Origin of the sequence: Nocardioides sp., from assembly GCF_030019515.1 — a bacterium.
In the GTDB taxonomy this organism is placed as follows: Bacteria; Actinomycetota; Actinomycetes; order Propionibacteriales; family Nocardioidaceae; genus Nocardioides.
In genome coordinates this window covers 1-112,957 of the sequence record NZ_JASEEQ010000008.1, presented here as the reverse complement: position 1 = coordinate 112,957, position 112,957 = coordinate 1, and the positions used below count along the sequence as shown (strand labels likewise).

Below are 112,957 nucleotides of genomic sequence, written 5' to 3'. Positions count from 1 at the left end.
TGCCGGTGCCGTCGCAGATGCCGGGCAGCCAGCGCTGCTTCTGCTCCGAGGTGCCGTAGCGGCTGATGATCGTGCCGCAGATCGCGGGGCTGACGACCATGAGCAGCAGCGGGCAGCCCTGGGCGGCCAGCTCCTCGCAGACCGCCGCGATGTCGCCGATGCCGCCGCCACCCCCGCCGTGCTCCTCGGGGATGTTGATGCCGAGGTAGCCGTGCTTGCCGATCTCCAGCCACAGCTCGGTGGTCTTCTCCCCGCTGCGCGCCTTCTCGGCGAACCACTCGCGGCCGTACTTGCCGGCCAGCCTGGCCACGGCCTTGCGGAGCTCCTGACGCTCCTGGGACTCGGTGAACGCGTTCACTCCTGCTCCTCCACTACGGCGAGTACCTCTCCGGCGGCGACCTGCGCACCGGGTTTGACGTCGATCTCCGTGACCGTGCCGGCGTACGGCGCGCTCACGGTGTGCTGCATCTTCATGGCCTCGAGCACCAGCACCGGCTGCCCGGCCTCGACCTGCTGGCCGGCCTCGACCGCGACGCTGACGACGGTGCCGGGCATCGGCGCCAGCAGGCTGCCGCTGGCGACCTGCTCGGCCGGGTCGACGAACCGCGGCACCCGGGTGAGCCGGACGTGACCCCGCGGGCTGTCGACGTTCACATCGGCTCCGTTGACGGCGATCGAGTACGTCGTGCGCACGCCGTCGGTCTCGAGCGTCACCTGCCACTCGTCGGTCGAGCCTGTCGAGACCACGGCGATCACCTCGTGGCCCACGACCCGGTACCCGTCACGACCGCCCCACCACTCCACGGCGACGTCGCCGTCGAACTCGGTCCGCTGCGGCTGGGAGACCACGTTGCGCCAGGCGACCGGGATCCCGCGCTGGACGGTCCTGGTCGCCACGGCCCGCTCGGCGAGCGCGATCGCCGCCGCCACCGCCGCATCCGCGGACGGCGGTCGAGGTGCCAGCGCGGCGACCCTCGAAACCCCGTCGGACGACAGGAAGTCGGTGCTGACCTCGCCGCGCAGGAACGCCGGGTCGCGCAGGACGCTCACCAGCAGGTCCCGGTTGGTGACCAGCCCGTGGATCCTGGCCCGGGACAGCACGCCCGCGAGCTTGCGGGCCGCCGCCTCCCGGGTCGGCGCGTGCGCGATCACCTTGGCGATCATCGCGTCGTAGTGCGTCGACACCGTGCTCCCGGACTCGAAGCCGGCGTCCACGCGGATGCCGTCCTCCTGGGGGATGTCGAACGTCGTCAGCGTGCCACTCTGCGGCTGGTAGTCGGCGATGGGGTCCTCGGCGTACAGCCGCACCTCGATCGCATGGCTGCGCGGCGGGTCCGGCCAGCCCATGAACCAGCTCGCCTCGGCGTCGCGGATCTGCAACGCCACCAGGTCGACGCCCGCCACCAGCTCGGTGACCGGGTGCTCGACCTGGAGCCGGGTGTTCATCTCCAGGAACCAGAACCGCTCGGTGGCCGGGTCGTAGAGGAACTCGACGGTGCCGGCGCCGCGGTAGTCGATCGCCTCGGCGGCCCTGCGAGCCGCGTCGTGCAGCCCGGCGCGGACCTCGTCGCTGAGCCCCGGTGCCGGCGCCTCCTCGACGACCTTCTGGTGCCGACGCTGCAGCGAGCAGTCGCGGTCGCCGTAGACGCTGGTGCCGACGACCTGCACCTCGACGTGGCGACCGTGCTCGACGTACGGCTCGACGAAGACCGTGCCGTCGCCGAACGCCGACGCCGCCTCGGCCTGCGCCTTCTCGATCTCGCCCGGGAGGTCGGCGAGCGCGCGGACGACGCGCATGCCGCGACCGCCACCACCGGCGGACGCCTTGACCAGCAGGGGAAGGTCGGCCTCGGTCGGCTCGTCCGGCGCCTCGAGGATCGGGACCCCGGCGGCCTTCATGATCCGCTTGGCCTCGATCTTCGAGCCCATCGCGTCGATCGACTCGGGTGCCGGACCGACCCAGGTGAGCCCGGCGTCGATCACCGCCCGCGCGAACTCGGCGTTCTCGGACAGGAAGCCGTAGCCGGGATGGATCGCGTCCGCGCCCGAGCGCCGCGCGGCGTCGAGCACCAGGTCGATGCGCAGGTAGGTCTCGCCGGGCGCGTTGCCCGGCAGGCGTACGGCGTGGTCCGCCTCCCGCACGTAGGGCAGGTCGGCGTCCGCGTCCGAGTGGATCGCGACGGTCTCGATGCCGAGGCCGCGGCAGGTGCGGAACACCCGGGAGGCGATCTCGGCGCGGTTGGCGACGAGGAGTCGGCTGATCGTTCCCTTGGTCATGGCCGGAAGACTCCGAATCGGTCGGTGCCGACGTACGGCATGTTCTCGATCACGGACAGGCAGATGCCCAGGATCGTGCGGGTGTCGCGTGGGTCGATCACGCCGTCGTCGTAGAGCATCCCGGAGAGGAAGTGCGGCAGCGACTGCTCCTCGATCTGCGCCTCGACGATCTCCTTGATCCCCTTGAAGCCCTCGGCGTCGAAGACCTCGCCCTTGGCCTCGGCGGACTGCTGCGCCACGATCTCGAGCACGCCGGCGAGCTGCTGGGGGCCCATCACGGCCGACTTCGCCGAGGGCCAGGTGAACAGGAACCGCGGGTCGTAGGCGCGCCCGTTCATGCCGTAGTTCCCGGCGCCGTACGACGCGCCCATGATCACGCTCAGGTGCGGGACCGTGGAGTTGCTGATCGCGTTGATCATCATCGCGCCGTGCTTGATGATGCCGCCCTGCTCGTACTCCTTGCCGACCATGTAGCCGGTCGTGTTGTGCAGGAACAGCAGCGGGGTGTCGGTCTGGTTCGCGAGCTGCACGAACTGGGTGGCCTTCTGCGCCTCCTCGGAGAACAGCACCCCCTGCGCGTTGGCGAGGATCCCGACCGGGCGGCCGTGGATCCGCGCCCAGCCGGTGACCAGCGAGGTGCCGTAGAGCGGCTTGAACTCGTCGAACACCGCGCCGTTCGTGGCGGACACCCCGTCACAGACCCGCCGGATCACCTCGCGCGGGTCGAACGGCTCCTTGAGGTCCGTGGGGATCAGGTCGAGCAGCCCGTCCGGGTCCTCGTCCGGCTCGGCAAAGGAGGCGGGGGCGGCCGAGGCCTTCCGCCAGTTCAGCCGCGCGACGATCCGCCGGCCGATCCGGATCGCGTCCAGCTCGTCCTCGGCGAGGTAGTCGGCCAGCCCGGAGATCCGGGCGTGCATCTCGGCGCCGCCGAGCGACTCGTCGTCGGACTCCTCGCCGGTCGCCATCTTCACCAGCGGCGGGCCGCCCAGGAACACCTTCGCCTGCTCCCTGACCATCACGGTGTAGTCCGACATGCCCGGCACGTAGGCGCCACCGGCGGTCGAGTTGCCGAAGACCAGCGCGACCGTCGGCTGCTTGCGCGCACTGGCCCGGGTGATGTCGCGGAACAGCTTGCCGCCCGGGATGAAGATCTCCTTCTGGGTCGGCAGGTCCGCGCCGCCCGACTCGACCAGGGAGACGGTGGGCAGCCCGTTCTCCTCGGCGATCTGCGAGGCCCGGAAGATCTTCTTGACCGTCCAGGGGTTGCTCGCGCCGCCCTTCACGGTCGGGTCGTTCGCGGTGATCATGCACTCGACGCCCTCGACCACGCCGATGCCGGTGACCACGGACGCGCCGACCGGGAAGTCCGAGCCCCAGCCGGCGAGCGGGCTGAGCTCCAGGAACGCCGAGCCCTCGTCGACGAGCAGCTCGATCCGCTCGCGGGGCAGCAGCTTGCCCCGCGCGTGGTGCCGCCCGACGTACTTCTCCCCGCCGCCGGCGACCGCCTTGGCGTGCTCGGTGTCGAGCGCGGCGAGCTTGTCGAGCATCGCCTCGCGATGGGTGCTCACGCCTCGACCACCGCCTTCATCCGCTCCAGCGTGGTGCGCATGCCGCGCTCGTTGGTGCGCCCGCGGAGCCGGCCGAGCAGCAGCCAGTAGGCGCGCAGGTAGGGCTTCGGCTCCAACCGGAAGTACTCGGTGACGCGGGTGCCGGTGCCGTCCGGCTCGAGCCGGTAGCCCCAGTTGTTGACGGTCACCTGGTCGGTGCCGACCGCGAACTCGAACAGCTCGTTCGGCACGCAGGCGGTCACCTGGCACGGCGACCAGTACGTCGGCCCCACGCCGTTGCGGCGCACGTGGCCCTTGAACGACGCGCCCACCTCGGGACCGGTCGAGCCGCGGGTCCACCGCGCCTCGAAGGTCTCGGGCGAGAACTCCCCGATCCGGGTGACGTCGCTGACCAGCGCCCACACCTTCTCGGGCGGAGCGTCCATGTGCAGCGAGACCTCGCCACCCATGCCCGTCATCGGGCGTACCCCAGCAGCTTCGCGGCGAGATCAGTCAGCACCTCGGTCGCACCTCCTCCGATCGGCAGGATCCGGGCGTCGCGGTAGTGCCGCTCCACCTCGGTCCCGTGCATGTATCCCGTCCCGCCGTGCAGCTGGACGGCCTGGTCACAGACGTACGTCGCGGCATCGCAGGCGGTCTGCTTCGCGAGGCACACCTCGGCGATCACGCTGTCTCCGCGCACGTGGCGCGCCGCCACCTCGCGGGTGTAGGCGCGGGCCACCTCGACCTGCCTCCGCATCTCCACGAGCTTGTGCCGCACCACCTGGTTGGCGATCAGCGGCTTGCCGAAGGTCTCCCGGTCGCGGCAGTACGCCGCGGTCAGCTCGAGCGACCGGGCGGCGATGCCGTAGGCGTGCACCGCGAGCGCGAGCCGCTCGACGACGAACTGCTCGGCGATGTAGTAGAAGCCGGCGTTCTCCTCGCCGACCAGGTTCGCGACCGGCACCTCGACGTCGACGAACGACAGCTCGGCGGTGTCGGAGCAGTGCCAGCCCATCTTGGTCAGCGCCCGGTCGACGGTGAAGCCGGGCGCGCCCTTCTCGATCACGAGCAGCGACAGGCCCGCGTGACCGGCGCCGCCGGTGCGGACCGCGGTCGTCACGAAGTCGCCGCGCACCCCGCTGGTGATGAACGTCTTCGCGCCGTTGACGACGTAGACGTCGCCCTCCCGGCGGGCCGTGGTCCGGATGCCGGCGACGTCCGATCCGCCGCCGGGCTCGGTGACGCCGAGCGCCCCGATCCGCTCCCCCGCCAGGGTCGGCCGGACGAACCGGTCGACCAGGTCGGGCGAGCCGTGGGCCGCGATGTGCGGCAGCGCGATGCCGCCGGTGAACAGGCCGGCCATCAGCCCGCTGGACGCGCCGGCCTCGAACATCCCCTCCTGGAGCTCGACGGTGTCCAGGACGTCGCCGCCCCCACCGCCGACCTCCTCGGGGAAGGAGATGCCGAGCAGGCCCTGCCCGGCGGCCGTCCGGTGCAGCTCGCGCGGGATCTCGCCGGCGTCCTCCCACTCCTGGAGGTACGGCACCACCTCGCGGCGGACGAACTCGGCGCCCAGGGCCCTCAGGTCGCTCATCAGAGCAGCCCCTCCTGCACGTGCACCATCCGGGACCGCACCCACTCGCCGAGCCCCTTCGCCTGCGGGTCGAACCGGGTCGAGGCCGCCACCCCGTCACCGAGCAGCCCGCGGATCAGCACGTTGACGCCACCGAGGTTGGGCAGCACGTGGACCTCCACCTCGAGGTCGGCCGCCTCCGGCACCAGCTCGCGGACCATCCGCTCGGAGATCAGCTTCGCCAGCCAGGTCACCCGGGCGTCGTACTTCCCGGACCCGTCGTTGACCACCCAGAGCCCGAGGTTCGCGTCGCCGCCCTTGTCGCCGGACCGCGCGTGCACGAACGTGCCGAGCGGCACCCGGCGGGTGAGCGTGTCGGCGGGGGCGGCGTACGACGACGGGCGCCGGCCGGACTCGTGGTCGGCCTCGGCGAGGTCGGTCGGGTCCGCGATCACCTCGCGGCGGCCGTCCGCGTGCACCACGGTGTGCGTGACCGCGCCGCGCTCGACGTACGCCGCGCGGTAGACGCCGTATGGCGCGGGCTGCGCGGGCGGGGCGGTCATCGTGAAGCCGGGGTACGACGCGAGCGCCAGCTCGACGGCCGCACTGGTGAACGCGCGGCCGACCGGGTCGGGGCGCTCGTCCTTGACCGTGCAGCGCAGCAGGCAGGAGGCGCCCTCCTCCGTGTCCGCGTCCGGCGGCGGCAGCGCGGTCCGGGTCCAGCTGACCTCCTGCGCCGTCAGGGCCGGGGCGAGCTGCTCGCGCACCCAGTCGGCCTTCGCGTCGATGTCGAGACCGGTGAGCACCAGCTCGACGGTGTTGCGGAAGCCCCCGAGCTCGTTCACGCACACCTTGAGCCGCTCCGGCGGCGGGCCGCCGCGCACCCCGCTGATCTCGACCCGGTCGTGGCCGACCTCGCGCAGCGCCACCGTGTCGAGGTGTGTGGTGACGTCGGGGTTGAGATAGCGGGTGCTCTGGATCTCGTACATCAGCTGGGCGGTGACGGTGTCGACCGTGACCGCGCCGCCGGTGCCGGCCTGCTTGGTCACGACGCAGGAGCCGTCGGCCGCGAGCTCCGCGAGCGGGAAGCCGAGCGGGCGCCCGTCGTGCGGGAGGGTGCGGAAGCCGGAGAAGTTGCCGCCGGTGGCCTGGGTGCCGCACTCGAGCACGTGCCCGGCCACGACCGCGCCGGCGAGCTCGTCGTACGACGTCGGCGTCCAGCCGTGGTGCGCGACCGCGGGCCCGACCACGAGGCTGGCGTCGGTGACCCGGCCGGTGACGACCACGTCGGCGCCGGCGGCGAGCGCGGCGGCGATGCCGAAGCCGCCGAGGTAGGCGTTGGCGGTGAGCGCGCCCTCGAACCCCAGCTCGGCGGAGCGCGAGCGCAGGTCGTCGCCCTCGACGTGCGCGACCGCCGGGTCGAGCCCGAGGCCGCGGGCGACCTCGCGGATCCGGTCGGCCAGGCCCGCGGGGTTCAGGCCGCCGGCGTTGCTGACGATCCGCACCCCGCGCTCGAGCGCGAGGCCGAGGGTGTCCTCGAGCTGGCGGACGAACGTGCGCGCGTAGCCGAGCGCCGGGTCCTTCATGGTGTCCCTGCCGAGGATCAGCATGGTCAGCTCGGCGAGGTAGTCGCCGGTCAGCACGTCCAGGCCGTGCCCGTCCTCCTGGCGGCCCTCCAGCATCTCCCGCATCGCGGAGAGCCGGTCGCCGTAGAAGCCGGAGCAGTTGCCGATCCGCAGTGCCGGCTTCGAGGCTCGCTGCGCTCGCACCTCAGCCACCGAGTCCACGAGAAGGCCTCCCCCCACCGGCGGGACCGGCGAACGCCTGCGCGATCGTCAGCCACCTCTCCGCGTCGGCGCCGGCGGCGACCAGGTCGGTGTCGTCGCGGTGCACGCGCTGGGTGACCAGCAGGCAGAAGTCCCAGGCCGAGCCGCGCACCGACTGCGCGGCGTCCTCGGGGCCCCAGGTCCACGGCTCGCCGGACGGTGCGGTCAGCTCGATGCGGAACTCCTCGGCCGGGGCGTCCAGCCCGTGCACGGAGAAGGCGAAGGCTCGGGTGCGTACGCCGAGGTGGGCGACGTGCCGGATCCGGTCGGTGCGCTCGGGGCGCATGTCGAGGGCGGCGTACACGTCGAGGGCGTGCGCCCAGGTCTCCATGAACCGGGCCGTCGCCATCGAGGCGGGCGACATGGGCGGGCCGAACCACGGCATCCTCTGACCCTCGGGGTACTCCCGCAGCGCCCGCGGCAGCTGCTCGCGGGCGGCGCCCCACCGGGCCAGCAGCGCCTCGGGCCGCAGCCGGGCCACCTCGTGCGCCTGCGCGTCGACGAACCCGGTCGGGTCCTCGAGGGCCTGGAGCACCAGGGCGTCCCACGCCTGCTTGCCCTCCGGGGTGGGCGTGGCGGCGACGACCGCGACCTCGTCGGTCCAGAGCAGGTGGGCGACCTGGGTCGCGACCCTCCAGCCGGGCGCGGGCGTCGGCCGCAGCCAGCCGTCGTCGTCGAGTCCGGCGACGGCGTTCCACAGCCGGTCGCCCTCGGCCCTCAGGTCGTCGAGAAGGTCGTCGAGCAGACTCATGCGGTCTCCTTCAGCTGCTGGTCGAGCGCCTCGGCCCAGCGGTCGAGGATCCGCCCGCGGCGGCGGGCGTCGTCGGTGATCGTGTTCGCGAGGCCCAGGCCGCGGACCAGGTCCAGGGTGGCCTGCACCAGCTCGCGGGTGCCGGGCCGGGACTCGTCCGCGCCGAGCAGCTCGACGGTCAGCCGGTGGGTCTCGCGGCCCACCCGCAGCTCGAGCGGGCCGACGGCGGCGAGCAGCGCGGCGTCGGTGCGGGCCGCGACCCACAGCTCCAGGGCGGCGGTGAAGACCGGGCCGGTGAAGTGGTCGGCGAGCATCTGCAGCACCGCCCGGGTACGCCGCTGCCCGGCGGGCAGCCCGACCGCGGCGGCCGCGAGCTCGGTGCCGCGCTTCTCGGTGAGGTGCTCGACCGCCGCGACGACCAGGGCGTTCTTGGTCGGGAAGTGGTGCAGCTGGGCCCCGCGGCTCACCCCGGCCCGCTCCGAGACCAGGGTCGTCGACGTCCCGGCGAAGCCGTGCTCGACCAGGCACTCGACCGTGGCCTCCAGGAGCCGGGCCCGCATCAGCCGGGTGCGCTCCTCCTGCGAGACCCGGCCCGATGCCTGGGGCCCGCCCGTCGCCGTCGTCACCGCCCCAGCATGGCCCGCCCACCAACAAACAGTCAAGCCTGTTTTTTTATAGGATGCTGCTGCGAACGTCGGTGACCACCGCCCGGGACCGGCTCCGGATCACTACCCTGGGGCCATGTCCGAATCCGGGAGCCCGCCGCAGGACCCCAACGCGAACCCGTACGGCCCGCCGCCGCCGTCCGGCCAGCCCACGCCGCCGCCGTACGGCCAGCCGACCCCGCCGCCCTACGGGCAGCCCGCACCCCCGCCGGCCGGGCAGCCGACGGTCCCGCCGTACAGCCAGACCTACGGCCAGGCGCCCTACGGCCAGCCGTACGGCCAGCCCTACGGCCAGCCGGGGTACGGCGCACCGGCGCCGGTCTACGACTACGCGCACTGGGGCAAGCGGGCGGGCGGCTACCTGCTCGACGGCCTGTTCACGATGCTCATCGCGATCCCGGCGTACGGGCTGCTCTTCGGCGGCATCGCGGTCGGCACCAAGGACATGGAGACCTACACCGACCCCGCCGGCGTCAGCCACACCACCGGCGAGTGGGACAACGCGGGGACGCCGTTGGTGATCCTGGGCGCGGTGCTGTTCCTGTTGCCGCTGGCGTTCTTCATCTGGAACACCTGCGTCCGGCAGGGCCGCACCGGCTACAGCCTGGGCAAGGGCATCGTCGGCATCCGGCTGCTCGGCGAGTCGAGCGGGCAGCCGATCGGCGGCGGCATGTCGTTCGTGCGCTACCTGCTGCACATGCTCGACAGCCTCGCCTGCTACCTCGGCTGGCTGTGGCCGCTGTGGGACACCAAGCGGCAGACCTTCGCCGACAAGATCCTCAGCACCGTGGTGGTCAACCAGCCGAAGGCGAAGTAGCCGCTACGCCGTAGCCTGCGGGGGTGACCACGCGGATCCGCGGCCTGCTCCTGACCGACCACGTCGTCGAGGTCCCGCTCGACCATGCCGACCCCGGCGGGCCGGCGATCGAGGTCTTCGCCCGCGAGGTGGTCGACGCCGACCGTGCGGGCGACGACCTGCCCTGGCTGCTGTTCCTCCAGGGCGGCCCGGGAGGCAAGTCGCCGCGGCCCGGCAGCGGCGTCGGCGACGCCTGGGTCCGGCACGCCGCGCTGACCCACCGGGTGCTGCTGCTCGACCAGCGCGGCACCGGCCGCAGCACGCCGATCACCGCGCGGACCGTCGCCCAGATCGGTGGCGGAGGCCCGGGCGACCTGGGCGACCTGGGCCTCGCGGCGTACCTGCGGCACTTCCGGGCGGACGCGATCGTCGACGACGACGAGGTGCTGCGCGGCCGCCTCGCCGGCGGACGGCCGTGGGCGACCCTGGGCCAGAGCTACGGCGGGTTCGTGACGATGACCTACCTCTCCCGCGCGCCACAGGGGCTCCGCGCCTGCTACGTGACCGGCGGGCTGCCCGGCCTCACCGCGACCGCCGACGACGTCTACGCCCGGACGTTCCCACGGATCGCCCGCAAGAACGCCGAGTTCCGCGGCCGGCACCCCGGCGACGCGCAGCGGCTGCGCGCCATCGCCGACCACCTCGAGGAGCACGACGTCCGGCTGCCCGACGGCGACCGGCTGACGGCACGCCGGCTGCGGACCCTCGGCACGGTGTTCGGGATGAGCGACGGCTACGACCGGGTGCACTGGCTGCTGGAGGAGGCCTGGCACGGCGCCGAGCTCGCCGACGGGTTCCGGCACGCCGTCATGGGCCTGACCGGGTGGGTGGACACGCCACTGGGGGCGCTGCAGGAGTACACCTACGGCCAGCCCGGGATGGCGCCGACCGCCTGGGCGGCGCAGCGCGCGATCGAGCAGCGGCCGGAGTTCGCCGCCGACGCCGACCCGCTGCTGCTCACCGGGGAGACGATGTTCCCCTGGATGTTCGAGGAGATCGCGGCGCTGCGCCCGTTCCGGGGCGCGGCCGAGCTGCTGGCGGCGTACGACGACTGGCCGGCGCTCTACGACCTCGACCGGCTCGCGGCCAACGAGGTCCCGGTCGCGGCGGTCGTCTACTTCGACGACATGTACGTCGACGCCGAGCTCTCGCTCGACACCGCGGCGCGGGTCGGCAACGTGCGGTCCTGGGTCACCAACGAGTGGGAGCACGACGGGCTGCGCGCGGACGCCGGCCGGATCCTCCCGCGACTGATCGAGATGGCACAGGGGTAGTCAGCGGGCACTTCTCCTCCGCCGCCTCGGGACATTGTCCTCTGGCCGAGCACCCCCGGGGAGTACCCACCATGCTGGTGGGCGCCCTGCTGCTCCACACCGCAGGGGGCTCCCGACCTTGCGGCGAGACAGGAGACGACCATGGCCGCGACACCCACAGTTCCTGCCCACCTCCACCGTCCGGCGATCAGCCGGCAGCAGCTGGCCTTCGGCTGGCCGCACCGGGTCGCCGCCGGACTCCTGGTGCTGGTCGGCGCCACGTTCGTCGCGGTCACGCTGGCCGCGAACCTGTTCCAGGTGGGGCCCGCGTTCGACCGGCTCACCGACGACTTCCGCCCGATCATGTCCCAGAAGGCCCTGCAGACCGACCAGCAGGACATCGACACCCTGGCCGCGGCAGGGGCCGAGATCCAGACCGAGATGCTGCCGGCCCTGGCCCAGCAGCTCGGCGTCACGCCCGAGCAGTTCTCCACCACGATGGCGGCGCAGTACCCCGACGTGACCGCCGGCCTCGCAGCCGTCCCGCAGATCACGCCGAGCTTCACCTCCCTGGTGACCATGCTCGACGAGCAGCGGCCCTACTTCGCCGCCGCCGACGCGATCCCGACCGAGTCCGTGCCCGCCACGTCGGTGCCGTGGTCGCTGTTCGCCGTCGGGCTGCTGAGCGTCGGGCTCGGCGCCTGGGTGTGGTTCCGGCCGCGCGGCAGCGCGATCGCCGTCACCGTGGCCGGGGCGCTCCTGATCGCCGTACCGCTGGCCCTCAACATGCCGCACAAGGCGTCCTACGCCGACACGATGAACGCGAACCTGAAGCCGGTGTACAACCAGCAGCTGATCACCCAGGCATCCGGCTCGCTCACCACGCTGACGGCGATGGGCACCCAGATGCAGCAGGAGATGATGCCCGACCTGGCGGCCCAGCTGGGCATGTCGCCCGAGCAGCTGAACTCCTTCTTCGCCGAGAACTTCCCGGCCACCACGGCGGCCCTCGCCGAGCTGCCCGCGTCGTTGGGACGGTTCCAGGGCCTGGTGGCAGCCTTCGACCAGCGCCTGGACGACTACGAGACGATGGAGCCCGTCTCGTTCGAGCCCATCGTCTGGTTCATGATCGGCGGTGGCGCTGCCCTGTTCCTGCTGGGTGGGGCGGGCATCGTGATCACTCGGCGTGCCGGGCGCGACGGGAGGACCGCCTGACCTGCGTCACCGGTAGGTGAGCGTCTCGCCCTCGAGGTGCGGGTGCTCGTTGAAGGTCAGCAGCCGCGCGCCGGTCGACCCGACCAGGACGCGGGACATCGAGGAGTTCACGACCACGGTGTTGAAGCGGCTCCACAGCCGCGCATAGGTCGCGGGGTCCGCGCCGTCCGGGTCGACCAGCGCCGCGCACGCGGCCGCGATCGGGCCGCCCGAGCTCACCACGACGACCGTGCCACCCGGTCCCGCGCCGGTGCACGCCCGGTCGAGCGCGGCTCGCACGCGGTGGACGAAGCCGGGCCAGGACTCGGGGTACTCCGCGTCGTACCGACCGCCCGTCCAACGCTGGGTCGCGAGCTCGAAGACCCGCTGGAACTCCCGCCGGTCCAGCTCGCCCTCGGGATGGTCGGGGTACGCCGCCACCACGCCCAGGTGGTCGAACTCGTCCCAGCCGACGTCCAGCTCGACCGCCGGCCCCCAGCCCGCGGCGGTCGCCACGGCCTCGGCGGTCTCCCGCTGCCGCCGCATCCCGCCGCTGAGCACCGCCGTCGGGACCACCTTGCGCTCGGCGAGCCAGGCGCCGAGCAGCCGGCCCTGCTCCCAGCCGGTCTCGGACAGCACGTCGTAGTCGTCCGCACCGAACGACGCCTGGCCGTGACGGACCAGCAGCACCACACCCATGGGCGTCAACCTAGACGTTGACCCCATCGGGCTCCGCGGGCGGCCCAGTGGCTAGGACAGCCCGAGGATGGTGCCGTCGTCGGCGAGGTCGATCCGCGCCGCGGCCGGGCGGGTGGGCAGGCCGGGCATCGTCATCATGTCGCCGCAGATCACCACCACGAAGCCGGCTCCGGCCGACAGCCGGACCTCGCGGACCCGGAGCTCGTGGCCGGTGGGCGCGCCGAGGAGGCCGGGATCGGTCGAGAACGAGTACTGCGTCTTCGCCACGCAGACCGGCAGCGCGCCATACCCGTCCCGCTCGATGCGCGCCAGCCGCTTGCGCGCCTTGCCGTCCCAGGTGACCTGCCCGGCGCCGTACACCCGGGTCGCGACCGCCTCGACCTTCTCGATCAGCGACAGCTCGTCGGGGTAGGTGAAGGAGAACTCGTGGGGCGACGGCTCGTCGAGCGCGTTCAGCACGCCCTTGGCGAGGTCCTGCGCCCCGATGCCGCCATCGGTGAAGTGCGTCGCCTGATAGGCGGGGACGCCGTACGACGCGGCGAGCTCGACGACCTTGATCACCTCGAGGTCGGTGTCCGTGGGGAACCGGTTGACCGCGACCACGCACGGGACGCCGTTCACGTGCCGCAGGTTGTCCAGGTGGCGGCGCAGGTTCTCCATCCCGGCCTCGACGGCGCCGAGGTCCTCGCGGTCGAGGTCCGCGAGCGCCACGCCGCCGTGGTACTTCAGCGCCCGCACCGTCGCGACGACGACGGCGACGTCGGGCCGCAGCCCGGACATCCGGCACTTGATGTCGACGAACTTCTCGGCGCCGAGGTCGGCCCCGAAGCCCGCCTCGGTGACGACGTAGTCGGCCAGCCGCAGGCCGGCCCGGGTGGCCATCACCGAGCTGCAGCCGTGGGCGATGTTCGCGAACGGTCCACCGTGGACGAACGCCGGTGCGCCCTCGAGGGTCTGCACCAGGTTCGGCGCGATCGCGTCGCGGAGCAGCACCGCCATCGCGCCGTCGGCGCCGAGGTCGCGCGCCGTCACCGGCGTGCCCGCGCGGGAGTAGCCGATGACGATGTCGCCGATGCGGCGCTTCAGGTCGGCCCAGGACTCGGTGAGGCAGAAGATCGCCATCAGCTCCGACGCGACCACGATGTCGAAGCCGTCCTCGCGGGGGAACCCGTTCGACGGGCCGCCGAGCCCGACGACCACCTCGCGCAGGGCGCGGTCGTTGGTGTCGAGCACCCGCTTCCAGGTCACGCTCCGCACGTCGATGTCGAGCTCGTTGCCGTGGTGCACGTGGTTGTCGATCAGCGCGGCCAGCAGGTTGTCGGCCGCGGCGATCGCGGCGAAGTCGCCGGTGAAGTGCAGGTTGATGTCGGTCATCGGCACCACCTGGCTGTAGCCGCCGCCGGCGGCGCCGCCCTTGAGCCCGAAGACGGGGCCCATCGACGGCTCCCGCAGGCAGGCGACGGCCCGCTTGCCCAGCCCGTGCAGCGCGTCGGTGAGGCCGACCGACGTGGTCGTCTTGCCCTCGCCCGGCGGGGTCGGCGACAGCGCGGTCACCAGGATCAGGCGGCCCAGCGGCCGGTCGGCGAGCGAGTTCAGGTAGGTGATGTCGACCTTCGCCTTGTGATGGCCGTACGGCACCAGGTGCTCGGCCGCGATGCCGAGAGACTCGGCCGCTACCTCGGTGATCGGCCGCAGCGTGGCGGCCCCGGCGATCTCGATGTCGGACAGCACCGTCGAGCACTCCTTCGTGCGCCGGTCCGGTCCATCCCGGGCCGCTTCAAAAACGCTAGCCCGATCGCCGTCCTCGGGTAGATGAATCGGCACGGAACCGGCCACTGTGGCGAGCGTCTCACCACAGCGGCCGCAGCCGTCGGGTCAGGCCGGGAAGGAGCCGTTCGACGCGGCGAGGTCGCGCAGGTACGCCGTGGGGCGGAACCGCTCGCCGTACTTCTCGGCCAGCTCGTCGGCGCGGGCCACGAACGCGCCGAGGCCGACCTGGCCGGCAGTGTTCTGGTAGCCCTGCATGAACTGGGCCGCGCCGCCGGTCATCGCCGGGAAGCCGATGCCCATGATCGAGCCGATGTTCGCGGCGGCCGCGGACTCGAGCACGCCCTCCTCGAAGCACTTCGCGGTCTCGAGCGCCTCGATGAACAGCATCCGGTCCTTCATGTCCTGCAGCGGGATCTGCTCCTCGCTGCGCGGGAACGCCTCCGCGAGGCCCGCCCAGACGCCCTGCCGCCGGCCGGACTCGTCGTACTCGTAGAAGCCGGCGCCCTTGAGCCGCGACGGGCGGCCGAGCTCGATCATCTTCGCGACCACCTGCTCACCGCCCGAGGACTCCCAGGTGCGGCCCTCGCGCTCGGCCGCGTCGGCGTTCGCCTTCTGGATCTTGGCCATCAGCTCCATGTTGAGCTCGTCGGTCAGCTGCAGCGGCCCGACCGGGTAGCCGGCCTGGGTGCCCGCGCGCTCGATCGAGACCGGGTGCAGGCCCTCGCCGACCATCGCCAGGCCCTCCATCACCTGGGTGCCGATCACCCGCGAGGTGTAGAAGCCGCGGCTGTCGTTGACGACGATCGGGGTCTTGCGGATCTGCTGGACCACGTCGTACGCCTTGGCGAGCGTGACGTCGGAGGTCTCCGCGCCCCTGATGATCTCGACCAGCGGCATCTTGTCGACGGGGCTGAAGAAGTGCAGGCCGATGAAGTCGGCCGGCCGGTCGACGCCGGCGGCCAGCTCGGTGATCGGCAGCGTCGAGGTGTTGGAGCACAGCAGCGCGTCGTCGTCGACGTACGGCGCGATCTCGGCGAAGACCTGCTGCTTGAGCGACGGGTCCTCGAAGACGGCCTCGATCACCAGGTCGCAGCCGGCCAGGTCCGCGGCGTCCGCGGTGGCGGTGATCCGGCCGAGCAGCTCGGCCTTCTTCTCCTCCGTGCTGCGGCCCTTCGCGATCGCCTTGTCGAGCAGCTTGGCGGAGTAGGACTTGCCCTTCTCGGCGCTCTCGGCGGCGACGTCCTTGAGCACGACCTCCATGCCGGCGCGGGCGCAGGAGTAGGCGATGCCGGCGCCCATCATGCCGGCGCCGAGGACGCCGACCTTGACCGCGCGGTACGGCGGGATCCCCTGCGGGCGCAGCGATCCGGAGTTGATCGCCTGCAGGTCGAAGAAGAACGCCTGGATCATGTTCTTCGAGCCCTGGTTGACGATCAGGTTGGTCAGGTAGCGCGACTCGATCCGCGAGGCGGTGTCGAAGTCGACCAGCGCACCCTCGACTGCCGCCGACAGGATCGCCCGCGGGGCCGGGTAGACGGCACCCTTGGTCTGCTTGCGCAGCAGCGCCGGGAAGGCCGGCAGGAACCCGGCCAGCGCCGGGGACGTCGGCGAGCCGCCGGGCATCTTGTAGCCGGGCTTGTCCCAGGGGTTCTGGCTCTCCTCCGGGTTGGCCTTGATCCAGGCCTTCGCGGCGGGGACCAGCTCCTCACGGGTGGCGACCAGCTCGTCGACCAGACCCTTGTCCTTCGCGGCCGACGGCTTGAACTGGGTGCCGGTGAGCAGCACGTCCATCAGGCCGGACTGGAGGCCGAGCAGCCGCACGATGCGGGTGACGCCGCCACCGCCGGGCAGCAGCCCCAGCGTGGACTCGGGCAGGCCGAGCTTGACCGAGTCGTCGTCGACCGCGATCCGGTGGTTGGTGGCCAGGCAGATCTCGAAGCCGCCGCCGAGCGCGGCGCCGTTGATCGCCGCGACGACCGGGCGGGGGAACTGCTCGAGCCGGCGCAGGCCGGCCTTGACGGCCTCGCCCATCGCGAAGACGTCGGCCGCATCGGCCTTGGTCGCCTGGACCATGTTCTTGAGGTTGCCGCCGGCGAAGAAGGTCTTCTTCGCGCTGGCGACCACGACTCCCGTCACCGGGTTGTCGGAGTCCACCTCGTCGTACAGCCGCTGGACCGCCGCGGCCATCGACTCGAGGTACAGCTCGTTCATGGTGTTCGCGCTCGACGTCGGGTCGTCGAGGGTGAGGGTGACGATGCCGTCGGCGTCCTTGTCGTAGCGGACGGCGGTCTGCTGCTCGGTGCTGCTGGTGCTCATGGAAGTCCTGTTCTGAACACGGTGGTTGAGGTGCGCGGCGCGGTGGCGCCCGGCCTCGAAACCACCAGAGGAAGGAGGGTTCTCAGACGATCTCGACGATGGTGGCGATGCCCATGCCGCCGCCGACGCAGAGCGAGGCGAGGCCGCGGCGCAGGTCGCGGCGCTGGAGCTCGTCGACCAGGGTGCCGAGGATCATCGCGCCAGTGGCACCGAGCGGGTGGCCCATGGCGATGGCACCGCCGTTGACGTTGGTGATCTCGTGGCTGATGCCGAGGTCGCGCATGAACCGCATCGCGACGGCGGCGAAGGCCTCGTTGATCTCGAACAGGTCGATGTCCTCGACCTCGAGGCCGGCGCGGGCCAGCGCCTTGCGGGCGGCCGGGGCGGGGCCGGTGAGCATGATCGTGGGGTCGGCGCCGGAGACCGCTGCCGAGACGATCCGGGCCCGCGGGGTGAGGCCGAGCTCGGCCCCAATCTCCTCGGTGCCGATCGCGACCAGCGAGGCGCCGTCGACGATGCCCGAGGAGTTGCCGGCGTGGTGGACGTGGTCGATCCGCTCGACCCAGTGGTACCTCTCCAGCGCGACGTCGTCGAAGCCCGCCTGGGCGCCGATGTCGGCGAAGCTCGGCTTCAGGCCGGCCAGGCCCTCGGCGGTGGTGCCGGGGCGGATCGTCTCGTCGTGGTCGAGCACGACCAGGCCGTTCTGGTCGCGGACCGGGATCACCGCGCCGCTGAAGTAGCCGTTGGCCCAGGCCTTCGCGGCCCGGTGGTGCGACTCGGCGGCGTACGCGTCCACGTCGTCGCGGGTCCAGCCCTCGATCGTGGCGATCAGGTCGGCGCCGATGCCCTGGGGCACGAAGCCGGTCTGCAGCGCGGTGGCCGGGTCGGAGGCCCAGGCGCCGCCGTCGGAGCCCATCGGCACCCGGCTCATCGACTCCACACCGCCGGCGAGGATCAGGTCCTCGAAGCCGCCGCGGACGCGGGAGGCCGCCTGGTTGACCGCGTCCAGGCCGGAGGCGCAGAAGCGGTTGAGCTGCACGCCGGCGACCGTCTCGGGGTAGCCGGCCTTGAGCGCGGCGGTCTTCGCGATGTCGCCGCCCTGCTCGCCGATGGGAGTGACCACGCCGAGGACCACGTCGTCGACGCGCGCGGGGTCGAGGGAGGGGTTGCGCTCCTTGACCTCGTCGAGAAGCCCGACGATCAGGTCCACGGGCTTCACCTCGTGGAGGGAGCCGACCTTCTTGCCCTTGCCGCGGGGCGTGCGGATGTGGTCGTACAGGAATGCCTCAGCCATGCCTCGATTGTGACACTATTACTGTCACCGTCAAGATCGAGCCCTGTGAGGAGGGTCATGGACGAGAGCGTCGCGCCGGTCGAGTCGGTCCGTGGACTGCTGACCCTCGACGAGCTGACCAACCGGGTCGGCATGAGCGTGCGCAACATCCGCTTCTACACCACCAAGGGCCTGGTGCCGCCGCCGATCCGGCGCGGCCGGTCGGGCTACTACAGCCCCGACCACGTGGCGCGCCTCGAGCTGGTCCAGGAGCTGCAGGCGCACGGTTTCACGCTGTCCGCGATCGAGAAGTACCTCGCCGGGATCCCGGCGGACGCCTCCCCCGAGGACATCGCGCTGCACCGCACGATGCTCGCCCCGTGGCAGGCCGACCTGCCCGTGGAGATGTCGCGCGCCGAGCTCGAGCGGCGCACCGGCCGCTCGCTCAGCGAGGAGGACCTGGCCACGCTCGCGGCCCTCGGGATCGCGTTCCGCACCAAGCGCGGCCGCTACGAGGTCGCCGTCTCGCAGCTCTCGGTCGGCCTCGGGCTCCTCGACCTCGGCTTCCCGATGGAGGCCGCGATCGCGGCCGGGGAGGTGTACGCCGACCACGGCCGCCGGATCGCCAAGGAGCTCAACGAGCTGTTCCGGACCATGGTGTGGCCGGTCTACAAGGAGTCCGGCGCGCCGCCGGAGCAGCTGCGCAGCGTCGTCGAGCGGCTCAAGCCGCTGTCGATCGCCAGCCTGGTCTCGGCGTACGAGGCCGCGATGGACGAGACCCGGCGCGAGGAGATCGCGGCGCGGAGCCGGCGTACCCGGCCCGCGAAGGACCGTGCGCAGGATTGAACGGCACCCGGACCGGCCACTGAGAGGCATGACCGAGCCGTGCACCGTCCTCGTCACCGGCGCGACCGGGTTCATCGGCAGCCGACTGGTGCCCGAGCTGGCGGCCGCCGGTCACCGCGTCCGCGCGATGACCCGGCGCCCCGAGGCGTACGAGGGGCCGGGCGAGCCCGTCGCCGGCGACGTCAGCGACCCGGGGACCCTCGCCGCGCCGCTCGAGGGCGTGGACGTCGCCGTCTACCTGGTGCACTCGCTCGACGACGACGACTTCGAGCGCAAGGACGCCGACGCGGCCCGGGCCTTCGGGCTGGCCGCCGCCGCGAGCGGCACCCGCCAGATCGTGTACCTCGGCGGCCTCGGCAAGGACGACCTGTCGGCCCACCTGCGCTCGCGGCGCGAGGTCGAGCGGCTGCTCGGGGAGTCGGGGGTGCCGGTCACCGTGCTGCGCGCCGCGATCGTGGTCGGTGCCGGCGGGATCTCCTGGGAGATGACCCGCCAGCTGGTGAAGAACCTGCCTGCGATGGTGGTGCCCCGCTGGGCCGCGACCCGCACCCAGCCGATCGCGCTGGACGACGTCGTGCGCTACCTGGCCGGCGTGGTCGGCAACGAGGAGGCGTACGACCGGGCCTTCGAGATCGGCGGGCCCGACCAGCTCAGCTACGTCGAGATGCTCCAGCAGGCGGCCGAGGTGATCTCGGGCAGCCGCGTCCCGATCCTGACCGTGCCGGTGCTGACGCCCAGGCTGTCGTCGTACTGGATCTCGTTCGTCACCAACGTCGACGCCACCACCGGCCGCAACCTGATCGACTCGATGGGCACCGAGGTGATCGTCACCGACCACGCCATCCGGGACCTGGTCCCCGGCGAGCCGATCACCTACCGCGAGGCCGTCCGGCGCGCGCTCGCCGACTCCTCGGCCGGGTAGCCGCCGCCGGGCTCGGACCTCGGGGGCTCCCGGTCGACCCCGCCCGGACTGTTCGGGCAAAGCCTGCGCTTCTCGGCCGAAGTTTCGGCCGAACAGTGCTGGTTTCCCCGGGTACCCGGGGAAACCGTCGCGGGCCCGGGCGTCTGGCTGCTGACTCGTCAGAACAGGGCGGGGAGCGCGAAGAGCATGGTGAGCGACCAGGAGCAGTGGGTGAGGATCGGGGCCAGGATGCCGCCCGAGGCGCGGCGCTCCAGGCCGACGAGAGCGCCCAGCAGCAGCGCGGCGAAGGCCAGCATCACGTTGCCGGTCGCGAGGGTGGCCACGGCGTAGGCGATCGTCGTCAGGACGACCGGGTGCCGTGGGATCGCGGCGTACGCCGCCCCGCGGAAGAACAGCTCCTCCGCGACGCCGTTGACGGCCGTGACCAGCACCAGGAGCGGCCACGAGCCCTGGTCGGCGTGGTCGACCACCGAGCGGACCTGGTCGTCGAGGAGCGGCACCTGCCGCACCACCAGTGCACCGACCACGAAGACCCCGGCCAGGGCGAGGCCGAGCACGACCGGGGTGAGCACCGGGCGCCGGCCGGCGCTGCCCGGAGTGGCGGCCGTGCCGGTGCCGAGCCGGCCGAGATGGAGCGGGCCGGAGGCGAACGCGCCCACGGCCCACACCGCGGCCAGGCCGAGCGTCGCGGGGTAGAACCACGCGCTGCCGGGGTCGATGCGCAGCGACAGCCCGAGCACGATGCCGCCGAGCACCACGAAGCCGGCGGTCACCAGCTGTCGGTGCCGCAGCGCTGCGGGGGTCGCCCGGTGGTCGCGCGGGACCCGGTCCCACAGCGCGCGGCGCAGCCAGGTCAGCACTGTCGTCTCACCCCTTCCGGAGAGGGAGTCCCCAACAGCGGGGACTCCCTCACCCGAGGGCGCCGAGCCTGACGAACGGCCCGAGCCTGCGAGCAGCCCGAGCCTACGAGCAGCCGGAGCCTACGAACGCCCGGAGCTGAACGACGCGGCGCTGTGCCGCCCGTTCCCGCCCGAGGACGCCGACGGACCACCCGACCGGCGTCGCGAGCCGTTGCCGCCGCCCGAGCCGCCGGAGCCGCCCGACCTGCCCGAGCCGCCCGAGCCGCCCGACCTGCCGGAGCCGCCCGACCTGCCGGAGCCGCCCGACTTGCCCGACGAGGCCGATCCGGCGGACGCAGCCGAGGAGCTCGGTCCTCCGCGCCGGCCGCGGGCGCGGTTGCGGCCGCCGCCGGGGCGGCCCGAGCCCTCGGGCCGCGAGCCACGACCGGCCCGGCCGGCCGCGGGTGCGGGCGCCTCGACGACCAGGCCGCCGGGGACCAGGACGCGCTCGCCCGGGGCGAGCTGGACCAGGAGCGGATGGCTCGCGCCGTTGATCCGCGTGGTGGTCGGCTTGATGCCCGCCGCGCGGGTCAGGTCGCGCACGTCGCGCACCTGGTCGTCGGTCATCAACGTGATGACCGTGCCCCGCGCGCCCGCACGAGCGGTGCGCCCGGAGCGGTGCAGGTAGGCCTTGTGCTCGACCGGCGGGTCGGCGTGCACCACGAGGGCGACGTCGTCGACGTGGATGCCGCGCGCGGCGATGTCGGTGGCGACCAGCGTGGTGGCGCGGCCGGAGTGGAACGCGTCCATGTTGCGGGTCCGTGCGCCCTGGCTGAGGTTGCCGTGGAGCTCGACCGCCGGCACACCCGACTTGTTGAGCTGCTTGGCCAGGCTCTTGGCGCCGTACTTGGTGCGGGTGAAGACCACGGTGCGACCCGGCGCGCTGGTCAGGTCGACCAGCACCGGCACCCGGTGCTCACGTCCGACGTGCAGCACGTGGTGGTCCATCGAGGCGACCGGCGACTGCGCCGAGTCGGCCTGGTGGGTCACCGGGCTGTGCAGGAAGCGCTTGACGATCACGTCGATCGCCTTGTCCAGCGTGGCCGAGAACAGCAGCCGCTGGCCGTTGCCGGGTGTGCGGTCCATGATCCGGCGGACACCGGGCAGGAAGCCGAGGTCGGCCATGTGGTCGGCCTCGTCGAGGATCGTGATCTCGACCTGGCTGAGGTCGCAGTGACCCTGGCCGATGAGGTCCTCGAGACGGCCGGGGCAGGCCAGGACGATGTCGACGCCCTTGCGCAGACCGGTGACCTGGGGTCCCTGGCCGACGCCGCCGAAGACGGTCTGGGTGGTGAGGCCAGAGGTGCGGGCCAGGGGCTTGAGCGCCTCCTCGATCTGGTTCACGAGCTCACGGGTCGGGGCCAGGATCAGCGACCGCGGCTTGCGGGACTGGGCCGGCCGGCCGGACGCGGTGAGACGCGCGACGAGCGGGAGGAGGAAGGCGTAGGTCTTGCCGGAGCCGGTGCGGCCCCGGCCCAGGACGTCGCGGCCCGCGAGCGAGTCGGGGAGCGTGGCGGCCTGGATGGGAGTGGGCTGGGTGATGCCGAGGTCGCTGAGGACGGCGGCGAGGCTCGCGGGGACGCCGAGATCGGCGAAGCCCGCAGCGGAGACTGCAGAGGACAAGGGAGAACTACTCACTGTTGGCGTGTCTCGCCAGGTGGATCCCGAGAGGGAGTGGCGCAGCGCAGAGATGGCCGCGCATAGCCCGAGGCAAGACGGAACGGGCTGCGTCGCCAGTATAGGGGACGCAGCCCGTCCGTCGTGCATCGTCGGTCCGCCGGGGCGGCCCGGGTGCTACTTGGTGAGGCCGTCCTTGACGTCCTTCGCGGCGTCCTTGACGTGCTCGCCGGCGTTCTTGACCTTGCCCTCGGCCTGGTCGGCCTTGCCCTCCGCCTCCAGGTCGCGGTCGCCCGTGGCCCGGCCGGTGGACTCCTTGACCTGACCGCCGGTCTCCTCGAGCTTGTGCTTGGCCTTGTCACCGATGCCCATGGCTGGCTCCTTCGTGTCGACTGGACTCAGGAGGTCGGTGTCCGATCCGAGGCTCAACGAAACGTCAGGACGCCGTCGTCGATCCGGTCGTGGTTGATCGAACGCACGTCGCGCAGGTAGTTCTGCCGCAGCTTCCACGGCTCGCGATCGCCCTGCTTGGGCAGCTCGTCGAGCGCCCGGAGGATGTAGCCGGAGCTGAAGTCGATCAGCCGCTGCTCGCCGACCGACGGGTCGCGCGGCGCGACGGCCCGCCGTACGCCGTGCTCGTCGAGGTAGGTCAGCAGCCGGCACACGAAGTCGGCGACCAGGTCCGCCTTGAGCGTCCAGGAGGCGTTGGTGTAGCCGATCGTGAACACGAAGTTCGGGACGTCGCTGAGCATCAGCGCCTTGTAGGTCATGGTGTCCTGCATCTTCACGGGCACCCCGTCGACGACCAGCTCGACGCCGCCCATCGCCTTGAGCGTCAGGCCGGTGGCGGTCACGACGACGTCGGCCTCGAGCTCCTCGCCGGAGCGCAGCCGGATCCCGGTCTCGGTGAAGGTGTCGATGTGGTCGGTGACCACCGAGGCCCGGCCGGCGCGCATCGCCCGGAACAGGTCGCCGTCGGGGACGAAGCACAGCCGCTGGTCCCAGGGGTTGTAGGCAGGCTTGAAGTGCACGTCGACGTCGACGCCGGCGGGCAGCTGCTTCGCGGTCATCTTGCGGACCAGGCTCTTCACCAGCTCGGGGCGCCGCTGCGCGAGCTGGTACGTCGCGACCGCGAGCAGGATCGCCTTCCACCGCACGATCGGGTAGCTGACGCGCGGGGGCAGCCGGCGCAGCCGGGTGGCGAGCGGGTCGCGGCCGGGCAGCGAGAGGATGTAGGTCGGGGAGCGCTGGAGCATGGTGACGTGGCCGGCGCCGGCCTCGGCCATCGCCGGGACCAGGGTCACCGCAGTCGCGCCGGAGCCGACGACGACGACCCTCTTGCCCGCGTAGTCGAGGTCGTCGGGCCAGTGCTGGGGATGCACGACCGGGCCACGGAACCGCTCCTGGCCGGGCAGCTCCGGGGAGAACCCCTGGTCGTAGTCGTAGTAGCCGCCGCAGGCCCAGAGCAGGCTGGTCGTGACCGTGAGGATCTCGCCGTCGTGGTCGACCTCGACGGTCCAGAGGTCGGTCGCGGAGTCCCAGCTCGCGCTGACGACCCGGTGCCGGTAGCGGATCAGCTCGTCGACGGCGTACTCCCGCGCGACCGTGCGCAGGTACTCCAGGATCGAGGCACCGTCGGCGAGCGCGGTGTCGCCGGGCCACGGGCGCCACTTGAAGCCGAACGTGAACATGTCGGAGTCCGAGCGGATGCCGGGGTAGCGGAACAGGTCCCACGTCCCGCCGCTGGCCGCGCGGGCCTCGAGCACGGCGACGCTGCGCTGCGGGTGCTCGGTGCGCAGCCGGCAGGCCGCGCCGATCCCGGACAGCCCGGCGCCGATGATGAGGACGTCCACGTGCTCGCTCATGAGCAGACTCTACTGAATATCTGTCAACGACCGTAGAGCTCGACGAACCGGGACAGCAGCCGCGGCGGGTGCTCGACCGTGCTGCCACGGGCCATCGCCAGCAGGCCGTCGAGCTCGTCGGGCTCGAAGTAGCCGTGGTGGCGGTAGGTCTCGATGCGCAGGGCCAGGCCGTCGCCGTCGAGCTCGGGGTGGAACTGGGTGGCGTAGACGTTGCGGCCCATCCGGAACGCCTGGACCGGGCAGGTCGACGAGGAGGCCAGCAGCTCGGCGCCCACCGGCAGCCGGCTGACCGCCTCCTTGTGTCCGAGGAACGCGTCGAAGTCCGGGGGCATCGCACTCAGCAGCGGGTCGAGCAGGCCGGCCTCGGTCAGGCTGATCCGGCGACTGGAGATCGGCTCGCCGTAGGTCCGGTCGACCAGGCCGCCGCGCAGCCCGCCGAGGACGCCGACGCCGTAGCAGGCGCCCAGGAACGGGAAGTCGGCGTCGAGCACCTGCTCCGCGAGCCGCCGCAGGTCGGCCTCGGCACGCCGCTGCACCGGCGACTTGACGTCCTCCGGGTCGCTGGAGTTGAACGGCCCGCCACCCAGGACGATCCCGGACAGCCCGTCCAGGTCGACCGGGCCGAGCTCGTCGCGCTCGACGCGGACCCGGCGTACGTCGCGCTCCTCGAGCCCGGCGCACCGCAGCACGGCGGCGTACTCGCTGTCCGCGGCCTCGTCCTCCGCGCGCGTGCCCAGGAAGAGGAACGGCTTCATGCGCGCATCATGCCTGGACTCATGCCTGGACTCATGACTGGACCGCGGCGCCGCTCGCGATCAGGGCGTCGACGCCGGTCACGCCCCAGGCCTCGAGGGCCTCGCGGGTGCTCTGCCCGGCGTCCTCGGCGCTGCGGCCGAGGGTGGCCGCCGTGCGCGAGAAGCGCGGCGCGGGCGCGGGCTGGAGGTAGCCGTCGTGCTCGACGAGGACACCGCGTGCCCTCATGTGCGGGTGCTGCGCCGCCTCGGTGAGCGGGATGATGCCGGCCACGCAGGCTTCGGTGCCCTCGAAGACCTGGACCCACTCGGCCTGGGTGCGGGTCCGGAACCGGTCGGCGATCAGCGCGCGCAGCGCGCCCGCCTGCTCGGGGTCGTAGCGGTCGGGGGCTTCGTCCGCGATCCCGAGCAGCCGCACGAGCTCGTCGTAGAACTGGGGCTCCAGGGCACCGACGGACATGTGCTTGCCGTCGGCGGTCTCGTAGATGTCGTAGTAGGGGACGCCGCCGTCGAGGAGGTTGGCGACCCGCTCCTCCTTGAAGGTGCCGGTGGCCAGGAAGGCGGCGGTCATCGTGTTGAGGTGGGTGGTGCCGTCGACGATCGCGGCGTCGACCACCTGGCCCCGGCCGGAGGTGTGCGCCTCGAGGAGCGCGGCGAGGATCCCGATGACGAGGTACGTCGAGCCGCCGCCGAAGTCGCCGAGCAGGTTGGCCGGGAAGTGCGGCCGGGCCTTGTCCTGGCCCAGGCCGTGCAGCGCGCCGGTGATCGAGATGTAGTTCATGTCGTGGCCGGCGACCTGCGCGAACGGCCCGTCCTGCCCCCACCCCGTCATCCGGCCGTAGACCAGCCGCGGGTTGCGCTCGTGGCACACCTCGGGCCCGAAGCCGAGCCGCTCGGCGACCCCGGGGCGCATCCCCTCGACGAGCACGTCGGCCTGCGCCACGAGCTCGAGCACGGTCCCGATCGCGTCCGGGTGCTTGAGGTCCAGCGCCACGCTCGGGCGCCCCCGGTTGAGCAGCATCTGCGGTCCGCCGCCGGCCAGCAGCTGCCCGCCGGGCCGCTCGACCCGGATCACGTCCGCGCCCAGGTCGGCCAGCGTCATGCACGCGTGCGGCCCCGGCCCGATGCCCGCGATCTCGACGACCTTCACGCCCTTGAGGGGCCCGGTGCCCTGGCCCAGCTCGATGCTCATGCGGGCGATTGTGACAGAGGTGCTGTCACGGTCGTCGAGGCTCGTCCCCAGGTACGACGGGGGCCGGTGGTGACCGTGCGTCCCGGCGACCACCATGCAGGCATGGAGCCGACCCCCGATCCGAGCCCGCCGCGCGGGCTGGACGCCGCCGCCCTCGCGCGGTTGCTCGGCGACCAGTCGGGCGTGGTCTCCCGAGCCCAGCTCTGCTGGCCCAGCACGGCTGGACGGGCAGCCCGAGACGCTGCGGCCCGGACTGCCGGCTGTCACCTCCCGGCGCCGCCGACTCGAGCTGGAGTCCGTGACGCACCTGGTGCGTCACGGACTCCACCTTGTCCGGGCTCCGGGACGTCAGCCGGGCAGCACCCGGCGCAGGAAGTGCCGGGTGCGCTCCTCGCGGGGGTTGCTGAAGATCTCGGCCGGCGGGCCCTGCTCGAGGATCCGGCCCTGGTCGAGGAAGCAGACCGTGGTGGCGACGTCGCGGGCGAAGGCCATCTCGTGGGTGGCGAGCACCATGGTCATCCCGCGCTCGGCCTCGGCGCGGACGATCTCGAGCACCTCGCCGACCAGCTCGGGGTCGAGCGCCGCGGTGATCTCGTCGAGCAGCAGCAGCGTCGGGTGCGTGCACAGCGCGCGGACCAGGGCGGCGCGCTGCTGCTGGCCACCGGAGAGCTTGTCGGGGTGCTTCGCGGCCTGGTCGGCCAGCCCGAAGCGCTCGAGCAGCTCCTGCGCTCGCGCCTCCGCCTCGGCGCGGCGTACGCCGTGCACCTGGCGCGGCGCGAGCGTGCAGTTGTCCAGCACGGTCAGGTGCGGGAACAGGTTGTAGGCCTGGAAGACCATGCCGATCCGCTTGCGGACCGCCCGCGCGTCGACGCGCGGGTCGGAGATCTCCGCGTCCTCGAACCGGATCACGCCGTCGTCGATGTCCTCGAGCAGGTTCAGGCAGCGCAGCAGCGTGGACTTGCCGGACCCGGACGAGCCGATCAGGCAGATCACGTCGTGGGGCTGCACGGTGAGCGAGACGTCGTCGAGGACGACCTTGTCGCCGTAGGACTTGCGCAGTCCGGTGACCTCGAGCAGCGCGCTCATCGCGACCCCCGCTCCCGCTCCATCATCCGCCGGCCCATCCAGTCGGTGAACCTCGCCAGCGGGATCGTCAGCGCCACGAAGAACGCGGCCGTCACCAGGTACGGCGTGTAGTTGAAGGTGTAGTTGCCGTAGTCCTGGGCCGCGAACAGCGACTCGAAGACGCCGACCGCTCCGACCAGGGCGGTGTCCTTCTGCAGCGACACGAAGTCGTTCATCAGCGGCGGCGTCACGCGCCGCACGCCCTGCGGCAGCACCACGAAGCGCATCGCCTGGGCCCGGCTCAGGCCGAGCGCCTCGGCGCTCGCGACCTGCGAGGGGTGCACCGACTCGATGCCCGCCCGGATCACCTCGGCGACGTAGGCGCCGTACGACAGCACCAGCGCGGCGGTGCCGAGCACGGCGAGGTCGTTCGGGACGCCCTGCAGCCGCAGGGCGGGGATGCCGAACGCGAACAGGAACACCACGAGGATCGTGGGCACGCCGCGGAAGAAGTCGGTGTAGAGCACCGCGAGCACCCGGACCGGGGTCAGCAGCGGCGAGACCGTGCTGCGCACGATCGCTACGGCGCCGCCGAGCAGCAGGATCAGCGGCTCGGCGACCAGGAACATCTTGACGTTGAGCCAGAAGCCCTTCGCGATGTCCGGGAACGCCTCCTTGGCGTGCGGCCAGGACAGGAACGTCTCGCGGAACCGGTCCCATCCCGGCGAGGCGACGATGCCGACCACCAGCAGACCGAGCACCACGACGGTGGCGGCGGTCGCGAGCAGCACGCCGCGGCGCCGGATCGAGCGCCGCGCCCGGGCCCGCTCCTGCTCCCGCTCGCTCGGCGTCCAGCCGACCGCGCTCACTCCAGCACGGGCACGTCGACCGTGTCGGACAGCCACTGCTGCTCGATGCCGGCGAGGGTGCCGTCGCTCTTCAGCGTCGCGAGCGCCTCGTTGACGCAGGTCACCAGCGGGTTGCCCTTCTCGAACAGCAGCCCGAACTGCTCCTGCTCGCCGCTCGCCTGGAACTGGCCGGCCAGGGTGCTGCCGGGGATCTCCACCGCGGTGATGTAGAACGCGGTCGGCAGGTCGGCGACGATCGCGTCGACCTGGCCGTTGAGCAGCGCCTGCTTGGCGGCGTTGGTGTTCTGGAAGACCAGCGGGTCGCTGTCGGGCTGGATCTGGTCGCGGATCGCGGTGAGGCTCGTGGTGCCGGTCTGCGCGCCGAGCTTCAGCGAGCCCAGGTCGGCCAGCGAGGTCGGCGTCGCGCCGTCCTTCTTCAGCGTGATCACCGCCTGGGCAGCCGAGTAGTACCCGTCGGAGAAGTCGACGACCTCGGCGCGCTGCGGCGTGATCGAGATCTGGTTGATGTCGAAGTCGAACTTCTTCGGGCCCGGCGCGTAGGAGTTGTTGAACGGCACCTTGACCCACATCACCTCGTCGGCCGCGAAGCCGAGCTCCTCGGCGACGGCGTACGCGACGGCCGACTCGAAGCCCTGGCCGTTCGAGGGGTCGTTGTCGACGAACCACGGCTCGTACGCCGGGGAGTCGGTGCCGATGGTGAGCATCGGGTGCTCGCTGACCAGCGGGAGGCTCTCCTTCGCGCACTGGTCGGCAGGGGCGCTCGACCCGGCGGCGTCCGAGGCGGCCGGGTCGGAGGCCGTGGTGGACCCGCCGTCCGACTCGGGCGCACACGCGACGGCGGCGAGCAGCAGGGGCAGGGCGGCGATCGCCAGGGATCCACGCAGACGCATGGGTGCAGCGTAGGACCCGGCTCAGGGGTGGCGCTGACCATCGCGCATTTGGTGGACGACCGCGGTGATCGGCGCCGGCGGGATCGGCGTGGACGTGAGCCACCTCCTGACCCACGACCCCGCCGACACCGACGAGGACTGGCGGGCGCACTCGGGCGCCGGCCGGCACCGATGTTGAATGGCGGGGTGATCCGCGACCTCACCGACGACCAGGCCCGCTCGGCGTTCCCGCTCAAGTGGGGCGCGGTCGAGCCCGGCGTGGTGCCGGGCTGGGTCGCGGAGATGGACTACCGGCCGGCCCCGCCGATCGAGGACGCCCTGGTAGCGGCGGTCCGGCAGGGCGCGCTCGGGTACCCGCCGTTCGGCGACGGCGGCCTCGGCGACGCGTTCGCCGGGTTCGCGAAGCGGCACTGGGACTGGTCGGTCCCGGCCGACGCGGTGCTGCCGACCGGCGGCGTGATGGGCGGGGTCCGGCTGGCGCTCGAGGCGCTCTGCCCGCCCGGCCCGGTCGTGGTGCCGCTGCCCTGCTACCCGCCGTTCCGCGACGCGGTCGCGATCACCGGCCGCGAGCTGGTCCCGGTGACCGTCGACCCGGACGCCGACGAGGCGGTGCTCGACCTGGAGGCCGTGGAGGCGGCGTTCGCGGCGGGCGCCCGGACCTTCCTGCTCTGCAACCCGCACAACCCGCTCGGCCGGGCCTGGTCGCGCGAGGAGCTGGCCGCGCTCGCCGGGCTCGCCCGGCGCTACGACGTCCGCGTGGTCTCGGACGAGATCCACGGCCCGCTGGTGCTGCCCGGCGCGACGTTCACGCCGTACCTCACCGTCGACGAGCACGCGGTCGTCGTGACCAGCGCGTCGAAGAGCTTCAACGTCCCCGGGGTGCACGGCGCCCAGCTGGTGCTGCTCGACCCCGCGGACCGGGCGGTGTTCGCCGCGCTGCCGGTGCCGGCGCAGAACAGCTGGTCCCCGCTGGGCATCGTCGCCGGCGTCGCCGCCTGGCGGGACGGCGACGAGTGGCACGCGGCGCTCATCGAGCGGCTGGCGGCGCAGCGCGCGCTGCTCGGCGAGCTGCTGGCCGCCCGGCTCCCCCGGGCCCGGATGCGGCCGCTGGAGGCGACGTACCTCGCCTGGCTCGACCTGCGGGCGTACGGCGTCGCCGACCCGGTCGCCGCCGGGCTCGCGCACGGGGTCCGGCTGGCGCCGGGCAGCGACTACCAGCCCGGGCTGGCCGGGCACGTCCGGCTCAACCTCGCGACGAACGCGGAGCGCTTGGAGCGGATGATCCACCGCCTGGCCACCGCCCTGACCTCCCGCGACTCCTAGGAGTACCTAGACTCGCGCCGTGCCCGGACAACGCGTCACCGTCATCGGATGTGGCTACCTCGGGGCCACCCACGCCGCCTCCATGGCCGAGCTCGGCTACGAGGTGCTCGGGGTCGAGATCGACGCCGCCAAGCGGGAGTCGCTCGCGGCCGGCAAGGTGCCGTTCTACGAGCCCGAGCTCGAGGAGCTGCTCGCCAAGCACGTGACCTCGGGACGGCTGCGGTTCACCGACTCCTACGAGGAGGCCGGGGCGTTCGGCTCGATCCACTTCGTGTGCGTGGGCACCCCGCAGCGTCACGACGCGCTCGGCGCGGACGTGCAGTACGTCGACGCCGCGATCGAGTCGCTCGCGCCGTACCTGGTCGAGAGCGCGCTGGTCGTCGGCAAGTCGACCGTGCCGGTCGGGACCGCGGAGCGACTGGCGGCCCGGCTCGCAGCGCTCGCGCCGGCGGGTGCCGAGGCGCGGCTGGCGTGGAACCCGGAGTTCCTCCGCGAGGGCTTCGCGGTCAAGGACACCCTCGAGCCCGACCGGCTGGTCTTCGGGGTGACGTCGGAGCGCGACGAGCAGGAGCTGCGTTCCTTCTACGCCTCGGTGATCGACGCCGGCACGCCGGTGGTGGTCACCGACTTCGCGACCGCCGAGCTGGTCAAGGTCTCGGCCAACGCGTTCCTCGCCACGAAGATCTCGTTCATCAACGCGGTGGCGGAGGTCTGCGAGGCGGCCGGCGGCGACGTCGTCGACCTCGCCGACGCGATCGGCCACGACGTCCGGATCGGGCGGAAGTTCCTCAACGCCGGCGTCGGCTTCGGCGGCGGCTGCCTGCCCAAGGACATCCGGGCGTTCCTGCACCGCGCCGGCGAGCTCGGCGTCGAGGACACCATGTCGTTCCTGCGCCAGGTCGACGACATCAACCTGCGCCAGCGCACCCGGGTGGTGCAGATCGCCACGACGATGCTCGGCGGCAGCGTCGCCCGGTCCCGGATCGCCGTGTGGGGCGCGGCGTTCAAGCCGCACAGCGACGACGTCCGCGACTCACCGGCCCTCTCGATCGCCGGGCAGCTGCACCTGCGCGGCGCGCAGGTCTCCGTCTACGACCCGAAGGCCAACGACACCGCCCGGGCGACGTTCCCGACCCTGGACTACGCCGAGTCGGCGCTGGCCGCCGCCCGCGACGCCGACCTCCTGCTGCACCTCACCGAGTGGCCGGAGTTCCGCTCCGTCGACCCGGTCGAGCTCGGCTCCGTCGTACGCCGCAAGCAGCTCGTCGACGGCCGCAACGTGTTCGACCTCGGCGCCTGGCGGGCCGCCGGCTGGACCGCCCGGGGGCTGGGTCGGCGCTGATGGTTGGGGCGGGCGAGCCGGTGTCGGTTTCCCCGGGTACCCGGGGAAACCATCGCTTCTAGGCCGAAGTTTCGGCCGATAAGTGCCAACTTCCCCGGGTACCCGGGGAAACTGCCGGCCCCCTACAGCTCCACCAGCCGCGACGGCGTGAGCCCGGTCCAGGTGCGCTCGACGCGGGACGGGTCGAGCAGGTAGTCCAGGTCGACCTCCCAGGTGTGCCCGGACTCGTTGCGGCGCAGCACGTACCCCAGGCCGTGCGTGCGGTAGATCGCGCCGCCGGCGGCGGTGACGGCGGTGAGCAGCTGCGCGTCGACGTACTTGCGCACGCTGCGGAACCCGCCGACCTCCCGCAGCACCGGCCGGTCGACCATCATCGTGCCGCCCGCGACGAACCGCGCGTACAGCTCGGTCGGGTGGCCGCGCTTGACGGTGAGGTCGCGGGGCGCGACGTAGTGGAACTCCGCCGGCATGCCGACCAGCTGCGCGCCGCTGTAGGCCCGGGCGCGGAGCAGGTCGGCGACCACGTCGGGGGCGTACCAGTCGTCGTCGTCCACCTTCAGCAGCACGTCGCCGTCCGCGGTCCCGGCCGCGGCGTGCAGCACGTCGCCGAAGATCCTGTCGGCGGCCGCGGGCGCGAGGCGTACGTCGACCGCGGGGCCGACCGCGTCGCGGACCCGGGCCTCGTCGACCGTGAAGCCGTGCGGCGCGAGCACCAGCTGCAGCGACGTCACCCCCCGCTGCCGGGCCACCTGGGCCAGCGCGAAGTCCAGCTGCTCGGGCCGCCGCGTGGCCAGCAGGACCGAGACCGGACGCTGCCAGTCGATCGAGCCGTGCTCGTCGAGCGCGGCCCGGCGCAGCACCAGGCTGTGCTCCTCGCGGGCCAGCGGATCGTCGAGGTCCACCTCGGCGAAGCCGGGGCCGACGAGCGGGACGCCCGCCATCGCCAGCCCCGCGACCGTCCGGGGGTCGGCGTCCGGGCCGACGCTCACGCCCTGGGCGTCGCGCAGCTCGGTCACCAGCGCCGGCGTCAGCCCGGCCGACCCCAGCGGCACCACCCCGCGGTCCCAGGCCGGCCGGAACCCGACCGGGTTGAACACCCGCTCGTCGAACCGGGCCGGGTCGCTCCGGGTGGCGACCACCGCGGGCCAGACCGCCTGGCGGCCCAGCTCGGCCACCACCTCGGCGACCGCCACCGGGCGCGCGAAGCGGGCCACGACCAGCCAGCCGCCCTCCGCCCGCCGCGAGCGCAGCGACGTCAGCGGCGGCCACTCCGGCCGCGGCACCAGCGCCAGCGCCCCGGGCGCCGACTCCACCACCACCCGGACCACCGCGGACCGCTCGTCGGCGGGCCCGTCGTACGAGCGCAGCGCGAGCAGGTCGGCGACCCGCACCTCGATCATGGGCTCAGCCATCGGACACCCGGCTCAGACGTCCAGCCGGCCGCGGCGCTGCACCAGCGGCCGCGGCGCCCGCGGCAGCCAGGTGCGGGTGATGTGGTCGACCACGTGCACGCCCGGCGGCGCCTCGATCCGGTGCAGCCCCTCGACCCGGTCGCCGCGGCCCTCGCACAGCGCGCTGTAGACCTCCCACTCGCGGCGCTTGCGCGGCGCCCGCGAGGAGTCGAACTCGGTGTGGCTCCAGTGCGCGAACTCGTCGGCGTCGAGCCACTTGAGCTCCACGCACAGCCCCTCGGGCAGGATGATCCGCTCGGAGGTCTCGGGGAACTCGCGCACCTCCCACTCGAACGCCTTCACGAACGTGTACTCCGGCCCCATCGGGTAGATCCACGGCTCCAGGAACCGGAAGCCCAGGTCGATCCAGGCGACCGACTCGCTCTCGATCGACACCGGGTGCCGCGGCACCGCGACGACCGCGCGCGAGTCCTCGAGCTGCCAGGACAGGTCCGCGAGCGTCGCCACCCCCTCGCGGGTGAGCACCATGTCGCCGTCCCACTTCATCGAGTACGACGTGCGCACCTGCGAGAACGACCAGTTGTAGAAGTGCGTCAGCGAGTGCACCGAGTCCGGCGGGGTCGCGAGGTGCTCGGCGCCCGCGCGGCTGACCCGGAACGGGTACGACGTGAGCGTGAACCGGTCCGCGGCGCCGACCTGCTCCGCGACCCGCTGCGCGACCTCGGGCGTGCCGTCGTCCGACCCGTTGTCGACCAGCACCACGTGCTGGACGGCCTCGAACATCGGCGGCAGCACCCAGGGCAGGTTCCGCGCCTCGTTGCGGACGCGGAACACGCAGGTCAGCCCGGGGCGCAGCGGCCCGTCGCGCCACGGCCAGGTGACGTCGTACGCCTGCTCGCCCTCGCGGGTGGGGATGTCGGGGCCGGGCCCAGTCGCCGACAAGGCCTAGCGCTCCTTGCCGAACGCCTTGCGCAGGCCGCGGCGCGCGCCCGCGGGCACCATCGCGCGCATGCCGTGCGGCACCCGGTCGGCCAGCCGCGCGGGCACCAGGGCACCGGACGGCGCGTTGGCCTGTCCCTCCCGGCGCGCGGCGAGCGCGGTCGAGTGCGAGAGCGCCTCGGCCTCGTCGTACAGGGCGGCGTACGCCGTGCGCAGCTCGTCGAGCCGGTCGTGCACCTCCGGGGTGTCGCCGTCCTCGTCGGCCAGCCGGTCCAGCTGCTGCCAGGTCTCCTCGGCGATCTCCCGCAGCCGGGCCGGCACCTCGACGTCGTCCCAGGTGAGCTGCACCCGGCGCAGGCTGGGGTCGATGAACTGGTGCACCCGGCGGATGTCGTTGGCGGTCGCGGACTTCACCGCGTCCAGGTCGAAGGCCTGGCCGATGCCGAACACCGGGATCGTCCAGTCCCTGAGCATGTCGTCGTAGCGGACGAACCGGCGCGCGGAGCCGCGGGTGGACCGCTCGGTGTGCAGCATCATGTTCACCCAGGCCGCGGTGCGCTGCACCTCGCCCGCCGCCGCGCCGGCCTTCGCGGCGGCGTAGTACTTCTGCTTGCTGCCGACGACCTCGGTCACCGGGCGGAGCATCGTGACGTACGCCGGCGCCGCGTCGCAGCGCAGCGCCGCTGCCCGCCAGAGCCCCAGGAACCAGGCCAGCCGCGGGTCCTTGACCACGAGCTCGGGTCCGCCCTCGACGAACTGCGCCTCCAGCCACTCGTGCAGCCGGCCGCGCAGCGGCTCGAACGCCGACAGCTTGCCGGCCTCGAACCAGGCCGCCGGCCGCCCGTCGGAGACCTGCACGTTGCAGCGCTTGAGCAGCTCGTCGTGGAAGTCGACCACCCACTGCGGCTCGCCGAAGCCCTTCGGGTTGGTCTCGTCGGCGACCACCTCGGGCTGCGGCACGCGCATGCCCAGGGTCTGCAGCGCGCCGGACATCGTGCTGGTGCCGCTGCGCCCGGAGCCGACGACGAACACGACGCGCCGCTTGACCGGGATCGGCTCGGAGAGCGGGATCGGCGTCGACATGCCAGGCAATCTAGCGTCGCCCGCGGCGCAGGAGCGAACCGATCCCCGAGCGCCCGGGCCGCTCCGGCGGCTCTTCCGGGCCCTTCCTCCCGGCCTTCCTCCCGGCCTTCCTCCTGGCCTGCTTCGCCCCCGGCTGCTGGGGTGCGCCGCCCGTCCCGCCCAGCTCGCGCCAGGACTCGGCCGGGTCCTGGGCCGGGCCCGCGGTGCCGCGCAGCCGCGGGCGCCGGATCGTCGCGCTGGGCTCGAACCCGGCATCCGCGCCCTCGACCCACCACGACCCGAACAGCTCGTCGACCAGGTCGTCGAGGCCCTCGGGGTCGTCGGGGTCGACCTCAGGCCCGGCCACCTTCGCGGCCCGGGCGTACGCCGCGGTCCGCTCGACCCGGGCCACCGAGCCGTCGGCCATCAGCACCTGCCGCAGTCCGTGGTGGGTGCGTTCCAGGTGCAGCACCAGGGTGCCGAGCGTCTCGGGCGTGGGCGCCCAGTCGGCGTTGGGGAGCACCAGCCGGAACTGGCCGCGGCGCCGGCCCGGTGACTCGGCGAGCACCACGCGGGGCTCGCCGGCGTACGCCGCCCGCACCAGCCGCGGCGCCCGCTGCTCGTCGTCGAGCGGGTGGGTTCGCTCCTCGGTGATCCGCGACCAGTCCCCGAGCAGCGTGACCGACAGGTCCGCGAGCGAGGAGGCGAGCACCGAGTCGACCGTGGCGATCACCGCGGTGTGGTCCCGGCCGCGGACGTCCAGCACCACCTCGATATAGGGCACCGAGTAGAGCCGGCCGCGGCGGCGCTGCGGCTGCAGGTCGGGGACCCGGTCCGCGAGGAAGTGGGTGTTGTAGTCGTTGACCTCATCCTGCCGGCTCTGCTGGTGCGAGCGGCCCAGGTGCCAGCTGCGCGCCTCGCGGTCGGCGACGAACACCGCACCGCACTCGGCCAGCCGGTAGCCGAGGTCGATGTCCTCGCCGAGCCGCAGGCCGGTGTCCATGCCGCCGGCCTCGTCGTACAGCGTCCGGCGCAGCGACGCGGTCGCGCCCACGTGGGTGCGCAGCGCGCGCGGACCGGCGGCGCGCAGGTCGTCGGTCCGGTCCCACACGTCCTCGACCCAGTGCCGTTCCCTCTCGGCAGTGGCGAACACCTCGTGCATGCGACCGTCCGCAGCGGGCGCCCTTGCCAGCAACGGATCCGGGTCCACGAACCACTTGTGCCCGAGCACGACCGCGTGGTCGATCAGGTGGTGCCAGCGCAGCTGCGCCTCGACCTCGTCGGGCTCGACCAGCATGTCGGCGTCGAGCCAGTGCAGGACCTCGCCCTCGGCGGCGAGCGCGCCGGTGTGGCAGGCGTTGGCGCGGCCCCAGCCGGTCTCGACCCGCACGATCCGGGTGCGCTCGGGACGCGGCCCGGACAGCTCGGCCAGCTCGAGGGGCCGCCCCGGGTCGTCGTCCGCGATCACCACCTCGAGCAGGTGGGCCGGGTAGGTCTGGGCGGCGAGGCCGGCGAGCACGTAGGGGAGCAGCCGCTGCGCGCCGTACGCCGGGATCACCACCGACACCGACCGGGTCGGCTCCCACCGGCCGAGGGCGGGCGCGTCGAGGGTGCCCCAGTCGTTGCGGCGCACGCGGGGTTGGTCGCTCACCCTGCCTCCAGGAGTCTGCTGGGCCGGAAGCCGCGCCACTGCGCGGCGACGCTCTGCCGGGTCAGGAAGTAGCCGAGCCCGGTGTCCCAGGTGTGGCCGTGCGTCGTACGCCGCAGGACGTACCCGAGGCCCTGGGTGCGGTACACGCTGCCGCCCGCGGCGCGGACGTCCTCGAGCAGCCGGGCGTCGACGTGCCGGGGCACGCTGCGGAAGCCGCCGACCGCGCGCAGCAGCGCCCGGTCGAGGGTCATCGTGCCGCCGGCGACCACCGCGCCGAAGCTCTCGCTCGGGCCGCGGCGGCGCACGGTGGTGCGGATCGGCTCCAGGTAGACCAGCTCCGCGGGCATGCCGACCAGGTCGGCGCCGGAGTAGTGCTTGGCGAGCAGCAGGTCGGCCAGGACGTCGGGCCCGTACCAGTCGTCGTCGTCCATCTTCACGACCACGTCGCCGGCGGCCGCGTCGGTCGCGGCGCGGAGCACGTCGCCGAAGACGGTGTCGGCCGGCAGCGGCAGCAGGGTGACGGACCGGGCGCCGAGCCGCTCGCGCACCAGGCCGGGGTCGGCGTCGAACCCGTGGGTGGCCAGCACCAGCTCGAGCTCCGCCACGCCGCGCTGCCGGGCGACCTGGTCGAGCGCGAAGGCGAGCTGCTCGGGCCGGCGGGTGGGCAGCAGCACGCTGACCGAGGGGTACGCCGCCGCCCGCAGCCCGGCGCGCCGGGCGACCTGGTGTCTCCAGGCGAGGTGCGAGTGCTCACGCAGGGCGGCCCGGCGGAGCCGGACGGAGTGCTCCTCACGGCGCAGCGGGTCCTCCAGGTCGGCCGGGTCGATCGGGTCCACGCCGGGGTAGCCCGCGCCGACGAGCGGGACCCCGGCCATCGCCAGCCCGGCCACGGTCCGGGCGTCCGCGTCGTCGGGCACCACGACGGCCTGGGCGTCGCGGACCGCGGCGACCAGCTCGGGTGTGGGCTCGCCCGCGGGCAGTGGCACCGGCCCGCGGCCCCAGTCGCGGCGAAAGCCGACCGGGTTCAGGAGTGCCTCGTCGAGGGGGCCGACCGGCTCGCCGCGCAGGTGCAGGGCGACCGGTGCGCGGCCCAGCACCGGGTGCTCCGGCAGGTCGGCGCGGCCGCCGAAGACGACCGCCGCCGGAACCTCCTCGGTCACCGCGGTCGGGTCCACCGGCACCGGGGCACCGGTGACGACCAGGCCGTGGTTGCCGGTCGCCACCGGGGTGCCGCTGTGCCGGGCGAGCTCGACGAGCACCGGTCCGGCGGGGGCGGGGCGCCGGAACGTCAGCCGGGTGTGCGCGCCGCCGTCGGGGGTCTCGGCGACCAGGCCGGCCAGCGGCGGCCACTCCGGGCGGAGCACCGTGGTCACCGGACCGGTGGCGGACGCCAGGTAGCACGCGACGTGCTTGGCGCGGCCGAGGCCGGGCAGGGCGGACACGGCCACCCGGAGCGCCGCCTCGTCGGCTACCGCGAGGAGCACGGTGGCCCAGCTCTCGTCCGGGACCTGGTCCCCGAGGCCGGCGCAGGTGACGCCCTCGGGCACCGGGCCGAGGTCGGCCCCGGGGCCGGTGAGCACCAGCGCCGGTGCGGCGAGGTCGGCGAGGATCGAGCCGGCGTCGGGAAGCATCAGGCCCGGGTCAGCACGGCCGCGCCCTTGTCGAGACGCAGCGTGTCGAACTCGAAGTCCGGCAGCAGCGGCCGCCAGCGGTCCACCACGTCGGCGTCGCCGGGGCGGGCCGTGTCGTCGACGACGATCGTGCAGGTCCGGGCCAGCCGGTCGTGCAGCAGCGGCACCATCGGGTAGCGGGCCCGCGGGCCGGTGCCCTCGGGCGGGCCGTCGACCAGCACCAGCCCGACCTCGGAGAGGTCGGCGAGCGCGGACTCGTCGTACCAGGGCGTGTGGTGGTCGGCCAGGGACGTCGGGCCGAGCGGGGCGACCCGCACCTCGGCGTACTCCGCGACGCCGTGCCGCGCGAGCAGCCGGCGCGTGGACTCCGCCCACTCGGGGTCGTGCTCGAGCGCCACGATCCGGGTCGCGATGCCGTGCTCGCGCGCGGCCAGGGCGAGGACCACGGTCGAGACCCCGCTGCCGCCCTCGACGACCGTGGCCGGGCGGGTCTCGACGAAGCGGTCCACGAGCTCGACCAGCAGGTCGGCCGAGGCGGTCCACAGCCCGAGCGGCGGGATGCCGGCGCGGATCGGGACCATGTCGAAGAGGTTGGTGATGTCCTGCACCCGCTTGGCGACGTGGTCGCGCTCCTTGCGCAGCTGCGCCTGGGTCACCAGGCCCTTCGGCAGCTTCGGCTGCGCGGCGACAGCCTGCTGGCGCGGCCGCTGGGCGCGGGCCACCCGGCGCTCGAGGACGCGCAGGCGCTCCTCGACCCGCCGGAGGACGACGTAGGCGCACACCCCGGTGGCCGCGACCGCGCCGGAGAGTGCGAGCCCGACGAGGACGCCGGTGCGCCCGTCGACCAGGCCGAAGACGACGGGCACGGCGACGAGCAGGAGGGCGACCGCGAGAGCAGCGAGCCGGAGGCGGGCGGCAGACATGGCGGTCACTCTAGACTCCGCAGCATGCCGCGATCGGACCTGAGGTACCTGTTCGTGGTCACCTACGGCCGGTCCGGCTCGACGCTGCTGATGGGCGTGCTCAACACTCTGCCGGGCTACCTGATCCGCGGCGAGAACCGCGACGCCCTGCACCACCTCTACCTGTTCCACCACACGATGCTCACCGAGAGCAGCCGCGGCCCGAAGAAGAGGCTGCGCCAGCCCACGCACCCGTTCTTCGGGATCGCGGGCTTCCCCGCCGAGCGGTCGGTGCGCCAGCTGCGCCGGCTCGCGCTGGACACCGTGCTGCGCCCGCGCGCGGACACCCGGGTCACCGGCTTCAAGGAGATCCGCTGGTACCACGCCGACCTCGAGGAGTACGTCGCGTGGCTGCGCGAGGTCTTCCCGGGCGCCCGGTTCCTGGTCAACACCCGCGACCACGCGGACGTCTTGAAGAGCAAGTGGTGGGCCGAGGGTGAGGACAAGTCCGAGCACCTCGCCGACATCGAGCGGCGGATCCTCGCCCTGGCCGACTCCCTCGGCGACGCGGCGTACCACGTCCACTACGACGAGTACGTCGCCGACCCGGCCGTCCTGCGCGGCCTGTTCGACTGGCTCGGCGAGGAGTTCGACGAGGACGCCGTACGCGCCACCATGGCCGTGCGCCACTCCATCTGACCCCGCCGAGTCGGCGCTAGTTGCCCGCCCCACCCCGCCGAGTCGGCGCTAGTTGCCCACCCCACCCCGCCGAGTCGGCGCTAGTTGCCCACCCCACCCCGCCGAGTCGGCGCTAGTTGCCCGCCCCACCCCGCCCCACCCCGCCGAGTCGGCGCTAGTTGCCCACCCCACCCCGCCGAGTCGGCGCGCTACCTGCCCACCGCGGGCAAGATGCGCCGACTCGACGTCCCTGGGCGGGCAAGATGCGCCGACTCGGCTCAACCGAGGGAGCGGGTCTGGGCGGCGATCACGTCGGCGTACCACTGGAAGGAGCGCTTGGGGGTGCGCACCAGGGTGTCGTAGTCGACGTGCACCAGCCCGAAGCGCTGAGTGAAGCCCTCGGACCACTCGAAGTTGTCCATCAAAGACCACGTGTAGTAGCCGCGGATGTCGACGCCGCGCTGGCAGGCCGTTGCAACCGCGCGCAGGTGGGCGTCGAGGTAGTCGATGCGCGGCTGGTCGTCGACGACGCCGTGCTCGTCCGGGCCCATGTTGTAGGCGCAGCCGCTCTCGGTGACGTAGATCGGCGGCAGCGCGGCCCGGTAGCGGGCTCGCAACGTGATCAGCCACTCGCGCAGCGCGTCGGGCACCACCGGCCAGCCGAAGTCGGTGGCCGGGTACCCGACCAGCTCGCGGAACTCGAAGGGCATCTCGGCGTCCTCGCGGGCGGCGCCGATCTTCAACGGGTTGTAGTAGTTGACACCGTAGAAGTCGAGCGGCTGCCGGATCACCGCCAGGTCGCCGTCGTGGACCACGTCGGCCATCAGCGGCTGCAGGTCCGCGGGGTAGCGGCCGAGCAGCATCGGCTCGGTGAACATGCCGTTCCAGAGCGCGTCGAAGAGCTTCGTCGCGCCGACGTCCGCCTCGTCGTCACTGACCGGCCACATCGGCGCGTGGTTGTTGGCGCAGCCGACGCTGGTGGCCCCGGCGGCGCGCAGCTCGACCGCGGCGCGACCGTGGGCGAGCAGCAGGTGGTGGGCGACCGGCATCGAGTCGAACAGCAGCTTCCGGCCGGGCGCGTGCATGCCGATCGCGTAGCCCATCATCATCACGACGTTGGGCTCGTTGACCGGGATCCAGTGCTCCACCCGGTCCGCGAACCGCTCGCCGACGATCGCGGCGTACTCCGCGAAGCGGTCGACGGTGCCGCGGTTCAGCCAGCCCCCGTCGTCCTCGAGCGCCTGCGGCAGGTCCCAGTGGTAGAGGGTCGCCATCGGCTGCACGTCGTTCGCGAGCAGCTCGTCGATCAGCCGGTCGTAGAAGTCCAGGCCCTTCGCGTTCGCGGGCCCGGAGCCGGTCGGCTGGATCCGCGGCCAGGACAGCGAGAACCGGTAGCCGCCTGTGCCGAGCCGCTTCATCAGCGCGACGTCCTCGACGTAGCGGTGGTAGTGGTCGCACGCCACCGCGCCGCTCGAGCCGTCGACGATCCGGCCCTCCTCGGCGGTGAACGTGTCCCACACGCTGGGGCCCCTGCCGTCCTCGGTGGCCGCGCCCTCGATCTGGTACGACGCCGTGCTGGTGCCGAAGCGGAAGCCGGGCGGGAGCTGCGGGAGCGGGCTGTCGGGGGACGCGGGGGGCACGGCACAATGATGACGGTGAGCGTCGAGATCCGCCGGGGAACTGATCGGTACCTCACCCGAGGACCCGGATTCTTCACCCGGCACTCCTTCGCCTTCGGCGAGCACTACGACCCCGACAACGTCGGGTTCGGCCCCCTGGTCTGCCACGACGACCACCGGCTCGGCGCCGGCGCCGGCTTCGGGAGCCACCCGCACCGCGACCTCGAGATCGTCACCTGGGTGCTGTCCGGGTCCCTGGTGCACGAGGACTCCGCGGGACACTCGGCGGTGGTGACGCCGGGCCTCGTGCAGGTGCTGTCGGCCGGGTCGGGCGTGACCCACTCCGAGCTCGCCGGGCCGGACGGGCCGGTCCGGTTCGTCCAGGCCTGGCTCACCCCGGACGAGGTCGGTACGCCGCCGGCGTACTCCCTGCGGGCCGTCGAGCTCGAGCCGGGTCGGCTGGTCGAGGTGGTCCGGGTCGGGTCTGCGACGCTGCGGGTGGCGCGGCTCGGCGCGGGCGCCGCGGTCACCCTGCCCGAGGAGCCGCGCCAGCACGTGTTCGTCGCCGGCGGGGCGCTGACCCGGTCGTCGCTGGCCGAGCCGCTGGCCGACGGCGACGCGTACCGGATCGTGGACCGGCCGGGGCTGTCGGTGACCGCGGCGGTGCCGACCGAGCTGATGGTGTGGACGTTCTGATGGTGAGCCGGCCCCCGCGGCCGGCGCTGGTCCTGCGCCCCCTCACCGCCGTTCTGCTGTAACGCCGGGTCAGGCCAGGACGGCGAGGGCGCCGGGGAGGACCTCGACGGTGGCGGGGGTGGAGTCGAGGGCGGGCAGCGGGCCGAGCGGCTCGCCGTCCCCGCCGACGGGGATCGCGGAGCGGGAGGTGCCGCGCAGCTCGACCCGGGTGCCGGTGAGCACGGTGACCTCGGGCAGCGCGACGTGGGAGCCGTCGTACACCTTCGGCAGCGACCGCATCAGCGCCACCCGCGACGCCGCCTCGATGACGACCACGTCGAGCCGGCCGTCCTCGACCGACGCGGCGGGCGCGATCTTCATCCCGCTCCCGTAGTAGCCGGAGTTCGCGACCACGACCGTCGCGGCGGTGTAGGTGTGCTCGATGCCGTCGACCGCGACGACGTAGCGACCGGCCTGGTAGGTCGCCAGCGAGCGGAGCGCGGCGTAGGGGTACTGCAGCCGGCGCGGCAGCCAGGTCGCCCGATCGACGATCTCGGTGGCGCGGGCGTCGACGCCGGCGTAGACCGAGCCGGCGACCACCCGGCGCGCCGCCCCGAGGCCGGCGACGGCGATCAGGTCGACCCGGCGTACGGCGCCTCCCAGCAGCAGCCGGGCCTGTCCCTCGGCGTCCTCGGGGAGCCCGAGCATCCGGGCGAAGTCGTTGCCGCGGCCGGCGGGCAGCACCCCGAGGACGCCGTCGCGCTCCGACACCAGGCCGGCCAGCGAGGAGAGCATCCCGTCGCCGCCCACGGAGACGACGACGTCGCCGCGGCCGACGGCCTGGTCGACCATCTCGACCATCGCGTGCGGGCCGGGCGAGTAGGTGACGTCGACGGTCGCGCCGCCGGCGCGCAGCAGGCGGGCGACCGGGACCACGGCTTCCGGCGCGGCACCGCCGCCCGAGGACGGGTTGACCAGGAACGTGAACGCCCGCGGCTCCCCTGGGGTGGCGCTCACGGGATCAGCACCCCCGGGTTGAGGACCCCGGTCGGGTCCAGGTCGGCCTTGACCGCCCGCAGGATCGAGACGCCCACCGGGCCGATCTCGCGCTCGAACCACGGCTTGTGGTCGGTGCCGACGGCGTGGTGGTGGGTGATCGTCGCGCCGGCCGCGAGCATCGCGTCGCTGGCGGCGGCCTTGGCCGCCCGCCACTGGCCCAGCGGGTCGTCGGTCTCCTTCGCGGCCACGGTGAAGTAGAGCGACGCGCCGGTCTCGTAGACGTGCGAGATGTGGCACAGCACCAGCGCGGGCTGGCCGAGCGTCGCCTCGAGTGCGGTCTTCACGCCGAGGTAGAGGTTGTCGAGGTTCGACCAGAACGTCGCCGACTCCAGCGTCTCCACGAGCACGCCGGCGTCCAGCAGGGAGTCGCGCAGGTACGGCGCGTCGTAGCGCCCGTGCGCCCACTTCTCCCCTGCGCCGGTGCCGACGCTGGTGCCGCCCAGGCCCTCGAAGACCGCCATGACGGCCGCCCGCTTCGCCTCGACCGCGGCCGGCTCGCCCTCGAACCCGGTCACCATCAGGCAGCCGCTGCTGCCGGTGGTCTCGCCCGTCGAGGCCCCGCCGATCGCGGTCGGGTCGGCGAGGTTGATCGCCGACTCCGACTCGTCGGAGAGGCGCAGCACCGTGGGCAGCAGGCCGGCCTGGGCCAGCGTCCGCATGGCGGTGGCGCCGTCGGCGAACGAGGGCCAGCGCCAGGCCTCGTACACCTGCACCGCCGGCACCGGCCGGACCCGCAGGGTCAGCGCGGTGATCACCCCGAGGGTGCCCTCCGAGCCGAGGAAGAGCTGGCGCAGGTCGGGGCCCGCGGCGTTGGCCGGCGCCGTGCCGAGGTCGATCCGGCCCCGGGGGGTGGCGACGGTCAGGCCGACGACCAGCGCGTCGAAGCGGCCGAACCCGGCGCTGGACTGGCCGCTGGAGCGGGTCGCGGCGAAGCCGCCGAGGCTGGCGTACTCGAAGGACTGCGGGAAGTGCCCGATCGTCATCCCCTCGGCGGCGAGCAGCGCCTCGGCCTCCGGGCCGCGCAGCCCGGGCTCGAGGGTCGCGGTCATCGAGACGTGATCGACCGCGACCAGTCGCTTCATCCGCACCAGGTCCAGGCTGAGCACCCCCGCGAACCCCTCGCGGCGGGCGACCAGGCCGCCGGTGACCGACGTACCGCCGCCGAACGGCACCACCGCGAGGTGGTGCTCGACCGCGAACGCGAGCACGGCGGCGACCTCGTCGTGGCTGCCGGGGCGGACCACGGCGTCCGGGGCGTCGGTGAGGTCGCCGGCGCGGGCGCGGAGCAGGTCGGGGGTGGACTTGCCGCGGGTGCGCAGCCGGCGGGTCTCGTCGTCGGTCAGCACGTGCCCGGCGCCGAGGAGGTCCTCCAGGCCGCGGACCAGGCCGGGCGCGAGCGCGGACGGCGCGAGGGCGGGGTGGTCGACGGCGGGGCGGTCGTCGACGCCGAACACCATCTCGACCAGGCCGCGCGCCTCGTCGGGAAGGGCTTGGGCGCGAGCCGGGTCGCCCCAGCGGGACGGGTGCATCTCGGTCTGGTTCACGATCACGTGTTACAGTGTGACACATGACGTCACTCCGTCACAACGTCCCGGACCGGGCCGAGCCGCGGGACGGCTACCTCGACGCGGCGCGCGACTGCATCCTCGACGTCGGCTGGCGGCGTACGACGCTCACCGAGGTCGCCCGCCGGGCCGGGGTCTCCCGGATGACGATCTACCGCACCTGGGCGGACATGCCGCAGCTGCTGGCCGACCTGATGACCCGCGAGTGGGGCGGCGTGGTCACCGACTCCCTCGCCGAGGAGGACCCCTCGGCCCCGACCGTGGACCGGCTGGTCGGCGACATCGTCGAGACCGTGCAGCGACTGCGCGAGAACGAGCTGTTCGTCCGCATCGTCGAGCTCGACCCCGAGCTGATCCTCCCCTACCTCTTCTCCCGACGCGGCCGCTCCCAGGACGGCATCCTCGAGCTGACCGTCGCCGCCCTCCGCGAGGCCCAGGCCGAGGGCGCCGCCCGGGCCGGGAACCCGGACGCGATGGCCCGCGCGATGCTGCTCGCCGCCCACGGCTTCGTGCTCTCCGCGCACACGATGGTCGACGACCGGGTGTCCGCCGCGGACCTCGACGCCGAGCTCACCCTCGCCCTGACCCGGAGCCTCCAGCCATGACCAGCCCGCCAACGACCACCCCGACGACGACCACGCGGATCACCCCGGGCCTGGCCGGCGCCCCGACCGAGGTCGACCTGGTCGTGATCGGCCTCGGCATCACCGGCGCCGGCGTGGCCCTCGACGCCGTCACCCGCGGCCTCTCGGTGCTGGCGGTCGACGCCCACGACCTCGCCTTCGGCACCTCGCGCTGGTCCTCGAAGATGGTCCACGGCGGGCTGCGCTACCTCGCCAAGGGGCAGGTGGGCGTGGCCCACGAGAGCGCGGTCGAGCGCGGCATCCTGATGGAGACCACCGCCCCGCACCTCACCCACCCGATGCCGATGCTGGTGCCGCTCAGCTCCAGCGTCACCCGGCTGCAGACCTGGATGACCCGCAGCGGCATGTGGGCCGGCGACCTGCTGCGCCGCGGCGCCCGCACCGACGCCGAGACCCTCCCGAAGCCGCGGCACCTCAGCGTCACCGAGGCGCGCAGCCTGGTGCCCGCGCTGCGCCCGGCGGGCCTGCGCGGCGCGGTGCTCGGCTGGGACGGCCAGCTCGAGGACGACGCCCGGCTGGTCACCACGATCGCCCGCACGGCCGCGTCGTACGGCGCCCACGTGCGCACCCGCGCCCGGGTGCTGGAGGCCACCGGGACCTCGGTCCGGCTCCGCGACGAGCTGACCGGCGCGACGACGACCGTCGCCGCGCGCAGCGTCGTGAACGCCGCCGGCGTCTGGGCCGGCGGCCTGGTCGACGGCATCAGGCTGCGACCCAGCCGCGGCACCCACCTGGTGCTGCGCGAGGAGACCCTGCCCGGCCTGACGGTGTCGGTGTTCTGCCCGGTCCCCGGGGAGACCAACCGGTTCGTGATGGTGCTCCCCCAGCCGGACGGCACCGTGTACGTCGGCCTCACCGACGAGCCGGTCGACGGGGAGATCCCGGACGTGCCGCAGGCCTCGGAGGCCGAGGTCGGCTTCCTCCTCGACGTCGTGTCGGCCGCGTTCTCCCACCCGCTGCACCGCAGCGACGTGGTCGGCACCTTCGCCGGGCTGCGGCCGCTGCTCGACCTCGGCGGCGACGGTGATGACGGGGACGGCGACGGCACGCGCACCGCGGACCTGTCCCGTCGGCACGCCGTGCTCACCAGCAGCACCGGCGTGATCACGGTCGTGGGCGGCAAGCTGACGACGTACCGCCGGATGGCCGAGGACGCCGTGGACGCGGCGGTCGCCGCCGCGGGGCCCACCCTCGAGCGGCGCGTCGGACCGTGCCGCACCCGCGAGCTGCCGCTGCTCGGCGCCGCACCCCGGGCGGAGCTGGCGGCCCTCGAGCTGCCCGCCCGGCTGGTGCGCCGCTACGGCACCGACGCCGCTCTCGTGCTCGACAGCGCACGCGCGGTCAGCGGGCTCCCGGACGAGGAGCTGCTCGCCCCGGTCGCCCCGCACATCCCCGTCACCCTCGCCGAGCTGCTCTTCGGCGTCACCCACGAGGGCGCCGCCGACGTCGACGACCTCCTCGACCGCCGCACCCGGGTCGGGCTGGTGCCGGCCGACCGCGAGCTTGCCGTACCCGCCGCCCGACGCGCCCTGGAGATCGCCGCGCCCGCCGTCCGATGAGTTCTCGCGTCGACGCCGGTCGGTAGGCAGAGGCAGACTGGACGACGCGAGGAGCTGGACCATGACGGCGATCGAGGCGGCACCGATGACGACCCACCCCCAGACCGAGAGCCCGATCGAGGACGCAGGCCGGATCGCGGCGGCGCGCAACGAGCTCGGCGACTTCCCGACCCTGACCCAGCGCTACCAGCGCGAGCTGCTCGCGCACTGCTACCGGATGTCCGGCTCGGTGCAGGAGGCCGAGGACCTGGTCCAGGAGACGTTCCTGCGCGCCTGGAAGGCCTCCGCCGACTTCCAGGGCCGCTCGTCGGTGCGCACCTGGCTGTACCGGATCGCCACCAACGTGTGCCTCACCAATCTCGAGGGCCGGCCCCGGCGGCCGCTGCCGGCGGGGCTCGGCACCCCCGACGCGATGGCCGGCGACGCGTTGGAGGAGAACCACGAGATCGCCTGGCTCGAGCCGGTCCCCGACGCGGCGGTGGTGGTCGCCGAGCGCGACTCGATCCGGCTGGCCTTCGTCGCCGCGCTGCAGCACCTGCCGGCCCGCCAGCGCGCGGTGCTGATCCTGCGCGACGTGCTGCGCTGGTCGGCCGCGGAGGTCGCCGAGGCGCTCGAGACCACCTCGGCCGCGGTCAACTCTGCGCTCCAGCGCGCCCACGCGCAGCTCGCCGGGCGCGGCCTCACCGAGGAGACCGTCGAGCCCGACCTGACGCCCGCCCAGCAGCAGCTGCTCGAGAGGTACGTCGACGCGTTCTGGCGCAAGGACGTCGACGCGATCGTCAGCCTGCTCACCAGTGAGGCGATCTGGGAGATGCCGCCGTTCACGAACTGGTTCGTCGGGCCGGAGAGCATCGGCGAGCTGATCGGCAAGCACTGCCCCGGCGGCCTGAACGACATGCCGATGCTGCGCACCTCGGCCAACGGCCAGCCCGCGTTCGGGCTGTACATGCGCGTGGCCGACGGCGGCTTCGCACCGTTCCAGCTGCAGGTGCTCGAGCTGGACGGCACCCGCGTCACCCACGTGCACGCGTTCTTCGACACCGCGCTGTTCACGAAGTTCGGGCTGCCCGACCGGCTCGACGACGGCTACCGGCCCGGCGACCACCCGATGAGCCTGGTCCCGACGAGCGCCGTCCCCTCCGCCGTCCCCTCCGCGCCCGGCGAGTGAGTTGACCCGGACCGTCCCCGGGTCCGTCGAGCTGCTCGACCGGGCCCTGGGCTACACCCGCGCCCGGCTGGCGGGCGTGCGCGCCGAGCTGCTCGACGCTCCGACGCCCTGCGAGGCCTGGACCCTGGCCGACCTGCTCGCCCACCTGGAGGACGGGCTCGACGCGTTCGCGGAGGCCGCCGGCGGAGCGGTCGAGGTGCTCCCCGGCAGCGCGGCCGGCGGCCGGGTGGCCGTCCTGCGTGAGAAGGCCTGTGCACTGCTCGCGGCCTGGAGCGACCCGGCGCCCGGCGACGTCGTCCTCGAGGCGGGCGGCGCGCGGGTCGACCTCGGCACGCCGACCCTGGTCGCCACGGCCGCCCTGGAGGTGACCGTGCACGGGTGGGACGTGGGGCAGAGCACCGGCGAGCGCACCGCGATCCCGGCGAGCCTGGCGCAGCAGCTGCTCCCGGTCGCACATCGACTGGTCGGGGCGGGCGACCGCGGGGCCCGGTTCGCCCGGGCCCGACCGGTCCCCGCGATGGCGCCGTACGACCAACGGCTGCTGGGCTTCCTGGGCCGCACCTGACTGGTCCACCGTCATCGAACTCCGCCGTTCCGACCCCCCACAGGGGCGGGTCTTCCTAGGCTGCGGGTCGTGCTGCTGACCCGAGTCGATCTCGCCGCCCGTGGCTACGCGATGGCCCGGGCGGGCCGGATCGGCGAGGCGCTCGCGGACCTCGACCAGCTGCGCTCCGCGGGCTGGGAGGACCTCGGCGACCTCGACCGTGCCTCCGTCCTGACGACCGCGCTCGACTGCCGGCTGGCGCGCGGCGACCTGTCCCCGGCGATGACGCTCGGCGAGGCGCTCGGAACGTTCCTGGACCGGCCCGGCCTGACCGGGGCGGTCGCGCACTACGGTCGCGGCGAGCTGTCGGCGGCGGCCGGCGACTCCGACCTCGCCGCCGGGCACTTCGCGCGCGCCGGCCGGCTGCTCTCCGGTGGGCGGGACGGTGTTCGCCTGGTCCCCTGGCGGGTCGGCGCGGCGCTGGCCGCCGTCCGGCTCGGCCACCGGCGCGAGGGAGCCGCGCTCGCCCGCGAGCACCTCGGCGCCGCACGGACCTCGGGCGCGCCGTACGCCGTGGCGCTCGCCCTGCGCACCGTGGCCACGGTAGACGCCCGGAGCGACCGGACCGCACTGCTGCGCGAGGCCCAGGACGTCCTCATCGGCGTGCCCGCCGCGCGGCTGGCCGCGCAGATCGACACCGATCTCGCCGGGCTGCTGCTGCTCTCCGGCCGGCCGGACGCCGACACGGCGCTGGCGCTGCTGCGCGGCGCCGAGGCGTACGCCGGGCGTGAGGAGCTCTGGCCGCTGCAGAGCCGGGTGCGCCGGCTGCTGGACCGGATGGGCGAGCCCGCCCGGCCGGTGCGCGGCGAGGCCCTCGCAGCACTCACCGCCGCCGAGCGGCGGGTCGCCCGGCTGGCCGCCGACGGGCTGACCAACCGGCAGATCGCCGACCGCCTGGTCGTGACCGTGAAGGCCGTCGAGTGGCACCTCTCGCGCGTCTACCGCAAGCTCGGCATCCGCTCGCGGACCGGCCTGCCCGCGAGCCTCGGCCTGAAGTCGGCGGGCCTGTAGATCGGGCGGTCAGCCGGCTGGTGGTCCGCGCCGAGCCGCCGTCGGTTTCCCCGGGTACCCGGGGAAACCAGCACTGTTGGGCCGAAACTTCGGCCGAGAAGTGCAGGGATCGGCCGAGAGGTCCGCGGGGCGCCGACGCCCACGACCACACGACGCTGGCGCGGTCCTCAGAGCCAACGCAGGCTGCGCCCGTGGCCGTGGGTGCGCGCGACCGCCCGGCCGTCGACGCCGAGCACGAAGCCGTGCTCGTCCTCCGGTACCTCCGGTCCGGTTTCGGTGACGGCGGGGAGCACCCGCGGACCCTCGTTGCTCACCCAGTGGCACCGGCCGGCCGCGACCAGCCCGGTCATCAGCTCGTGGAACGCGGACCGGCGCTCCTCGGGCAGGTAGGCGATCACCGCGCTGTGGAACACCAGCACCGGGCCGTGCTCGCGCGCCCGCTCGACCATCGCAGGGAGCTCGTCGACCAGGTCGCCGCGCACCAGGTACGGCGGGTCGGTCCGGGCGACCGCGACGGCGCGGGCGAGCTGGGCCCGCCGGTCGTCGTGCTCGGGCCAGACCAGTGCGGACAGCCAGCGCACCTGGTCGCCGTCGGTGACGTCGACCGGGGACAGGTCTATGCCGGCACGCCAGACCACCGCCGGCGGAGCGGCGGGCAGCGGGCCCACGCCCAGCACGGTGCAGCCGAGCTCGGGTGCCGCGGGGTCGCCGCAGCGCCGTACGCCGTCGGCGGTCCGCCACGCGTAGCGATACCGATCCGGGTAGAGGCAGAGCCCGGCGCTCGCGCCGACCTCGAGCAGCGCGACCGGCCCGGGGCCGGCCGCCAGCGCGAAGGCGGGCACCAGGGTGGCCAGCCGGCCGGCCTCGTTGGTCTGGGTGGCGCGCTCGAGGATGGTGCGCCGGACGGTGCCGTCGTCGCCGAGCAGCGCCTCGCGCAGCGCGGCGTACGGGCCCGGCGCCGGCACCCCGTGCCAGCGGGCCGCCGCGAGGACCAGGTTCGGCTGACGCTTGGTCAGCGGCAGGGTCTCGAGCCACGCGAGCACCTCCTCGTCGGTCGCGACCCGGCGCGACCAGTCGGCGAAGCACGGCGAGGTCGGAGCGGCGTCGGCCGCGAACTCGGCGTACTGCGTCGCGGTGTCGGCGAAGAGGTCCACGTCGCCATTGTCGAATCCGCCCCGGCGGAGGGGGCGGATGGGCCACCATTCTCGGCATGGGAACCTTCGGGGGGCGAAGGACGGTGGCGCGCGCCTCCGCGCTGCTCGCGCTCTCCGTACTCCTGTCTGCGCCCCTGCTGGCGGGCTGCACCGCGGCGCTCGACCAGGCGCACAGCGTGCAGACGAAGCTCGGCCGGATCGACCAGGTGGCCGACGCGACCGTGAGCTCCCCCTCGGACGAGCGCGCCGCGGCGATCACGATCGACTACACGGGTGTCGCCACCGAGCGCCAGCTCGCCCGCCTGGTCGCCGAGGTCGGCCGCGTCGCGGACCACGAGAGCTACCCGGCGTACCGCCTCGACCTGGTGCCGACCGAGTCCCCCGGCGACACCCTGGTCGTCGACTCCACGTTCGCCGGCAGCGACGTCGCGCCGTCGGTGCTGACGACCTGGCTGCGGGTCACCGCGGCCCTCCTCGGCGACGTCACCTACTCCTACCAGCAGAGCAACGAGTCGATCGCCGTCGATTCGGGCGCGGGCGTCGCGCACGACGTCAGCGAGGCGAGCCGGATCGGGTACGGGTTCCGCGACACCACCTGGACGTTCACCAACGCGGGCACCGTGTTCGTCGTCTCCGGTCGCGTCTCCCCGACCGACGTGCTGCTCTTCTCGGGCGTGCAGCGCTCGGTGTCGTCCGGGGCGCTGCCGGCGCCGGCGGCGGCGTGGCGACTCGAGCGCCGCACCGACCACCTGCTGCTCGACCTGGACGTGACGTTCACCTCCGGGCCGGTCGCACCCGCACGGCTGACCGTCGAGCGGTACGGCGAGGACGTCCGGCGGCTGGTGGTCGCCGCCCTCGACGCCCTCCGGGTGGCCGGCCTGCCGGTGTGGCTGCGGCTGCACCACCGCGCCGCCCCCGGCGACCCGGGCGACCCCGCCGGCACTCCGGACGACGACGTGTTCGGCTACTGGGTCGCCGGCCAGAGCCCGGTCCGCGGCCGGGATCCCCTGCTCCGCGGCTGGGACCGGTGGCTCGCCGCCCTGGCCCGCTCGGCGCGCTGACCCGCCCGGCGCGGCCTGGGAGGATGCGCCCCGGAGGATCCGCCACCCGGCCACCTGGCCACCAGGCCACCCGGCCGGCGGTGCCCAGGCAACCGACCCGCGACCCGAATCGGTTGCTGGGCCACCGCCCGCCCCGGGCAGGGGAGGATCCGGCCGCGGCGCGAGGATCCGGCCGCGGCGCCGGCGGGTCAGCCGGCGGGGAGGGCGACGTAGGTGGTCTCGAGGTACTCCTCGATGCCCTCGAAGCCGCCCTCGCGACCGAAGCCGCTGGACTTGACCCCGCCGAACGGCGCGGCCGGGTTCGAGACCAGGCCGGTGTTGACGCCGACCATGCCGAACTCCAGCGCCTCGGCCAGCCGGATGGTGCGGGACAGGTCCCGGGTGTAGACGTAGGAGGCCAGGCCGTACTCGGTGTCGTTGGCGATCCGGATCGCGTCCGCCTCGGAGTCGAAGGTGGTGATCGGCGCGACCGGACCGAAGATCTCCTGCACGTTGATCTCGGAGTCGACGGGTACGCCGAGCAGCACGGTCGGCGGGTAGAAGTAGCCGGGCCCGTCCGCGGCCCGGCCGCCGGTGACGACCGTGGCGCCGTCGTGGACGGCGTCGGTGACCAGCTGGCTGACGCTCTCCACCGCGCGCTCGTCGATGAGCGGGCCGACGTCGACGCCCTCGTCCTGCCCGCGGCCCAGGGTGAGCGCACCCATCCGCTTGCCGAGCTTCTCGGCGAACTCCTCGGCGACCGAGGCGTGCACCAGGAACCGGTTGGCCGCCGTGCAGGCCTCCCCCATGTTCCGCATCTTCGCGATCATCGCGCCGTCGACGGCCGCGTCGACGTCGGCGTCCTCGAAGACCAGGAACGGCGCGTTGCCGCCCAGCTCCATGCTGACCCGCTGCAGCCGGTCGGCGGACTGCCGGACCAGCACCCTGCCCACGCCGGTGGAGCCGGTGAAGCTGACCTTGCGCAGCCGGTCGTCGGCCTGGAGGGTCTGGCTGAACTCGCCGGTGTGGCTCGTGGTGATCACGTTGAGCACGCCCGCCGGCAGCCCGGCCTCCTCGAGCACGGCCGCGAGCGCGAGCATCGACAGCGGGGTCTGGCTGGCGGGCTTGACGACCATCGTGCAGCCGGCCGCGACGGCGGGCCCGATCTTGCGGGTGCCCATCGCGAGCGGGAAGTTCCAGGGGGTGATGAACAGACACGGGCCGACCGGCTTCTTGATGGTGAGCAGCCGGCTTCCGCCACCTGGGGCCTGCATCCAGCGGCCGTGGATGCGCACCGCCTCCTCGGCGTACCACCGGAAGAACTCCGCGCCGTAGGTCACCTCGCCGGCGGCCTCGGCGACCGTCTTCCCCATCTCGAGGCTCATCAGGTGCGCGAACCCCTCCGCGCGCTCGGTGATCAGCTCGAAGGCGGTGCGCAGGATCTCGCCGCGCTCGCGGGCCGGCGTCGCCGCCCAGTCGGCCTGGGCCGCGACCGCCGCGTCGAGCGCGTCGACGGCGTCGGCGACGGAGCCGTCCGCCACGTCGGTCAGCACCGAGGCGTCGGCCGGGTCGATCACGTCGAGCCGCTTGCCGCCCTCCGCGTCGCGCCAGGTGCCACCGATGAAGAGGCCCCGGTGCTCGGGGCCGAGGAGGTCCAGTCCGTTCATGCTCCCCAGCCTGGCACCCCGCGACCTTCGAGCAAATCGCTGACAGGCCGACGGGGTCGTGCCAGGCTGGGAGCGTCGACTTCGGAGGGAGCACTTTGTTGTCGGCAAGAACCCCTTGCTGACCCCATGCAGCGAGGGGTTCGCCCTTTGCCGCGCCGGTCCGGAGCACCCCCTCGCACCGTGGGCGGCCCGGCGGAGGGGCGGGGGCCACGGCATGCCGCGGCCCCCGCGTTCGTCCCGGCGCACGCGGGGGACGACCGCAAACCGTGACCAAGAGCCCTTGTGCCCGGGACCGATGAGGAGTTGTGTCGGACCGAGGTCCCAACAGCGAGACTCGTGGCACGAGGAGCGGTCATGGCGGAAAAGGGCGGCGGAAACCGGAGAGCGTCGGGGCAGGATCTGGCGGCGAGCAGCCCGGACCGGATCCGCAACGTGGTGCTCGTGGGCCCGGCAGGGTCCGGCAAGACCACCCTCGCGGAGACTCTGCTCGCCGCCTCAGGCGCGATACCTCGCGCCGGCTCCGTCCGCGACGGGACGACCGTCTGTGACCACGAGGAGTCCGAGCACGCCCACGGGCGCAGCAACTCCCTCAGCGTCGCGCCGCTCCTCCACGACGGCGTGAAGGTCAACCTGATCGACACCCCCGGATACGCCGACTTCGTCGGCGAGCTGCGGGCCGGGCTGCGGGCGGCCGACTGCGCGCTGTTCGTGGTCGCCGCCAACGACGGCGTGGACGACGCCACCCGCGCGCTGTGGCGCGAGTGCGCCGCCGTCGGCATGCCGCGCGCGGTCGTCGTGACCAAGCTCGACCAGGCGCGTGCCGACTACGACGGCCTGCTCCACCAGGCCCGGGACGCCTTCGGCGACCGGGTGATGCCGCTCTACGTCCCCGTCCGGGACGGGGCCGACGTCACCGGGCTCACCGGGCTGCTCACCCCGAGCGCCGAGGCCGAGGCGACCGGACTGCGCGGCGACCTGATCGAGGCCATCATCGAGGAGTCCGAGGACGAGTCGCTGATGGAGCGGTACGTCGGCGGCGAGGAGGTCGACGAGAAGGTGCTCGTCCAGGACCTCGAGCGCGCGGTCGCGCGGGCGAGCTTCTACCCCGTCGTACCCGTCTGCTCGATGACCGGGGTCGGCTGCCAGGAGCTGCTCGACCTCGCGGTCCGGGCGTTCCCCTCGCCGGTCGAGCACACCGCGCCCGACGTGTTCCTGCCGTCCGGAGCCGCGGCCGACCCGATCACCTGCGACCCCGACGGCCCGCTCGTGGCCGAGGTCGTGAGGACGGCGAGCGACCAGTACGTCGGCCGGCTGAGCCTGGTCCGCGTCTTCTCCGGCACCCTCGAGCCCGACCAGACCGTGCACGTCTCCGGGCACTTCTCGTCGTTCTTCGGCGAGGGCACACACGCCGACCACGACGAGGACGAGCGGGTCGGCAACCTGGGCCACTCGTTCGGCAAGGTCCAGGTCCCCACCGAGCGCGTGGTCGCCGGCGACCTGTGCGCGGTCGGCCGGCTCTCCCGGGCGGAGACCGGCGACACCCTGTCGTCGGTGGACCAGCCGCGGGTGCTGCGGCCGTGGTCGATGCCCGAGCCGCTGCTGCCGATCGCGATCGTCGCGCGCAGCAAGGCCGACGACGACAAGCTCTCGCAGGCCCTGGGGCGGCTCGCCGCGGAGGACCCGTCGCTGCGGATCGAGAACAACGCCGAGACCCACCAGCTGGTGCTCTGGTGCATGGGCGAGTCCCACGCCGAGGTCACCCTCGAGCGGCTCACCGAGCGGTACGCCGTGCACGTCGACCAGGTGCCGTTCGTGGTGTCGCTACGCGAGACGTTCGCCGGGAAGGGCGCCGGCCTGGGTCGGCACGTGAAGCAGTCCGGCGGGCACGGCCAGTACGCCGTGTGCCAGATCGAGGTCGAGCCGCTGCCCGAGGGCGGCGGGTTCGAGTTCGTCGACAAGGTGGTCGGCGGCGCCGTACCCCGCCAGTTCATCCCGAGTGTCGAGAAGGGCGTGCGCGCCCAGATGGAGCGCGGAGTGCGCCACGGCTACCCGGTCGTGGACCTGCGGGTGACGCTGCTGGACGGCAAGGCGCACGCGGTCGACTCCTCGGACATGGCCTTCCAGATGGCCGGCGGGCTCGCCCTGCGCGAGGCCGCGGCGGCCACCACCGTGACCATGCTCGAGCCCTACGACACCGTCACGGTCGTCATCCCCGACGAGCTGGTCGGCACCGTGATGAGCGACCTGTCCGCGCGCCGGGCCCGGCTGCTCGGCACCGACAAGGTCGGCGAGGACCGCACCCAGGTCCTGGCCGAGGTCCCGCAGACCGAGCTGGTCCGCTACGCCGTCGACCTGCGCTCGGCCACCCACGGCGCCGGCGTCTTCACCCGGTCGTTCGCCCACTACGAGCCGATGCCCGAGGAGGTCGCCCGCAACGTCGAGACCCGGACGACCTAGCGACCCGCCGGCGGGCTTCCCGGTCAGCCGGCCCTCCTGCTGCCTGTGTGGGTCGTCCCGGACGTCACGCGGAGGGTGTTACCTGTTGCTCCGTCCGGAGGACGTCTGGCGACCCGCGCGGCGACGAGGTCGACGCGCGAGACGCGGTCAGCGGGCCGCGCGCAGGAACGCCTCGAGGACCGGGCCGGCGGTGCCGCTGCCGGAGGAGCCGACGTCGACGAACACGGCGACGGCGAGGTCGCCCTGCGCCGCGATCATCCACGCGTGGGTCAGCAGCCTGCCGCCCCGCTCGAACTCCGCGGTGCCGGTCTTGGCGATCACCGGCGGGCCGGGCACGTCGAGCAGCCCCGCGCCGCTGCCGGACGTGACGACGGCGCGCAGCATCGAGCGCAGCGCGGCGGCCTCCGGCGGGGCCAGCGGCTCGGCTCGGCCCGGGACCGACACGTCGACGGACCTCACCAGCCGGGGCACCACCGTGTGGCCAGCCTGCACCGACGCGATCACCGTCGCCATCGCCATCGGTGAGGCGAGCACCTTGCCCTGGCCGATCAGGTCGGCGGCTGCCTCGGTCTCCGAGGCCGGCGGCTCGACGCTGCCGAAGTACGCCGGGAAGCCCAGGTCGTGGTCGATGCCGAGGCCGAGCGAGGCCGCCGCGGCGGCCAGGTCCCCGTCGTCGAGCCTGCCGCGCTGGGAGATCACCGCGGTGTTGCACGAGTTCGCGATCGCGGTGCGCAGCGCGATGTCGCCCAGGGCAGCACTCGGGTAGTCGTCGTAGTTCTCGAACCGCTTGCCGTCCACGACGACCGACGGCGTGCACGGCACCGTGCTCTCGGGGGTGAGCCCGGAGCGCAGCAGCGCGAGGCTGCTGACGCTCTTGAACGTCGAGCCCGGGGCGACCTGGCCGTACGTCGCGAGGTTGTAGCCGTCGTTGCCGGGCCCGTTGGCCGCGGCCAGGATCGCGCCTGTCGACGGCCGCAGTGCCACCAGCGCACTGGCCGGCCCGACGCCGGCGAGCGCGCGCTCCGCGGCCAGCTGCAGCGGCTCGTCGAGGGTGAGCTCGAGCGGCTGCCCCTGCTCGGCGTCGACCCGGAACAGCTGGCGCTCGCGCCCGTCCGAGGCGACGGCGTCGACCACGACGCCGTCGACGCCCTGGAGCTGGTCGTCGTATCGCGCCTGGAGCCCGGAGAGCCCGGCCTGGTCGCCGACCTGGTACTTGTCCGGCTCCTTCTCGATCATCTCCGCGGTCACCGCACCGACGGTGCCCAGGATCGGGGCCGCGAAGTCGCGGGTCGGCGCCAGCGGGATGTCGTCCGGGACCGCGAGTGCGCCAGGGATGGCCTGGTAGCCGCGCGCGACCTCGAGGGGTACGTCGTCCTTGCGGAACACGATCGCCTCGACGTACGCCTTGTCGCCCGCCGCCTCGACCTGCTTGACGTACGGCGCCGCGTCGACGCCCACCAGGCGGGCCAGGCGCCGCGCGGCGTCCGCGGTGCGGGCGGCGGGGACTCGCGACCGGTCGATGCCGAGGCGGACCACCGGGCGGTCGGTCACGAGCGCGACGCCGTCCGCCCCGACCACCGGGCCGCGGCCGCCGCCGATCGGCGTCACGTCGAGGACCGTCCCCGGGCCGAGGCTGGGCTCGACCACCTTGCGCGACCAGGTGACCTGCCACTCGTCGCCGGCCTCGGTCAACGGCGCCTCGGTGGTGTAGCGCCACTCCTCGCCGGCCAGGGACCAGGTCCACGCCAACGTGGCCGTCGCGGCGCCCGCCTCGCTCTCCTCGGTGCCGGTCGCGTCGACCGTCGGGGTCGCCTCACCCATGCCCTCGACGACCTTCGCGTACTCCGCCCCCACGTCCTCGGCCGTGCCCTCGGTGAACGCGACCGCACCGAAGTCGCCGGACACCAGCGCCTCCGCCAGCGCGTCCGCAGCGTCGTCGGGATCGGGCCCGGTCACCTTCTCGGCCGCGTCGCAGCCGGCCAGCGCACCGCCTGCGAGCAGGAGGGCGAGGGTGGCGAGCGAGAGTCGGCGGCCCGGGAGCATGGAGTCGGTTCTACCAGCCACCGCCGACCGTGCCCCGGCTAGGACTTGTGGCGCGGCTTCTTGTGCGGAGCCGGCGGGCCGCCGCCGTCGCGGCTGAGCTCGATCAGCTTCCCGGAGATCCGGGTCGAGCGCAGGCTGTCCCACGCGCCGGCCGGCAGGTCGGCGGGGAGCTCGACCAGCGAGTGGTCCGCGCGGATGTCGATGTGCCCGAAGTCCTGGCGAGACAGGCCGCCCTCGTTGGCGATGGCGCCGACGATCTGGCGGGGCTCCACCTTGTGCCGCTTGCCCACCGCGATCCGGTACGTCGTCATCGGGACGTCGCTGCGGCCACGAGGGCGGCGCTCGCGCGGCTGCCCTCCGTGGTCCGGTCGGTCGCGGCGCGACCCCTGGGTCGCCCGCTCCTCGCGTGGCGCGCGGACCTCGTCGGCCGGGTCGAGCAGCAGCGGGGTGTCGCCCTGGGCGACCACCGCGAGGGCCGCGGCGACATCGGCCTCGGGCACGTCGTGCTCACGCACGTAGTGGGCCACGATGTCGCGGAACGCCTCGATCCTGCGGGTCTGCGAGAGGGCCTCGGTGATCGCGTCGTCGAAGCGGGACAGCCGGGTGGTGTTGACGTCCTCGACGGTCGGGAGCTGCATCTGGGTCAGCGGCTGCCGGGTCGCCTTCTCGATGTGCTTGAGCAGGTAGCGCTCCCGGGGGGTGACGAACGAGATCGCGTCGCCGCTGCGCCCGGCCCGCCCGGTGCGCCCGATCCGGTGCACGTAGGACTCGGTGTCGGTGGGGATGTCGTAGTTGACGACGTGGCTGATCCGCTCCACGTCGAGGCCGCGGGCGGCGACGTCGGTGGCGACCAGGATGTCGAGCTTGCCGGACTTCAGCTGGCTGACGGTGCGCTCGCGCTGCGTCTGCTGCACGTCGCCGTTGATCGCCATCGCGGAGAAACCGCGGGCCCGGAGCTTCTCGGCCAGCGTCTCGGTCTCGTTCTTGGTGCGGACGAAGACGATCATGCCCTCGAAGTTCTCGACCTCGAGGATGCGGGTGAGCGCGTCGACCTTCTGCGGGTAGGACACCATCAGGTAGCGCTGGGCGATGTTCGAGGCGGTCGCCGTCTTGTTCTTGACGGTGATCTCGGCCGGGTCGTCGAGGTACTTCTTCGAGATCCGGCGGATCTGCGCGGGCATGGTCGCGGAGAACAGCGCGACGTCCTTCTCCGCGGGCGTGTCCGCGAGGATCGTCTCGACGTCCTCGGCGAAGCCCATGTTGAGCATCTCGTCGGCCTCGTCGAGCACGAGGAACCGCAGCTCGGACAGGTCGAGCGTGCCCTTCTCCAGGTGGTCCATGATCCGGCCCGGTGTGCCGACCACGACGTGCACGCCGCGGCGCAGCGCGCTGAGCTGGACGCCGTAGCCCTGCCCGCCGTACACCGGCAGCACGTGCACGCCCTTGATGTGCGCGGCGTACCGCTCGAACGCCTCGCACACCTGGAGCGCGAGCTCGCGGGTGGGCGCGAGCACCAGTGCCTGCGGGCTCTTCTGGGCCAGGTCCAGCCGGGAGAGGATCGGGAGCGCGAAGGCCGCGGTCTTGCCGGTGCCGGTCTGCGCGAGGCCGACGACGTCGCGCCCGGCCAGCAGCGTCGGGATCGTCGCCGCCTGGATCGGCGACGGCTTCTCGTAGCCGACGTCGGCCAGCGCCTTCAGCACCGGCTCGCTGAGCCCGAGGTCGGCGAACGTCACCTCGGGGGTGGTCGTGTCGTCCTGCTCGTCACTGCTCACCCGTCAACGGTAGTGGCTGCGCCTTCCGACGGTGGATTCGTGGTCGCGGTGCGCTGCGTCACCTCCCGGGGGCCACCTACTCGACCGTCACGCTCTTCGCCAGGTTGCGCGGCTTGTCGATGTCGTGACCGAGGCGCAGCGCCGCGTGGTAGGCGAGCAGCTGCAGCGGGACCGTGAGCAGGATCGGGTCGAGCTCCCGCTCGTTGCGGGGTACGACGATCCGCTGGACCCCGGAGCGGTCCTCGAGGTCGCCGAGGTCGACGCCGTCGTGGGTCACGACGACCAGCGGTCCGCGGCGCGCCGCGATCTCGTGCAGGGCGCCCACGTTGCGGTCGGTGAGCTCATCGGCCGGGACGATCGCGACGGTCGGCACCGTCTCGCAGATCAGCGCGAGCGGGCCGTGCTTGAGCTCGGAGGTCTGGTAGGCCTCGGCGTGCCGGTAGGAGATCTCCTTGAACTTCTGCGCCCCCTCGCGGGCGACCGGGTAGCCGCGCACCCGGCCCACGAAGAACAGGCTCTCGGCGTCGGCCAGCCGGCCGGCGACCTCCGCGAGCGCGTCCTCCTGGGCGAGCACCTCCTCGATCTGGTGCGGCAGCCGGGACAGCCCGGCGATCAGCCGGCGCCCGTCGGCGATCGAGAGGTCGCGCACCCGGCCGAGCTGGAGGGCGAGCAGCGCGAAGCCGAGGAACATGTTCGTCAGCGCCTTCGTCGAGGCGACCGCGACCTCCGGGCCGGCGTGCAGGTAGATGCCCCCGTCGCACTCCCGCGCGATCGCGCTGCCGACCACGTTGACCAGGCCGACCACCCGGCCGCCCTTCCGGCGGATCTCCTGGACCGCGAGCAGGGTGTCGATGGTCTCGCCCGACTGGCTCACGGCGACGTAGAGCGTGTCCGGCTCGATGATCGGGTTGCGGTAGCGGAACTCGCTGGCCGCCTCGGCGTCCGCGGGGATCCGCGCCAGCTCCTCGACCAGGCCGGCGCCCATCTGGCCCACGTAGTAGGCCGACCCGCAGCCGAGGATCTTCACCCGCCGGATCGCGCGGTTCTCGCGGGGGTCCAGGTTCAGCCCGCCGAGGTGGGCGGTGCCGAACCGCTCGTCGAGCCGGCCGCGGAGCACCCGCTCGGCGGCGGCGGGCTGCTCGAACATCTCCTTGCGCATGAACGAGTCGTGCTCGCCCGCGTCGTACGACGAGGGGTCGACGTCCACCACCGTGGCCGACTTCGCGGTCGCGGTGAGGTCCTGGCGGTAGGTCGTGAAGCCGGTGGCGGTGACGCTGGCGATCTCTCCGTCGTCGAGGTGGGCCACCGTCGTGGTGTGCCGCACGATCGCCGCCAGGTCGGAGGCCACGAACATCTCGCGCTCCCCGACGCCGACGATCAGCGGGCTGCCGTTGCGGGCCACGACGATCCGGTCGGGGAAGTCGACGTGCAGCACCGCGATCCCGTAGGTGCCCTCGATCGCGGCGAGCGCCTCGCTCACCTTGCCCTCGAGGGTGTCCGCGCCCGACCGGGCGATCAGGTGGGCGAGCACCTCGGTGTCGGTGTCGCTGACCAGGTCCACGCCGTCGTCGGCGAGCCGGTGTCGCAGCGCCGCAGCGTTGTCGATGATCCCGTTGTGCACGACGGACACCAGGCCCTTGCCGTCACCGTGGGGATGCGCGTTGACGTCGTTGGCCGGGCCGTGGGTGGCCCAGCGGGTGTGCCCGATCCCGACCTTGCCGGCGAACCGCTTGGGCAGGCTGTCGGCGAGGTCGCGCACCCGCCCGGCCCGCTTGGCGACCTTGAGGCCGGTGCCGGCCAGCACGGCCAGACCGGCCGAGTCGTAGCCGCGGTGCTCCAGGCGGGTCAGTCCCTCCACCAGGATCGGGGCGGCCTGCTGGGCTCCGACGTACCCGACGATTCCGCACATGGTTGGTGTGTCCTCTCACTACTGGGTCTCGACACGTCGGTCGCGACCTCGTTCCTCGGTCGCGCGGCTCGCTCGACCACGATCAGCGGGTCCGCTCCGCGTCCCCGCTCACCCGTAGACGATCCGGCGCAGCTGGCGCGCCGTGAGTGGCGGAGCCGCGACCACCCGGTGGGCGAGCTCCTCGGCGATGCGGGCGAAGATCTGCTCGTTCCTCGCGCCGTAGGTCTTCAGGTGCGCGTGCCGCCGCCGCACGTACTGCTCCACCGTCTCCGCGTGGAACGCGACCACGTCCTCGACGACGCGGGCCGCCTCGCTCACCGAGAGACCGGTGCTGGCCGCGATCCGGCCGACCAGCTCGGGATCGGGAGCCGACGGGGAGGCTGCAGACCCGGTCACGCGAGCGATCCTGCGCCTGTACCGGCCCGTACGGCAACTTCCTGCCCGGATCCGGGCAGGAATGTCCGAAACACCGGGGTCCGGTCGGTCCTGGAGCCCGGCAGCCGTCTCCGCCCAGGTGGTGCACGACGTGCGTGTCGGGCGGCCCAGAAGCCCCTCGAGTGGGGCGTCGAGGTCGGATCACCCGGGCTTTGTGACACCTGGGTGGGAGTCGGCTAGTCTAGGTGAACAGCAGGTGAACGAAAGGCGTCCGATGAACGACACGACCATGACCGACAACCTGGTGCAGACCTGGGTGCCGGTGGCCGATGCCCGCGGACGGACCCACCTCGAGGCCCGGTGGACCTCCGCGCGGCCCGCCGCCGTACCCGCGCAGGCCCCGCACGCCGCCTGAACCAGCACCCGCCCACCGGTCGGCCCGTCAGCACGCCTGGCGGGCCGACCGGCATTTCGGCCGGCTCTCCCGACGTGCGCCCGGCCCTGCGCCCCGACGGGGCGTACCCGACGCGGCCCGGGGTACCGGGAATGAATCGGACCACGGTCCGGTTCATAGTGGTCAAAGGTTCAATCAAATCGACCCACCCCGCGAGGAGTCAGCACATGTCGTTCTTCAACCGCAAGCCCGCCGAGGCCTTCGATGCCCCCACCGCCGCCGTCGAGGACATCTCCGGCGACTACACGATCGACCCGGCGCACACCCGGATCGGCTTCAGCACCCGGCACGCGATGGTGACGACGGTCCGCGGCCAGTTCGGTGACTTCGCCGGCACCGCCCACGTGGACGCCGCGAACCCGAACAACTCCCGCGTCGAGATCGTCATCCAGACCGCGAGCATCGACACCGGTGTCGCCGACCGCGACGCGCACCTGCGCTCGGCGGACTTCTTCGACGCCGACCAGAACAAGGAGATCACCTTCGTCTCGACCAAGGTCGAGCGCGGCGGCCAGGACTGGGTGATCACCGGCGACCTGACGATCAAGGGCGTCACCAAGCCCGTCACCGTGGCTTTCGAGCCCAACGGCTCCGCCCGCGACCCCTTCGGCAACCTGCGCATCGGGTTCGAGGGCGGCACGGCCATCAACCGCAAGGACTGGGATCTGACCTGGAACGCCGCGCTCGAGACCGGCGGCGTCCTGGTGTCCGAGAAGGTCAAGCTCGAGTTCGACGTCTCCGCGATCCGGAACGCCTGAGCCTCGCTCCGCCCCCGAGCTGGCCTCGACCAGCTCCGTGCTCCTGACGGGGCCGCCGGAAAAACCGGCGGCCCCGTCGCGCATCTCCTGGTTCGATGTGCCCCGTGCCCGCACCCCTCGAGCTCCCAGCAGACCTGTCCGAACGCCCGCTCGTCAGGTCCGACGCGCGGGCCGTCGTCGAGGTGATGGCCGCCCAGGAGGCGCACGACACCGGCGAGGTGTCGATCGAGGAGGCCGACATCCTCGGTGACTGGGGGCGCCCGTCGTACGACGTGAGCGCCGGCACCGTCGGGGTCCTGGCCGGCGACCGTCTGGTCGCCTACGCCGAGATGATGGGCGCCGACCGCGGCGACGCCGCCGTCCACCCGGACTACCGGGGCCGCGGAGTCGGCACCGCGCTGGCCGGCTGGATGCAGGCCAAGGCCCGGAAGGCCGGGTCCGACGTGATCGGCATGCCCGTGCCCCAGGGCTCCGCCGGGGACCGCCTGCTCGCCGCGCTCGGCTACCACGTGCGCTGGGAGAGCTGGGCGCTGAAGCTGCCCGCGGACGCACAGATCCCGCCGCGCGAGCTGCCGGCCGGCTACGCGCTCCGCGAGGCGACGCCGGCCGACCACGACGCGTGCTGGACCGTGGTCGAGGACGCGTTCCTGGAGTGGTCGGAGCGGGACCGGGTGCCGCTGGACGACTGGCTGGCGACCGTGGTCGGGCGGCCCGGCTTCGAGCCGTGGAACCTGCGCGTCGTCACCGACCCGGCCGGTGCGGTCGTCGGCGCGACCCAGGTCTTCCTCTCGGGCGAGGAGGGCGACCAGGAGGGCTACGTGAACAAGGTCGCGACCCGTCGCGACCAGCGCGGCCGGGGCATCGCCCAGGCGATGCTGGTCGACGCCTTCGCGACCGCCCGCGCGCACGGCGCCACCCGGTCCGGCCTGGACACCGACTCCCGCACCGGGGCGCTCGGCCTCTACGAGAAGGTCGGGATGGTCGTCTCCGCGACCTGGGTCAACCGCGCGATCCGCGTCTGAGCCCGCGGACGTCATGCGGACGGTGTGTCCCCCTCCACCGTCCGTATGACCTCCCGGCGAAGGAGCCGGTCAGCGGATCGGGGCCCCGGAGATGGACCGCGCGATGACCAGGCGCTGGATCTCCGAGGTGCCCTCGAAGATCGTGTAGATCCTGGCGTCGCGGGCCATCCTCTCGACGGGGTACTCGCGGGTGAAGCCGTTGCCCCCGAGGATCTGCATGGCCTGGCCGGTGACCCGCACGGCGGTCTCCCCGGCGAACAGCTTGGACATCGAGCCCTCGGCCTGCTCGAAGCGCTTGCCCTGCCGGGCCATCCAGGCCGCGCGCCACACGAGCAGCCGGGAGGCCTCGATCGAGGTGGCCATGTCGGCCAGGCTGAACGCGATCGCCTGGTTCTCGATGATCGGCTTGCCGAACTGCTCGCGGGTCCGCGCATAGTCCAGGGCGACCTCGTACGCCGCGCGGGCGATGCCGATCGCCTGCGCGCCGACCGCGGGGCGGGTGCGCTCGAAGGTCGCCATCGAGGCGTTCGAGCCGGCCTTGCTGCTGGCGCCCTCACGGGCCCGGGCCAGCCGGGCGTCCAGCTTCTCCTTGCCACCGAGCAGGCAGCGGCCGGGCACCCGCACCTGGTCGAGCACCACCTCGGCGGTGTGCGAGGCGCGGATCCCATGCTTGTGGAACTTCTGGCCCTGGCTGAGGCCCTTCGTGCCCGGGGGCACCACGAAGCTGGCCTGGCCACGGGTGCGCAGCTCGGGGTCGACCACCGCGGTCACCACGTGGACGTCGGCGATGCCGCCGTTGGTGGCCCAGGTCTTGGTGCCGTTGAGGACCCACTCGTCTCCTGCCTCGTCGTACGTCGCCCGGGTGCGCATCGCGCCGACGTCGGAGCCGGCGTCGGGCTCGGAGGAGCAGAAGGCGCCGAGCTTGAGGTCACCGGGGGCGCCGTACATCGCGGGGATCCACTCCGCAACCTGCTCGTCGGTGCCGTTGGCGCGCACGCCCGCCGCGGCCAGCGAGGTGCCGACGATCGAGAGCCCGATCCCGGCGTCGCCCCAGAACAGCTCCTCCATCGTGATCGGGAAGCCCAGCCCGGTCTCGTCGAGGGCCTGGGTGACGATGAAGTCGACGGAGTAGAGGCCGACCTTGGCCGCCTCCTCGACCACCGGCCAGGGGAACTCCTCGCGCTCGTCCCACTCGGCGGCCGCGGGCCGGACCACCTCCGCGGCGAAGTCGTGCACCCAGGTGCGCAGGTCGAGGTGGTCCTGGTCGAGCTCGAAGGACGGCGTCACGTGCCGCACGTTACCCACAGCTGGCCCGGCCGTGGGGTCGTGTGCCCGAGCACGCGCCATGGCGCGTGCTCAGGCACACGACCCCTCCCCCATCCGGAGGGTCAGGTGCGGATGGCCTCGTGCGGCTCCAGCTCGGCCTCGACCCCGGGGTCGCCGGCGTCGGCGTGGTAGTCCTGCGCGCGGGTCTGGTCGACGCCCTCGGCCACGCCGAGCGCACGGAACACCACCGTGAGGACGACCGCGACCAGCAGGTTGGCCGCGAACGCGATCAGCGCGATGTAGAACTTCGTCTCGGTGCCCGGGAAGTTCACCAGCGGCCCGCCGAAGTGGTCCTGGACCGGCGAGGACACGCCGTACGCGAGCCAGGTGCCCCACGCCATGCCGACCGCCCAGCCCGCGAACAGCGCCCACCGGTGCATCCAGCGGGTGTAGAGCCCGATCACGATCGCCGGCAACGTCTGCAGGATCCACACGCCGCCGAGGAGCTGGAGGTTGATCGCGAACGAGTTCGACAGCGCGAGCACGAACACGAGCGCGCCGAACTTCACGAGCAGCGAGGCGACCTTGCTCTGCTTGGCCTCCTGGGCGTGCGTGGCATTGCGGTTGATGAAGGCCCGGTAGATGTTGCGGGTCCACAGGTTGGCCGCGGCGATCGACATGATCGCGGCCGGCACCAGCGCCCCGATCACGATCGCCGCGAACGCGACGCCCGCGAACCACGGGCTGAACTCGTTCTCGAACAGCTGCGGCACCGCCTGCTGGGGGTTCTCGACCTTCACGCCGGCGGCGATGGCCACGAAGCCGAGCAGGGCGAGCAGCCCCAGCAGGAAGGAGTACGCCGGCAGCAGGGCCGCGTTGCGCCGGATCACCGACCGGCTGCGGGTCGAGAGCACGCCGGTCACCGAGTGCGGGTACATGAACAGCGCGAGCGCCGAGCCGAGGGCCAGCGAGGCGTACGCCCACTGCGCCGGGCCGGGCGGCATCGACCCCTTGGGCGCGGCCTCGCCGGCCGCGATCGCGTCGGCGTTGTCGACGTTGAACGACGTGAAGCTGTCGTTGACGCTCGAGAAGATGTTCCCCCAGCCACCCAGCTGGGAGGGCAGGTAGAGGACCGCCACGATGATCACCAGGTAGATCAGCGTGTCCTTGACGAACGCGATCAGCGCGGGCGCGCGCAGCCCGCTGGAGTAGGTGTAGGCGGCGAGGACGACGAAGGCGAGCAGCAGCGGGAAGTCCTGGACCAGCCAGTTGTCGCTGTCGGTGCCGAGGCCCATCACCTCGAGCACCACCTGCATGCCGACCAGCTGCAGCGCGATGTACGGCATCGTGGCGAGGATCCCGGTCAGCGCGACGGCCAGCGCCAGCGGCCGGCTGTCGTACCGGCCCTGGACGAAGTCGGCCGGGGTGACGTACCCGTGTCGGTGGCTCACCGACCACAGCCGGGGCAGGAACACGAAGATCAGCGGGTAGACGACGATCGTGTACGGGACCGCGAAGAACCCGACCGCGCTGCCGGCGTACAGCGTCGCGGGCACGGCGATGAAGGTGTACGCCGTGTAGATGTCGCCGCCGATGAGGAACCAGGCGATGAACGTGCCGAAGCCACGGCCGCCCAGCCCCCACTCGTCGAGGCTGTCGAGCGACTGCGCCCGGCGCCAGCGGGCCGCGGCGAACCCGAGCACGGTGACCAGGAGGAACAGGAAGACGAAGACGCCGAGGACGACGCCGTTCACGTCCGCGATCACCGCGGCTCACCGTCCCGGCTCGCGCCGGTGCCGTCCGGCTCCGGCGGCAGTCCATGGGCCACGCGCTGCGCGCGGTCGGCGCTGGTCGCGACGAAGTACGCCGGGACCGTCAGCCCGACCGCGGCCACGACCAGGAGGAACTGGAACCAGTAGTAGAACGGGAAGCCCAGGAAGGCCGGGTCCTCCCGGTCGTAGAGGGGCACCCACAGCGGCAGCACCACCGCGGGCGTGAGCAGCGCTGCGACCAGCAGCCAACGGCCACGTGAGCCGCTGCTCCGATCAGCCGGGCGGCGGGGGACGTCGGACATGAGCACCTCCGAGATGGGTGACGATGTGACCGTGGTCACCCCGTTCTCTACCCGGTTCTCGGCGTAATACGCGTGCGGGGCCGGGCTTTCGCTACGGCCCTGCGGTCACCGCGAGACCTCGCCGGGCGGGCGCGCTCCTGTCAGGCTCGCCTCGCCCGGCGGGGGGTTCGGGGGCACTCCCTCCGAGAATGCCTGAGCCCGCCCCGTTCATCGGGACGGGCTCAGGACTCAGCTCACAGATCGCCTTCCATGCAGGGAATCAGGCGAGCGGGTTGGACGTCCGGCTGTTGATGCACAGCGTGCCGTACCGCACCGCTGCCGGACCGCCGTAGTGGTTCCAGAAGTAGTACGAACGGGTCTTGGGCCGAGGCTCCATGCCGAGGAACCAGTTGTCGTCCCAGTGGCTGTCCAGGTAGAACCAGCCGACCATCGCCTTGTAGGCGTGGTAGTCGCCATCGGCCTGGTCGCAGGTGTACTGCCGCTCCTCCGGGTCACCCTGCGGGATGTTGCTGGCGTACCAGCTGCCGAACGACGTGCCCGGCAGGTGCTTCATCGCAATCGCGTGACGCGGCGTGGCAAGGTCGAACACCTGGCGCGAGATGCAGCGCCCGTAGATGGAGATCTGTAGCGGCACCGGGGAGCCGTCAGTGATGAACGACCACCCCCATGACTGGCCGAACGCACGCGGGTACGTTCCGCGCAGTCGGAAGTTCGCTGAACCCAGGTCGAACCCGGGGGCGACGAAGTACTCGTTGGTGGCGCACTTGCCCCACGGCTCAGCCTGGGGCTCGCTGGTGAACCAGCCACCCTGATCTACGGCGCTGTAGAGCCCTCCGAAGAGGCTCCGCACCTTGATCTGGTGGTGGTGCGAGTTCGCGTACTCGGTGTAGCCCCGGATGCAGGTGAGGAAGAGCTTCACCTGGGCGTCGCCCCAGGCCTTGTTCTCGATCTCGAACTGCCACGAGCGGAGGTCGCTGGGGTCCGGGTACGACGCGCGAACCCAGACGTCCCGCTCGTCGTCGTACGTCCCGTGGAGCGTCGGGGCACTCGGGAAGTCCGGGTCCTCGTCCGTGTCCGGCGGCGGCGGCTGGTACTGGTCGACGTGCTTGACCGACCACATGCCGTCGAGGACCTGGTCCCCCGCGTTGCAGCGAACCAGCTGCGAGCCGGAGTCGGCCGAGCCGTCGCTGCCGACACCGGACAGACGGATGTTCTTCTCGACCTTGTACATGTACACCTCGTGCTTGTGCTTCGAGGTGCCTGCGTCGGCCGGCAGGGCCGAGGTCGCGACCACCACGAGCGGAGCGACCAACGCTCCGATGGCGACCGCGATGCGGAACCGGGTATGAGCGGTCATGACGACGCTCTCCTTGCATTGACAGGAAATAGGGCGTGAGCACGTCTCCCGAGAACGTTCCTCCGGCCCCCCCCAGCCCGGTAGTCGACAGGCTAGGACGCGTCGCCGATGCGGTGAAACTGGTCTATGACCGTGGTCTATGACACTGGTATGCGCCGGTCATCTGGACCAGTCCCGGGCGCGCGCGAGCCCGTAGCGGCGGCTCAGCACGAAGATCCAGACGAGCACTCCGGCCACGATCAGCGGCAGGTGGGTCAGCACCGTCAGCACCACAAGCACGGCCAGCGCGACGACGATCGGCGTCGGCAGTCCGGACCGTCGCACACCGCCGCACCGGTACGCCGGACGCCGCGCCGAGGTGGTCCGAGGCGGCGCCTCCGGTCCGGACCGGCCCGGCAGGTCTCGGAACACCGGCCCCAGGTCGGCGCGAGTGCGCGCGGCCCAGATCCGGTGGAGCCGCTCGCCGTGCTCCTCGACGCTGAGCCGGCCCTGGGCGTAGTGCTCGCCGAGCGCCGCCGCCGCCTGCTCGCGCTCGGCGTCGCCGATCCTCAGCTGGTCCTCGCTCACGAGTCGTCCTCGCCCTCGGGGTCGCCGTCGGCGAGGATCCCGTACAGCCGGCGGCGGGTCTCAACGAGGACGTCGACGGCCGCGCGCCGCTGCTGCTCGCTGCCGGTCGTCACGAGCTGCCAGACCGCACCCATCACCTGGCCGATCTCGGGCTTGAGGTCGGCGTACCCGCCCTGCTGCTCCTCGCGCTCGGGCTGCTCGAACGGCGCCCACACCGAGCTGAGCTCGTCGGCGTGGTCGGCGACGTACGCCTCGCCCTCGTCGGTGAGCCGCAGGCTGCGCCGCCCGCCGCTGTCGTCGGTCGCCAGCAACCCCTCGTCCTCGAGCTGCTGGATGGTCGGGTAGACCGAGCCCGGGCTCGGACGCCACGCGCCGTTGCTGCGCTCGGCGATCTGCTGGATCACCTGGTAGCCGTTGACCGGCTCGCCGTTCCACTGCGCGGTGCGCACCACGTCCAGGATCGCGGTGCGCACGTCACCGCGCCGGACCCGCGGTCCGCGCTGGCGATCGCCCTGGGCGAGGCCGAACAGGCCGGCCACCCACGGCGGCGGCCCCGGATGTCCCGGCCGGCCGAAGCCGCCGGGCCCGCCCCACGGACCACCCCACGGGCCGCCGGGCCGCCCGCCGTGCTGGTGCCACTCCTGCTCGCCATGGCCGGCCCACTGCCGGCTGAATCCCTTGTGTCCCACGACAGGACCCCTCTCTGATCGGATAGCGCGCGGCGGCGTACTGTCGCCGACCGTTCGCGATATATCGCGAGCGTATGCCGATGGGTCGGCCCGGGCAAGACAATTTCCCCGGGTACCCGGGGAAACCAGTACTTCTAGGCCGAAGTTTCGGCCGATAAGCGACAACTTCCCCGGGTACCCGGGGAAACCGACGCCCGGTGCCGGGACCGGCTACCGGGCCAGCCAGGCGGCGTACGCGTCGAAGGTGTAGGGGCGGCCGAGGAAGTCGGCGACCAGGTCGGCGGCGTCGCGGGCGCCGCCGGGGGCGAGCACGCGGTCGCGGTAGCGGGCGGCGACGGCCGGGTCGAAGAGGTCGGCGGGGTCGAAGGCGGAGAACAGGTCCTTCGCGATCACCAGCGACCACATGTAGGTGTAGTACGCCGAGGAGTAGCCGCCGAGGTGCCCGAAGCTCGCGAACATGTGGGTCCCCTCGATGTAGGGGAACGGCGAGTAGCGCTCCTGCAGCGCGCGCATCGCGGCGGTGAGGTCGTCGGGCCGGTCGGTGTGGAACCAGTACGACATCGCCGCGTAGAACATCTGGGTCCGCGCGTGGTAGCCCTTGCCGAACTCGTCGGCGGCCCGCATCCGCTCCACCAGGTCCACCGGGATCGGCTCGCCGTCGGCGTCGGTGGCGAAGGTGCGCAGCACCTCGGGGTCCCACGCCCACTCCTCGAGCAGCTGGCTGGGCGCCTCGACGAAGTCCCACTCCGTGGCGACGCCGGAGAAGCGGGTCCACTCGCCGTGCCCGCCGAGCAGGTGGTGGACCAGGTGGCCGAACTCGTGGAAGAGCGTGACCACGTGGTCGTGCTCCATCAGCCCGCGCGAGAAGTTGCACACCAGCACGCCCTCCGGCAGCTGCCGGCCGGCGAGCCCGTCGACGAGCGTGAACTGTGCGGCGTGCTTGTACTTGCCCTCGCGCGGATGCAGGTCGAGGTAGATCCGCCCGAGCGGAGCCGGGCCGTCGGGGAGGTCGCGGAGCACGTCGTACGCGGCGACGTCCTCGTGCCACACCGTCGCCTCCAGCACCGGCTCGTAGCGCAGGCCGAACAGCCGACCGGTCACCTCGAGCAGGCCGCGGCGGACCTTGCCGAAGTCGAAGTACAGCCGGACCCGCTGCGCGTCGACGTCGTGCCGCTCCTGGCGGACCAGCTCCTCGTAGTAGAGGGTGTCAGCGGTGTCGATCGCGGTCGCGTCCGGGACGTCGCGCCGATAGCGCTCGAGGAGCAGGTCGACGTCGCGCCGCATCGGCTCCTCCGCGGCCGCCGTGATCCGGTCGATGAACGCCGGGATCGCCGGGCCGTCCCCGATCATCTTCACGCCCGCGTCGTACGACGCCCAGTCGACGTAGCCGACCAGGGTCGCGAGCTCGTGCCGCAGCGCGAACATCTCGCGCAGCAGGGGCTCGTTCTGCGGCCAGCCCCGCTCCAGGAACGCGACCGTGACCTGGCGCCGGACGCCGGCGTCGTGGACGAACATCCTGGCCGGCACCGCGTCCGGGTAGTCGGTGGTGATCGTCACGAGTCCGTCGGCGTCGGCGGGATGCGCGCCGAGCCAGTCCTGCGGCAGCCCGGCAAGGCGCTCGGGCGGCACCCGGACGGTGCGCACGTCGTCGCGGATCGTGCGGCTGAACTCCTGGCCGACCTGGGTCAGCCGCTCGTTGATCTCGGCGAGCCGGGCGCGGGCCGCGTCGTCGAGGTCGACGCCCGCGCGCCGGAAGTCCTCGAGCGTCTTGTCCAGGAGGCGGGCCGCGACCGGGTCCAGCCCGGTCGGGTCGGCGGCCGCGAACACGTCGTACAGCCGCCGGTCCTGGCGCAGCTCGGTCACCAGCCGGTCGACCTCCAGGTCGGCCGCCTCGCACGCGGTGCGCACCGCCTCCCGCGGGTGCACGTTGGCGAGCAGCGAGGCCGCCGCCGCGACCCCGGAGAGCACGCGGGCCACCTCGTCCCACTCCCGGAGCACGCCCAGGACGTCGGCCGGCGGGGAGGTGCGCAGCCCGTCGGCGCGCTCGCGGGCGGCCGCGAGGCCCTCGCGGGTCCGGGACTCGACCCACTCCTGGGCGTCGTCGGGCAGCGGCAGGGGGAGAGGCGCGAGGCTCATGGCGCCCAGACTAAGGACGCCGTACCCGACGTCCGTGGTCAGTACAGCTAGGGCGCCAGGCTGCCGCGGCGTCGGGACAGGTACGCGCGCTCGGCCGGGTTGTCGGTGGCCGCGATCGCGGCGTCGTACGCGGCGCGTGCCTCGGCGCTGCGGCCGAGCCGGCGCAGCAGGTCGGCGCGGGTCGCGTGCCAGGCGTGGTACGACGTGAGCGGCAGCCGGTCCACCTGGGCGAGTGCGACCTCGGGGCCGTCGAGCTCGGCCACCGCGACCGCCCGGTTGAGCGCGACGACCGGGCTCGGCACGATCGCGTAGAGCTGTGCGTACAGCGCGGCGATCTGCGGCCAGTCGGTGTCCGCGGCGGCCGGGGCGTCGGTGTGCACGGCGTTGATCGCCGCGAGCAGCTGGTACTGCCCCGGCGCCCTGCCGGTCTCCCGGGCCCGCGCCAGGCACTCGCGGACCAGCCCGTGCCCGTCCGCGATCAGCTCCCGGTCCCACCCGCCGCGGTCCTGCTCGTGCAGCGGCACCAGCTCCCCGCCCGCCACCCGCGTCGTTCGCCGCGAGTCGGTGAGCAGCATCAGGGCCAGCAGGCCGGCGACCTCGGGCTCGTCCGGGAGCGAGGTGCGCAGGATCCGGCCCAGCCGGATCGCCTCGGCCGTCAGGTCCTCGCGGATCGGCGCGGCACCGGAGCTCGCGAGGTAGCCCTCGTTGAACACCAGGTAGACCACCGCGAGCACGGCGGAGAGCCGGTCGGTCAGGTCGGCGGCGGCGGGCACACGGAACGGGATGTGGGCGTCCTTGATCTTCCGCTTCGCCCGGGTGATCCGCTGGGCCATCGTGGTCTCGGGCACCAGGAAGGCCTGCGCGATCTCGGGGACCGTCAGCCCGCCGAGCAGCCGCAGCGTCAGCGCCACCCGCGCCTCCTGTGCGAGCGCGGGGTGGCAGCAGGCGAAGATCAGCCGGAGCCGGTCGTCCTCGACCGGGCCCGTGGGCTCGTGGGGTGTGTCGTCATGCATGATCCGGGCCGCCCGGTGCTTGGCCTCGCGGTGCGACTCGCGCCGGATCCGGTCGATGGCCCTGTTGCCGGCCGTCGTGGTCAGCCACCCGCCGGGGTTGGGCGGTACGCCGTCCCGGGGCCACCGTTCCAGCGCGACCAGCAGCGCGTCGCCGGCCGCCTCCTCGGCGACGTCGAGGTCGCCGAAGCGGCGCACCAGCGAGGCGACCACCCGCCCGTACTCCTCGCGGAAGATCCGCTCGACCGCCGCACCCGCGTCGCTCAATGGCTCAACCTCCTGGCCGGGGACCCGGTCGGCCCCGTCACCCTCTCCACGAACGCCGGGCCCGCGACACGACACCCTTCCGCAGAGGAATCGGTCTTGCCTACTGTGAGGCCCATGCCCGTGCCGGCGTTCCGCCTGTCCGCCACCGTGCTCGGCAGCCCGGACCCACGCGGCCTCGCCGCGTTCTACCGCGAGCTGCTGTCGTGGACGACCCTGGTCGAACGGCCCGACTGGGTCGTGATCGGGCCGCAGGACGGGGCGACCCCGGGTCTCGCCTTCCAACTCGAGGACGGGCACGTCCCGCCGACCTGGCCGGCCGGGCCCGGCGAGCAGCAGATGCAGGCCCACCTCGACGTCGCGGTCGAGGACCTGGACGCGGGCGTCACGCACGCGACCGCGCTCGGCGCGAGCCTGGCGACGCAGCAGCCCCAGGACGACGTCCGGGTGCTCCTGGATCCGGCCGGGCATCCGTTCTGCCTCTTCGCCTCGGCGGGCTGAGCGTCTACGGTCGGGCCATGACCGACTGGGGCGACCTGTACCGCGAGCACGTCGCGGCCGTGACGGCACTGGCCGGCGGCCTCACCGACGAGCAGCTCGAGACCACCGTGCCGGGCTCGCCCGCGTGGACCGTGCACGACGTGCTGGCCCACCTCGCCGGCGGCTGCTCGGACGTCGTCACGGGACGGACGGAGGGGGCACCCGGTCCGGAGTGGACCGCCCGCCACGTCGCCGAGCGCCGGGGCCTGCCGGTCGGCGACCTGGTCGAGGAGCTGCGGTCGCACCAGGACGCGGTCGCCGCCATCTCGGCGCAGGACCCGCGGCCGGCGATCGTGTGGGACATCGCGACCCACCACGCCGACCTGCACGAGGCGCTCGGGCTGGGCGTGATGCCGGAGCGGCTCTGGCAGCCGGTGCTCGCCGGCGCGGGCGCGATGAGGCTCGGCAGCGCCGGGCTCCCCGAGGACGTCGACCACTACGAGCTGTTCCGGGCCCTGTTCTCCCGCCGCTCGCGGACCCAGATGCAGGCCTGGGGGCTCCCGCTGTCGGCCGAGCAGCTCGACGAGCTGTGCCTCTTCGGTCCGCGCGAGGATGACCAGCCCGTACCCTGAGCGGGTGCTTCCTCGGCCTCGCCTGCTGCGCGCCGCGGCGCTGCTGGCGGCCCTCGCGTTCGCCGCGGGCCTCGCCGTACCGGCCGGCGCCGACCCGGTGGCGCCCGACGGGTCGCTCGCGGCGAAGGGCGCGGACCCGCGCAGGACCCGCGGGCTGTTCGTCGATCCGCTGATGCCGGCCGCGAACCAGGACCAGGTCTACCGCGACCGGATCGGCTCCAAGGCCCAGGCGCTCTGGATCATCCCCGAGGCCTACCCGACCTCGGAGGTCCGCGGCGTGGTCCGCGCCTACACCAAGCGCGCGCTCACGGCGAGGAAGACGCCGATGCTCGTCGTCTACGGCATCCCGGGCCGCGACTGCGGCCAGTACTCCTCGGGCAACCCGCTGACCACGGCCGCGCAGTACCGCACCTGGGTCCGGCGGATCGCCGGCGGCCTGAGGGACCAGCACGCACTCGTCGTGGTCGAGCCGGACGCGCTGCCCCTGTTCAGCAGCCCGGTCGAGACCTGCCCCACGAAGCCGGACGGCTGGCAGGGGATGCTGCGCTTCGCGAGCCGGCGACTGAGCGACTCGGGGGCCTGGGTCTACCTGGACGCGGGCCACTCGAACTGGACGCCGTACGACCAGCGCCCGGCGTTCCTGAAGCGGGCCGGCATCGGGTACGCCCGGGGCTTCAGCACCAACGTCTCCAACTTCCGCACCACCGCCAGCGAGAAGCAGTACGCCGCCTTCCTGCTGCGCGGGCTGCGCAGGCTCGGGATCCGCGGCAAGCACTACGTGATCGACACCTCGCGCAACGGCGCCGTCCCCTCCGCGGACGGCTACGACGTCATCAACCCGACCTGGGCGCGCCTCGGCCGCCCACCCCGACTGGTTTTCGACGGCGCCTTCGACGGCACGCTGTGGGTCAAGCACCCGGGGGAGTCCGACGGCCAGCTCAACGGCGGGCCGCCGTCGGGTCAGTGGTGCGACTTCCTGGCCGATCGACTGCTCGGCCAGCCCGAGTCGAGCACCTGCTGAGAGTGCAGACCTCGGTGGGCGGGAAGAACGCGTCAGCCGTTCGGGCTCGGTGACCGTGCGCAGACTCCGCGACCACGTCGGTGGCCTGGTGGCCGACACCCGACCGCTGCGCAACGATGACTTCCGGCGCCTGTGGGTCGCCAACATCATCACGGTGATCGGGGCCCAGCTGACGGTCGTCGCGGTGCCCGCGCAGATCTACCAGATCACCGGCTCCTCGGCGTACGTCGGCCTGACCGGGCTGTTCGGGCTGGTCCCGCTGGTCGTCTTCGGACTGTGGGGCGGCGCGCTGGCCGACGTCTTCGACCGGCGCACGCTGCTGATGATCACCACGCTCGGGCTGATCGGGACCAGCGCGCTGTTCTGGCTCCAGGCGGCGCTGGGCAACGGCGACGTGTGGCTGCTGCTGGGGCTGTTCTCGGTGCAGCAGGCGTTCTTCGCGGTCAACCAGCCCACGCGCAGCGCCGTGCTGCCGAAGCTGCTGGCGCCCGAGCTGCTGCCGGCCGCCAACTCGCTCTCGATGACGGTCTTCCAGGCGGGCGCGATCGCCGGCCCGCTGGTCGGCGGCCTGCTGATCCCGGTGCTCGGCTTCTCCTGGCTCTACCTGATCGACACGATCACGCTCTTCGCGACGCTCGGCGCCATCGTCCGGCTGCCTCGCCTCCCGGTGGAGGGCGGGCTGACGACGACGCCGGGGCTCCGCTCGGTCGTCGAGGGCTTCGTCTACCTGCGCGGCCACCCGGTGCTGCTGATGTCCTTCGTGGTCGACCTGATCGCGATGGTCTTCGGGATGCCGCGGGCGCTGTTCCCGGAGATCGCGCATCTGTCCTTCGGCGGCCCGACCGAGGGCGGGATCGTGTTCGCGGCGCTGTTCGCGGCGATCCCGGCGGGTGCGGTGGCCGGCGGGGTGCTGTCGGGGTGGGTCTCACGGATCGACCGGCAGGGGTACGCCGTGGTCGTCTGCATCCTGGTGTGGGGCGCGGCGATGACCGGCTTCGGCGTCGCGGTCGCGCTCGCCGACCAGTGGCAGCGGCCGATGCTCGTGGTCGCGATCGCGATGCTCGTCGTCGGTGGGGCGGCGGACATGGCCTCCGCGGCGTTCCGGACCAGCATGCTGCAGACCGCCGCGGCGGACTCGGTGCGCGGTCGGCTCCAGGGGGTGTTCATCGTGGTCGTCGCCGGTGGCCCCCGGGTCGCCGACGTCGCCCACGGCACCAGCGCGGCGGTCGTCGGCACCGCGGCAGCGGCCGCCGGCGGCGGCGTCCTGGTCGTCGTCGGCACGGTCGTCGCGGCGATCGCCGTACCGTCGTTCGTCCGGTACCGGCTCAGCCGGGACGCGGTCTCCTGACCCGGGGCCGGCGGGCCCGGCCTAGGCCCCGAGCAGGCCGCGGACGTACGCCGCCTGCCCGACGTGCTGGGCGTCGTCGTCGGCGATGCTGACCAGGCGCACGCCCCGGGTGACCGGCGGGTCCCAGTTGGTGTCGATCACCTCGTCGAGGTCGGCCGCGCTCAGGGCGCGCAGGTATGCGACGGTCGCCTCGTGGCTGGCCCGCAGGTAGCCGGCCAGCAGGTCGGCGCCCACCCGGACCTGGCCGACCTGCTCGCTGGTGTGCCCGTAGCCGTGGTCCCGCGGGTCGATCGGCAGCGCGAACCGTTCGACCCACCCGTCGGTGACCCAGACCTGGTCGGTGCCCGCGAGGCGCGCGACCTGCGCGTCCTGCCCGCGCGCGATGTGCCAGACCAGCCAGGCGATGGAGTTGGCGTCCGGTGTCGGACGGTGGGCGAGCTGCTCCTCGTCGAGGCCGTCGACGGCCGCGAGGCCGTTCTCCAGGACGCGCTCGAACAGGTCGATGAGGACGTCTGCGGGGTTCATGGGCCCGACGTTACGTCGGCGCGCCCCGGGCACCCGGCGTACCTGACGCAACTGCTCGTGGGAGCGCGCGCGGAGGACCGATGCGTCAGGTGCGCGGGGACTGGCCGCGCAGCTTCTCCAGCCGCGCGTGCAGGGCGACCACGCGGTGGGCGTTGCCGGGGAGCGCGACGTACTGCTCGCCGAAGGCCGCGAGCAGGGCGTCGTCGAGGCGGCGGACGGCGCCGGGCGGGTAGCGGTAGTCCATCCGGGCCGCGATCCGGTCGCCGTCGACGGCGGCGAGCACGTGGCCGAGCTCGGCGAGCGTGGTGACGCCGAGCTCCGGGAGCAGCCCGGCGATCCAGCCGTAGTGGTCGGTGCGCGACCACTCGGCATCGGCGTACTGCCCGGCGAGGAACGCCGCGAGCTCACGAGCGCTGATCCCCTCCGCCTCCGTGTCCGGCTCCTCGGGCGTGACGCCGCGGAGCCGGTCGCGGATCGTGGTGAACTCCTGGTCGGCGAGCTCGAGCAGGCCGGCCGCGAGGGTGAACCGGCGGTCGAAGTCCCGGGCGTGCTCCTCGGGCACCGTGCCCTTGTAGCGGATGTCGTGCTCGAACTCCGCCCACGCGTGCTGCAGCACGGTGCGCACCTGCACCTGGGCGGTGCGACCGTCGGCGCGCGCGACCTGCAGGTGCCGGCTGGCGTAGCCGAACCGGCCCTCGCCGGCCGTCTCCTGCCCGAGGTCGCGGTCGTCGAGGATCCGCAGCTGGCTGCCGAGCACCTCGGCGACCGCGGCGACGTCGCTGCGCACGTAGGTGATCACCCGCAGCCCCACCTGGTCGCCGATGTCGCGCAGCGGGTCGGTGTAGAGCGGCAGCCCGTCGATGGTGCGCCCGGCCTTGGCGGCGAACGAGTCGACGCTCTTGGCGCGGCCGGTCACAGTCAGGTAGTTGATGCCCGCCTCGTCGAGGATCGAGGTCACCAGCGCGACGTACTCCCGCGCGACGGCGACGAGCGCCGGGTGCCGCGCGGCGTACTCCTCGACGGCGGCGCGGATCGTCGCGTGCGCGTCGGGGAGCGTCGGCGTGACGATGTAGCCCTGCTCGAAGTCGCCGTACGTCGTGGTCCGCTCGGGCCAGCGGTGCGCGAACAGGGCGACGTACGCGCAGATCACCGCGTCGACCTGGTCCTCGACCGCGCGCAGATGGCTCTTCCGGGTCGCGTCCTCCACCTGGGTCCGCAGCGCCTGCCAGGCGCGGTCGGTCGTCACGATCCGCTCGACGTGGGTCATCAGGACCAGCAGCTCCGAGCGCAGCAGGTCGAGGTCGCGGCCGCGCTTGTCCTTGTACTTCAGGGTGCGGCCGAGGCCGAACAGCACGATCGTCGCCGGGTGCGGGTAGACCTCGATCGCGCGGCGCGGCCTCCCGGAGCGCGGGTCCATGTCGAGCCGGAGCCGCTTGCACAGCCGGGCGCCCCGGGAGCCGGCGACGAACTCGGGCTTGCTGGTGTTGGAGGGGTGCGGGGCCGCCTCGAAGCGGCGGAAGTCCTTGCCGAGCGCCTGCTCGGCCGGCCGCGAGCCGGTGGCGTTGGTGACGATCAGGGGTGCGTCGAAGGCGACCAGGCAGGTGCCTTCGACGTACGGCGCGAGGTGGGCCTCGATCTCGTCGTCGGAGTGGACGGTGGCGATGTGGAGCAGGCGTGCCTCGGCGTCGAGCACGGCCAGGCCGCTCGGCCGTCGCTCGCCCCAGGCGAGGTCGACCCCGACATAGTGCATGGGAACAAGACTGCCCTACCGCGGGTCCACGGCGACGGCGGGAACGACGAACCGCTCGACCAGGGCCCGCTCGTCGCGGTCGTCACGGCCGGGCACGGTCAGCAGGGAGACGATCACCCGCACCAGCCACCGCGCGGCGTCCTCGTCGTCGACCAGGCCGCGCCCGAGCGCCTCGACCACCGCGCTGGACTGGGCGAGCTCGGCGGTCGTGGCGGCGTCGCCCGCACCGAACCAGGCCAGCAGCGCCGGGGCCTCGCGTACCAGCCGCACTGAGGCGAGCACGGCCGTCGCCAGGCGCTCGGCGGGATCGGTCCGGCCCGCGGTCTCGGCGGCCACGGCGGCGCCGACCCGGCGTGCCTCGCGGTGCACGAAGGCCAGGTGCAGGGCCCGCCGGTCGGGGAAGTAGCGGTAGAGCGTGGCCCGCGAGCACCGGGCCGCCCGGGCGATCTCGCCCATGCCGACGCCACCGACGCCCCGGTCTGCGAACAGCCCGGCGGCCGCGTCGAGGATCCGCTCGGCGCTCGTCCGGCTGCTCATGCCGCCACCCGGAACGGCACCCGGGTCGGGCGGCGCACGTAGGGGCCCGGCGCCCACTCGACGCCGTCGAGGTCCACCGCGAAGTCCGGGCACCGGGCCAGCAGCTCCTCGATCGCGACCCGGGCCTGGAGCCGGGCAGCGGCCGCGCCCAGGCAGTGGTGGCTGCCCTGGCTGAACGTGAGGATCTGGGTCGGGCGGCGGCGCACGTCGAGTTCGTCGGCGTCCGGGCCGTAGCGGCGCGGGTCGCGGTTGGCGGCGCCGTACAGCAGCAGCACCCGGCGACCGGCGGGGACCGCGGTGTCGTGCAGCTCGACGTCGCGGGTGGTGGTGCGCGCCAGGGCCTGCACCGGCGAGGTGAGCCGGAGCAGCTCCTCGACCGCGTCGGGGATCAGCCCCGGGTCGTCGAGCAGCAGCCGGCGCTGGTCCCGCGCGGTCTCGAGCAGCTGGACGGTCCCGCCGAGCATGCCGGTGGTGGTGTCGTTGCCGCCGGTCACGACGGTGAAGACGTAGGCGAGGATGGACAGCAGGCCGGCGGTGTCGTCCCCGACGCCCGCCGCGACCAGGTGCGAGACGGTGTCGTCGCCCGGCTCGACCCGGCGCCGGTCGATCAGCTCGGTGAAGTAGGACATCAGCTCGCCGATCGCCTCCGCGGCGCCGAGCACCTCCCCGGCGGAGCTCGCCGAGACGATGGCGTGGGTCCAGGCGTCGAACCGCTCGCGCCCGTCCTCGGGCACGCCGAGGTAGTGCGCGACGACCATCGTCGGCAGCGGCTTGAACAGCACGTCGACGACGTCGCCCCCGCCCTCGGCACGCAGTCGCTCGAGGCGCTCGACCACGAACGCGCGCACCATCGGCTCCAGCGTCGCGACCTGGCGGGGCGTGAAGCCCCGCGCTACGAGCCTGCGGAACGCGGTGTGCTCCGGCGGGTCGAGCATCACCAGTGGCCGGTGGTCGGCCAGGCCGATGGTCTCGAGCTCGTCGTACTCCACGGTGAGGCCCTGGGCCGAGGAGTACGTCGCGGTGTCGACCGCGGCAGCGAGCACGTCGGCGTGCCGCGACAGGACGTAGTAGTCCCGCCCGTCGGCGCGCGGCATGTGGTGCACCGGGTCGTGGTCGCGCAGGTCCGCGTACCTCCTCCACGGACTCGCCCAGGTCTCGGGGGTCGCCGGTCGGTACATGCCGACGATGATGAGACAGATTGGTCGATCTGTCTATTCTTCCAGGTCAGCGCGTCAGATGCCGGCGCGCTGTCGGTCGGGCTCAGCTGCGGGCGGCATACTCCTGCGCGACCGCGGCGCCCAGACGCGCGTTGGCGCGGACCAGGGCGATGTTGGCGGTCAGCGAGGCGCCGCCGGTGATCTCGACGATCCGGCCCAGGAGGTACGGCGTCGCGTCCTTGCCGTGGATGCCCCGGGCGCCCATGTCGGCGAGCGCCTGCTCGATGATGCCGCCGATCTCGTCGGCGGGGATCTCGTCGGCCTCGGGGATCGGGTTCGCGACGACGACGCCACCGGCGATGCCGAGGTCCCACTTGGCGGCCATCACCGCCGCGACGTCCGCGGGGGAGTCGACCCGCATCGGGGCGGCGTGGCCGCTGGAGCGCGAGTAGAAGGAGGGGAACTCGTCCGAGCCGTAGGCGAGGACGGGGACGCCGAGGGTCTCGAGCCGCTCCAGGGTGAGGCCGATGTCGAGGATGCTCTTGACCCCTGCCGAGATGACGGCGACGTCGGTGCTGCCGAGCTCGGTGAGATCGGCGGACTCGTCGAAGGACTGCTGGGCGCCGCGGTGCACACCGCCGAGGCCGCCGGTCACGAAGACGCGGATGCCGGCCAGCGCGGCCAGGCGCATCGTCGCGGCCACCGTCGTCGCGCCGTGGGCGCGGCGGGCCACCACGAACGGCAGGTCCCGCACGCTGACCTTGGCCACGTGCTCGTCGCTCGCGAGCAGCTCCAGGTCGTCGGCGGTGAGCCCGATCCGGGGTCGGCCGTCGAGGACGGCGATCGTCGCGGGCACCGCCCCGGACGCGCGGATGATCTCCTCGACCTCGGTCGCCATCGCGACGTTCTGCGGGTAGGGCATGCCGTGGCTGATGATCGTGCTCTCGAGCGCGACCACCGGGCCGCCGTCGCGCAGCGCGTCGGCGACCTCGTCGGTGAGGGTGAGCAGGGGGTGGGGTGCGGTCATGACAGCAGGCTCCTGACGAGTCGGTCGGTGAGGTCGGGTCGGACGGTGTCGGTGCTGGCGACGGTGAGGGCGGCGGCGGCGTGCCCGTACGCCGCGGCCTCGGCGGGGTCGGAGCCGGTCAGCAGCGCGTGGCAGAAGGCGGCGGTCATCGCGTCGCCGGCGCCGGTCACGTCGATGACCTCGCCCGCCACGTCGGGCGTCACGGCGTCCAGGGCGACGACGCCCGCCGGCGAGCTGAGCAGGGACCCGGCCGGGCCGAGCCGCACCCAGACGAGCTGGACGCCACGGTCGTGCAGGGCCTGAGCGGCCGCCTCCTGCTGGCGCCGGGTCCGGGTCGGGAGGTCGGTCAGGGCGGCGAGCTCGTCGCGGTTGGGCGTCACCGTGAACACCGGTCGGTCGACGGAGACCAGCGGCGCCAGGGCGGCGGCCTTCGGGACGCTGACCGGGTCGAGCAGCACCCGGGTGCCGACCTCCGCCGCCAGGTCGAGGGCGTAGCGCAGCGTGCCGGTCGCGAGGTTGCCGTCCAGGACCACCAACGACGCCGCGGCCAGCAGGTCGCGCGCCGCCGCGACCTGGTCGGTCGAGAGCTCGTCGGTGGCGGCCATGTCGGCGACCGCGACGACGAGCTCCCCGTCGGCGTCCAGGACGGCGGTGTAGGTGCCGGTCGACCGGGCGCTGCGGCGTACGTGCTCGACGACGACCCCCGCGTTCGAGGTCGCGGCGAGCACCTGGTCCCCGAGCGCGTCGCTGCCGATCGAGGCGACCAGATGGGTCCGGGTGCCGAGGCGGGCCAGGTTCTCGGCGATGTTGCGGCCGACGCCGCCGGCGGCCATCGACGCGGCGCCGGGGTTGCTGGTGGCGACCACGGCTGCGCGGGTGCTGCGGGCCTTGACGTCCATGTTGGCGCCGCCGACGACCACGACCGACGGGCCCTCGCTCAGCACGTAGCCGCGGCCGAGGACCACGCCCTTGCGGGTCAGGTTGGAGAGGTGCACGTTGACCGCGGCGCGCGTGGTCCCGAGCGCTTCGGCGATGGCAGCCGAGCTGATCAGCGGGTCGCGACGGAGCAGGCTCACGATCTCCTGCTCGCGCTCGGTGATGTTCATGCTTATTACTATAAGGCCTCTTTATCAGAATAAGCAAGAGCTCCGGGAACGACGAGCGCCGCGATCCCGGTCGTGAGGGGTACGGCGAGCACCAGGCCGATGCTGCTGGCCAGGGTGCGCACGATCTCCTCGGTGATGTCCTCGGTGGTGAGCAGGTCGTCGAACGGCAGCCCGTAGAGCTGCAGGATCAGCAGTACGGCGAGCGCCGTACCGGCATAGGCGAAGACGATCGTGTAGATCGTCGAGGCGATGTGGTCGCGCCCGATCCGCATGCCGCTCGCGAACACCCGGGCCCGGCTCATCGTCGGCGCCGCGGCGCGGATCTCCCACACGGAGGAGGACTGCGCGATCGTCACGTCGTTGAGCACGCCCAGCCCGGCGATCACGGTCGCGCACGCGAACAGGCCGTGGAAGCTCAGCCCGCCGACCAGGCTCGAGAGGATCCCGGCGGTCTCGTCGGTGATCCCGGTCAACCGGGTGGCGCGGGTCGCGACGACCCCCAGTCCGGCGGTCACGCCGACGCCCACGAGCGTGCCGGCGAGCGCGGTGCTGGTGCGCAGCGAGAACCCGTGCGTCGTGTAGAGGACCACGAACATGATGGCGGCGGCCGCGGTCAGTCCGACCAGCAGCCCGGACTCGCCGGTGAGCAGCGCGGGCAGCACGAACTCCCACAGCACCAGGCCGCTGAACGCCAGACCCGCGAGGGCGAAGAGGCCGCGCCACCGCGCGACCACGAGCACCAGCGCGACGAACACCAGCAGCAGCACGAGCAGCGGGGTGGTCCGGTCGGTGCCGAAGTAGGCGTACGCCGGGTCCGCGCCGTCCTGACCCGGCGTGCGCTGCAGCTTCACCTGGTCACCCGGCTCCAGCCCGGACTCCGCGACGTGCGGCGCGACCCGGACCGAGGCGTGGTCCCCCTTGCCGGCGCCCTCGACGAGGGTCACGTCGAGCAGCCCGCAGTCCTCGGACCGGTCGCCGGGACCGGCGCAGGGCGTGTGGACCTCGTCCACCTCGGCGTTCGGGAACGTGACGCCGGGGGCGGCGAAGGGCACGCTCTCGGTGATCTTGTCGACCTCCGACCCGTTCGGCCAGAGCAGCACCAGGCCGGCGACGGCCACGGCGGCCGCCAGCACCAGCGCCGTGAGCAGGACCGTGCGCGGCCCCCGGGAGATCTCGACCTCGGCGCCGTGCCCGCGATGGGCCCGGTGCGCGTGCCCACCCGCCATGACCGCCGTCCTTCCTCGTCCGGGGGCGCCGCCGACCTCGCTCGCCCGCCGACAGTCTGCACGCACCCCCGGCGGGGCAGCAGAATGGCCCCGTGCCGACGCCGAGCCAGTGGATCGCCTTCGTGGTCGCCAGCGCCCTGTTCATCCAGGTCCCGGGGCCCAGCCTGCTGTTCACGATCGGCCGCGCCCTGACCGTCGGCCGCCGCGACGCGCTGCTGTCGGTGGTCGGCAACGCGGTCGGCGTGACCACCCAGGTCATGTTCGTGGCGGCCGGCCTGGGAGCCGTGGTCGCGGCGAGCACCGAGGCCTACGTCGTCCTGAAGATCTGCGGGGCGGCGTACGTGGTCTGGCTCGGCATCCAGGCGATCCGGCACCGCGCGGACGCCCGGGCCGCGCTGGCCGCCGTCGACCACCTGGCCGTGGCCCGCGCGTCGGCGCTGCGGTCGCTGCGGATCGGCTTCACCGTCGGGCTGACCAACCCGAAGACGATCGTGTTCTTCGTGGCCTTCCTGCCGCAGTTCGTCAACGCCGCGGCGGGGCACGCCGGCCTCCAGCTCGCCCTGCTCGGCCTGGTCTTCGGCGTGATGGCGGCCGGCTCCGACTCGGTCTGGGCGCTGGCCGCCAGCAGGGCGCGCGACTGGTTCGCACGCCGCCCCACCCGCCTCGACAAGCTCGGCGTCGCCGGCGGCGTGATGATGATCGGCCTCGGTGCGACCCTCGCCGCCACCGAGTAGCGCCCGTTACAGCGAGCGGCCCTGGTCGTGGGCCAGCAGGGCGACACCGAGCGAGAGCCGGGACGACGGGTCGTCGAGGGGATGGCCGACCAGGTCCTCGAGGCGCCGGAGCGCGGGGTAGAGCGAGGTGCGGTTGCGGTGGGCGACCCGGGCGAGCTCGGTCTTGTTGCCGCCGACGGCGAGGAACTGGCGCAGCAGCTCGACCAGCCCGCCGGGGTGGCGCGCCTCGTGCTCGAGCAGGGCGCCGAGCTCGGCCTCGGCGAACTCCTGCAGGCGGGCGTCGCCGCGCAGGGACATCAGCAGCCCGGGCAGCCGGATGTCGGACTGGCGGAAGCAGCCGACCGGCTCGTGCCGGGAATCGCCGGGCGGCAGTGCCGCGGCGACGTCGACGACCGCGCGGGCGCTGCGCAGCGAGGGACCTGCCGCCAGCACCCGGTCGACGACGGGGCCGGCGGCGAGCACCGCGTCCGGCTCCCGCCGGCGCAGCTCCCGGCCGACAGCGTCGGGCAGCCCGGCGCCCCCGGCGAGGAGCACCCCGACGTGCTCGCCGTCGAGCACGCCGACCACGCCGGCCGTCCCGGCTCCCCGCACCGCGTCGTGCAGGCGCTCGCTGAGATGGACCATCCGGCGCTGGGCGGCCGCGACATCGGTCGGCGCGTCCCGGCGCAGCCGCGCCGCGAGGCCGACGTACTCCCGCTCGTCCGGTACGCCGAGGGCCCGCAGCCGGGCCGCGGCGGTGGCCTCGTTGCCGAGCCGGTCGTCGAGGAGGTCGAGCAGGAAGCCGCCGTGCACCCGCAGCTGGATCGCGATGTCGTCGCGTTCGACCATCCGGGCCAGCTCCAGGGCCTGGGCGGCCCGCTCGAGCACCACCCGAACCCGTGCCTCGTCGACGAGCTGGCCGCCGGCACCACCGGCACCGCCGACACCGAGCGCGACCAGCCGACCCCAGGGCCCGCCGTGGATGCCCACCGGGGTGGTCAGCCAGCGCTCGGGCCCGGCGGTGCCGGTGGCGCGCAGGAACGGCGTGAGCCGCGAGCGGCGCTCCCACTCCGCGAGCAGCCGGTCGACCGGCTCGCCGACCGCCGCGGGGGCGAGCACCCGGCGGGCCAGGTCCTCGAGCACGACCGAGGTGCCCGCGAGCTCGGCCGCGGCGGCGACCAACCGGTCGGTGTCGGCCCGGGCCAGGCCGAGGTCGGTGAACGTGCGGTGCACCTCTCCGGCGAACCGGACCTGCTCGAACTGCTCGGCCACCAGCGTCCGGTGCACGGCCTCGGTGATGTCGACGAACCGCACCGGGCGGTTGAGGGCGACCACCGGCAGGCCGGCGGCGCGGGCCCGGCGCAGGGCCGCGTCCGGCACCGCCGGGTACTCGGCGCTGAGCTCGACGACCAGGCCGGCGGCGCCCGCGTCGACCAGCTGCCCGACGAACGCCGCGGCCGCCTCGGGCGAGACCGTCATGCCCAGGCCCGTGGTGAGGACCAGCTCGTGGCCGGCCAGCACCGCCCCGACGTCGCGCACCTCCGAGACGTGCACCCAGCGCAGGTCGGCGTCGAGGCGATCCTCCCCGCTGAGCACGACCGGGTCGCCGGTCGCGAGCGCCGGGAGGCCGAGGGCCTGGCGGACGGTCATCCCCATGCCCGGAGTCTATGCGACGGTACGTCGCCCTCGACTCGATTTCGGCGACAGGTCGTCCCTGGCCGGTGCGCGTAGCCTCGGCCAGGCTGGCGACCATGAGCAACCCGGACACCACCGCACCTGCGACGCCCACGACCATCCCGCACTGGATCGACGGCCAGCCGCGCCCGGGGGCGGCGACCCGCCTCGGCGACGTCACCAACCCCGCGACCGGACGGGTGACCGGACAGGTCGTCCTCGCGGACGGCACCGACGTCGACGCCGCGGTCGCCTCGGCGAAGGCGGCCTCGGGGGCCTGGGCGCGAGCATCGGTGAGCGCGCGCACCCAGGTCGTCTTCCGGTTCCGCGAGCTGCTCAACGAGCGGAAGGCGGAGCTGGCCGCGATCATCACCGCGGAGCACGGCAAGGTGCTCTCCGACGCGTTGGGCGAGGTGTCCCGCGGCCAGGAGGTGGTCGAGTTCGCCTGCGGCATCCCGCACCTGCTCAAGGGCGGCAACAGCCCGCAGGTCTCGACCGGGGTCGACGTGCACAGCATCCGTCAGCCGCTGGGCGTGGTCGGCATCATCAGCCCGTTCAACTTCCCCGCGATGGTCCCCATGTGGTTCTTCCCGATCGCGATCGCGGCCGGCAACGCGGTGGTGCTCAAGCCGAGCGAGAAGGACCCGTCCGCCGCGATCTGGATGGCCCGGCTCTGGCAGGAGGCCGGCCTGCCCGACGGCGTCTTCACCGTGCTCCAGGGCGACAAGGTCGCCGTGGACGGGCTGCTCGACCACCCGGACGTCGCGGCGATCAGCTTCGTCGGCTCGACCCCGATCGCCGAGTACGTCTACGAGCGGGCCAGCCGGGCGGGCAAGCGGGTCCAGGCCCTCGGCGGCGCGAAGAACCACATGGTGGTGCTGCCCGACGCGGACCTCGACCTGGCCGCCGATGCCGCGGTCAGCGCGGGCTACGGCTCGGCCGGCGAGCGCTGCATGGCGATCAGCGTGGTGGTCGCGGTGGGCGGCACCGGCGACGACCTGGTCGAGCGGATCGCCGCGCGGACGACGGGCCTGCGCGTCGGCGACGGCACCCGGGAGTCCGACATGGGGCCGCTGGTGACCGCAGCGCACCGCGACAAGGTGGCGTCGTACGTCGACGCCGGTGCGACCGAGGGCGCCACGCTCGTCGTCGACGGGCGCAAGGTCGACGCGGACGGCGAGCAGGACGGTCACTGGCTGGGCCCGACGCTGTTCGACCACGTGACGCCGCGGATGAGCATCTACACCGACGAGATCTTCGGCCCGGTGCTCAGCGTGGTGCGCGCGGAGACCTACGCCGACGCCATCGAGCTCGTCAACGCGAACCGCTACGGCAACGGAACCGCCATCTTCACCAGCAACGGCGGCGCCGCCCGCGCCTTCGAGCAGGACGTACAGGTCGGGATGATCGGCGTGAACGTGCCGATCCCGGTGCCGATGGCCTACTACTCCTTCGGCGGCTGGAAGGCCTCGCTGTTCGGCGACACCCACGCGCACGGCGTCGAGGGCGTGCACTTCTTCACCCGCGGCAAGGTCGTCACCACACGCTGGCCCGACCCCGGCTCCACCGGCGGCCTCGAGCTGGCCTTCCCGAAGAACCACTGAGAGGAAGCGACGATGAGCAGCGCGTACGAGCTGGACCGCAAGCACGTCTTCCACTCCTGGTCCGCCCAGGCCGAGATCACGCCGATGGTGATCACCGCCGCCCGCGGCTCCTACGTGTGGGACGCCGACGACCGGCGCTACCTGGACTTCTCCAGCCAACTGGTCTTCACCAACATCGGCCACCAGCACCCACGGGTGGTCGCGGCGATCAAGGAGCAGGCCGACCGGCTGTGCACGATCGCGCCGCAGCACGCCAACGAGCAGCGCTCCCAGGCGGCCGCGCTGATCGCCGGGCTCGCGCCCGACGGCTTCGAGAAGGTGTTCTTCACCAACGGCGGGGCGGACGCCAACGAGCACGCCGTACGGATGGCCCGGCTGCACACCGGACGGTTCAAGGTGCTGACCGCCTACCGCTCCTACCACGGCGGCACCCAGACCGCGATCAACCTGACCGGCGACCCGCGGCGCTGGCCCAACGACACCGCGACCGCCGGAGCCGTGCACTTCTTCGGGCCGTTCCTCTACCGCTCGGAGTTCCACGCGACCACGCCCGAGGAGGAGTGCGAGCGGGCGCTGCACCACCTCGCGCGCACGATCGAGGCCGAGGGCCCGGACACGATCGCCGCGATCCTGCTCGAGACCATCCCCGGGACGGCCGGGATCTTCGAGCCGCCGCCCGGCTACCTGGCCGGCGTCCGCGAGCTGTGCGACCGGCACGGCATCGTGCTGATCCTCGACGAGGTGATGGCCGGCTTCGGCCGCGCCGGGACCTGGCTGGCGCTGGACCGGTACGGCGTCACCCCGGACCTGATCACCTTCGCCAAGGGCGTGAACTCCGGCTACGTCCCGCTGGGCGGGGTGATCATCAGCGACCCGATCGCGGACACCTTCGCCCACCGCCCCTACCCGGGCGGGCTCACCTACTCCGGCCACCCGCTCGCCACCGCAGCCGCGGTCGCCACCATCCACACGATGCGCGACGAGGGCATCGTGGAGAACGCCGAGCGGCTCGGTCGCGAGGTCTTCGGCCCGGGCCTGGCCGAGCTGGCCCAGCGGCACCCGTGCGTCGGGGACGTCCGCGGCGTGGGGGCCTTCTGGGCGATCGACCTGGTCGCCGACCGGACCACCCGGGCGATGCTCGAGCCGACCGCGCTCGGCGAGGTGGTCGCGGGCTGCAAGGCGGCCGGGATGCTCCCGTTCTCGAACACCAACCGGATCCACCTCGTGCCGCCGTGCACGATGAGCGAGGAGGAGGCGCGGGAGGGCCTCGCGATCCTGGACGACGCCCTCAAGGCGGGCGACGTCCATGCGCGGGCCTAGGGGCTCCCGGCCCACCGTCTACGAGCGGCTGGCTCCCCCGGCCGCGGCCGTCGAGGCGGCGCTCGCGCCGTCGCGGCACGCGGTCTTCTGGCTCGAGGACGCGGGCCCGGCCACGCCGTACCCGCCCCTGCGCGGAGCGAGCCGGGCCGACCTGACCGTGGTCGGTGGCGGCTACTGCGGGCTGTGGACGGCGCTGCTCGCCAAGCGCCGCGACCCGGGTGCGCGGGTGGTGCTGCTCGAGGCCGAGACCGTCGGCTGGGCCGCGTCGGGACGCAACGGCGGGTTCTGCGAGGCGAGCCTGACCCACGGCGAGCAGAACGGCCGGGCCCGGTGGCCCGAGGAGTACGACGTGCTCGAGCGGCTCGGCCGGGAGAACCTGGACGCGCTCGAGGAGGACGTCCGCACGCTCGGCATCGACTGCCAGCTCGAGCGGACGGGGACGCTGAGCGTCGCGGTCGAGGAGCACCAGGTCGACTGGCTGCGCGCGCCGGACGGATCGTTCGGACCGGGCTTCCTCGACCGCGACGCCGTACGGCGCGAGATCGACAGCCCGGTGTTCCTGGCCGGCGACTGGGACCGGGAGGACTGCGCCCTGGTGCACCCGGCGCGGCTGGCCCGCGAGCTGGCGCGGGTGGCGGCCGACCTCGGCGTGGAGGTGCACGAGCAGACGCCGGTGATCGGCCTCGACTCGTCCGGGGCCGGTCCGGTGACGGTGCGCACCACCGCCGGGGCGGTGGCCAGCGAGCGGGTGGCGCTCGCGACGAACGTGTTCCCCGCGCTGCTGCGGCGGGTCCGGCCGCTGACGGTGCCGGTCTACGACTACGTGCTGATGACCGAGCCGCTCAGCGACGCCCAGCGCGCCGCGATCGGGTGGGCGCACCGGCAGGGGCTCGCCGACCTGGCCAACCAGTTCCACTACTCCCGCCTCACCGCGGACCACCGGATCCTGTGGGGCGGGTACGACGCGATCCATCGCCGCCGGGTCGACGCCGCCCACGAGGAGCGGCCCGAGACCTTCCGGCTGCTGGCGTCGCACTTCCTCACGGTGTTCCCGCAGCTCGAGGGGATCACGTTCACCCACCGGTGGGCCGGCGCCATCGACACCTCCACCCGGTTCGCGGCGTTCCACGGCCTGGCCGCCCGGGGCCGGGTGGCGTACGCCGCCGGCTTCACCGGGCTCGGGGTGGGCGCCACCCGGTTCGCCGCCGAGGTGATGCTGGACCGGCTGGCCGGCCTGACGACCGAGCGCACCGAGCTGGAGATGGTGCGGCGCCGGCCGGTGCCGTTCCCGCCCGGCCCGGTCGCGAGCGCCGGCATCGCCCTGACGCGCTGGTCGCTGGACCGCGCCGACCACCGCCAGGGCCGGCGCAACCTGTTCCTGCGGACCCTCGACGGCCTGGGGCTGGGCTTCGACTCCTGAGCCGGCCGATCTCCCGTCGAGGCACCCCCGGTGGCTGCGGGACCCGGTCGGACACACCCGGTTCAGGGGGTCTCGGCGGAGCGGGCGGCCGACCCGCGAATTGACGCGCGGCGGGTTCGTCGACATACGTTGGGCGACCATGAGCACGAGCACCGTCTCCCGTCGTCTCCTCGCGGCCGCGTCGGGCACCCTCGCCGCCGCCCTCAGCGTGACCCTGGGCCTGACCCTCGGTCCGGCCACATCGCCCGCGGACGCCCACCACGCCGGCGTCCCGGGGCCGGTGCACGCCGGCAGCACCTACGGCTGGGGCAAGGCGCCCGTGGACTACCGCTTCGTCGGGCCGCTGAAGAAGTCGCAGTGGCGGGTGGAGGGACCGGGCCTGGTGCGCAACCAGCACGGCATGCTCACCCTCAACACCGCCAAGCGCGGCACGGTCAGCGCCACCCAGATCACCAAGGGTCACGCGACCGGCCGCTGGGAGATCCGGCTCCGCTCGCGGCAGTACGACCACGGCGGGCACGACTACCGGGTGCTCACCGAGCTGATCCCGGCCGGCAAGCGCCCGCAGTACTGCGGCGCGAAGAACATCGCGCTCGAGGCGTACACGCCCAACAAGACGATGGTCAGCCACTACATCCGCAGCCGGCCCGACCACCGCTACTTCGCCCGCAAGGGCCTGGGCCTGCACAACGACCAGTGGCACACGTTCGCGGTCGAGGTCACGCCGCGGCGGATCTCGTGGTTCGTCGACGCCCACGTGATCAGCAGCGAGCGCCGCAAGGACGCCCTGACCGGGGTGCCGTTCGCCGTGCGCTTCACGATGGAGGGCGTCGGCCACAAGCGGATGAACCAGAGCCGGATGCAGATGGACTGGCTGCGGTACTGGACGCTGCGCAAGCCCAACGCCCGCTCGACCGACGCACCCCGCACCACCCTCGGCACCTACAAGGAGGGCTGCGCGTAGCAGTCCGGTGCCGGCTTCTCGGAGCGCCGGCCTCGAAACCCTGGGGCGGGCCCGGCTCGCGAGCGGCACACTGGGGCCCGTGCCCCAGGACCTCAGCGCCGTCGGGTGGCCGGTCCGCACCGAGCGGCTGCGGATCCGGCGCGCGACCCCGCACGACCTCGACGCGACCTGGTCGTTCCGGCGGCTGCCCGAGGTCGGCGAATGGGTCACCTGGACCGCCGAGGACGGGGACCGGTACGCCGAGCAGTTCCTCGACCCCGGCCGGCTCGCCAGCACGCTGGTCGTCGAGCGGGACGGCCGCGTGATCGGCGACCTGATGGTGCGCATCGAGGACGCCTGGGCGCAGGGCGAGGTCGCCGCGCACGCCGTCGGCGTGCAGGCGGAGCTCGGCTGGTCGCTCGACCCGCAGTACGCCGGCCAGGGGTACGCGACCGAGGCGGTCGCCGAGCTGCTGCGGATCTGCTTCGAGGAGCTCGGGCTGCGCCGGGTCGTCGCGCTGTGCTTCGCCGACAACACCGCGTCCTGGCGGCTGATGGAGCGCGTCGGGATGCGCCGGGAGTCGCACAACGTCGGTGACTCCCTGCACCGCTCGGGCCGGTGGCTCGACGGGTACGGCTACGCCCTGCTCGCCGAGGAGTGGCGCCGGCAGCGCGACCGATAGCCGGTCCTCAGCCCTCGGGGCCCGGGCGGACCATCGTCTGCTGGTGCAGCCCGCGTCCGCCGTACCGGAGCCCGGGCACCACCGGGTTCGGGCCGTGCCGGGCGAACCCCATCCGCTCGAAGAACGCCACGGCCCCGGTGTCCTCGGCGGTCGTCTGCGGGTAGCAGCCGGCCGCCACTTCCTCGTCGAGCCGAGGGCCAGGCCGCCACCGAACCCCGTCCCGGGGTCGTAGGGACGGAGCCCGATCGCGGGCCGGGACCGGGTCATGGGGACAGCCTGCGAGTCGCGCGGCGACCAGCAGCACCGGGGTGGGCCGATCCGATCACCTCGCGTCGGCTCCTCAAGCGCGGCCCGGTTCGGCCGATCTGAACGGCGTCCGAAACGGATTTCGACGACAAAGGGGACATGGATGTCCGCGATGCGATCGAGCGCGCCCGCACGCCCACAGCCGGCCGCTCGCACCTCGGCTCGCAGGCCGACCCACCACCGGCGACTGCTCGTCGCGACGGTGCTGCTGACGGCGGCGACGGTGGTCCTCTCCGCTGCCGCCGCGCAGGTCGGGGCCTCCCCGGTCGACGCCGGCCCGGCCCGACCACCGGCCGCGCCCACAGCCACCGCCTCGGGACCCACCTCCGTGGGCCCGGTCGAGGAACACCTGCCCGGGCAGCTGCTGACCGAGGGCCAGGCTCAGGGCAGCACCCGGTTGGAGGTGGACTGGGGGAACCGCACGCCGGTGCAGGGCCAGCCGGTGACGATCAGCGGCTCGGCGCCGGTGCCCAGCAACGGTGCGTCGCGCTGGGTGTACCTGGAGGAGCAGGCGATCGACAGCAGGGTGTGGGGCTACCTCAAGGACACGCGCACGGACGCCACCGGCCGGTTCCGCCTCGAGCTCACCCTGGACCGGGTCAACGAGCCGCGCCGCTTCCGGATCCGGCTGGACAAGGCCCCCGGCGCGCCGTCGGCCGCCTCCCCGCCGGCCACCTTCAGCGCCGTGTGGAAGCCGGTCGGTCCGGCGACGGTCAGCTATCCCGGGCTGACGCTCGTCTGGCCCGGCGCGGAGGTGCTGGTCGGCTCGAAGCAGGCGGTGGTCGGAACCCTCGCGACCCGGCTGACCCGGGCGACCGCCGCCTTGCAGCAGCAGGTCGCCGGCCGGTGGTCCGACATCGCCAGCACCCCGGTCACCGGAGCCGGCACGTTCAGCCTGGACCTGCCGACGACGTACCTCTCCCACGGTGACTACCGGGTGCGGATCACGGCGAACGGGACCGTCGCACTCGAGACGCCGGGCCAGTCGGTCGTCGTGGTGCCGGACTACACGCCGGCCGGCCGGGCGAGCAGCTATGTCTTCGTCAGCCCGTCCCCGGTCGGCCGGTGGAACCCGTGCGCGCCGATCAGCTACCGGGTGAACACGGCGAAGGCGCCGCCCGGCGTGCTCCTTGACGTGCGGACGGCGCTGGAGCAGATCACCCAGGCCACCGGGCTCCGGTTCGACTACCGCGGCCCGACCACCGTGGTGCCGTTCGCGACCAGCGACACCTTCGACCCCGCCGTGGCGGACCTGGTGATCGCCTGGGCCGATCCCGCGCAGATGCGCGGGCTGTTCCCGGCCGGGACGCTCGGGGTGGGCGGGCCGGAGTTCCGCGCGGGCACCGCCGTCGATCCGGCCGGGCGCCCGGTGCGCCAGATCTACCAGGGCGGGGTCACGATCAACACGGCGTTCAACAAGGACCTCAAGCCCGGCGCGGGTGAGGGCCTGACCCGGGTGGCGGCGCTGATGCACGAGGTCGGGCACGCCGTGGGCCTGATGCACGTCACCGGAGACGAGGCCCAGCTGATGTCCCCGTCGATCGGCTACGGCCTGGACCGGTGGGGGGCCGGCGACCTCGCCGGCCTCGAGCTGGTCGGCTCCGGCGGCGGGTGCGTGACACCCGCCGCCTGAGCCGGGTCCGAGACGGACGACGGTCCGTCAGTGGAAGCGGTGCGGGAAGGCGCGGACGATGCCGCGACTGAGCGTGTCGGCCATCATCAGGATGTGGTGGTGGATCTCGTCGTAGTCCGCCACGCTCGCGGCGTAGTCCCCGGTGAGCTCGTGGGACGCCTCGGCGAGGGTCTGGTCGAGGTGGGTCTTCATCGCCGCGCGCATCGCGTCCCGCGGCCACGAGCGTCGGTTCGCCTTGGCGAGGAAGTCGGCGATGTCGTCGGAGTTGGCGTACCAGTCGTCGTGAGCCTGCTGGAACCCGGCGTCGTCACCGTCCTTGGCGGCCTGGAGCAGGCGGACCGCGATCGTGATGTGGTCCTTCAGCAGCGCGGTGAGCTGGTCGCCGGCAGCCTTGCCGTAGTAGGGCTTGATGGCGTCCCCGATGTCCTCCTGGTTCCTCAGCAGCCGGCCGGCGGTGGCGTCGAACGAGGCGGAGCCGTCGGCGAAGGTCACGATCGCGAGCCGCGTCCAGGTGACGTGGTCCTCCCAGAGCTTGCGCATCTGGTCGTGGAACCGCGCCTTCGAGATGGTCCTGGCCCGCGCCGCGTGGCCCTCCGCCGCGTGGCTGTCCGTGGCGTGGCCGTCCGTGGCGTGGCTGGCGCTGTGGGCCTCGTGCGCTGCCGAGGGCGAGTGCTCGGTGTCCACGACCCCGGTCGCGACCGCCGTGGCGAGGGCGAGCCCGGCGAGCAGGGCGACGAAGCCGCCGCGGCGGCGGGCGAGGATGGATGGGTTCATCGGTTTCTCCTTGGGTTGAGGTGCACGAGAGCCAGGACGGCTCCCACCAGCTCGAGCGCGGACGTCGCCACGCCGAGGGCGTCGAACGGCTCGGGGTGGGCGGTGAGGACCGGGATGCCCGTGGTGCGCGCCAGCAGGTACGCCGCGGCCGTGCCGGCCAACAGCGCCGCGGTGGCGACCGAGAGCCACGGGGTCGGCGCCATGGCCTCGCCGACAGCGGCGAGCGCGAGCGCGACGGTGGCGACCACGAACGCGACCGCCATGGCCTCCGACTCCTCCAGGTGCGGGCCGATCAGGGCGCCGTGCACGCCGGCCGAGACGGCGCAGGCGAGCGCCGTCAGGTCGGCGGCCGGTACGACGATCCGGCGCCGGGCGAGTGCGAACGGTCGCGGTGGCGTCGTCGTCGGGAGCGTCATGCCGGTCTTGGTGTCGGCGGCGGCGCCGGTCTTACCCTGCGGCTCGACCCGACCGGCAACTGGTCCAGATCAGTCGGCGACTCGTCCCGCGGACCCGGTAAGACCGGTGCCCTGGTCCGACACCAACAGGGCATGACCATCCACCAGTCGCACGAGACGCCGCGCTGCCGCAGCGGCCCTCCGACCGATGTCCGGAGCTGGCGGCGCTGCCGGCTCCTCGAGGCCGGCTTCCCCGGGGCGCTCGCCGACACGGTGGCCGCCGACTCCCGCTTCGACCTGCATGCGCTGCTCGAGCTGGTCGACCGCGGCTGCCCGCCCGACCTGGCCGTCCGGATCCTGGCGCCGCTGCCCCGGGAGGTGGCACCGTGACCACTGTGAACCCCACCAGTCCCGAGGTGGTCCCCCCGCCCGCGGACGACGCCTGGATCACGGACCTCGACGACGACGGCCCGGCCGGCCAGCTCGCGCTGCAGAGCCTCCGCAGTCTCCTGGTGCGCGCCACCCGGCACCAGGTCTGGCGGTTGCGGGACCTGCTGCCGGGCGCCGGCCCGGGCGAGCTCGAGGACCTGGCCCAGCAGGCGGCCGACGACGCCCTGGTCGCGGTGCTGCGTCAGCTCGGGAGCTTCGAGGGCCGCAGCCGGTTCACCACCTGGGCGTACAAGTTCGGGGTGCTCCACGCCGGCGTCGCCGTACGCCGCCAGGCCTGGCGGCACCGCGAGGTCCCGCTGCCGGACACGTTCACGCTCGTGGACAGCTCGCCCTCGCCGGCCGCGGTCACCGAGGCGAGCCAGCTCGCGCGCGCCGTCGGCGCCGCGATCGCCTCGGAGCTCACGCCGCACCAGCGCCGCGTGCTGCTGGCGCTGGTGGTGGAGGAGGTGCCGATCGACGTCCTCGCCGACCGCCTCGGCACCACCCGCAACGCGCTCTACAAGGCCCTGCACGACGCGCGCCGCCGCCTGCGCGCCGCGCTCATCACCGGCGGCCACCTCGACCCCCGCCCCGACCGGAGCACCTCATGACCCGCCCGAACCGCAGCCTCGACCCCGCGACGATCTCCCGCCTGCTGGTGGACACCAGCCCCTACCTGTCGTGCGACGACTGCTTCGCGCTGCTCGACGAGTACGTCGAGCGCCGGCTCGCGGACCCGCAGCACCGCGACCCGGCTCTCGAGGCGCACCTGCGCGGGTGCGGCGCCTGCGCCGAGGAGGCCGAGGCGCTGCGGGACCTGCTCATCGCCGACGCGGGCTGAGTCGAGGCCGACGATGACGACCGCGTTCGTCCTCTCCGGCGGCGGCAGTCTCGGCGCCGTCCAGGTCGGGATGCTGCAGGCCCTGGCGGCCCGTGGCATCGAGCCCGACCTCCTGGTCGGCACGTCCGCCGGCGCGATGAACGCCGCCTGGCTGGCCGTGCACGGCACCGCCACGGACTCGCTCGCCGGGCTGGAGGGCGTCTGGACCCGGCTGCGGCGCAGCGACGTGTTCCCACTCGAGATCCGGACCGCGCTGCGCGGCCTCCTCGGGCAGGCCCCGGCGGTGACCTCCTCCGAGCGGCTGCGCGCCCTGGTCGCCGGCCACGCCGGCGGCGCCCGGCTCGAGGACGCGCTGGTGCCCACCCACCTGGTCACCGCCGACCTGATCACCGGCCAGAACGTCACGCTCTCCTCGGGCCCGCTGGTCGCCGCGGTGCTGGCCAGCGCCGCGATCCCCGGGGTGTTCCCGCCGGTCGTGCTGGCCGACGACCAGCTGGGGGACCGGTACCTGGTCGACGGCGGGGTGGCGCACCGCACCGGCCTCGCGGAGGCCGTCGACCTGGGCGCGACGCTGATCTACGTGCTCCCGGCGGGGAGCGCGTGCGCCCTCCCGGCGCCACCGTCCTCCGCCCTCGGGACCGCCCTGCACGCCCTGACCCTGCTCATCGAGCAGCGGCAGGCCCGCGACGTCGCCGCGCTGGCCGGGGTCGCGAGCCTCAAGGTGCTGCCGCCGCTCTGCCCGCTGCGGGTCTCGGCCGCCGACTTCAGCCACGGCGCCGAGCTCGTGCACCGCGCCCGCCAGGCCTCGCTGCGCTGGATCGACAGCGGCGACATCGACCTGCCGGCGCCGGAGCGGTTCCTGTCCACCCACCGGCACGTCGGTCGGCGGGTCGGCTCGGATCACGGTCCGCGGGCCGCCTGACCAGCGATCCGTGCCGCCCGGCCGCGTCTCCGTCAGGGTCGGCGAGGCACCACCAGTCCGGACTGGTAGGCGAACACGACCAGCTGCGCGCGGTCCCGTGCCCCGAGCTTCGTCATCGCCCGGCTCACGTGCGTCTTCGCGGTCATCGGGCTGAGCACCATCCGCTCGGCGATCTCGTCGTTGCTCAGCCCGTGGGCCACCAGCGCCACGACCTCCCGCTCCCGGTTGGTGAGGGAGCTCAGCTCCGCCGAGGGGAGCGCATCAGCCGGCCGGGCCGCGAACTCGCTGATCAGCCTGCGGGTGACGGTCGGGGAGAGCAGCGCGTCCCCGCGCACCGTCACGCGCAGTGCCTCCACCAGGTCGGCGGGCTCGGTGTCCTTGACGACGAAGCCGGCGGCACCCGCCCGCAGGGAGTTGAAGACGTACTCGTCGAGCCCGTAGTTGGTCAGCATCACCACCGACACCTCGGCGAGCTGCTCGTCGCTCGCGATCCGGCGGGTGGCCTCGATCCCGTCCATCTCGGGCATCTGGACGTCCATCAGGACGATGTCGGGCCGGTGTGCGAGCGCGAGCGCGACACCGTCGAGACCGGTGGCGCCCTCCCCCACCACCTCGATGTCGTCCTCGGCGTCTAGGAGGGCGCGGATCCCGCTCCGGATCAGCGGCTGGTCGTCGACCAGCACCACCCGGATCACCGCCCGGGTCACATCCGGGGTCACAGCCGGGGTCACAGCCGGGGTCACCTCCGGACTCGAAGCCGGGGTCACGACGCGGGTCCCGGAGCCGCGTCCGCGGGCAGCTCGGCGACGACGGTGAATCCGCGCGAGCCGCCCGGCTCGGCACGCAGCCGCCCGCCCACGCCGGTGACCCGTTCGCGCATCCCCACCAGGCCGTAGCCCGGCACCGGCGGCCGCGGCGACCCGGCTCCGTCGTCGTCGACCCGGACGATGACCGCGGCCGCGCCGTACCTGACCTCGACCGCGGCGGCCGCGGGACCGGCGTGCCGGGTGACGTTGGTCAGCGCCTCCTGGACCACCCGGTACGCCGCCTGCTCGACCTCCGGTCGCAGTGGGCGCACCACTCCGCGCACCGTGTACGTGATCGGCAGGCCGGAGGACCGCGCGCGCTCGACCAGCTCCGGCAGCCGGTCCAGCCCGTTGCCGGCCGTGATCTCGTCGCGGCGTAGCACGTCGAGCGTCGAGCGCAGCTCGCGCACGGCGTCGGTGCTCGCCTCCTGGATCGCGAGCAGCGCGGCCGACGGCTCCTCGCCGCTCTTCCTCGCCAGGTGGGCAGCGACGCCGGCCTGGACCTTGATCACCGAGATGCTGTGGGTCAGCGAGTCGTGCAGGTCTCGGGCGATCCGGAGCCGCTCCTCCACGGCCCGGCGGCGGGCGACCTCGTCGCGGGTGCGCTCGGCCTCCTCGGCGCGCCGCTCGACCTCGCGGACGTAGGCGTGCCACTGCGCGAAGGCGGCCAGCCCGGCGGCCGCCGAGACCAGCCAGCCGGTCGCGTAGAACCGTCGCCATCCCCGATCGGTGCGCATGGTCTCGAGGGTAGGGCCGTGGTCGGCCGTCCACATCGCGCGGCGGGAGTACGCCCGCCCTACTCCGTGGGCGGTAGGTCGACTGTCAGATCCGCGGCGGCTCCTTCGTCGTCATGGTGACGGACCCGCACAGCTGCGCCGCCGGAGTACGCCGGCACTGCGCCCGGCGAGGTGGTCGAGGCACCGGCCACCCGCCCCGCTGGCAGCCGGAAGAGACACCCCTCGGGCGACGCGGCGGCACCGAAGGTCCGCCGAGGATCTGACCTGTGACCGGACCGACCGGCCGAGGACGAGGAGAAGACGATGAGCCTTCAGGAGACGACCGAGCTGGCCCTCGAGTCGCTACGACCCGGTGACGACGGCTACGACGACGCCGCCCGGGTGTTCTTCGCGACCGGAGAGCCTGCGCTGATCGTGCGGCCGCGGGACCCGGACGAGGTCGCGGCCGCGCTGGACCACGCCGTACGCCGTGGCCTCGCGGTGGCCGTGCGCTCGGGCGGGCACAGCCCCGTGGGACACAGCACGAACGACGGCGGCCTGGTCATCGACCTCGGCCGCCTGGACGCCGTCGAGGTCGTCGATCATGCGCGCCGGCTGGTCCGCGTCGGCGGCGGCGCGCGCTGGGGACAGGTCGCCGCGGCGCTCGACCCGCACGGCTGGGGCATCACCTCCGGCGACACCGCCGCCGTCGGCGTCGGGGGCCTTACCCTCGGCGGCGGGGTCGGGTGGCTGGTGCGCCGGCACGGCCTGGCCATCGACAGCCTGGTCGGAGCCCGGGTGGTGACCGCGGACGGCCGCGTGCTGGTGACGTCCGCGGACGAGCACCCCGAGCTGTTCTGGGCGTTGCGCGGCGGCGGGGGGAACTTCGGCGTCGTGGTGTCCTTCGACTTCGTCGCCCGGCCGGTCACGACCGTGCATCACGGGACCGTGACCTACGCGCTGGACGACGCCGCCGGGCTGCTGCGCCGGTGGCGGGACGCGATGCGGACCGCCCCCGAGGAGCTGTCCAGCACCCTGGTGCTGGCGCCTCGAGTCCCCGGCGCGGCCGCGACCGCGACGGTCCTGCTCTGCTACGCCGGCGACCCCGGCGCCACCGCGGCGGACGCGGACGCCGCGATCGAGCCGCTGCTCGAGCTCGGGACGGTCACCGAGGCGAGCATCCGCGAGTGCCGGTACGCGGAGGTCCTCGAGGACGCCCAGCACCCGCCGGGTGTGCGCCTGGTGGGCCGCAACACCCTGGTGCCCGCGCTCGACGAGGACGTGATCGCCGAGGTCGTCGGTCTGCACGAGATCCCCGGGCCGCCCCGGGCGGTCGCGGTGCGCAGCCTCGGCGGCGCGTTCGCGCGGGTACCGGCCGACGCGACCGCGTTCGCCCACCGGGACGCCGAGGCGATGGTCGTCGGGATGGTGGTGCTGTCCGGCGCCAGCACCGACGCGGAGGTCGCCGAGGCACTGGTGCCGTGGCGAGCCGTGGCGGCCCGGGGCACCGGTAGCTACGTGAACTTCCAGGGCTCGGCGACGCTCGAGGACGTGGCGGCGGCGTACCCGCCGGCGACGTATGCCCGCCTCGCCGAGGTGAAGCGGGCCTACGACCCGGGCAACGTCTTCGCGCTCAACCACAACGTGCGGCCGTAGCGGTCGCCGAGGCTCGACGCGGCTCAGGCCCGGCCGGCGGCCACCGCCGCCCGGGCCCACGTCTCCCAGTCCTCACCGCGGATCAGGGCGTGCGGACCGGGCAGTACCGAGCCGCCGGCCATGCTGGCCGCGGCGGGTGCGGGCACGACCTCGACGTGCTCTCCGCGCAGCGCGACCAGCCGCCGCACCAGGTCCACCAGGCTCTCGCGCCGGGGGCCGGCGACCTCGACGTCGCCGCCCCGGTCGGGGTCGAGGTCCTGGGTCGCCAGCTCGACCAGGAGCCGCGCGACCTCCGCGGAGGCCACCGGCTGGGTGGGCAGGTCCATGATCTCCGCGCGATCGCCACGACGGGAGCGCGCGAGCACCTGTCCGGGGAACTCGTGGAACTGGGTCGAGCGCAGCACCCGGGGGCCGGGCGCGTGCTCGCGGGTGGCGCGCTCGTGCGCGAGCGTGGCGACGTACCAGCCGAAGTCCTGGCTCTCCTCGATCCCCACGATCGAGAGGACGACCGTACGCCGCACCCCGGCGGCCCGGGCCGCGGTGCCGAGGTTCCTCGCGACTTCGGTGAAGAGCCGCGTCGCGGCCTGCTGGTCCATCGTCGGGGGCCGAGTCACGTCGACGACTGCGTCGACGTCTCGGAGGTGGTCGCCGAGGGCGGCCGGGTCGGTGAGGTCGACGCCGCCGCTGCGGCTGAGCCCGACCACCTGATGGCCGGCGGCCGCGGCGAACCGCACCACCTGGGAGCCGATCAGCCCGGTCGCGCCGGCCACGGCCACCCTCCTCACGCTCACGTCGGCGATCGTAGGGCGGGGCGTAGCCTGGCAGGCGTGGCACCGAAGTCCGCCGTTCGCATCAAGCGGGTCTACGACGACCCGGCGAAGGCCGACGGGCACCGGGTCCTCGTCGACCGGGTCTGGCCGCGCGGCCTGAGCAAGGCCGACGCGGCCTACGACGAGTGGCTCAAGGACGTCGGCCCGTCGACCGACCTGCGGCGCTGGTTCGGGCACGACCCCGAGCGGTTCACGGAGTTCGCCGAGCGCTACCGCGCCGAGCTGGACGGGTCGGACGCGCTGGCCCGGCTCCGTGCGATCCGGGACGAGCACCGCGTCGTCACGCTGCTCTTCGGCGCCCGCGACACCGAGCACAACCAGGCGGTCGTGCTGCGCGACCTGCTGGGCTGATCCCCGCGTAGGATCGCAGTCCGGGGCCGAGCCCGGACGACGTGGGACGAGGTGACGGTGGTGGCGCGCGGGGATCACGTCTACGTGTGCCGGGGGCGCCGCTATACCCACCACGGGATCGACTGCGGTGACGGATCGGTGATCCACTACGCCGGCCCGCGGGGGAGCGTCCGCCGCGTCACACGCACGCCGTTGGACGTGTTCGCCGCCGGGTCCGAGGTACGGGTCCGCTCCTACGAGACTCGACTCCGTCCCGAGGACACGGTCCGTCAGGCCGAGTCCCGGCTGGGTTCGATGGGCTACCACCTGGTCCGCTACAACTGCGAGCACTTCGCCGCCTGGTGCTGCACGGGTCGCGCCGCGAGCAGCCAGGTGCGGCGCTGGCTGCTCGCCGCCCAGGGCACCCTCGCCTCGCTGGTCGCCGCCCAGTCCTTCGGCCCGCACCTGGCGGTGGTCGGCACCCTCGGCGCCGGGATCTACGCCATGTCCGGGCCGTTGCGCCGGCGGTGACTCCCCGACCGTCCCGGACCAGGTTCGTGGGTAGCCTCGGAAGCGTGCCGGCACCTCCCGTCCCCCGCGCCGGGCACCTGCTCAGCGAGATCGCCCGGTTCCTCACGGTCGGCGGGCTCGCGACCGCGGTCTCCGTCGTGGGCTTCAACGCCCTCGTGCACGGCACCCTGCTCGACGCCGCGCCGATGCGGCACCAGCCGATCCCGGCGTACGTCCTGGCCAACGTCGTCGCCGGCGCGGTGGCGTACGCCGGCATGCGACTGTGGGCGTTCCGCCACCGCGAGGTCGAGGACCCGGTCCAGGGAGTGCTGCGCTTCTTCGGCCTCGGGGCAGCGACGATGGCGATCCCGGTGCTGTGCCTGACGGTCAGCCGGTACCTGCTGGGGCTCTCCGACGTGTGGGCGGACAACCTGTCGGCGAACGTGATCGGCCTCGGCCTGAGCACCGCCGCCCGCTTCTGGGTCTTCCGGCGCTACGTCTTCCTCGAGCCCGGAGCCGCGCCCGAGCCGGGCGCAGCCTGACCCCCGCCGTCTGGGCTCCGGGACGTCGAAGCTCCACAGCCTTGGAAAGCACACTTACCGTATGTTGTGTATTCTTGCCACTTGGTAAGTGCCGGCGACAGTATGGGGCCGTGGACCTGACCCAACCGCTGAGCAGCCTCGTCCCGACGCTGGACGCCGAGACGCTCACCGTGCTTGCGCGCACCGAGCAGCCGTTGACCGGACGCCGGATCGCCGAGCTCGCCCGCCGTGGCACGCACCCGGCCGTCCAGAAGGTTCTCGACCGGCTCGCCGATCACGGTCTGGTCGACGTCCAGCCGGCCGGCAACGCCCGCCTCTACACCCTCAACCGCGACCATCTCCTCGCCCGGCCCGTCCTCGAGGCCGTCACCGCCCGCGAAACACTCCTGGCTCGCCTGCGCGAACAGATCGGCTCCTGGGAGGTTCCGGCCGTCCACGCGTCCCTGTTCGGGTCGCTGGCTCGCGGTGAGGCCGGACCCGCTTCCGACATCGACGTGCTCGTGGTCCGCCCGTCCGACGTCGCCGAGGACGACCAGACCTGGCAGCATCAGCTCGCCGACCTCGAACAGCGCGTGTCGCGGTGGACGGGGAACCCGCTGTCGTGGTTCGAGACGACCGAGGAGGCCATGCTCCGCGCCCTCGGCAGCGGTGAGCACGGCGACGGTGGTGAGGAGCAGGTGGTCTCTTCGTGGCGGGAGGACGCGCTCAACCTGTCCGGCGAACCGCTGCGCAGCCTGCTCGCCCGGCTCGGTCCGCACGCCGAGGCGGGGGCGGGCCGATGAGCCCGTCGCGGAGGATGGCGAGAGGCGGTCCCGGCGATGCCCGGAACCGGCGCAAGATCGCAGCGAAGTACCTCGAGGCCGCCGAGCTCGTCGCGACCGAGGAAGGCGCGACCGCGAACAACGTGATCGTCGGGATCGCGGCCCTGGCCGGCATCGCCGCAGGCGACGCCATCTGCCTGTCCGCGACCGGGTCCCGATACGCCGGCGACAACCACGGCGAGGCCGCGAAGGTCCTCGCCGGCGTCGACCGCGAGCTCGGCGCCGAGCTCGCGAAGCTCGTCCGGCTCAAGCCCGGCGCGCACTACGGGTCGAAGTTCATCGGCGACGCCGACCGGACCCGAGCGCTCCGGGCGGCGTCCACGCTCGTCGGCGCGGCTACCGAACGGACCCTCGGCGCCTGACGCGCCTCGACATCGCGCCTCGACATCGCGCCGGCGCTCAGCGGGCGTGCTCGGCAGAGAAGATGCCGCTGCGCTTGCGCAGCGCTCAGTGGGCCATGTCGACGAAGCGTGAGTAATGGCCCTGGAACGCAACGGTGATGTCCCTGGTCGGGCCGTTGCGGTGCTTGGCCACGATCAGGTCGGCCTCGCCGGGGCGGGTCGACTCCTTCTCGTAGACGTCGTCGCGGTGCAGGAGGATCACCATGTCGGCGTCCTGCTCCAAAGAACCCGATTCGCGCAGGTCGCTCATCATCGGGCGCTTGTCGCCGCGCTGCTCGGGACCACGGTTGAGCTGGGAGAGCGCGATGATCGGGACGCTGAGCTCCTTGGCCAGCAGCTTGATCTGCCGGGAGAACTCCGAGACCTCCAGCTGGCGGGACTCGACCTTCTTGCCCGAGGTCATCAGCTGCATGTAGTCGATGACGATCAGCCGCAGGTCGTGGCGCTGCTTGAGCCGCCGCGCCTTCGCGCGGATCTCCATCATCGTCATGTTCGGCGAGTCGTCGATGAACATCGGCGCCGAGGACACCTCGCCCATCTTGCGGGCCAGCTTGGCCCAGTCGTCGTCGTTCATGTTGCCGTTGCGGATGTGGTTGAGCGGCACCTTCGCCTCGGCGGAGAGCAGCCGCATGGTGATCTCCGAGCGGGTCATCTCCAGGCTGAAGAACACGCTGGTGAGGTTGTTGTGGATCGACGCGGCCCGGCACAGGTCGAGCGCCAGCGTCGACTTACCCATCGCCGGGCGGGCCGCGACGATGATCATCTGTCCGGCGTGGAGGCCGTTGGTGAGGTCGTCGAGGTCGGCGAAGCCGGTCGGGACCCCGTAGAGCCCGGCCTCGCGGTTGCCGATCGCCTCGATCTCGTCGAGGACGCCGTCCATGATGTCGCTCAGCGGCGCGTAGTCCTCCGCGGAGCGACGGTCGGTGATCTTGTAGACCTCGGCCTGGGCGGTGTCGACGATGTCGTCGACCTGGCCCTCGCCGGCGTAGCCGATCTGCACGATCTTGGTGCCGGCGTCGACCAGGCGGCGCAGGATCGCCTTCTCGCGCACGATCTCGGCGTAGTAGCCGGCGTTCGCCGCGATCGGCACGTTCGCGGAGAGCGTGTGGAGGTACGGCGCGCCCCCGACCCGCTGGAGCTCGCCGCGGCGCTGCAGCTCGGCGGCGACGGTCACCATGTCGACCGGCTCGCCGCGGCCGTACAGGTCGATGATCGCGTCGTGGACGGTCTCGTGCGAGGGCCGATAGAAGTCGACCCCGCGCAGCACCTCCGCGACGTCGGCGATGGCGTCCTTGGAGATCAGCATGGAGCCGAGCACGGACTGCTCGGCGGCCATGTCCTGCGGCGGCGTCCGGTCGCCCGGCGACCGCGGCCGCTCGCCCGGGGCGTACGACGCCGGACCATCGCCCCAGTCGTCGATCGGCGGCTCCGGCAGCCCGCGCGGGCCCTGCTCGGTGACGCTCAACGTGCCCTCCTGATCGCACCCGTCCGACCCCTGCTGACGACGCCGACGCTACGAGCAGCCACCGACACCGCCGTGTCTCCTGACGGTTTCCTGGCAGGGTTCCTGGCGGTGCTACTGGCGGGAGACGACCCGACGACCTTGGGACCGTACGCGCCCCGGGCCGGTCAGCGACAGTGGCCTATCCACAGGCTCGGGGCGCTCCTGGGGATAACCCCCGGCGCGCCGTGGACGACACGCGGCGAGGTGTGCACAGTTTGGGGAGCGCGCTGTGGACAGCCGCGCCTCGTGCGCCCGCGGCACGCCGCTGACCTGCGAGAACACTTCCCCACAGCTGTGCATGGGAAAATTCTCGGCGCGGATCCGGGTTGATCTTCCGGCCATCCGCCGATCACCCGCACGCTTTGTCGACATAGCGCCCGCAGCAGGTTATCCAGAGTTCATCCACAGGTGTTGATAACTAGTCCGGTTGGGAGTGACCGAGCATCCTGAGTCTTACCATGACTAGGTCGACGCCATGACCGTCCCACCCCGGGCACGGGACCGGGCACGGGACCGGGAGATCCTGCGCCTGGCAGTGCCGGCCTTCCTCGCCCTGGTCTCCGAGCCGCTGTTCCTGCTCGCCGACGCCGCCATCGTCGGCCACCTCGGCACCGCGCCGCTGGCCGGCCTCGGCATCGCGGCCGCGGTGCTGCAGACGGTGGTCGGGCTGTGCATCTTCCTGGCCTACGGCACGACCGCCGGGGTGGCCCGCCGGCTCGGGGCCGGCGACCTGCGCGGGGCGCTCGCCCAGGGCGTCGACGGGCTGTGGCTGGCGGCCGGCATCGGCGTGGTCGTCACCATCCTCGGAGTGCTGCTCGCGGACCCGGTCGTCCACCTGTTCGGCGCCTCCGAGTCGGTGACCGACCCGGCCGCGACGTACCTGCGGATCGCGTTCCTCGGCACCACGCCACTGCTGCTGATGCTGGCCGCCACCGGCGTGCTCCGGGGCCTCCAGGACACCCGCACCCCGCTCGTGGTCGCGGTCGGCGGCAACGCCCTCAACGTGGTGCTCAACCTGGTGCTCGTCTATCCCGCCGGGATGGGCATCGCCGGATCGGCGCTCGGCTCGGTGCTCGCCCAGGCGGCCAGCGCGGCGGCCTTCCTCGTGGTGGTCACCCGCGCCGCCCGTGCCCACGACGCCTCGCTGCGCCCCGACCTGCCCGGGATCCGTGCGGCCGGACGCGCCGGCGTCCCGCTCGTGGTCCGCACCCTGACCCTGCGCGCCGCGCTGCTGCTCACGACGTACGTCGTGACCCTGGCCGCGACCGGCGCCCGCGAGCAGGAGGTCGACCTGGCGACCCACCAGCTCGCGATGACGCTCTGGACGTTCCTGGCCTTCGTGCTCGACGCGATCGCCATCGCGGCCCAGGCGCTGACCGGTCGGGCCCTCGGCGCCGGCGACGTCACCGCCGTGCGCGAGACCACGAGGAGGATGGTCCGCTGGGGCGCGCTCAGCGGGGTGGCGACCGGGCTGCTGCTCGCGGCCGCGAGCCCGGTGCTCGGTGCCCTGTTCACCGGCGACGGCGACGTGCGCGACCTGCTGGTGCCGGTGCTCCTGGTGGCCGCGCTCGGGCAGCCGGTCGCCGGCGTGGTGTTCGTGCTCGACGGGGTGCTGATCGGCGCCGGCGACGGCGGCTACCTGGCCCGCGCCGGCCTGGTCACCCTGGTCGCCTACGCGCCGGTCGCGCTGCTGTGCGCCGCGGTCTCGGCCGGGCTGGTGGCCGTCTGGGTCTCGTTCGCGGCGGTGTTCATGGGCGCCCGGCTGGTGGTGCTGGTGCACCGCGCCCGCGGCGACGCGTGGCTGGTCACCGGACGCTGACCGGCCCGGCGAGCGAGCGCCTCGACCGTAGGGTGTGCGGCGTGAAGCCGCTCCAGTCGATCGCGATGGGCCTGGTGATCGTCGCGATCGTGGCCAAGGTGGGCGGCGGGTACGACGTGCTGCCCGACCCGGTCGGCTGGCTGCTGGTGCTCCAGGGCCTGGGCCGGCTGCCCGCGAGCCTCCCGCACCGTCCGGCGCTGAGCACGCTCGGCGTCCTCGCCCTGCTGATGAGCATCGTGCTGTGGTTCCCCGGGCTGGCCGACGGCCTCGAGCGCACCGACGAGTCGCTGCTCTGGGCGGCGAACCTGCCCCAGCTCGCCTTCATCGCCGTGCTCTGCCGGGCGCTCTCCCGGCTCGCGGCCGCCGAGCCCGGGCGGGCGCGCTGGCTGCGCACCGCCGCCGCGCTGACGGTGTCGGCCGCGCTGCTGCCCGTCGTGGTCCTCGGCGCCGACGAGACCTCGCTGCTCACCGTGATGGTGGTGGGCGCGTCCCTGGTCCTGCTCCTGGTGATCGTGCTCCTGTTCCGCTACTCCTCCCGGCCCTGGGCCCGGCCCGAGGTGGACCAGACCGCTTCGCCGTGAGGCGTGTCCCTCGTAGCCCGCGGCCGGAGCGGGCGTTGGGTGGGACGGGAGCACCGAGCACGTACGGAGGGATCCATGCGCCACATCTCGACGCGACGCGTCGGCGCCGCCTTCGCGGCCGTCCTCACCGCGGCCACACTTTCGCTCGTCGCGCCACCCGCGCCGGCGGACGCCGCCGACGCGTGCACGAGCGAGGTCCAGCCGACCGACCCGCTGCTCGGCCTGCCGACCGGCACCGCGTGCGACGACACCGTGCCGCCCACGACCACGCTCGGCGCCGTGACCCCTGCCATGTCCGGCGGGTGGCTCGCGTCGACCGCGGTGACGATCGCGTTCACCGGCGCGCACACCGACGCCGGCCCCGGTGGTGACACCGACCCGATCAGCTACCAGTGCCAGTTCTTCAACAGCGCGATCGCGCCGACGGCGTGGCAGGCCTGCACCTCGCCGGTGACCTACGACAGGCTCGAGGAGCGCTCGGCCACGCCGTACACGTTCCGGGTGCGCGCCATCGACACCCCTGACAGCGCCCACGACATCACCACCGACCCGTTCTTCGCCGCCCCGGCCGACCTGCCCGACATCGACCAGACGCCCGCGGAGCTGGTCTTCCGGGCCGACGCCACGGCGCCGAGCACGTTCGGCCTCCTGCGCACCAACTACTACGACCAGGACCGTCAGGACGCACCGATGGTCACCGCGCCGAAGGTGCAGATCCGGCTGCAGAGCAACGAGGGCGGCCCCGTCGAGGTGCCGACCTACCGCTGCCGCCTCGACGACCGGTCCGTCCCCTGCAACGACGGGCTCACCGCGCTGCGCGGCCTGGGCGCCGGGATGCACGACTTCACCGCCGCGGCGGTCGACCCGGCCGGCAACGTCGACCCGACGCCGTTCGCCCAGCGGTTCTTCGTCCCGCGCAACCTCACCGCCGACGACGCCGCGAGCTCCTCGCGCGGTGACTGGCGCCGGGTGCGCAGCGCCGGGTCGTTCGCCGGCGACTACCTCCAGGCCACGGCGTACGGCGCGACCCTGAGCTTCCCGGTCCGCAACATCCGCGCGATCCGGCTGCTGGCCCCGGCCGGGCCGCGGCTCGGCAAGGTGGACATCCGGGTCGGCCAGGGCGCATGGATGCGGGTGAGCCTCGCCTCGAAGGACGCCCAGCGGCTCAAGATCTACCAGGTCCGCGACGAGCTCTCCGGCCTGCTGGCCGGCCCGCTGCAGATCCGGGTGGCCTCCCGGAACCGGGTGGTGCGCGTCGACGCGGTCATGGCCCGCTGACCCGCGCCGGGACCGGGAGGACCGGACCTCGCGTCCCGACCGACACGACAGGGCCCGCACCCCCCGGGGGAGGTGCGGGCCCTGTCGGTGGAACGTTGCCGCTGCGCTGGGTCCAGCGCCGCTGTGGCTGACCTGTCGACGACGGATCGGCGACCGGTCAGGCCGGGATGACGTTGAGGGCCACCACGGCGGACACCTCGTCGTGCAGCTTGACGGACACCTCGTGGGCGCCGAGCGACTTGATCGGGTTGGTGACCACGATCGTGCGCTTGTCGACCTGCTCGCCCGAGGCGTCGGCGAGGGCGCCGGCGATCTCGGTGACCGTGACGGCGCCGAACAGGCGGCCGCCGGCACCGGCGCGCACCTGGACGGCGACCGGCTGGGCCTCGAGCTTGGCCTTGATCTGCTCCGCGTGGTCGTGGTCGCGGACCGCACGCGTGGCGCGGGCGGCCTTGATCGAGTCCACGGTCTTCTCGCCGCCACGGGTCCAGCGCAGGGCCAGGCCGCGGGGCACGAGGTAGTTGCGGCCGTAGCCGTCCTTCACCTCGACGACGTCACCGGGGGCACCGAGGCCGGTGACCTCCTGGGTCAGGATGAGCTTCATGTCCTCGGCTCCTCTCAGCGACCGGTGGAGGTGTAGGGCAGCAGGGCGACCTCGCGGGCGTTCTTGACCGCGATGGCCACGTCGCGCTGGTGCTGGACGCAGTTGCCGGTCACCCGACGGGCGCGGATCTTGCCGCGGTCGGAGATGAACTTGCGGAGCAGCGCGGTGTCCTTGTAGTCGACACCGGTCGCCTTCTCCTTGCAGAACTGGCAAACCTTCTTCTTGGGCTTGCGAATCACTGCCTTGGCCATTGTGGTGCTTCCTTTCTAGAAGCCCGGCGCAGAGTGGGTACTGCGCCGGAATGGTTGAGGGTGTTCGGTTGGGTTGGTGATCAGAACGGCGGCTCGTCCGAGCCGACCCCGGGAGCGCCCCACGGGTCGTTGGCCGGGGCGGACTGGCCACCCCCGCCGGCGTACCCGCCGCCACCCGAGGGCTGACCGCCCTGCTGGGGGGCGGGCGTGGCCCACGGGTCGTCCCCGCTCGAGGCCTGGCCGCCGCCACCGCCGCCGCCACCGCCGGAGTAGCCGCCCCCACCGCCCTGACGGGTGGTGCGGGTGACCTTGGCGGTGGCGTACTTCAGCGACGGGCCGACCTCCTCGACCTCGATCTCGAAGACGGTGCGCTTCTCGCCCTCGCGGGTCTCGTAGGTGCGGGACTTGAGGCGACCCTGCACGACGACGCGCATGCCGCGCTGGAGGGACTCGGCGACGTTCTCCGCGGCCTGGCGCCAGACCGAGCAGGAGAGGAACAGCGCGTCCCCGTCCTTCCACTCGTTGGTCTGGCGGTCGAAGGTGCGCGGCGTCGACGCGATCCGGAAGTTCGCCACGGCCGCACCCGAGGGGGTGAAGCGCAGCTCCGGGTCGTCGACGAGGTTGCCGACCACCGTGATGACGGTCTCGCCTGCCATGCGGGTCTCCCTAGCGTTGGTTCTGATTCAGAGTCGGTCCGCGGTCGTCCGACCACGTGGGCCCATCGTCGCGGCAGGCGCCGACAGGCGGAAGTGGTCGTCCACAGGGCGGGGTCTCGAGCCTTCAGTGGGCGTCGGGACGCATGACCTTCGTGCGGATGATCGACTCGTTGAGGGTGAGCTGACGGTCGAACTCCTTGACCGTGGCGGGCTCGGCGTTGAGCTTGATGACGGCGTAGATGCCCTCGGCGTTCTTCTTGACCTCGTAGGCCAGGCGACGCCGGCCCCACACGTCGACGGACTCGACGGTGCCGCCGTCCTTACGGATGACGTTCAGGTACTTGTCGAGCGACGGCTCGACGGTTCGCTCTTCGAGACTGGGGTCGAGGATGACCATCACTTCGTAGGCACGCACAGCGGTCTCCACCTCCTCTGGACTGGACGGCCACGGACTCTCCGTGGCAGGAGGGCTTTGCGTTGGTGTTGCTCGCCTCGGCACCGCGCCCGTCGGTGGGTGCGTGCAGAGAACGCCCCAGGCTAGCAGCGGACGGCCCGCCGGCCCCAACCGGCGACCGCGCTCGGGCCTCGCCGGCCGGACCGGTCGGGCAATCCCTGCACTTCTCGGGCGAAGTTTCGGCCGAACAGTGCTGGTTTCCCCGGGTACCCGGGGAAACCGACGGGCCCGGCCGCCTGGGGAGAGCCGGGTCTGAGCAGGGGCCGGGCGGGGTAGGAGGACGGCGATGCCACGTACGACGACGCCTCCTCCCGCCGGTCCGCTCGCCGGCCGGTACCTGCTGCTCGACCAGGTCGGCGCCGGCGCGATGGGCTCGGTGTGGCGGGCCCGCGACCTGCGGACCGGGCAGGTCGTGGCCGCCAAGGTGCTCGGCGCCCACGACAGCACCACACTCTTGCGGTTCGTGCGCGAGCTGTCGGTGCGGGTCGCCCACCCGCACGTGGTCGCGCCGACGGGGTGGGCGGCCGAGGACCACCGGGTGGTGTTCACGATGGACCTGGTGCGCGGCGGGTCGGTCGAGCAGCTGCTGGCCGAGCGCGGCCCGCTGCCCGCGTCGTACGTCGCCCTCCTGCTCGACCAGACCCTCCAGGCGCTGGCCGCGGTGCACGCGGCCGGAGTCGTGCACCGCGACGTCAAGCCGGCCAACCTGCTGCTCGAGCCGACCGGGTCGGGCCGGCCGTTCGTGCGGCTCGGCGACTTCGGCGTGGCGGTCCCGCTCGACGACGTCCGACTGACCCGCGGCCCGGGCGCGGTCGGCACCGACGGCTACATGCCGCCCGAGCAGGCCGCGGGTGCGGCGCCCGACCCGCGGCAGGACCTGTACGCCGCGGGCGTGGTCGCCGCCGAGCTGCTGACCGGTCGGCCCGCAGGCCGCGGGGCGCCCGCAGATCGGAAG

At 73.3% G+C, this 112,957-nt stretch carries 107 protein-coding genes (1 of these 107 cut by a window edge); 44 read left to right on the top strand and 63 right to left on the bottom strand.

The genetic code is table 11. The features are described from left to right. The 8 genes in view from QMC84_RS13050 to QMC84_RS13015 are tightly spaced (at most 17 nt apart) and all read right to left on the bottom strand, a layout consistent with a single transcriptional unit that may run on beyond the window. Positions 1-358, bottom strand: the start of a protein-coding gene (locus QMC84_RS13050) for an acyl-CoA dehydrogenase family protein (RefSeq protein ID WP_300375246.1). It extends 803 nt beyond the left edge of the window; the window shows 358 of its 1,161 coding nt (coding positions 1-358); it begins with the start codon at positions 356-358; the stop codon falls past the left edge of the window. Further along, a complete protein-coding gene (locus QMC84_RS13045) occupies positions 355-2,277 on the bottom strand; it encodes a biotin carboxylase N-terminal domain-containing protein (protein ID WP_300375245.1) in 1,923 nt (640 codons plus the stop codon). Before QMC84_RS13045 ends, QMC84_RS13050 begins: the two co-directional genes overlap by 4 nt. Continuing rightward, positions 2,274-3,824 (bottom strand): acyl-CoA carboxylase subunit beta, encoded by a 1,551-nt coding sequence (locus QMC84_RS13040; protein ID WP_300375354.1) that lies wholly within the window; start codon positions 3,822-3,824, stop codon positions 2,274-2,276. Before QMC84_RS13040 ends, QMC84_RS13045 begins: the two co-directional genes overlap by 4 nt. A gap of 17 nt (positions 3,825-3,841) precedes the next feature. Continuing rightward, the gene (locus tag QMC84_RS13035; protein WP_300375244.1) at positions 3,842-4,303 is read right to left on the bottom strand and encodes an SRPBCC family protein; all 462 of its coding nucleotides are present in this window, start codon (positions 4,301-4,303) and stop codon (positions 3,842-3,844) included. Next, positions 4,300-5,421 carry an acyl-CoA dehydrogenase family protein gene (locus QMC84_RS13030; protein ID WP_300375243.1) on the bottom strand — a complete coding sequence of 374 codons (1,122 nt, stop codon included), beginning with the start codon at positions 5,419-5,421 and terminating at the stop codon, positions 4,300-4,302. The genes QMC84_RS13035 and QMC84_RS13030 overlap by 4 nt, the downstream gene beginning before the upstream one ends. Further along, entirely contained in the window at positions 5,421-7,178 is a 1,758-nt protein-coding gene (locus tag QMC84_RS13025) for an acyclic terpene utilization AtuA family protein (protein ID WP_300375242.1), read from the bottom strand. Before QMC84_RS13025 ends, QMC84_RS13030 begins: the two co-directional genes overlap by 1 nt. Further along, positions 7,171-7,977, bottom strand: coding sequence for a TIGR03084 family metal-binding protein (locus QMC84_RS13020; RefSeq protein ID WP_300375240.1), 807 nt, complete (start codon positions 7,975-7,977; stop codon positions 7,171-7,173). The genes QMC84_RS13025 and QMC84_RS13020 overlap by 8 nt, the downstream gene beginning before the upstream one ends. After that, complete coding sequence (locus QMC84_RS13015) at positions 7,974-8,603, bottom strand: TetR/AcrR family transcriptional regulator (RefSeq protein WP_366145750.1); 630 nt, start codon at positions 8,601-8,603, stop codon at positions 7,974-7,976. The genes QMC84_RS13020 and QMC84_RS13015 overlap by 4 nt, the downstream gene beginning before the upstream one ends. Positions 8,604-8,718: 115 nt before the next feature. On the opposite strand from QMC84_RS13015, the gene QMC84_RS13010 reads away from it, so the two are divergent. The 3 genes from QMC84_RS13010 (at position 8,719) to QMC84_RS13000 (ending at position 11,966) form a co-directional block, all read left to right on the top strand. Further along, a complete protein-coding gene (locus tag QMC84_RS13010) occupies positions 8,719-9,459 on the top strand; it encodes an RDD family protein (RefSeq protein ID WP_300375238.1) in 741 nt (246 codons plus the stop codon). Between the two features lie 23 nt (positions 9,460-9,482). After that, positions 9,483-10,772, top strand: a complete 1,290-nt coding sequence (locus tag QMC84_RS13005; protein ID WP_300375237.1) for an alpha/beta fold hydrolase — start codon at positions 9,483-9,485, stop codon at positions 10,770-10,772. A 141-nt stretch (positions 10,773-10,913) separates the two neighbouring features. After that, a complete protein-coding gene (locus tag QMC84_RS13000) occupies positions 10,914-11,966 on the top strand; it encodes a hypothetical protein (RefSeq protein ID WP_300375236.1) in 1,053 nt (350 codons plus the stop codon). A 6-nt stretch (positions 11,967-11,972) separates the two neighbouring features. Here the strand turns inward: QMC84_RS13000 and QMC84_RS12995 are convergent, their stop codons facing one another. The 4 genes from QMC84_RS12995 to QMC84_RS12980 all read right to left on the bottom strand — a co-directional run bounded on the left by QMC84_RS12995 (position 11,973) and on the right by QMC84_RS12980 (position 18,024). Continuing rightward, positions 11,973-12,644: a histidine phosphatase family protein gene (locus QMC84_RS12995; RefSeq protein ID WP_300375235.1), complete on the bottom strand. Its 672-nt coding sequence runs from the start codon at positions 12,642-12,644 to the stop codon at positions 11,973-11,975. Between the two features lie 51 nt (positions 12,645-12,695). Next, positions 12,696-14,375, bottom strand: a complete 1,680-nt coding sequence (locus tag QMC84_RS12990) for a formate--tetrahydrofolate ligase (RefSeq protein ID WP_300375234.1) — start codon at positions 14,373-14,375, stop codon at positions 12,696-12,698. Between the two features lie 144 nt (positions 14,376-14,519). Beyond that, entirely contained in the window at positions 14,520-16,730 is a 2,211-nt protein-coding gene (locus QMC84_RS12985) for a 3-hydroxyacyl-CoA dehydrogenase NAD-binding domain-containing protein (RefSeq protein WP_300375233.1), read from the bottom strand. Between the two features lie 82 nt (positions 16,731-16,812). Beyond that, positions 16,813-18,024: an acetyl-CoA C-acetyltransferase gene (locus QMC84_RS12980; protein ID WP_300375232.1), complete on the bottom strand. Its 1,212-nt coding sequence runs from the start codon at positions 18,022-18,024 to the stop codon at positions 16,813-16,815. A 57-nt stretch (positions 18,025-18,081) separates the two neighbouring features. Here QMC84_RS12980 and QMC84_RS12975 point away from each other — a divergent pair, with 57 nt between their 5' ends. Next, positions 18,082-18,849, top strand: coding sequence for a MerR family transcriptional regulator (locus tag QMC84_RS12975; RefSeq protein ID WP_300375231.1), 768 nt, complete (start codon positions 18,082-18,084; stop codon positions 18,847-18,849). A gap of 28 nt (positions 18,850-18,877) precedes the next feature. Further along, positions 18,878-19,771, top strand: a complete 894-nt coding sequence (locus tag QMC84_RS12970) for an NAD(P)H-binding protein (protein WP_300375230.1) — start codon at positions 18,878-18,880, stop codon at positions 19,769-19,771. 158 nt (positions 19,772-19,929) lie between these two features. Here the strand turns inward: QMC84_RS12970 and QMC84_RS12965 are convergent, their stop codons facing one another. From QMC84_RS12965 to QMC84_RS12925, 9 genes are all read right to left on the bottom strand, one after another. Beyond that, complete coding sequence (locus QMC84_RS12965) at positions 19,930-20,631, bottom strand: CPBP family glutamic-type intramembrane protease (protein ID WP_300375229.1); 702 nt, start codon at positions 20,629-20,631, stop codon at positions 19,930-19,932. 120 nt (positions 20,632-20,751) lie between these two features. Next, a complete protein-coding gene (locus QMC84_RS12960) occupies positions 20,752-22,293 on the bottom strand; it encodes a DEAD/DEAH box helicase (protein ID WP_300375228.1) in 1,542 nt (513 codons plus the stop codon). Positions 22,294-22,464: 171 nt separating this feature from the next. Then, positions 22,465-22,659 carry a CsbD family protein gene (locus QMC84_RS12955; protein ID WP_300375227.1) on the bottom strand — a complete coding sequence of 65 codons (195 nt, stop codon included), beginning with the start codon at positions 22,657-22,659 and terminating at the stop codon, positions 22,465-22,467. 53 nt (positions 22,660-22,712) lie between these two features. Continuing rightward, positions 22,713-24,152 (bottom strand): NAD(P)/FAD-dependent oxidoreductase, encoded by a 1,440-nt coding sequence (locus QMC84_RS12950; protein ID WP_300375226.1) that lies wholly within the window; start codon positions 24,150-24,152, stop codon positions 22,713-22,715. A 23-nt stretch (positions 24,153-24,175) separates the two neighbouring features. After that, the gene (locus tag QMC84_RS12945; protein ID WP_300375225.1) at positions 24,176-24,907 is read right to left on the bottom strand and encodes a glutamine amidotransferase; all 732 of its coding nucleotides are present in this window, start codon (positions 24,905-24,907) and stop codon (positions 24,176-24,178) included. A 31-nt stretch (positions 24,908-24,938) separates the two neighbouring features. Continuing rightward, a complete protein-coding gene (locus tag QMC84_RS12940; RefSeq protein WP_300375224.1) occupies positions 24,939-26,096 on the bottom strand; it encodes a CaiB/BaiF CoA-transferase family protein in 1,158 nt (385 codons plus the stop codon). Positions 26,097-26,444: 348 nt separating this feature from the next. Continuing rightward, on the bottom strand, positions 26,445-27,182 hold the full coding sequence (locus QMC84_RS12935; RefSeq protein ID WP_300375223.1) for an amino acid ABC transporter ATP-binding protein: 738 nt from the start codon (positions 27,180-27,182) through the stop codon (positions 26,445-26,447). Beyond that, positions 27,179-28,030 carry an amino acid ABC transporter permease gene (locus QMC84_RS12930; RefSeq protein WP_300375222.1) on the bottom strand — a complete coding sequence of 284 codons (852 nt, stop codon included), beginning with the start codon at positions 28,028-28,030 and terminating at the stop codon, positions 27,179-27,181. The genes QMC84_RS12935 and QMC84_RS12930 overlap by 4 nt, the downstream gene beginning before the upstream one ends. Beyond that, positions 28,027-28,920 carry an ABC transporter substrate-binding protein gene (locus tag QMC84_RS12925; protein WP_300375221.1) on the bottom strand — a complete coding sequence of 298 codons (894 nt, stop codon included), beginning with the start codon at positions 28,918-28,920 and terminating at the stop codon, positions 28,027-28,029. The genes QMC84_RS12930 and QMC84_RS12925 overlap by 4 nt, the downstream gene beginning before the upstream one ends. A gap of 186 nt (positions 28,921-29,106) precedes the next feature. On the opposite strand from QMC84_RS12925, the gene QMC84_RS12920 reads away from it, so the two are divergent. Together QMC84_RS12920 and QMC84_RS12915 are read left to right on the top strand one after the other, a co-directional pair. Next, entirely contained in the window at positions 29,107-30,243 is a 1,137-nt protein-coding gene (locus QMC84_RS12920) for an aminotransferase class I/II-fold pyridoxal phosphate-dependent enzyme (RefSeq protein ID WP_300375220.1), read from the top strand. A gap of 19 nt (positions 30,244-30,262) precedes the next feature. Continuing rightward, entirely contained in the window at positions 30,263-31,585 is a 1,323-nt protein-coding gene (locus QMC84_RS12915) for a UDP-glucose/GDP-mannose dehydrogenase family protein (RefSeq protein WP_300375219.1), read from the top strand. A 122-nt stretch (positions 31,586-31,707) separates the two neighbouring features. Here QMC84_RS12915 and QMC84_RS12910 read toward each other — a convergent pair whose 3' ends face one another. Genes QMC84_RS12910 through QMC84_RS12885 form a run of 6 tightly spaced genes read right to left on the bottom strand, consistent with a single transcriptional unit; the run spans position 31,708 to position 39,203 of the window. Further along, positions 31,708-32,997 (bottom strand): hypothetical protein, encoded by a 1,290-nt coding sequence (locus QMC84_RS12910; protein WP_300375218.1) that lies wholly within the window; start codon positions 32,995-32,997, stop codon positions 31,708-31,710. A 12-nt stretch (positions 32,998-33,009) separates the two neighbouring features. After that, complete coding sequence (locus tag QMC84_RS12905) at positions 33,010-33,939, bottom strand: hypothetical protein (protein WP_300375217.1); 930 nt, start codon at positions 33,937-33,939, stop codon at positions 33,010-33,012. Between the two features lie 3 nt (positions 33,940-33,942). Next, positions 33,943-35,019, bottom strand: a complete 1,077-nt coding sequence (locus QMC84_RS12900) for a sulfotransferase family protein (RefSeq protein WP_300375216.1) — start codon at positions 35,017-35,019, stop codon at positions 33,943-33,945. A 10-nt stretch (positions 35,020-35,029) separates the two neighbouring features. Next, the gene (locus QMC84_RS12895) at positions 35,030-36,649 is read right to left on the bottom strand and encodes a glycosyltransferase family 2 protein (protein WP_300375215.1); all 1,620 of its coding nucleotides are present in this window, start codon (positions 36,647-36,649) and stop codon (positions 35,030-35,032) included. Further along, complete coding sequence (locus QMC84_RS12890) at positions 36,646-38,280, bottom strand: hypothetical protein (RefSeq protein WP_300375214.1); 1,635 nt, start codon at positions 38,278-38,280, stop codon at positions 36,646-36,648. The genes QMC84_RS12895 and QMC84_RS12890 overlap by 4 nt, the downstream gene beginning before the upstream one ends. Further along, positions 38,280-39,203 (bottom strand): class I SAM-dependent methyltransferase, encoded by a 924-nt coding sequence (locus QMC84_RS12885; RefSeq protein ID WP_300375213.1) that lies wholly within the window; start codon positions 39,201-39,203, stop codon positions 38,280-38,282. The genes QMC84_RS12890 and QMC84_RS12885 overlap by 1 nt, the downstream gene beginning before the upstream one ends. A gap of 24 nt (positions 39,204-39,227) precedes the next feature. Here QMC84_RS12885 and QMC84_RS12880 point away from each other — a divergent pair, with 24 nt between their 5' ends. Next, positions 39,228-39,881 carry a sulfotransferase gene (locus QMC84_RS12880; protein ID WP_300375212.1) on the top strand — a complete coding sequence of 218 codons (654 nt, stop codon included), beginning with the start codon at positions 39,228-39,230 and terminating at the stop codon, positions 39,879-39,881. Positions 39,882-40,138: 257 nt separating this feature from the next. Here QMC84_RS12880 and QMC84_RS12875 read toward each other — a convergent pair whose 3' ends face one another. Continuing rightward, positions 40,139-41,500, bottom strand: a complete 1,362-nt coding sequence (locus tag QMC84_RS12875; protein ID WP_300375211.1) for a GH1 family beta-glucosidase — start codon at positions 41,498-41,500, stop codon at positions 40,139-40,141. Positions 41,501-41,515: 15 nt separating this feature from the next. Between QMC84_RS12875 and QMC84_RS12870 the strand changes: the two genes are divergently transcribed. Further along, the gene (locus QMC84_RS12870; RefSeq protein WP_300375210.1) at positions 41,516-42,175 is read left to right on the top strand and encodes a pirin family protein; all 660 of its coding nucleotides are present in this window, start codon (positions 41,516-41,518) and stop codon (positions 42,173-42,175) included. A 69-nt stretch (positions 42,176-42,244) separates the two neighbouring features. Here QMC84_RS12870 and QMC84_RS12865 read toward each other — a convergent pair whose 3' ends face one another. Further along, entirely contained in the window at positions 42,245-43,171 is a 927-nt protein-coding gene (locus QMC84_RS12865) for a diacylglycerol kinase family protein (RefSeq protein WP_300375209.1), read from the bottom strand. Continuing rightward, on the bottom strand, positions 43,168-44,763 hold the full coding sequence (locus QMC84_RS12860; RefSeq protein WP_300375208.1) for an FAD-binding oxidoreductase: 1,596 nt from the start codon (positions 44,761-44,763) through the stop codon (positions 43,168-43,170). Before QMC84_RS12860 ends, QMC84_RS12865 begins: the two co-directional genes overlap by 4 nt. Positions 44,764-44,780: 17 nt before the next feature. On the opposite strand from QMC84_RS12860, the gene QMC84_RS12855 reads away from it, so the two are divergent. From QMC84_RS12855 to QMC84_RS12835, 5 genes are all read left to right on the top strand, one after another. After that, entirely contained in the window at positions 44,781-45,383 is a 603-nt protein-coding gene (locus QMC84_RS12855; RefSeq protein WP_300375207.1) for a TetR/AcrR family transcriptional regulator, read from the top strand. Next, positions 45,380-46,981, top strand: coding sequence for a glycerol-3-phosphate dehydrogenase/oxidase (locus QMC84_RS12850; protein ID WP_300375206.1), 1,602 nt, complete (start codon positions 45,380-45,382; stop codon positions 46,979-46,981). Before QMC84_RS12855 ends, QMC84_RS12850 begins: the two co-directional genes overlap by 4 nt. 61 nt (positions 46,982-47,042) lie before the next feature. Further along, positions 47,043-48,149 carry a sigma-70 family RNA polymerase sigma factor gene (locus QMC84_RS12845; protein WP_300375205.1) on the top strand — a complete coding sequence of 369 codons (1,107 nt, stop codon included), beginning with the start codon at positions 47,043-47,045 and terminating at the stop codon, positions 48,147-48,149. Position 48,150: 1 nt separating this feature from the next. Further along, positions 48,151-48,714 carry a TIGR03086 family metal-binding protein gene (locus QMC84_RS12840; RefSeq protein WP_300375204.1) on the top strand — a complete coding sequence of 188 codons (564 nt, stop codon included), beginning with the start codon at positions 48,151-48,153 and terminating at the stop codon, positions 48,712-48,714. Positions 48,715-48,783: 69 nt separating this feature from the next. Continuing rightward, positions 48,784-49,764, top strand: coding sequence for a LuxR family transcriptional regulator (locus tag QMC84_RS12835; RefSeq protein ID WP_300375203.1), 981 nt, complete (start codon positions 48,784-48,786; stop codon positions 49,762-49,764). Positions 49,765-49,931: 167 nt separating this feature from the next. On the opposite strand, the gene QMC84_RS12830 is transcribed toward QMC84_RS12835, so the two are convergent. After that, positions 49,932-50,918: a DUF2332 domain-containing protein gene (locus tag QMC84_RS12830; RefSeq protein ID WP_300375202.1), complete on the bottom strand. Its 987-nt coding sequence runs from the start codon at positions 50,916-50,918 to the stop codon at positions 49,932-49,934. A 56-nt stretch (positions 50,919-50,974) separates the two neighbouring features. Between QMC84_RS12830 and QMC84_RS12825 the strand changes: the two genes are divergently transcribed. Next, entirely contained in the window at positions 50,975-51,979 is a 1,005-nt protein-coding gene (locus tag QMC84_RS12825) for a hypothetical protein (protein WP_300375201.1), read from the top strand. A gap of 188 nt (positions 51,980-52,167) precedes the next feature. On the opposite strand, the gene QMC84_RS12820 is transcribed toward QMC84_RS12825, so the two are convergent. Then, complete coding sequence (locus QMC84_RS12820; protein WP_300375200.1) at positions 52,168-53,625, bottom strand: NAD-dependent succinate-semialdehyde dehydrogenase; 1,458 nt, start codon at positions 53,623-53,625, stop codon at positions 52,168-52,170. Positions 53,626-53,979: 354 nt separating this feature from the next. On the opposite strand from QMC84_RS12820, the gene QMC84_RS12815 reads away from it, so the two are divergent. Continuing rightward, positions 53,980-56,082, top strand: a complete 2,103-nt coding sequence (locus QMC84_RS12815) for an elongation factor G-like protein EF-G2 (RefSeq protein ID WP_300375199.1) — start codon at positions 53,980-53,982, stop codon at positions 56,080-56,082. Positions 56,083-56,229: 147 nt separating this feature from the next. Here the strand turns inward: QMC84_RS12815 and QMC84_RS12810 are convergent, their stop codons facing one another. The 4 genes from QMC84_RS12810 to QMC84_RS12795 form a co-directional block, all read right to left on the bottom strand. After that, entirely contained in the window at positions 56,230-58,125 is a 1,896-nt protein-coding gene (locus QMC84_RS12810; protein WP_300375198.1) for a penicillin-binding transpeptidase domain-containing protein, read from the bottom strand. Between the two features lie 38 nt (positions 58,126-58,163). Next, positions 58,164-59,897 (bottom strand): DEAD/DEAH box helicase, encoded by a 1,734-nt coding sequence (locus tag QMC84_RS12805; protein WP_300375197.1) that lies wholly within the window; start codon positions 59,895-59,897, stop codon positions 58,164-58,166. A gap of 76 nt (positions 59,898-59,973) precedes the next feature. Continuing rightward, the gene (gene glmS, locus QMC84_RS12800; RefSeq protein WP_300375196.1) at positions 59,974-61,806 is read right to left on the bottom strand and encodes a glutamine--fructose-6-phosphate transaminase (isomerizing); all 1,833 of its coding nucleotides are present in this window, start codon (positions 61,804-61,806) and stop codon (positions 59,974-59,976) included. A gap of 108 nt (positions 61,807-61,914) precedes the next feature. Further along, on the bottom strand, positions 61,915-62,160 hold the full coding sequence (locus tag QMC84_RS12795) for a hypothetical protein (protein WP_366145752.1): 246 nt from the start codon (positions 62,158-62,160) through the stop codon (positions 61,915-61,917). Between the two features lie 295 nt (positions 62,161-62,455). On the opposite strand from QMC84_RS12795, the gene QMC84_RS12790 reads away from it, so the two are divergent. From QMC84_RS12790 to QMC84_RS12780, 3 genes are all read left to right on the top strand, one after another. Continuing rightward, positions 62,456-62,596, top strand: a complete 141-nt coding sequence (locus QMC84_RS12790) for a hypothetical protein (RefSeq protein ID WP_300375194.1) — start codon at positions 62,456-62,458, stop codon at positions 62,594-62,596. A 206-nt stretch (positions 62,597-62,802) separates the two neighbouring features. Then, the gene (locus QMC84_RS12785; protein WP_300375193.1) at positions 62,803-63,393 is read left to right on the top strand and encodes a YceI family protein; all 591 of its coding nucleotides are present in this window, start codon (positions 62,803-62,805) and stop codon (positions 63,391-63,393) included. 95 nt (positions 63,394-63,488) lie between these two features. Further along, the gene (locus tag QMC84_RS12780) at positions 63,489-64,415 is read left to right on the top strand and encodes a GNAT family N-acetyltransferase (protein ID WP_300375192.1); all 927 of its coding nucleotides are present in this window, start codon (positions 63,489-63,491) and stop codon (positions 64,413-64,415) included. A gap of 69 nt (positions 64,416-64,484) precedes the next feature. Here the strand turns inward: QMC84_RS12780 and QMC84_RS12775 are convergent, their stop codons facing one another. The 8 genes from QMC84_RS12775 to QMC84_RS12740 all read right to left on the bottom strand — a co-directional run bounded on the left by QMC84_RS12775 (position 64,485) and on the right by QMC84_RS12740 (position 73,781). Then, positions 64,485-65,702, bottom strand: coding sequence for an acyl-CoA dehydrogenase family protein (locus QMC84_RS12775; protein WP_300375191.1), 1,218 nt, complete (start codon positions 65,700-65,702; stop codon positions 64,485-64,487). Positions 65,703-65,803: 101 nt separating this feature from the next. Then, the gene (gene mctP / locus QMC84_RS12770) at positions 65,804-67,447 is read right to left on the bottom strand and encodes a monocarboxylate uptake permease MctP (RefSeq protein WP_366145749.1); all 1,644 of its coding nucleotides are present in this window, start codon (positions 67,445-67,447) and stop codon (positions 65,804-65,806) included. After that, on the bottom strand, positions 67,444-67,755 hold the full coding sequence (locus QMC84_RS12765) for a DUF3311 domain-containing protein (protein ID WP_300375190.1): 312 nt from the start codon (positions 67,753-67,755) through the stop codon (positions 67,444-67,446). The genes mctP and QMC84_RS12765 overlap by 4 nt, the downstream gene beginning before the upstream one ends. Positions 67,756-68,014: 259 nt before the next feature. After that, positions 68,015-69,112 carry a hypothetical protein gene (locus tag QMC84_RS12760; protein ID WP_300375189.1) on the bottom strand — a complete coding sequence of 366 codons (1,098 nt, stop codon included), beginning with the start codon at positions 69,110-69,112 and terminating at the stop codon, positions 68,015-68,017. A 159-nt stretch (positions 69,113-69,271) separates the two neighbouring features. Continuing rightward, positions 69,272-69,679: a DUF1707 domain-containing protein gene (locus tag QMC84_RS12755; RefSeq protein WP_300375188.1), complete on the bottom strand. Its 408-nt coding sequence runs from the start codon at positions 69,677-69,679 to the stop codon at positions 69,272-69,274. Then, positions 69,676-70,368 carry a PadR family transcriptional regulator gene (locus QMC84_RS12750; protein ID WP_300375187.1) on the bottom strand — a complete coding sequence of 231 codons (693 nt, stop codon included), beginning with the start codon at positions 70,366-70,368 and terminating at the stop codon, positions 69,676-69,678. Before QMC84_RS12750 ends, QMC84_RS12755 begins: the two co-directional genes overlap by 4 nt. A 210-nt stretch (positions 70,369-70,578) precedes the next feature. Further along, positions 70,579-72,504: a M3 family metallopeptidase gene (locus QMC84_RS12745; protein WP_300375186.1), complete on the bottom strand. Its 1,926-nt coding sequence runs from the start codon at positions 72,502-72,504 to the stop codon at positions 70,579-70,581. 47 nt (positions 72,505-72,551) lie between these two features. Beyond that, positions 72,552-73,781 (bottom strand): sigma-70 family RNA polymerase sigma factor, encoded by a 1,230-nt coding sequence (locus QMC84_RS12740; RefSeq protein ID WP_300375184.1) that lies wholly within the window; start codon positions 73,779-73,781, stop codon positions 72,552-72,554. A gap of 114 nt (positions 73,782-73,895) precedes the next feature. On the opposite strand from QMC84_RS12740, the gene QMC84_RS12735 reads away from it, so the two are divergent. Genes QMC84_RS12735 through QMC84_RS12720 form a run of 4 tightly spaced genes read left to right on the top strand, consistent with a single transcriptional unit; the run spans position 73,896 to position 77,259 of the window. Continuing rightward, on the top strand, positions 73,896-74,279 hold the full coding sequence (locus QMC84_RS12735; protein WP_300375183.1) for a VOC family protein: 384 nt from the start codon (positions 73,896-73,898) through the stop codon (positions 74,277-74,279). A gap of 17 nt (positions 74,280-74,296) precedes the next feature. After that, positions 74,297-74,890 carry a maleylpyruvate isomerase N-terminal domain-containing protein gene (locus tag QMC84_RS12730; RefSeq protein ID WP_300375182.1) on the top strand — a complete coding sequence of 198 codons (594 nt, stop codon included), beginning with the start codon at positions 74,297-74,299 and terminating at the stop codon, positions 74,888-74,890. Positions 74,891-74,894: 4 nt separating this feature from the next. After that, a complete protein-coding gene (locus QMC84_RS12725) occupies positions 74,895-75,911 on the top strand; it encodes a glycoside hydrolase family 6 protein (protein WP_300375181.1) in 1,017 nt (338 codons plus the stop codon). 55 nt (positions 75,912-75,966) lie between these two features. Then, positions 75,967-77,259 carry an MFS transporter gene (locus QMC84_RS12720; RefSeq protein ID WP_300375180.1) on the top strand — a complete coding sequence of 431 codons (1,293 nt, stop codon included), beginning with the start codon at positions 75,967-75,969 and terminating at the stop codon, positions 77,257-77,259. Positions 77,260-77,280: 21 nt separating this feature from the next. Here QMC84_RS12720 and QMC84_RS12715 read toward each other — a convergent pair whose 3' ends face one another. The 7 genes from QMC84_RS12715 to QMC84_RS12685 form a co-directional block, all read right to left on the bottom strand. Continuing rightward, positions 77,281-77,784: a DUF664 domain-containing protein gene (locus tag QMC84_RS12715; RefSeq protein WP_300375179.1), complete on the bottom strand. Its 504-nt coding sequence runs from the start codon at positions 77,782-77,784 to the stop codon at positions 77,281-77,283. Positions 77,785-77,869: 85 nt separating this feature from the next. Next, on the bottom strand, positions 77,870-79,534 hold the full coding sequence (locus tag QMC84_RS12710; protein WP_300375178.1) for a DUF429 domain-containing protein: 1,665 nt from the start codon (positions 79,532-79,534) through the stop codon (positions 77,870-77,872). A gap of 15 nt (positions 79,535-79,549) precedes the next feature. Then, entirely contained in the window at positions 79,550-80,071 is a 522-nt protein-coding gene (locus QMC84_RS12705; RefSeq protein WP_300375177.1) for a TetR/AcrR family transcriptional regulator, read from the bottom strand. Further along, entirely contained in the window at positions 80,068-81,249 is a 1,182-nt protein-coding gene (locus QMC84_RS12700; protein ID WP_300375176.1) for a cytochrome P450, read from the bottom strand. The genes QMC84_RS12705 and QMC84_RS12700 overlap by 4 nt, the downstream gene beginning before the upstream one ends. Positions 81,250-81,331: 82 nt before the next feature. Beyond that, positions 81,332-82,255, bottom strand: a complete 924-nt coding sequence (locus tag QMC84_RS12695; protein WP_300375175.1) for a pseudouridine-5'-phosphate glycosidase — start codon at positions 82,253-82,255, stop codon at positions 81,332-81,334. Further along, the gene (locus QMC84_RS12690; protein ID WP_300375174.1) at positions 82,252-83,361 is read right to left on the bottom strand and encodes a carbohydrate kinase; all 1,110 of its coding nucleotides are present in this window, start codon (positions 83,359-83,361) and stop codon (positions 82,252-82,254) included. Before QMC84_RS12690 ends, QMC84_RS12695 begins: the two co-directional genes overlap by 4 nt. An 8-nt stretch (positions 83,362-83,369) precedes the next feature. After that, a complete protein-coding gene (locus tag QMC84_RS12685; protein WP_300375173.1) occupies positions 83,370-84,587 on the bottom strand; it encodes a YibE/F family protein in 1,218 nt (405 codons plus the stop codon). A gap of 92 nt (positions 84,588-84,679) precedes the next feature. Between QMC84_RS12685 and QMC84_RS12680 the strand changes: the two genes are divergently transcribed. Next, on the top strand, positions 84,680-85,321 hold the full coding sequence (locus QMC84_RS12680; protein ID WP_300375172.1) for a LysE family translocator: 642 nt from the start codon (positions 84,680-84,682) through the stop codon (positions 85,319-85,321). A 6-nt stretch (positions 85,322-85,327) separates the two neighbouring features. On the opposite strand, the gene QMC84_RS12675 is transcribed toward QMC84_RS12680, so the two are convergent. Next, positions 85,328-86,956, bottom strand: coding sequence for a PucR family transcriptional regulator (locus QMC84_RS12675; RefSeq protein WP_300375171.1), 1,629 nt, complete (start codon positions 86,954-86,956; stop codon positions 85,328-85,330). Positions 86,957-87,051: 95 nt separating this feature from the next. Here QMC84_RS12675 and QMC84_RS12670 point away from each other — a divergent pair, with 95 nt between their 5' ends. The 5 genes from QMC84_RS12670 (at position 87,052) to QMC84_RS12650 (ending at position 92,943) form a co-directional block, all read left to right on the top strand. Next, positions 87,052-88,578 (top strand): CoA-acylating methylmalonate-semialdehyde dehydrogenase, encoded by a 1,527-nt coding sequence (locus QMC84_RS12670; RefSeq protein ID WP_300375170.1) that lies wholly within the window; start codon positions 87,052-87,054, stop codon positions 88,576-88,578. Positions 88,579-88,590: 12 nt separating this feature from the next. Further along, positions 88,591-89,898 carry an aspartate aminotransferase family protein gene (locus tag QMC84_RS12665; RefSeq protein ID WP_300375169.1) on the top strand — a complete coding sequence of 436 codons (1,308 nt, stop codon included), beginning with the start codon at positions 88,591-88,593 and terminating at the stop codon, positions 89,896-89,898. Then, on the top strand, positions 89,885-91,318 hold the full coding sequence (locus QMC84_RS12660; RefSeq protein ID WP_300375168.1) for an FAD-dependent oxidoreductase: 1,434 nt from the start codon (positions 89,885-89,887) through the stop codon (positions 91,316-91,318). Before QMC84_RS12665 ends, QMC84_RS12660 begins: the two co-directional genes overlap by 14 nt. 139 nt (positions 91,319-91,457) lie before the next feature. Then, complete coding sequence (locus tag QMC84_RS12655) at positions 91,458-92,282, top strand: family 16 glycosylhydrolase (protein WP_300375167.1); 825 nt, start codon at positions 91,458-91,460, stop codon at positions 92,280-92,282. A 79-nt stretch (positions 92,283-92,361) separates the two neighbouring features. Beyond that, on the top strand, positions 92,362-92,943 hold the full coding sequence (locus QMC84_RS12650) for a GNAT family protein (RefSeq protein ID WP_300375166.1): 582 nt from the start codon (positions 92,362-92,364) through the stop codon (positions 92,941-92,943). Between the two features lie 7 nt (positions 92,944-92,950). Here QMC84_RS12650 and QMC84_RS12645 read toward each other — a convergent pair whose 3' ends face one another. Beyond that, entirely contained in the window at positions 92,951-93,121 is a 171-nt protein-coding gene (locus QMC84_RS12645; protein WP_300375165.1) for a hypothetical protein, read from the bottom strand. 231 nt (positions 93,122-93,352) lie between these two features. Between QMC84_RS12645 and QMC84_RS12640 the strand changes: the two genes are divergently transcribed. Further along, entirely contained in the window at positions 93,353-94,882 is a 1,530-nt protein-coding gene (locus QMC84_RS12640) for a hypothetical protein (protein ID WP_300375164.1), read from the top strand. A 27-nt stretch (positions 94,883-94,909) separates the two neighbouring features. Here the strand turns inward: QMC84_RS12640 and QMC84_RS12635 are convergent, their stop codons facing one another. Further along, complete coding sequence (locus QMC84_RS12635; protein WP_300375163.1) at positions 94,910-95,656, bottom strand: hypothetical protein; 747 nt, start codon at positions 95,654-95,656, stop codon at positions 94,910-94,912. Beyond that, the gene (locus tag QMC84_RS12630) at positions 95,653-96,072 is read right to left on the bottom strand and encodes a hypothetical protein (RefSeq protein ID WP_300375162.1); all 420 of its coding nucleotides are present in this window, start codon (positions 96,070-96,072) and stop codon (positions 95,653-95,655) included. Before QMC84_RS12630 ends, QMC84_RS12635 begins: the two co-directional genes overlap by 4 nt. Positions 96,073-96,204: 132 nt before the next feature. On the opposite strand from QMC84_RS12630, the gene QMC84_RS12625 reads away from it, so the two are divergent. Genes QMC84_RS12625 through QMC84_RS12610 form a run of 4 tightly spaced genes read left to right on the top strand, consistent with a single transcriptional unit; the run spans position 96,205 to position 98,243 of the window. Next, entirely contained in the window at positions 96,205-96,441 is a 237-nt protein-coding gene (locus QMC84_RS12625) for a hypothetical protein (RefSeq protein ID WP_300375161.1), read from the top strand. Next, positions 96,438-97,091, top strand: a complete 654-nt coding sequence (locus QMC84_RS12620) for a sigma-70 family RNA polymerase sigma factor (protein WP_300375160.1) — start codon at positions 96,438-96,440, stop codon at positions 97,089-97,091. The genes QMC84_RS12625 and QMC84_RS12620 overlap by 4 nt, the downstream gene beginning before the upstream one ends. Then, positions 97,088-97,321: a hypothetical protein gene (locus QMC84_RS12615; protein WP_300375159.1), complete on the top strand. Its 234-nt coding sequence runs from the start codon at positions 97,088-97,090 to the stop codon at positions 97,319-97,321. Before QMC84_RS12620 ends, QMC84_RS12615 begins: the two co-directional genes overlap by 4 nt. A 13-nt stretch (positions 97,322-97,334) precedes the next feature. After that, complete coding sequence (locus tag QMC84_RS12610) at positions 97,335-98,243, top strand: patatin-like phospholipase family protein (protein WP_300375158.1); 909 nt, start codon at positions 97,335-97,337, stop codon at positions 98,241-98,243. Positions 98,244-98,275: 32 nt separating this feature from the next. On the opposite strand, the gene QMC84_RS12605 is transcribed toward QMC84_RS12610, so the two are convergent. Together QMC84_RS12605 and QMC84_RS12600 are read right to left on the bottom strand one after the other, a co-directional pair. After that, positions 98,276-98,938 carry a response regulator transcription factor gene (locus QMC84_RS12605; protein ID WP_300375351.1) on the bottom strand — a complete coding sequence of 221 codons (663 nt, stop codon included), beginning with the start codon at positions 98,936-98,938 and terminating at the stop codon, positions 98,276-98,278. 68 nt (positions 98,939-99,006) lie between these two features. Next, positions 99,007-99,786, bottom strand: coding sequence for a sensor histidine kinase (locus tag QMC84_RS12600; RefSeq protein ID WP_300375157.1), 780 nt, complete (start codon positions 99,784-99,786; stop codon positions 99,007-99,009). Between the two features lie 303 nt (positions 99,787-100,089). Here QMC84_RS12600 and QMC84_RS12595 point away from each other — a divergent pair, with 303 nt between their 5' ends. Continuing rightward, a complete protein-coding gene (locus QMC84_RS12595; protein ID WP_300375156.1) occupies positions 100,090-101,421 on the top strand; it encodes an FAD-dependent oxidoreductase in 1,332 nt (443 codons plus the stop codon). A 23-nt stretch (positions 101,422-101,444) separates the two neighbouring features. Here QMC84_RS12595 and QMC84_RS12590 read toward each other — a convergent pair whose 3' ends face one another. After that, positions 101,445-102,212, bottom strand: coding sequence for an NAD(P)H-binding protein (locus QMC84_RS12590; protein ID WP_300375155.1), 768 nt, complete (start codon positions 102,210-102,212; stop codon positions 101,445-101,447). 36 nt (positions 102,213-102,248) lie between these two features. On the opposite strand from QMC84_RS12590, the gene QMC84_RS12585 reads away from it, so the two are divergent. The 5 genes from QMC84_RS12585 (at position 102,249) to QMC84_RS12565 (ending at position 104,816) form a co-directional block, all read left to right on the top strand. Next, on the top strand, positions 102,249-102,602 hold the full coding sequence (locus QMC84_RS12585; protein WP_300375154.1) for a DUF488 domain-containing protein: 354 nt from the start codon (positions 102,249-102,251) through the stop codon (positions 102,600-102,602). 60 nt (positions 102,603-102,662) lie between these two features. Then, positions 102,663-103,112 (top strand): lecithin retinol acyltransferase family protein, encoded by a 450-nt coding sequence (locus tag QMC84_RS12580; protein WP_300375153.1) that lies wholly within the window; start codon positions 102,663-102,665, stop codon positions 103,110-103,112. A 44-nt stretch (positions 103,113-103,156) separates the two neighbouring features. Further along, on the top strand, positions 103,157-103,633 hold the full coding sequence (locus QMC84_RS12575) for a GtrA family protein (protein WP_300375152.1): 477 nt from the start codon (positions 103,157-103,159) through the stop codon (positions 103,631-103,633). A gap of 110 nt (positions 103,634-103,743) precedes the next feature. Next, entirely contained in the window at positions 103,744-104,415 is a 672-nt protein-coding gene (locus QMC84_RS12570) for a nucleotidyltransferase domain-containing protein (protein ID WP_300375151.1), read from the top strand. Continuing rightward, a complete protein-coding gene (locus QMC84_RS12565; RefSeq protein WP_300375150.1) occupies positions 104,412-104,816 on the top strand; it encodes a hypothetical protein in 405 nt (134 codons plus the stop codon). Before QMC84_RS12570 ends, QMC84_RS12565 begins: the two co-directional genes overlap by 4 nt. A gap of 85 nt (positions 104,817-104,901) precedes the next feature. On the opposite strand, the gene dnaB is transcribed toward QMC84_RS12565, so the two are convergent. Then, the gene (gene dnaB / locus QMC84_RS12560; RefSeq protein WP_300375149.1) at positions 104,902-106,320 is read right to left on the bottom strand and encodes a replicative DNA helicase; all 1,419 of its coding nucleotides are present in this window, start codon (positions 106,318-106,320) and stop codon (positions 104,902-104,904) included. 514 nt (positions 106,321-106,834) lie between these two features. Here dnaB and QMC84_RS12555 point away from each other — a divergent pair. From QMC84_RS12555 to QMC84_RS12545, 3 genes are all read left to right on the top strand, one after another. Then, positions 106,835-108,178, top strand: a complete 1,344-nt coding sequence (locus QMC84_RS12555; protein ID WP_300375148.1) for an MATE family efflux transporter — start codon at positions 106,835-106,837, stop codon at positions 108,176-108,178. 41 nt (positions 108,179-108,219) lie between these two features. Next, positions 108,220-108,759: a hypothetical protein gene (locus QMC84_RS12550; protein WP_300375147.1), complete on the top strand. Its 540-nt coding sequence runs from the start codon at positions 108,220-108,222 to the stop codon at positions 108,757-108,759. Between the two features lie 75 nt (positions 108,760-108,834). Next, positions 108,835-110,037, top strand: coding sequence for a hypothetical protein (locus QMC84_RS12545; RefSeq protein WP_300375146.1), 1,203 nt, complete (start codon positions 108,835-108,837; stop codon positions 110,035-110,037). Positions 110,038-110,194: 157 nt separating this feature from the next. On the opposite strand, the gene rplI is transcribed toward QMC84_RS12545, so the two are convergent. From rplI to rpsF, 4 genes are all read right to left on the bottom strand, one after another. Next, positions 110,195-110,641 carry a 50S ribosomal protein L9 gene (rplI, locus tag QMC84_RS12540; RefSeq protein ID WP_300375145.1) on the bottom strand — a complete coding sequence of 149 codons (447 nt, stop codon included), beginning with the start codon at positions 110,639-110,641 and terminating at the stop codon, positions 110,195-110,197. A 14-nt stretch (positions 110,642-110,655) separates the two neighbouring features. Continuing rightward, positions 110,656-110,892, bottom strand: coding sequence for a 30S ribosomal protein S18 (rpsR, locus tag QMC84_RS12535; protein WP_011758085.1), 237 nt, complete (start codon positions 110,890-110,892; stop codon positions 110,656-110,658). A gap of 80 nt (positions 110,893-110,972) precedes the next feature. Then, positions 110,973-111,548 carry a single-stranded DNA-binding protein gene (locus QMC84_RS12530; RefSeq protein ID WP_300375144.1) on the bottom strand — a complete coding sequence of 192 codons (576 nt, stop codon included), beginning with the start codon at positions 111,546-111,548 and terminating at the stop codon, positions 110,973-110,975. Between the two features lie 124 nt (positions 111,549-111,672). Beyond that, positions 111,673-111,963 carry a 30S ribosomal protein S6 gene (gene rpsF / locus QMC84_RS12525; RefSeq protein WP_011758087.1) on the bottom strand — a complete coding sequence of 97 codons (291 nt, stop codon included), beginning with the start codon at positions 111,961-111,963 and terminating at the stop codon, positions 111,673-111,675. A 325-nt stretch (positions 111,964-112,288) separates the two neighbouring features. Here rpsF and QMC84_RS12520 point away from each other — a divergent pair. Then, positions 112,289-112,957: serine/threonine-protein kinase (locus tag QMC84_RS12520; RefSeq protein ID WP_300375143.1), on the top strand; the 669-nt coding region annotated here is incomplete at its 3' end.

What these genes read in the sequence shown, in the direction of transcription:
- QMC84_RS13045 (WP_300375245.1), bottom strand. Translation starts at nt 2,277, where the DNA reads ATGACCAAGGGAACGATCAGCCGACTCCTCGTCGCCAACCGCGCCGAG.
- QMC84_RS13040 (WP_300375354.1), bottom strand. Translation starts at nt 3,824, where the DNA reads ATGCTCGACAAGCTCGCCGCGCTCGACACCGAGCACGCCAAGGCGGTC.
- QMC84_RS13035 (WP_300375244.1), bottom strand. Translation starts at nt 4,303, where the DNA reads ATGACGGGCATGGGTGGCGAGGTCTCGCTGCACATGGACGCTCCGCCC.
- QMC84_RS13030 (WP_300375243.1), bottom strand. Translation starts at nt 5,421, where the DNA reads ATGAGCGACCTGAGGGCCCTGGGCGCCGAGTTCGTCCGCCGCGAGGTG.
- QMC84_RS13020 (WP_300375240.1), bottom strand. Translation starts at nt 7,977, where the DNA reads ATGAGTCTGCTCGACGACCTTCTCGACGACCTGAGGGCCGAGGGCGAC.
- QMC84_RS13010 (WP_300375238.1), top strand. Translation starts at nt 8,719, where the DNA reads ATGTCCGAATCCGGGAGCCCGCCGCAGGACCCCAACGCGAACCCGTAC.
- QMC84_RS13000 (WP_300375236.1), top strand. Translation starts at nt 10,914, where the DNA reads ATGGCCGCGACACCCACAGTTCCTGCCCACCTCCACCGTCCGGCGATC.
- QMC84_RS12995 (WP_300375235.1), bottom strand. Translation starts at nt 12,644, where the DNA reads ATGGGTGTGGTGCTGCTGGTCCGTCACGGCCAGGCGTCGTTCGGTGCG.
- QMC84_RS12985 (WP_300375233.1), bottom strand. Translation starts at nt 16,730, where the DNA reads ATGAGCACCAGCAGCACCGAGCAGCAGACCGCCGTCCGCTACGACAAG.
- QMC84_RS12980 (WP_300375232.1), bottom strand. Translation starts at nt 18,024, where the DNA reads ATGGCTGAGGCATTCCTGTACGACCACATCCGCACGCCCCGCGGCAAG.
- QMC84_RS12975 (WP_300375231.1), top strand. Translation starts at nt 18,082, where the DNA reads ATGGACGAGAGCGTCGCGCCGGTCGAGTCGGTCCGTGGACTGCTGACC.
- QMC84_RS12970 (WP_300375230.1), top strand. Translation starts at nt 18,878, where the DNA reads ATGACCGAGCCGTGCACCGTCCTCGTCACCGGCGCGACCGGGTTCATC.
- QMC84_RS12955 (WP_300375227.1), bottom strand. Translation starts at nt 22,659, where the DNA reads ATGGGCATCGGTGACAAGGCCAAGCACAAGCTCGAGGAGACCGGCGGT.
- QMC84_RS12950 (WP_300375226.1), bottom strand. Translation starts at nt 24,152, where the DNA reads ATGAGCGAGCACGTGGACGTCCTCATCATCGGCGCCGGGCTGTCCGGG.
- QMC84_RS12945 (WP_300375225.1), bottom strand. Translation starts at nt 24,907, where the DNA reads ATGAAGCCGTTCCTCTTCCTGGGCACGCGCGCGGAGGACGAGGCCGCG.
- QMC84_RS12940 (WP_300375224.1), bottom strand. Translation starts at nt 26,096, where the DNA reads ATGAGCATCGAGCTGGGCCAGGGCACCGGGCCCCTCAAGGGCGTGAAG.
- QMC84_RS12935 (WP_300375223.1), bottom strand. Translation starts at nt 27,182, where the DNA reads ATGAGCGCGCTGCTCGAGGTCACCGGACTGCGCAAGTCCTACGGCGAC.
- QMC84_RS12925 (WP_300375221.1), bottom strand. Translation starts at nt 28,920, where the DNA reads ATGCGTCTGCGTGGATCCCTGGCGATCGCCGCCCTGCCCCTGCTGCTC.
- QMC84_RS12910 (WP_300375218.1), bottom strand. Translation starts at nt 32,997, where the DNA reads ATGGCTGAGCCCATGATCGAGGTGCGGGTCGCCGACCTGCTCGCGCTG.
- QMC84_RS12900 (WP_300375216.1), bottom strand. Translation starts at nt 35,019, where the DNA reads ATGTCGACGCCGATCCCGCTCTCCGAGCCGATCCCGGTCAAGCGGCGC.
- QMC84_RS12890 (WP_300375214.1), bottom strand. Translation starts at nt 38,280, where the DNA reads ATGCTTCCCGACGCCGGCTCGATCCTCGCCGACCTCGCCGCACCGGCG.
- QMC84_RS12885 (WP_300375213.1), bottom strand. Translation starts at nt 39,203, where the DNA reads ATGTCTGCCGCCCGCCTCCGGCTCGCTGCTCTCGCGGTCGCCCTCCTG.
- QMC84_RS12880 (WP_300375212.1), top strand. Translation starts at nt 39,228, where the DNA reads ATGCCGCGATCGGACCTGAGGTACCTGTTCGTGGTCACCTACGGCCGG.
- QMC84_RS12855 (WP_300375207.1), top strand. Translation starts at nt 44,781, where the DNA reads ATGACGTCACTCCGTCACAACGTCCCGGACCGGGCCGAGCCGCGGGAC.
- QMC84_RS12850 (WP_300375206.1), top strand. Translation starts at nt 45,380, where the DNA reads ATGACCAGCCCGCCAACGACCACCCCGACGACGACCACGCGGATCACC.
- QMC84_RS12845 (WP_300375205.1), top strand. Translation starts at nt 47,043, where the DNA reads ATGACGGCGATCGAGGCGGCACCGATGACGACCCACCCCCAGACCGAG.
- QMC84_RS12825 (WP_300375201.1), top strand. Translation starts at nt 50,975, where the DNA reads ATGGGAACCTTCGGGGGGCGAAGGACGGTGGCGCGCGCCTCCGCGCTG.
- QMC84_RS12820 (WP_300375200.1), bottom strand. Translation starts at nt 53,625, where the DNA reads ATGAACGGACTGGACCTCCTCGGCCCCGAGCACCGGGGCCTCTTCATC.
- QMC84_RS12815 (WP_300375199.1), top strand. Translation starts at nt 53,980, where the DNA reads ATGGCGGAAAAGGGCGGCGGAAACCGGAGAGCGTCGGGGCAGGATCTG.
- QMC84_RS12810 (WP_300375198.1), bottom strand. Translation starts at nt 58,125, where the DNA reads ATGCTCCCGGGCCGCCGACTCTCGCTCGCCACCCTCGCCCTCCTGCTC.
- glmS (WP_300375196.1), bottom strand. Translation starts at nt 61,806, where the DNA reads ATGTGCGGAATCGTCGGGTACGTCGGAGCCCAGCAGGCCGCCCCGATC.
- QMC84_RS12790 (WP_300375194.1), top strand. Translation starts at nt 62,456, where the DNA reads ATGAACGACACGACCATGACCGACAACCTGGTGCAGACCTGGGTGCCG.
- QMC84_RS12785 (WP_300375193.1), top strand. Translation starts at nt 62,803, where the DNA reads ATGTCGTTCTTCAACCGCAAGCCCGCCGAGGCCTTCGATGCCCCCACC.
- QMC84_RS12780 (WP_300375192.1), top strand. Translation starts at nt 63,489, where the DNA reads ATGTGCCCCGTGCCCGCACCCCTCGAGCTCCCAGCAGACCTGTCCGAA.
- QMC84_RS12765 (WP_300375190.1), bottom strand. Translation starts at nt 67,755, where the DNA reads ATGTCCGACGTCCCCCGCCGCCCGGCTGATCGGAGCAGCGGCTCACGT.
- QMC84_RS12760 (WP_300375189.1), bottom strand. Translation starts at nt 69,112, where the DNA reads ATGACCGCTCATACCCGGTTCCGCATCGCGGTCGCCATCGGAGCGTTG.
- QMC84_RS12745 (WP_300375186.1), bottom strand. Translation starts at nt 72,504, where the DNA reads ATGAGCCTCGCGCCTCTCCCCCTGCCGCTGCCCGACGACGCCCAGGAG.
- QMC84_RS12735 (WP_300375183.1), top strand. Translation starts at nt 73,896, where the DNA reads ATGCCCGTGCCGGCGTTCCGCCTGTCCGCCACCGTGCTCGGCAGCCCG.
- QMC84_RS12730 (WP_300375182.1), top strand. Translation starts at nt 74,297, where the DNA reads ATGACCGACTGGGGCGACCTGTACCGCGAGCACGTCGCGGCCGTGACG.
- QMC84_RS12715 (WP_300375179.1), bottom strand. Translation starts at nt 77,784, where the DNA reads ATGAACCCCGCAGACGTCCTCATCGACCTGTTCGAGCGCGTCCTGGAG.
- QMC84_RS12710 (WP_300375178.1), bottom strand. Translation starts at nt 79,534, where the DNA reads ATGCACTATGTCGGGGTCGACCTCGCCTGGGGCGAGCGACGGCCGAGC.
- QMC84_RS12705 (WP_300375177.1), bottom strand. Translation starts at nt 80,071, where the DNA reads ATGAGCAGCCGGACGAGCGCCGAGCGGATCCTCGACGCGGCCGCCGGG.
- QMC84_RS12700 (WP_300375176.1), bottom strand. Translation starts at nt 81,249, where the DNA reads ATGTACCGACCGGCGACCCCCGAGACCTGGGCGAGTCCGTGGAGGAGG.
- QMC84_RS12695 (WP_300375175.1), bottom strand. Translation starts at nt 82,255, where the DNA reads ATGACCGCACCCCACCCCCTGCTCACCCTCACCGACGAGGTCGCCGAC.
- QMC84_RS12690 (WP_300375174.1), bottom strand. Translation starts at nt 83,361, where the DNA reads ATGAACATCACCGAGCGCGAGCAGGAGATCGTGAGCCTGCTCCGTCGC.
- QMC84_RS12685 (WP_300375173.1), bottom strand. Translation starts at nt 84,587, where the DNA reads ATGGCGGGTGGGCACGCGCACCGGGCCCATCGCGGGCACGGCGCCGAG.
- QMC84_RS12675 (WP_300375171.1), bottom strand. Translation starts at nt 86,956, where the DNA reads ATGGGGATGACCGTCCGCCAGGCCCTCGGCCTCCCGGCGCTCGCGACC.
- QMC84_RS12670 (WP_300375170.1), top strand. Translation starts at nt 87,052, where the DNA reads ATGAGCAACCCGGACACCACCGCACCTGCGACGCCCACGACCATCCCG.
- QMC84_RS12665 (WP_300375169.1), top strand. Translation starts at nt 88,591, where the DNA reads ATGAGCAGCGCGTACGAGCTGGACCGCAAGCACGTCTTCCACTCCTGG.
- QMC84_RS12660 (WP_300375168.1), top strand. Translation starts at nt 89,885, where the DNA reads ATGCGCGGGCCTAGGGGCTCCCGGCCCACCGTCTACGAGCGGCTGGCT.
- QMC84_RS12655 (WP_300375167.1), top strand. Translation starts at nt 91,458, where the DNA reads ATGAGCACGAGCACCGTCTCCCGTCGTCTCCTCGCGGCCGCGTCGGGC.
- QMC84_RS12640 (WP_300375164.1), top strand. Translation starts at nt 93,353, where the DNA reads ATGTCCGCGATGCGATCGAGCGCGCCCGCACGCCCACAGCCGGCCGCT.
- QMC84_RS12635 (WP_300375163.1), bottom strand. Translation starts at nt 95,656, where the DNA reads ATGAACCCATCCATCCTCGCCCGCCGCCGCGGCGGCTTCGTCGCCCTG.
- QMC84_RS12630 (WP_300375162.1), bottom strand. Translation starts at nt 96,072, where the DNA reads ATGACGCTCCCGACGACGACGCCACCGCGACCGTTCGCACTCGCCCGG.
- QMC84_RS12625 (WP_300375161.1), top strand. Translation starts at nt 96,205, where the DNA reads ATGACCATCCACCAGTCGCACGAGACGCCGCGCTGCCGCAGCGGCCCT.
- QMC84_RS12615 (WP_300375159.1), top strand. Translation starts at nt 97,088, where the DNA reads ATGACCCGCCCGAACCGCAGCCTCGACCCCGCGACGATCTCCCGCCTG.
- QMC84_RS12610 (WP_300375158.1), top strand. Translation starts at nt 97,335, where the DNA reads ATGACGACCGCGTTCGTCCTCTCCGGCGGCGGCAGTCTCGGCGCCGTC.
- QMC84_RS12600 (WP_300375157.1), bottom strand. Translation starts at nt 99,786, where the DNA reads ATGCGCACCGATCGGGGATGGCGACGGTTCTACGCGACCGGCTGGCTG.
- QMC84_RS12595 (WP_300375156.1), top strand. Translation starts at nt 100,090, where the DNA reads ATGAGCCTTCAGGAGACGACCGAGCTGGCCCTCGAGTCGCTACGACCC.
- QMC84_RS12565 (WP_300375150.1), top strand. Translation starts at nt 104,412, where the DNA reads ATGAGCCCGTCGCGGAGGATGGCGAGAGGCGGTCCCGGCGATGCCCGG.
- QMC84_RS12555 (WP_300375148.1), top strand. Translation starts at nt 106,835, where the DNA reads ATGACCGTCCCACCCCGGGCACGGGACCGGGCACGGGACCGGGAGATC.
- QMC84_RS12545 (WP_300375146.1), top strand. Translation starts at nt 108,835, where the DNA reads ATGCGCCACATCTCGACGCGACGCGTCGGCGCCGCCTTCGCGGCCGTC.
- rplI (WP_300375145.1), bottom strand. Translation starts at nt 110,641, where the DNA reads ATGAAGCTCATCCTGACCCAGGAGGTCACCGGCCTCGGTGCCCCCGGT.
- rpsR (WP_011758085.1), bottom strand. Translation starts at nt 110,892, where the DNA reads ATGGCCAAGGCAGTGATTCGCAAGCCCAAGAAGAAGGTTTGCCAGTTC.
- QMC84_RS12530 (WP_300375144.1), bottom strand. Translation starts at nt 111,548, where the DNA reads ATGGCAGGCGAGACCGTCATCACGGTGGTCGGCAACCTCGTCGACGAC.